The following is a 115343-nucleotide window of genomic DNA, read 5'->3' as shown; positions in this document are numbered from 1 at the left end:
GGCTTAAGGCCGAGCAAGCGGCCCGGACTAGGGCCGAGCAAGAAGCATCAGCCAAGGCTGAGGAGGCGGTTCTGATGAGGGCGGACTTAGAATCCCGGCTGCAGGTGGAACAAGAGGCGCGGGTCAAGACTGAGCAACAAGCGGCGGCCAAGGCTGAGGAAGACGCCAGGGTAATGGCCGAACTAGGAACAAATCTCCAGGCGGAACAAGCTGCCCGGGTAAAGGCCGAACAGTTGGTTCGCTCACCGAATTTCAAAAACATAGCCGCTGAAACCATCGAATATTCCAAAAAATCAATGGAAGACGGATCCGCTTTCGTTGAGAGGCTGATGAAAGCCAAGACATTCCCAAGCGTGATCCAAATTCGCTCCGAATACGCCAAGACGGCACAAGCTCAATTCATCGCGTATCTGACGAAGATTAGCGTATATGGCGGCCTCGCCAGGAGAATTTCTTAGACAGCTCGATTCTCGGCCGGAATAGCGTGAAGACCGGCGCAGGTTCGGCGGCGGCAGGGCCCTAGATTGTGAAGGGTCACCCGCGGCCAAACCTAACCGAATCGCATACGCGCAACACTTCTCCCAATGCCGGTCCGGCCGGACATTCGGCGTCACCATCAGCCTGCAGGACTTCGGCTTGAAGAAACAGCGCGCCGTCCTCAAAATCCGCTAGCCATATGCTTTTTTTTGTGTTGAAGCGGCCTGTCCTTATTGGCGACGCTGAGGAAGCGCGGCGTCAGCAGATGCGGTAGCGCGCCTGGCGGTGATGACTCCGATTGGTCTTCCGTTCGAGGACCGAAGGTCGGATTGGGATCCTCGACGACGGCAGGGAGCTCTAACTTGCGATGATCTGACTTATTTTCGCGCCTAGCGACTCGAGCGTGAACGGCTTTGGCAAAATCTCAGTGTTGGGAGGCAAGAACTCCGAGCGGACCGCTGCTTGTGCTGCGTATCCGGTCATAAACAACACTTTCAGCTTGGGTCGAATCTGCCGGGCGATTTCAGCGAGCTGCCTTCCGTTCATGTTTGGAAGTCCGACGTCGGTCACGAGGAGATCTATCTTTTGCGCCGATTCTAGATGTGGCAGCGCCGCCGCCGCATCTCCCGCCGAAATAGCGTGATAGCCAAGCTCTTCAAGGATATTCTCAACGAGAAGCCGGATTGTCGCATCATCCTCCACTACGAGCACCGTCTCTCCGTCGCCATTTTCCGCAGGCGTGTCAATCGGGGGGCTGAGTTCGAGGTCATGTTTTGCTCTTTTCATATAGAGGCTAACGGTCGTTCCAACACCGGGTTCGCTGTTAAGAAAGACGTGCCCGTCAGATTGTTTGATAAAACCATAAATCATCGACAAGCCCAGCCCCGTCCCTTGGCCGATTGGCTTGGTGGTAAAAAACGGATCGAAAGCCTTCGCGATCACTTCCTTGCTCATTCCGGCGCCGGTATCGGTCACCTCGACAAGTACAAATTCGCCGGGTTCCAGGTCTCCCTGAATTGGCGCGGAGGTGGACCCAACCTGCCTATTGGCTGTTCTTAGCATAAGGCGTCCACCGTCGGGCATGGCGTCGCGCGCATTGATCACCAAATTCAAGATTGCGCTCTCAAGCTGATGGGCGTCGGTTAGGGCGAGCCACAAACCATCCATAAGGTCGATCTCTAGGACAATGTTTTCGCCAAGCGTCCCTTTGAGAAGATCTTCCAAGCCCCGGACCAGAGAATTGACGTCCTGAGCTTTGGTGTCCAGCGACTGACGTCGGGCGAAGGCGAGCAGCCGGTGCGTGAGCGCCGCCGCGCGCTGTGAGCACGCGGTCGCCGCCGCGATGTAACGGTCGACCCCTTCGGATTCGCGACCTTCAAGCTTTCGCCCGATCATTTCGAGGGAGCCCATGATTCCAGTCAGCAGGTTGTTGAAGTCGTGAGCGATGCCGCCAGTAAGCTGACCAAGCGCTTCCATCTTTTGGGACTGACGAAGCGCCTCTTCTATTTTTCTACGCTCAGTGATTTCAACGGCTTCAGGAACAATGGCGACAACCCCGCCTTGTTCATCGCGAACCGGCCGCATTTGGAAATCAAACGATCGCCAGCCGCCGACTGGAAGGTTTACGTGAATCTCTTCGCGCACGTTTTCGCCGCCCGCGGCAATCGGGATGGCGCGACGCACCTTCTCAGACACGCCAGGGGTGCCGGTAAACCAGGGCGTCTTCCAAAATGCCTTGCCGGCGACGTCCTTCAGCGTCGCGGCGATTCCCTGGAGCGAGGTTGCGTTTGCGTCGATGAGTTTGCCGTCCAGATCAAGTAGACCTTGATAGATGAAACTTGTTTCAAAGATTGTGCGAAGACGCGATTCTTTAGCCTGAAGCTCGGACGTACGCTGAGCAACCTGCAATTCCAATGTCTCGTTAAGGCTCCGCAGGGCGTCTTCGACTTGTCTTCTTTGAGTGACGTCCTGAACAAAGACCGCTAGGCCGCCGTCTTGCGACGGATTAGCCCGGACATCGAACCATTTGCGCCAGGGGGTATAATAGATTTCAAACGACACGCTGATGCGCTCTGACATGGCGCGACGAAAATCCGCCTCTGGCGCAGCGCCTCTGCTGGCTGGATATTCCTCCCAGAAATTTGTGCCGATCAAATCTTTATAGGGTTGCCCCAAGATACGCTCCGCGGCGGCGTTTACATAGGTAAATCGCCAGTCGCGGTCGACGGTCAGAAAACCGTCGCTGATGCTCGCCAGAATGGCCTCTACGCGCTCCCGCTCAAACTGAGCTTGCCGGCGGAGTTCGGTCTCGACTCGGACGGCCTCGCGCCGCAGCGACGCCAGATTGAGATTAGCCCGAACTCTGGCGATTAATTCCCGGGCGCTGAAGGGTTTGATCAGGTAATCGTCCGCGCCCGCATCCAAACCTTCAACGCTTGCCTCCTCGCCGGCCCGGGCCGATAATAAAATGACCGGTGTGTCGCGCAAAGCGCTATCCTCACGCAAGGCGCGAAGCAATCCGAAGCCATCCAGCCCCGGCATCATAATATCGCTCAGCACAAGATCGGGGCGACTGCGACGGATCGCATCGAGCGCGGCCTGACCATCGCCCACAACCTCCACCACACAGTGTTCTTTCAAGAGACGGCTTATATAGTCTCGCATGTCGGCGTTGTCGTCCGCGAGCAAAACGCGAGGTGGCCGGGTTGTAGGACTCTCAACGGCCGCCAAGCGCGCTGTAGGTAGATCGGAAACCGGTTTAGCAACCTCTTCGCTTTTTGGAAGCCAGCGCAACGCTTCGTCAACGAACGACTCAGCTGTAAGCTGCATCGTCGCCTCAGGTCCGGGCCCGCTCATATGGATCAATGACGAGTCCTCGGAGCGGACAGGAATTGTAACGGTGAAGGCGCTGCCGCGCCCCACTACACTTTCCGCGTGAAGGGAGCCGCCATGCAGCCGCGCCAATTCCTGCACCATCGCCAGGCCGATGCCGGTGCCCTCTTGAGTGCGGCCGCGTTGTCCTTCGATGCGGTGAAATCGCTCGAATAGGCGCGGGAGCTCCTGTGAAGGAATGCCGACGCCGCTATCGCGAACGGTGAGCGAAACATTCTGATCTTCATCTAAGCGTAAGGAGATCTCCACTTCCCCTTCGAACGTGTATTTGAAGGCGTTCGAAATGAGATTGAGAACAATCCTTTCCCACATGTCACGGTCAACATTCACGGGATTCGGCAAAGGCGGACAATCGACCGTGAAGCGAAGCCCAGCCTTTTCCATGGCCGAGCGGAACGTGCTGGCGAGTTCAGTCGTGAATGAAGCGAGGTCGATCGGTTCGAAAGCGGCTTGGACCCGGCCCGCCTCTATCCTTGAGAAATCCAGCAGTGTATTCACAAGTTTCAGCAACCGGACGCCGTTACGATTGATGAGTTCGAGTTCGGCCCGCTTGACCATGATTTCGGCCGACGCCGGATCCCGAGCGAGCATATCTTTGACCGGACCTAAAATGAGCGTAAGCGGAGTCCGGAATTCGTGGCTCGCGTTGGAAAAGAAAATGGTTTTGGCTCGGTCGATCTCGGCAAGGGCTTCAGCTCGGGCATGCTCACTTTCGTACTCGTCAGCGCGCGCGATGGCCGCGGCGAGTTGGCCCACCAAAAGCTCGATAAATCCGCGGTATTGTAAATCAAGGGTGCGGTGCGGGTTCAGTCCCGCTACGAGAAAGCCAAGCGGCGTCGCGCCGCCTCCGCACCCGATGGGCGCGATAAGCGCATGTTCGGGAGGAAGCCGCCAATGATCGCACCGGAGGCCGGCGAGGCTCCCGGCCGGAAGACGCGCCTCCCCTTCTCCGTAAATGGTCGCGCCCAGTCGCCACGCGGGCTTTCCATTGCGAACTTCGATCTCTGACGCTGCCGAGGGACTTTCCCTGTCTACGCCATGCGCCGCCCTCAACGTAGCTCGCCCTCCTTGACCTTCGGTCAGGTAGATTAAAGCGAACGGTAAATCGTGCGGGTTGGCGCTAAAACACCGCTCAAATTCCGCCATCGCGTCGATGCGGGTCGAAGCTGCGGCCAGACGACATGCCAGATCCCGCAATGTCGCGAGCTGCCGCTCCCCAATGAGGCGCTGGGTGACTTCGGCGACGACACAGAGTATCCCCGCGGTCACGCCCGAGTCGTCGGCTAGGGGCGAATAGGAAAAGGTATGGTAAGTTTCCTCAACGAAGCCGCTGCGTTTCAGATATAAAAGAAGCTGCTCATCCCATGTCGCTTCCCCGGTGGCGAACACTCGTTCGATCCGGGGCCCGATTTCGGGCCATATCTCCGCCCAGACCTGATCGGCTGGAAGTCCCAACACCCATTCGCGCTTGTCGCCCGTCGTCGGCAAATAGGAGTCATTGCAGAAGAAGGTAAGGTTCGGCCCCCAGGCCATCCACATCGCAAATCGCGAGGTGAGCATGATGCGGACCGCCATTCTAAGGCTTTGCGGCCAAAGCTCCAACGGGCCTAGCGGCGTTGCGGACCAATCGAACGCCCGAATTCGCACCCCCATCTCGCCGCCACCATCGGTAAAGGCAAGCCAAGAGCCCCGTTCAGAAGGCTGCGCTTTGGCTGCCATGAGAGCCGCGTCGAGATCGCTTGCCTGAACCATGACCCGGTAACGCTTGCGGCCATGTTTAGTTCTGTATCTCCTCGGTGCTCTCTCCGGCTCCGAGAACTCGATCTGGGAGTGACGTCAGCCGGGCAATTTGCATTGTCTCTGCCGCGATGAGGAAACTCGGACCCCAGCCAGCGGCCGGAACGCGGCTATCCAAGAACGGCATTGATCGAAGGGTCTTCATCATGGTCTTCTCCACCCGTCCCAGAGCGGATTTGGCAGGCAAGCTTTGTCGCCGCACGAAGCGATCATCAATCGACTCCAGAGCTTCCAGGGCGGCAGCCGTCAGCTCGGTCTGAGCCTTGGCGAGCCTTCCGATCAGGACGACGCATTTGCGATCGGCGATCGGAGCAATCGCGTCGATGACGGCGGCCGCCGGCCCCCGCCGCAGCGCATTCTTGAGAAAAGCCCTCGCTTCCGGCCATCCCAAACGACCAAGGGCGCAATCGGCCGGCGTCCGCACATTTGGCTCGGAATCGGCGAGCAGTTCGATCAGGCCGACAATGACCTCCGCCTGAGCGAAAGCGGTCCGCGTGCGATCGCGCGCAGCTGGGGATCGTCGTGCCGCAAAAGCGGCGGGAGGGTCGCCGCCAATAGGCGGCCCGCGATTTTCAGCGTCGGCCCCGGACTCTGTGCTCCTCCAACAATTCAGAAACGATCACTCGCGCTTGGTGCCCGCCGATCGAAGCGAGCGAGTCAAGCGCTACCGCCTGTTCTGGAACTTCGCGTTCGAGTCCAAAGACGCGAAGAGCTGGCAGAGACGCCCAAAAACGGGAACCGCCTCCTGCAGTTGGCGGCGGCCGGCTTCCCGATCAGGCATAAAACAAGCGGGAGGTCGGCCTCCGGGAGGGCGCCAGAAGCTTGGCGTCGCTGACAGTCGCGAGGTCCGCGGCGCGCGGCGCCGATCCTGATTCGAGGCAGAAGCTGGCGTCGGTCTGCCTCCGGCAAGAGATCCAATTGCGTTGAGCCGACTTTCAGACCTTAAGGCTGCTGAGACAATACTTCTTTTTCGCGGAAGTTTACCAGCGCGCCGACCGGTCCGGGTGGAACCGGTTTCGTCAGGGCGGCTTGTTTCCTATGCGTCTGAGGGACTGACCAAAGGCCGTGGCTCAGTCAAGGCGGCTACTCAGGTTCAGCGCGTCCAGGTGAATACTTGCAGCCTCGGCGGCGCGCCGAAACCCAGGCTCAATCGCTCGCGAGATGAACGCGAATCCGTCCTGGTTCGACGATCCATAAAGCGCCGCTTGGGGATTGCGCTTGAGCCAGCGTCAAAAAATCCTGCAAACGGTTCAGCAGCGCTTGCGCCGTCATCCGAGGCCCCGTCTCCAGAACGACCAGACCAGCGCTGCGTTCGGGCGGAAATCTGAGCACTTTACCGAAATCATGATCCAAAGTGATGAGAACGCGGGCCTCCTCCGCGCAGACCTCGAACAATGTTTCGTCCGAGGCGCTCTGTAGATTCTGGTCGCGGACGGTCCTCACGTCGTGATCCGCGGCTTTCAGAAGTTCTGCGCCCCGCCGACGAATATTCTCTTCGAGCTTGATTTTCATTCACGCGACATGACCGAGCGGGATCGGCACGATCCGCTCGCGCGCCATCTCGGCGCCATAGGCGATGGCGGCGAGGACGTCCTGATGGGTCAGCTGCGGATATTCAGCCAGAACCTCCGCCTCGGTCATTCCGTCGGCGAGGAAATCTAGAACAAGAGTGACCCAAATGCGGGTCCCCTTGATGCAAGGTTTTCCGCCGCAGATTTCCGGGTCGATGGAAATGCGGGTCAGCAAGGCGTTCATGTCAGTTCATCCAACCCAGCAAAGCTTTAACGTCTTGCTGACGATAGCATCATAAGGCGCCGCCAGCCATTTTTTGCGCGTCGAATGCTTAGAACTGGTTCCTCTTCGTAGATTTGCGCGATATTTGCTCGAACTGCATTTCCGCAGACGGGATTGTTCAAGCGAAGGTCATCCGATGCTCCAGGCGCGATAGCGTTTTCGCCCGGTGATTTCCCTTAATGAAGAGCCGAGGCCGTTGACGAGGAGCTGCGCCGCCTGCGGGCTGATTTCCAGCTTATGCGCGATCAGCGGGACGCTGACGAGGGGCGAGTCCACCAAAAACTCGGTGAGGGCCGGCAGGTTCGAACTCCCCCTTCTCCCCTTGCACTTTCGCGCCAGCAGCTCGCGGGCGAGCGTCAGCCTATCGTGCAGCGCCAAAGCTTCGCCCGCCGCCGCCGCGACGATGGCGAGGCCGTGCTGGAGCTCCTCAAGGGGCGTCTGGAGGCGCCGCGGCGCGGGCTTTAAGCGGCGGAGACCCAGATGGAAGACCAGAAGATGCGCGGCGGTGCGGCCGCGACGGCGCAGATAAAGGCCGGCCAGAATCGGCGCGAGAAAACCTTGACGCTGCAACGGCTGCTGGTCACGCCAGGCGCGGGCCAGCAGAAGCGCGGCGAGCAACGGCGGCCAGGCCTCGGCTTCGGTCAGGTCCGCGCTCCAGGCATCAAGCCGGCCGGTCTCGTCCCAGTCTTCCTCATAGACAAGCGAATCCTTTTCTCTGGCCGGCTCGCCGAGGCGGCGCAGCAGCCTCTTCGCCGCCTCGGCCGCAGCCGAGTCGCTTGCTTTTACGGGCGCGAATTCGGATTCGGTCTCGCATTCGTCATCGAGATCGCGGCCATCCAGCTCTGCGGCCCCTTCCTTGCCCGATCCCCCTGCCCTCCCGGCGGGAGCGTGTGCGGCTGGGCCCGGCGCCGGGCGGCCGGCGAGGCGGAAAATTCCCTCAGGTTTCAGCAAAGCTTTGGAATCGCCCTGCGCCGCCCTGCGCCGCAGCCGCAGATAGGAATGGGCGCGGACGAGGTGATGGGTCGGGCTGCGGACGTCCATGCCGCAATCGTGCAGGACGAGGTCTTCTATCTGCACCAGTTCGCCCTCGGCCCACACCGCGGCGCAGGCCTCCTGCGCGTCAAGCCGGGCGAGGACGCCGGCGCGGACCGGGCTTTTGCGTAGCCGTTCGTCGAGCCTCGCGAGCGCGTCGTCGGCCGCCGACAGCGGGCCGATCAGCGCGGCCAGCGCCTTGGCGTCGAGATCGAACGCGGCCGGAGGCGGCGCGCTGGTTGTCCAGGCGGTGGCGGTTTTGAAGGACATTGCGGGACCAGCGGATGATACAAAAGTACATAGAATCAAAGAGAAAAATAGCATAAACCAAGTGAGTAAGATATTAAATTGTTTCACCCGAACGCCCCCAGTTTGCGCCAATCACCATCGATAATGACTGCTTATCGATGGTGATGGGCGCGGGGGAGCGAAAAGGCTGAAAAACCGGAATTCGGGCTGGAGATGAAGCCGCAAACAGCCCGAAATGCGTCGACGTCGGCTGAAAGCAGACCCGCTTGAGCATATTCCGATCGGATTGAATCAATCCCATCGACAAGACTATGCTCAAGTCTTGGACTCTGGAGCGATTGCTGATCGATCGCATGACTTCATGCGATCGGAAAGCGCTCTATAGGTCCTTTTAGGGAGTGGGGCGTCGTCACTCTCATTTCCTGAATTTATAGAGCGTGTTTTTCTTGCGATCTTGGGGGGATCATTCTATAGTCAATCTGGTCAATCTAGTCATAAGGTTTGCGGATGCCCGTTCCCAACGAACAAACGATGCCCGGCGTCGAAGCGCCTGACATCTGGCCGCTCGCCAGCGCCAAGGCGCGGCTGTCGGAAGTGGTCGAGCGCGCGCAGGCGAGCCCCCAGGTCATCACCCGCAATGGCAAGCCGACCGCGGTCATCGTTTCGGCCGAGGAATGGGCGCGTAAGGGCGTTCGCAAGGGCACTCTTGCCGAGTTCCTGCTCGCCTCACCGCTGCGCGGCGCGGACCTCGATATCGAGCGGCTCCGCGATCCGGGGCGCGACGTGGCCCTATGAACGTCTTACTCGACACGAATGTCCTGTCCGAGGTCCAGCGGCCGACGCCTGATCCGCAGGTTCTGGCGTGGCTCGATGGCGCCGACGAAGACCGCCTCTTCATTAGCGTCGCTTCGATCGCGGAGTTACGCCGCGGCGTCGCGCTTCTGGACGATGGTCGCCGGCGCGCCGCATTGGCGGCGTGGCTCGCCGAAGATCTCCCCGCCCGTTTCGCCGAAAGAATCCTGCCGATTGATCAGGCCATCGCTGAACGCTGGGGCGATCTGATGGCGAGAAGCCGGGTCAGCGGCGTCGCCCTCTCCGTGATAGATGGTTTCTTCGCAGCGACCGCGCTCGCCAAGACGCTCACGCTGGCGACGCGTAACGTCAAGGATTTCGCGCCATTCGGGGTATCTCTGTTCAATCCCTTCGAGACTTGATGACGTTGTAGCCCCCTACCCCGCTCCCGCCCCTCCTGATCCTGCGTTGCGGCGCGTAGAGCTTGACGCGCTCGCCGCGATCCTGCCGATGGACCGGCTCGCCGCACTTCTGAGCGACGTCAAGTCCCCTGCCCTGGCTGGCGCCTGAGGCGCTCGCCTTGAAATTCGTGGCGCATCATTTGTGGGACCCGGCCGGCGCGACGCCGACCTGAGCCACGGGATGCCGGCCGATGTCGCAGCGAGCCTGCGGGAGCAGAACCTGCTGCGGACTGATAGCCAGCACGCCCCGGCGAAAGTGCGCCGGCGGCTCTCGAGCTGGGCGACGCGGCGCCATTGGAAAGGCGCCGACGGTCCGTTCAAGTCAGCGCCGCTCCGCGCGAGCTCATACACATCAGACCGGCTGATTGTTCTGAAACTTTATTTTTGCGCATGGGTTGGCCGCACGCCATCTGCCTGACAGAAGCGGTACGGCTCGGTTTCTTTGCGGCGGTTTTTCACGCCGTATAGAAACAGGGCAGGGCGGCCAGGCGCTTCTTAAAATACGAACCAGCCCATGCATTTCTTCCGCGCTGACTCAGCGGGACCGCTTTGCGAACGCGCCGCGTAAATTCCCGCCATCGCCGGGGCAGAGATTTTCGGTCGAGGCAAGATTTTACCGGGAAAGCGGCTTCGACAACTTCGGCCCTCTGACTGTGGCCGCCCAAGCGAGATGTTTGCGAAGAATTTTCGCGACGGTCTCAGGAAAAAGATAAATAGACGGGTAAGTTGTACGCGTACAACGCGGCGCCCAAATTGACGCTAAAAATGAATAGTCCGCGCTTATTGGTTTCGGCCATATCGCTTGAGTTGTCCGCGTACAACTGATGCATGAGGCGGTCGGCGTGACAATCTTAAAAAAAACGACGCGAATTAAGCAAGCGTATTAACTACTTGTTAACTAAATAATCCTTGCAGCTTGCCGCGAATCGGGCATTACTTAAAATCAGCGCTTATTAAGGGCGTCTACCCAAAATACCGCAGATGCAGAGATCCGGATGCAGACGCCCAGCAAGGCTCAAGACGACAATGTGCGTGATCTGCGATCACTGATCAACGCCGACGCGGCGGAGCTTTCTATAAGGCTGCGGGCGCAGCAGCTCCGTGACTTTCCTCCATCTGCGCAGAAGGCGATTCGCAGGTTTTCGCCAGCGGAAGCCGCTCGATTTATTGGCATCGCCGAGGGCTACCTCCGTCAACTTGTCGCAGAGGGGAAGGGGCCTCCCGCGCAGCGTAATAACCGCCGGACCTATTCGATCGAAGATATCGAGTCTTTGCGCGGCGACCTCGATCGTGCGGGCAGGGGCGCACGCCGATATCTGCCTAATCGCCGGGAAGGCGAAGCGTTGCAGGTCATCTCCGTAATGAACTTCAAGGGCGGCAGCGGGAAGACCACGACTGCGGCGCATCTTGCGGAATATCTCGCGTTCCGCGGTTATCGCGTTCTCGCCATTGATCTCGATCCGCAAGCTAGCCTCTCGACGCTGTTCGGCCACCAGCCCGAACTCGACGTCGGCGAGAATGAAACAATTTATGGCGCGATCCGCTACGACGCGAATCGGCGCGAAATGCCGGAGATTGTGCGCGGCACGTATATTCCAAATCTACATATAGTTCCAGGACAGCTCGAACTCATGGAATTCGAGCACGAAACGCCAAAGGCGTTGATGGCCGGCCATGGGCAGGATTCGTTGTTCTTTGCGCGAATCGGCGATGCGCTCGCACAGGTGAGCGACGCCTACGACGTTGTGATCATAGATTGCCCTCCACAGCTCGGGTTCCTGACGCTCTCGGCGCTGTGCGCCGCGACGGCGATCCTCATTACCGTGCACCCGCAGATGCTCGACGTGATGTCCATGTCGCAGTTTCTCAACATGACGGGAAGCCTGCTCGATGTTGTCGCCGGCGCAGGCGGCTCCACCCAATACGATTGGATGCGATACTTGGTGACGCGCTACGAACCGAGCGATGGGCCGCAGACCACAATGGTCGGCTTGATGCGCTCGATCTTTGGCCCGCGCGTGCTGACTCACCCCATGGTTAAAAGCACGGCCATAGCGGACGCGGGTCTCACAAAGCAGACGCTTTATGAGGTCGAGCGGCAGCAATTTACACGCGGCACCTATGATCGAGCGATCGAAGCTCTGGATCTCGTGAATGGTGAAATTGAAAGCCTGATCAAACAAGTCTGGGGCAGGAGCTGATAATGGCTCGCAAGATCAACTTCGATCCTCCGCCGACTGAAGCGCCGACTTCGCAAGCGGAGCCCAAAGAGATTGCGCCGCAGCGCTCGCGCCCTTTGCTTGGAATTGAGCGCACAATCAAGCAATCGAGCGCGCTAGGCGCGATCTCGCAATCCCTCGGGGGCATTTCAGAAAAGGTGAAACGCGCCGAGGAGATCGAGCAAAAGCTTATTGAAGGACAGGTCATCGTCGATCTTGATCCTGCACTCATAGACAATTCCTTTGTGCCGGATCGCATGGAGGCTTCCGAAGATCAGAACGCCGCCTTTCGAGACCTTATTCGCTTGCACGGGCAGAGCGTGCCGATCCTGGTTCGTCCGAAGCCGGATGATGAGGCCCGTTACGAGGTCGCCTTCGGTCATCGCCGACTTCGCGCGGCGCGTGAATTAGGCATCAAAGTACGAGCGGTGGTCCGCTCGCTTACAGACGAGCAGCTCGTCATCGCTCAAGGCCAGGAGAATAGCGGCCGAACCGATTTAACATTTATCGAGCGCGCGCGCTTTGCCGCGCGACTTGAGGATCGGAAGTTCTCTCGCGAAATCATCATGGCGGCGCTCAACATCGACAAAGCCGCGCTATCCCGGATGATCGCGATCGCAACTCGGACGCCAGCCGTCGTCATCGACGCCATCGGGCCAGCGCCGGCTTTTGGGCGAGTCAGATGGCAGGAGCTAACAGAATTGCTGGACCAAGAGGGCAACCGAGCCCATGCCCTTCATATTGTCAAAGCGCCTTCTTTCGCCACGTTGAATACCGACAAACGGTTTGAAGTCGTCGTCAATGGTTTGCGGGCGAAGACTTCGAGGGCGCGCCCTGAGACATGGGTCGCCGACGACGGAACACATGCGGTTAGGATCTCACGCTCCGGCAAAAAGCTTACCCTAACATTCGATGATCGCGTGGCGCCGGACTTTGGCGACTTCATCAAAGGCCGACTGGCGGCGCTCTATAATGAATATAAAGCCGGAGACTTGCCGGCGTGAACCGAATTCGCCCGCTTGGAATGAGCTGAACGGGCCAAAACTATCCCGAAATCAAACAGGAGAAATCTAGGCAAAAGAAAAGGCCCCGAAACGTTTCCGTCCCGGAAGCCCATTCTTTGTGTTGGCGCTCAAAGAATCCCACTTCCGCGAATCGCAGTCAAGAGTATTGGCGCTGTTTCGGCGAGCAATTTTTCTTTGCCTAAAACTGGGCGAAGACAATGAACCTTCCTCTATCGATGATCCGCAATCGGCGGCGATTGGAGACGCTCAACTCGAGCGCTCATCTCGCGATGGCGCTTCTTCGCCGCCAGTCGAGAAGAGGATTCTTATTTCTGCCGGGGCGACGCGAGGGCGAAGAATAAGCCGAGGCGCCGAGACCGGACAAGCTTTGCGCGTCCTCAGCAGATGAGATGAGGGCGACTGTCTTCGCAGCGCAGAAACGCTGCGCAGTAGGTGAACCGCGTACCTATCAACCGAGGAGTACTAAGGCGAAAGAAAAGGCCCCCGAAACGTCTCCGTCCCGGAAGCCCCTGTAGAACCTTCAGCACGTTCACAGAATCACTTCCGCTAAGTCCTGTCAAGATCGGATGCCGATTCGGCGAACGCTTTTTCTTTGCCTGAAGAGAGGCAGAGAACCATGCAAACCGCTCAATCAACGACGCCCTATGGGCGGCGGCCGTATTCGCTCGCCCTCATGGCGAACCAGATCGCCGCAAAATCCTGCTCGTCTCAGACGATTGTCGATAAATGGCGCGTCCTCGACGACATCCGAAAGGCGAACGCCGCTCTCGGCGTTTCCGATCGCACTCTTTCGGTGCTCAACGCGCTTCTCTCGTTTCACCAGGACACAATTCTTAACGGCGGGGAGGCAATCATTGTCTTTCCGTCAAACAAGAATCTCGCACAGCGGGCTAACGGCATGGCGGACAATACGTTGAGACGCCATCTGGCCGCGCTGGTGGAGCTTGGGCTCATCCTCCGGAGGGACAGTCCCAACGGCAAGCGCTATGCCCGAAAAGGGGAGGGGGGTGAAATTGAGGAGGCCTTCGGGTTTGATCTCAGCCCGCTCGTCGCCCGCGCCGCGGAATTCAAAGCCCTGGCGACGGAGACTAGGGCGAGGGAGAAGCTCCTTCGTTCTCTCCGGGATCGCATCACCATCTCCCGCCGCGACATCGACAAGATGATCGCTACAGGCCTCTACGAGGGGGTCGCCGCCGATTGGACCGCATTCTCCAAGAGTTTCGATCAGCTTAACGTGCGGATCCCGCGGAAGGCGCCTGCGGAAGTTCTTGCGCCGTTGGCGGGCGCGCTCGAACAGGTGGCGGATCAGATCCGCGCCATCCTGGAAGGACATCTCCAAACTACAGAAATAAGCGCCAATGGCGCCCATGATGAGGGCCACATACAGAATTCAAAACCGAACCCACCTTCTGAATTTGAAGCGAGTCTTTCAGAAAAGAAAGGGGCGGCCGTCGAGCCTAATGAGGATCCAAGGGCATCTTTGGGACTGGAACTAACTCCACAACCGCCAAAACGGAGCTTCCCACTTCCTATGGTCCTCGAAGCTTGCCCGGATATTGCCGAACATGCGCCCAATGGAATTCGTTCCTGGCGGGACTTAATGACGGCGGCCACGCTGGTGCGGCCATGGCTCGGAATCAGTCCGAGCGCCTGGGAGGAGGCCAACGCCGTCCTTGGCCCCGAAGACGCTGCCGTCATCCTCGCCGCGATCCTGCAACGATCGAGTTCAATTAACAGTCCAGGCGGCTATCTGCGCAATCTGACCGAGAAGGCGAGGGCAGGGGCCTTTTCTCTTGGGCCAGTGCTCATGGCTTTGATCAATGCGAAAATACGCGCGCCCGCCCAAAAACGCGCGTGAGTTGAGGTCGCGTCAATGTCACATGTCTAGAGCGCTTTCCGATCGCACGAAGTCATGTGATCGATCAGAAATCGTTCCAGAGTCAAAGGCGTGAGCATATTCTTGTCGATTGGATTGATTCAATCCAATCGGAATATGCTTGAGCTGGGTTAGACCGTGACAGACGGGAATCATCCGTTTCAGTCGATCCACTCGAACCGACGGGTTACGGATCGGGCTGAGCCGCCTTGAAGGGCGGCACGGCAAAGCCACATTGGCTTCGCCGCGGCACATTGTTTCCATTGCCGTAGAGCCGCTATTTGGCGGCGGAGTGCGAACTCTGCGCGGCGAGGTTGGCGGCCTCGAAATCCTTGACCGATCCATTTGTCTTTTTCGCAAAGGCGTCGGCGTCCTCCCTTAGCAAAAAGGCGTCAATCTGACCATTGGGCGAGACCACGAACCAGGCTTTGTCGGCGAGAAGCTTCACGCCAAGTTGATGGTCCTGCGCATAGATCGCGCGCGCCGGTTTGCCCGCCTTATCGAAGGCCGCCAACGCCTTCAGCGCAGATTCGGGCGTTGAATAATGGCGCACCAGCGGTTCGTCCTTGAGCCAGATTTCCGCCACGCGCTTGGTGGCGGTGATGGGTTTGCCGGTGGCGGCGTCCTTGGCCACAAGGGGGAGAGACCCATAGTCGGCCAGCCGCGCGTCATAGTCGAGACCGGAGGCCTTGAACGCCGCTCGAATGTATTTGTCCGTTATGAACGCGTCGAGGTCGAGACCCGAATCAGTTCGTTTCAGCAATTTCAATGTTTCGACGGCGGTCGCGACGTCCTTTCGATATTCCGGTTTCCAGGTCAGGTCGCGCGTCTGCAACCCCAGCGGTCCATGGAAAAGATAATCAACCGGCGCCTCGACTCCAGTCACCTTGGCGATCAGCTCGCTGTATTTTTCCGGCTCTGCCGACAAAAGAGTGTTGGCTTCGATCGCCGCGCGCAGATAGGCGACGACCACTTCCGGATATTTATCGGCATATTCGGCGTCGACCAGAAGCCCGTGAAATGTCGGAACGCCAGCCTGCGCGCCGTCGAATATTTTGCGGGCGAACCCACGGAAGGGGAACAGTTCGGCGAAAGGAACAAAGTCCGCGTGCGCGTCGATCTGGTTGCTTTGCAGCGCCGAGCCCGCGACTTCGGGGGCCTGGGCGATGATCTTCACGTCTTTTTCGGGATCCCAGCCAAGGGTAGCGACCGCGCGCAGCAGCATTCCATGCGCCGTTGAAGCGAACGGCACGGAGATGGTCTTGCCTTTCAGTTCCTCGAGCGACTGAACGGGCGAGGCAGCCGGGACGACGACGCCATTGCCGCTGCCCTTCACGCTGCCGGACAGAACAGCGATAAATAGGCTGTTCTTGCCGGCCTTTTTGAATGCGACGCCGTTGAGCGCGGCAGGGAACTCGGCCATTGCGCCGAAATCAAGTTTGCCCGCCACCATCTCATTGGTGATCGGCGCGCCGCTGGTGAAATTCTTCCATTCGACGTCATAACTCGCGTCTTTGTATTTGCCGTCATGAGGAAGATATTTTTCGAGCAGATTGAGCTCACGGATCAGGAGTCCTCCCGCCGCGCAGTTGATCGTCGTGTCCTGCGTGCCGACCGCCACGCGTATCGTTTCCGTGCGCGCAGGGCCCGCGAGGGCGAAGCCGGCGAAAATGCAGGCTATAGATCGAAGGCGCCATTGGCTGATCATATTGCTATCCTCATCTTTGCAAAACCCGATAGGTCGAGAGACGGAAATCCGCGCGCTGGCGTCGCGCCGCACGGCTCTATTTCGTCTCGCGCCAGGGAGTGAGACGGCCGCCGGCCCAGCGCACAAGGACGCTGCTCGCCATGCCAAGCGCGCCTATCACCAACATGCCGACGATGATGTCCGGATAATTCTGCAGGGTGTAGGATTCCCAAGTGTAGTAACCGACGCCGAACTGACCAGCGATCATCTCGGCGGTCACAAGGCAGAACCATGCGGTTCCCATGCCGATCGCGAGTCCAGTGACGATGCTTGGCGCCGCCCCGGGGATGATGACCTCGAACAGGATAGCGCGCCATCCTGCGCCAAGGCTTCGCGCGGAAGAGATCAGGCGGTGATCGACTTCCGCGACCCCGTGAATGGTGTTGAGCAGAATTGGAAAAAGCGCCCCCGTGTAGGTGATGAAGACCATCGAGCCTTCGGCGGAGGGAAACATCAGGATGGCCAGAGGAATCCAGGCGACGGCGGGGATCGGGCGCAAGATTTCGAGTGGAGGCCACAACACATCCTCGGCGAGCTTGGAGCGCGCGATCGCAAGGCCAAGGAGGATTCCTGTCACGGCGGCGACGCCGAAGCCGGCGAAGACGCGCACGATGCTCGCCGCAAGATGCGGCGCAAGCTTGCCCGAGCGGACCAAGGCGATAAAGCTCTCGAACACTTCGGTAGGCGCAGGAACATTGACGAAAGTCACGAAACCGAGGCGAAGATGGGAGGCCGACGCGAGTTGCCACAATCCGATGAACAGCGTCACCGAGACGATGCGTACGCATGCGTGCCGGACTGTCGTCGCTACTAGACCTGGCGTCGCGGCCGCGCCGCTTCCGGCGGCGGTTGCATCGGCATCGAAGGCGTCGGATTTGGCGCGCGACAAACTCACCTTGCGGCCTCTCTTTCAGGATTTCGCCATGCGCCGGTCCGGCGGCGCCTGCGCCAACCCCGGCTTCGGCGTCATCTGCTCGCGGTCACGGCCGCGCCTGTCGCGGCGCGCAGGCGCTTCGAGCTCGCAACCGGCGAAACGGCGCAAGCTGGTCTCGTCAAGAATGACGATTCTGGTGCGTTGAACCTCGATCAGACCCTGTCCCGTCAATCGCTCCAGCATGGCGGTCACCCATTGGCGTGTCGCGCCGACCATTTTTGCGAGTTCGTCGTGAGTGAGCCGCCGCGCGATCACCAGACCTCCCTCAGTGCGTCGACCATCGCGCTCCCCCATCAAGATGAGCATCTGGGCCAGACGTTCGGAGGCCGAGCGTGTTCCCAACATGTGGATCATCGTGGAATAGCAGACGCCCTTGTGCTCAAGCGCCTCGACGAGACCGATGGCGAGGTTGGGAATCTCCGTCATCAGGCGACGCACTTCCCGTCCGCGTATGTGAAGCGTCTTCGTCCCGCGCATCGCCCGGCCGGACCATAAATGGGCGCCGCCGCCGAAGATCGCCGGCCCGCCGACGAAATTTCCGGGCGCCCAATAGGCGAGCGTAATTTCGCGCCCGGAGGGCCCGGCGTAATAGGTCCTGACCTCGCCGGAGAGGATGACGAACATGCCGTAATGCGGATCGCCCTGGCGGAAAACATGCTGGCCGGCGCGGAATTGAAGGGTCGTCGACGCGGCCTTCACCTTCTCATATTCGCCGGGAGTGAGACGCGCGAGGAGATCGGGAGCGGCCATGTCGCGCTCGGCTTCCCGCAGACGCAACGAGGGACGCTGCGGCGCCGGGGCTGACGGCTGGCTCATGAGAAGTTCCGGCGCTGATGATCGAAGACGCGTTGGCTCTCCTGCCGGATGAGAGTCAGGCATTGCCGTTTCGCCGCTGCGAATGCGGGAAGAGCGAAGACGTCGTCCGGACGCGGGCGCGGCAGATCGATCGCCAGGTTGAGCAGAACTCGTCCTGGCGGCGCGCTCATGATCACGACGCGATCGGCGAGATAAAGCGCTTCGTCAATGTCATGTGTGACAAAGAGGACGGTTGCGCGGATCTCCTCCCAAAGCCGCAGCAGATTTTCCTGCATCAGTCCCCGCGTCTGCGCGTCGAGGGCGCCGAACGGCTCATCCATCAGAAGCACGGAGGGGTGATTGACGAGCGCGCGGGCAATCCCGACCCGCTGCTGCATGCCGCCCGAAAGCGTCGCCGGATATCGGTCCGCAAAAGCAAGCAGGCCGACGAATTCGAGGTATGTCCTCGCCATGCTGCGCGCTTTCGCGCGGGAGGCGCCCTGCATGCGCGGCCCGAAGGCGACGTTTTCGAGCACAGTCTTCCATGGAAACAGCGAATATTGCTGGAACACCATTCCACGATCGACGCCGGGGCCTTTGACAGGCCTTCCGTCGACGCTGACTGTTACGCTTTCCACGGGCACAAAGCCGGCGACAGCGTTGAGCACCGTCGACTTGCCGCAGCCGGATGGACCCAGCAGACAGACAAATTCGCCTGGCTCGACGGTCAGGCCGAAATTTTCGATCACAGGATTCGTCCCGAAGCGGATCGAAAGATCGTGAATCTCCAGCCTGCCCACAGCGGGCGCTGACCCTCCTTGTTCCGCCACCGCCGGCATAGGCTGATCCCTTGAATGTCCGAAGGTTACGCGGACGAAATCGTTATAGCTCATAATCTTTATAGACTTAAATCAGAAAGATTGGCAATTAGTTGCTCGACCTTCGCCGGCGGCCATCCCAGGCTGTGTCCAATGGAGCCAACCGGAAATCGTAATGGCCGAGCTTGACGACGCCGCAGACCTGTTCGAAGCCGACGTTCTCGTGATCGGAGGCGGCACGGCGGGGCCGCTCGCCGCCTACAAGGCGAAATCCGCCAATCCCGGGCTGAAGGTGGTCTTGCTCGAAAAGGCGAACGTCAAGCGGTCCGGGGCCATCGCCATCGGCATGGACGGCTTGAACAACGCCGTCGTGCCGGGATTTGCGACGCCAGAGCAATATGTCCGCGAAATCACCATCGCCAATGACGGCATCGTCTATCAGAAAGCGGTGCTGGCCTACGCCATGCGCTCCTTCGACATGATACGCGAACTCGACGATTGGGGCGTGAAATTCCAGAAGGATGAGAACGGCGATTACGACGTCAAAAAGGTTCACCATCTCGGCAGCTACGTCCTGCCGATGCCGGAAGGAGGCGGCGTCAAGAAGATCCTCTATCGCCAGCTCCGCAAGGCGCAGGTTTTGATCTCAAACCGCTATATGGCGACGCGCCTGTTGAAGGCCTCGGACGGGCGCATCGCCGGCGCTGTAGCCGTCAACAGCCGCACCGCCGGCGTTCTGGTCATTCGCGCCAAAGCGGTGATCCTCGCGACTGGCGCCGCCGGGCGCCTCGGATTGCCGGCCTCCGGCTATCTTTGGGGAACGTATGAGAATCCGACGAATTCAGGCGACGGCTACGCCATGGCGTTTCACGCCGGCGCCGAGCTGACCAATCTCGAATGCTATCAGATCAATCCGCTGATCAAGGACTACAATGGCCCGGCCTGCGCTTACGTCGGCGGTCCTTTCGGCGCCTACACGGCCAACAGCCGAGGCGCCCGATTCATCGAGTGCGACTATTGGTCCGGTCAGATGATGCTGGAATTCCGCAAGGAGCTTGAAGGCGGAAACGGGCCGGTCTTTCTGAAGTTTGATCACCTTGCGGATGAGACGATCTCCGAGGTCGAAGGCATCCTGCATAGTGTCGAACGGCCCTCCCGCGGCCTCTTTCATGAAGGCCGCGGCGATAATTACCGCCGCGACATGGTCGAGATGCATATCTCTGAAATCGGGTTCTGTTCGGGGCATAGCGCGTCGGGCGTCTGGGTCGATGAACATGCGCGCACGACCGTGCCGGGGCTCTACGCCGCTGGCGACATGGCGAGCGTGCCGCATAATTATATGCTCGGCGCTTTCGTCAACGGCGCGATCGCCGGCGAGGACGCCGCCGTCGCCGCGGCTTCCACCGAACTGCAGAGCTACGATCCTCAAGATGTCGAAACGGAACGCGCGCGCATGCGCCGTCTCCTCGACAACAAGGATGGCCTGCCCGCCAATCAGGTCGAGTATAAAATCAGGCGCTTTGTGAACGATTATCTTCAGCCGCCGAAAATTACGCGTAAATACGAAATCGCGCAGAAGCGCTTCGCGGAAATTCGCGAGGATCTGCAGCGCATCGTCGCGCGGGACCCTCACGAACTGATGCGCGCGCTGGAGGTGCATTCCATTCTCGATTGCGCCGACATGGCCGCCGCCGCTTCCCTTTTCCGCACCGAGAGCCGGTGGGGCCTTTACCACTATCGGGTCGACTACCCTGAACAGGACGATGAAAACTGGTTTTGTCATACTCAATTGTTCAAGGACGAGCGAGGCGCCATCGCGTTGAAGAAACGCCCGGTCGATCCTTACGTCGTGCCGCTGGAGAGCGGCGAAAAGGGCGCCTACCAACGCCTGCGCATTCCTGCTCCCGTTTGAGGCCGCCAATGTCCTTTGCAGAAAACCCATCTGAATTTCCGGTCAAGATCGACCAGGGCAAATGCATCGCCGACAAGGGCTGCACGGTTTGCGTCGACGTGTGTCCTCTTGACGTTTTGCGGATCAATCCCGAGACTGGAAAGGCGCATATGCGCTATGACGAATGCTGGTATTGTTTGCCCTGCCAGCTCGATTGCCCAACAAAAGCGGTGACGGTGACAATTCCCTATCTCTTGCGGTAGGTGGGGCGTTGCGCGGCGGGGCTAGACATTGAGCGAAAAATTTTTCGACGACGTTCATGCTGATCTAACGAAGATGGCGGAGCGCCTGGCGAGCGCCGACGCGGCTGAGCGCCGCGTTGCAGTTCTGGATCTTGCCGAGTCCGCGGACCAGGGCGCCGAACCCCTGCTCGTCGGCGCCCTCGAGGATCGCGACGCCGGCGTCAGACGTGAAGCTGCGAAGGCTCTAGCGCAATTCGATGGACGACCCGCCGCGGAAGCGCTCGCCCGCACCCTCCTCGACGATGACGCATCGGTCGCCGACGCGGCGGCCTGCAGCCTGACGGAGATGAAGTCGCCAGAGGCGGCGAAGCCCCTGCTTGCTCTCGTCGCTCATGATCGCGCCGGTGTCCGTGGAGCGGCGTGGCGGGGCTTGCGGAATTTGCGAGTCGAGGCTTCCCTGAAACCCGCTTTGAAGGCGCTTGCGGACCCGGACGCGCGCGTTCGCCGTGAGGCTGTCGGCGTGCTCGCCTATCTCAAGAATGTCGCAACTTTGACCGCGCTGACCGGCGCGGCGGATGACGAAAATTTTGAGGTCCGCCGCGCGGCGATCTCCGCCCTGGCGTTCGCCTCGTCAGGCCAAGCCCTTGACCCAATCGCGAAAGGGCTTTCCGACGTCCACTGGCAGGTGCGCGAGGCCGCCGCAATTCTCGCCGGCAAAATCAAAGCGGCCGGAGCGGCCCCATGGCTTGTCGGCGCTCTCTTCGATGAGGCCTGGCAAGTCAGCGGCAAGGCCGCCCTTGCATTGGGCGAGATCAAGGCCAGGGAAGCCATTCATGCGCTCGGCGGACTGCTTTCCCATCCGGCGAGCAATCTACGCAAGGACGCCGTCACGGCGCTTGGCGAAATCGGCCATGCCGACGCATTGCCATATTTGGAGCAGGCGACCATGGACGCCGATCCGGACGTGCGAAAGATCGCGTCCTGGTCGATCCATCGCATTCTTTCCGCGCGCGCCAAATGATCCGGCGGCCATCGAGCAATACCATTGTAAAACGCGGCTGATCTGTCTCGAGTTGATAGCTCAATCCGAATGCCGCCCGTTAGCGCGGCGGAGTTGCAACGCCCGGTCCGTCACGCCGAGCCGACGCGCGGCCCGCTGAAGATTGCCATCTTCCTCATTAGTGACGAAACGGATGGCTGCGTCCTCCGCGGCGCGGCTGATCTCCTTGAGAGCGGCTCCGAGAAGAACGGCGCGGTGAATCGGCTGCTCGAAACAGGAATCGAGCCATCCGCTCTTGTCCAGTTCGACGACCGGACGCTGCGCCGCGGGAACGCATCCGACTGTGACCGAGCCGTCGGCAGAGGCGCGGTGAACGAATTGAGACACAACCTGCTGGAGATCACGCACATTTCCGGGGTAATCCCGTTGCATCAAAAAATCGCGCACGCTCTCGTCAAGAGTCGGCGGAAGGCGGTTCGGACTCGCCAGCCGCAAGAAATGCTCGGCCAGTGGAATGATGTCTTCCGGCCTCTCGCGAAGCGGCGGCAGTCTGCAGACGTAACCTGCAATGCGATAATAGAGGTCGGCGCGAAACGCTCCGCGATGGACAAGATCCAGCAGATCGCGGTTGGTGGCGCAAACAAGGCGGAACGCGGTTTTGGCCCATGTGTTGCCGCCGACGCGCTTGAAAGTGCGCTCCTGGATGACGCGTAGCAATTGCGCCTGTAGCGGCAAAGGCAGTTCTCCGACCTCGTCGAGAAAAAGCGTGCCGCCATTCGCCAGGGAGAAGGCTCCCTGGCGATCGGTCAAGGCGCCGGTGAACGCGCCCCGTTCGTGGCCGAAGAATTCGCTGCCGGACAATTCGGGGACGATGCTCGCGCAATCGAGGACGACAAGATCGCGCTTGTTCGCGCGCGGGTCGAGGAGATGGACAAGTCGGGCGGCGACTTCCTTGCCTGTGCCGCTTTCTCCCAGAAGCAATATATTTCCTTCGCTGAAGCGCGCCACTTCGACCAGATCCCGCAGGGTGGCGCGCAACGTCGGGCTCTTGGCGATGACAAGTTCGGAGACCATGGGTTGATCCATGAGTTCGTCGAGAGCGAACCACCTGTCGATGCGAGCCTTGATTTGTCTTGCCGCCCGTTCGGCGTCGCTCCAGGTCAAGATGTCGGACGCTCCAGATTGCAGGAGCTTCCAGTGGCCGCTCGTCGAGGTCTTCAGATCCCCTATTCCGATCACGCGGATTTTGCCGGCCTGGCTCGCGATTTGAACGAAAGACTGAAGATCCGGCGTGGTCTTGGCGAACAGCAGAATACCGGTGAGGGAGGAAGTCTTTGCGTCGAAGGGCGCGACCTTGACGCCTTGTTGCGCCAAAGCCTCAATCAAAGCGTTACGATTCGCGTCCGATGAGCCGTCCCATGAATGAATCCAGCAATGGATCTCCATGATCCTACCTCCCCGTGGAATCGTCGCTCACAACGTGAGATGATCCGGTGGCCGTTCGCCGCCAAGTCTGATTGGCGCCGTCGCAATGATGGCGGCGATAAATTAGGTCGAACCCCGGCATGACGGCATCATCTGTTCATTCGATGCAATCAAGATCTCTTCGCAGGTCGGTTCGGCGAGGCTCGCTCGCCAAAACGTCCTGGCGGCTTGATCCTGGCGGCTTGACCCAGGCAGCCAGGTCTTTCGAAGCTGTTGACGCCAGGTGTGGTCAATCCCTGGTAAGCGAAAATAAAACAAGGCGTCGCCGCTGATGCGCCGCCGCAAATGCTTCGTCGAACCATCCACGTTAGACCATCCTGTCTTACAATTCCAATCACATCCACATCCAATCGCGCACAATGACTGATTGCTAGGCCCCAACACGCGCCGCGAGCGACTCTCTCTATGTAGAGAGCATTCCGATCGGATAGGCGCTCTATACAACGGTCTGGCGCGGTGTTGTCGACGGCGCCTCGCCTATTGAGCAGTGAGGAAATGGTTTATGCGCGCCGCCGCATCGCGTCCGGGCGATACAACGTCCTTGAGGGAATCCTTCCCGCCAGCCGCCTGTTCGGCAATCGCTGGAGGGATCGCCAGGCGGCGCCCCCGGCCGGTAGCGACCGGACGGCCCCCGGCAGTGCGGCGGCGACCACAGAATTCGCCCGGACCTGCCGCAGGATGCGTTGTCCGGCCACGGACAAAGCCGCGTTTTGAACGTTCTGTCCGTTCGAGACCCGGCGCACGAAATCGAGCGCATCCGCCGCATAAGGGGAGGGCGGCAGAATGCGGCCGGCCGCCGTGAACGCGGCGTCCTGGAGGCGCTTGCCTTGCGCGAGAGCGACCGCTCCGTCGAAAGCGGCGCGCGCCGCCGGGCCTCCCGGCAATTGATCGCGCGCGGCCGCCAGCGCGGCCTCCCCGATGTTTCGGCCCTTCGCGAGGTTCATCGCTACATCGAAGGCGGCCTGGGCTATTCTCCCGCCGGGAACCGCGCCGCGCGCCGCCGCGAGCACGGCCTCGGTGATGGGACGTCCGGCGGCCAGCGCATTCGCCGCCCCGAGCGCAGCGGCGACGCCAGTGCCGACGCCAGGGATAAAGGGCGCGACCATTTCAGCCACCTTCAGCTGATCGCGCACCGCGTCGATCTGTCCTTTCACAGCGCCTTTCAAGGCGTCCCCGATGCTCTGTCCGCGCGCGAGGCGCGATCCGGCGTCAATGGCGATTGCGGTCGGCCCCAGGGCGAGTCGCAAACCGCCTACGCCAGCGCGCGCCACGTCGCCAAGGATCGGGATCTTGCCGATGGCGTCCGCGGCCTTGCTCACGGTGTTCGCGATGGAGCCGGCGGCTCGCGCGATATCCCGGATCGGGCCGATCTTCCCGACCGCGCGCACGGCACCCTTAACGGCCCGGCCGGCGGAGCGAATGAGCCCGCCAAGGAAATATTCCATTTCCGGATCGTAGTCGAAGGGATCAACCCATAGTTCGGCCACCTCCAGCTCGGGCGACCACAGTAGGTCGCGCCGCATTCTCCCTTGCCGCACGCCGCCCTCGCGACGATTTTCGCTAGTGCACGCGCCAAACAGCGCGGATGTGGATAGCATTGGAGGCGCATAGATGTCGGCGGCTGCCGCCAACGCGGCTTTCGCCGCGAGGCCCGATGGCAAATGCAAGGCGCTTTCCGCTGCGTGCCGGCTCGCTTCGCCAGCAAGACGAACAAAACGCCTCGCCGCTTCATATTCTCTGTCAGCGGCGCGTAGACCATCAAGCTCCAGCCCCAGCGCCGCGGCGGTTTTCTCCCGGCTCAACCCTTGCCGCGCGATGCTCTTCAAAAGCCCTCCGAGCGCCCTGCCCAGCGGCGCGGAAAGAGCGCCGCCGCTTCGTGCGGCCGCATGGGTCAAAATCGCCCCAAGGAGGTGATCGAACTCCGCATTGTTTCGAACGCTTGCGAGCCGCGCGGCGAGTTCATCCACCTCGACATCGCTCAAGGAAGCGCTGGCGTCATCGAACGAAATCCTGTTCAGCGCGCGGGCTCGCGCGGCGCTTCGCATGGCGCGCGACGGCCGGACCAAATCTATTCTACCCATCACGATCCCTCCAATTGGCCAAAGCGGCATCGCAATGTTTGCGCCAAATCCTACACATGAGGACCAAGGAGGAATCCCTGCAAGACCCACACAAACCGACGAAGCGAACTTCGTCTACAGGCCTATCAGACCGCAAAACAACGAAGCGCGATTCACCCGCCCGCCCTGTTCTCATTCCCTGCCGCGAGTACTGCGGCTCAAGAGTGATCATCCCACCGGATTGCGGCGCGTGATCCCTGCCTTCGGTCTTCCGATCTTCGCGCTTCAAATCATGCGCGAAATGATTTTCGCCGAAATTCGCGGGAAACCCGGCCGCGACGAAGAGCGCTTCGCCGGCAAAAACTCTAAACTCGAGTAGAAACAACATATTGTTGTTGGCACAAAGATTGAGGATACCTGGTGCGGGCAAGGCGCATGATTGCCCAGGGTCGATGTAGCGTCGTCAAACATATTCTTTGAAGCGAACAACATCCCGGAAACGAAACAACATCCCGCAAGACGTCATCGAGAAGGAGACAAAGCCATGACCAATCTTGATCGCGAGTCATTCGAATACAACCCGCAAATGGAAACATATGAAACCGGCGAAGCCGAATGGGGCGGCGAGGCTGAATGGGGCGGCGAGACAGAGTGGGGCGGTGAATCGGAGTGGAGCGGCGAATCCGAGGTATTCAGCGAAGCGGAGGTGATGGAGCTGAGCGGCGAAATGCTCGAAATCAACAGCGAAGCGGAGCTCGACCGGTTTCTTGGCGACCTCATCCGCAATGCGGGCCGCGCCATCGGCACGGTCGTCCGATCTCCGGTTGGACAAGCGGTGGGAGGCCTGTTGAAGGGAGCCGCGAAAAAGGCGCTGCCGCTCGCAGGCGGTGCGCTCGGCGCCTTTGTTGGAGGGCCGCTAGGGGCCCAGATCGGCAGCGGGCTCGCGTCGGCGGCGGGCGGCGCGCTCGGTCTGGAAGCCGAAATGAACGCCGAGGATCGCGAATTCGAAGGCGCCAAGAAATTTGTGCAACTCGCCGGCGACGCGGTCAAGGCCGCGGTCAAAACCGCTCCGGGATCGAACCCGGCGACCGTTGCGCAAGCAGCGGTGAAGGCGGCCATTTCGAAACACGTCCCTGGACTGCTCTTCGGCCCCGCGGGGCATCCTGCGACAGGCGGACGCTCGGGCCGGTGGGTCCGCCATGGCCGCAACGTCATCATCGTCAATTGCGGATGAGCGGGCTGCGGCTCGATCGGAGGCTATAATGTTTGACTTCAATCCGACGCCAAACGGGCGGCCCGCCGCTGTCAAATTCGAGCCGTCGCCATTCGCCTCCTCGCCATTCGCCCGCGCGGCGGATCGCGAGCGTACGCCGCGCCATCGGCGCAACGGCGACTTTGGCGTCGCGGAGGAAACTGCGCTGGCTCAGGCGCTCCTCTCGGCTGCAGACGCTACCGAACTGAAGCGCCTTCTTCGAGCGCTCATCGAAAAAGCTTGGGGAACTGGCGCCTCCGCCCGTCCTCACGCCAAAAGGTCCCTCGTGCGGCTCCTTGAGGCGGCAGGCGAACAGATCCTGCCCGCCCTTTCGAACACTTCGGATCCATTTGGAGCAGGGCGCGCGGAAGGCGCACGGCGAGGCAAACTTGGCTCGCTCGTCAAGCAGGCTCTGAACACAAGAACGCGCGGGTTAGCGCCCCAAAAACGCGACCTCGAGACGGCTAGGATTTTCGTGCGGGCAGCGGCTAAGGCCGCCAGGGCCGCTGCGTCGCCGCCCGCAGATGTTGATCCGACCGCACACGCGCGCAACGTCCTGACGGCATGGGCTGCTCAAATGATTCAGGAGGGAGGCCCGATGATCAGGAGTCCAGTCACGGCCTCCGCTCCAACAAGGGTGGCGACGGAGAAAGCGATCTTCGCCGCGGCTCCGGCGCCACGCCGATTGCAGGCGAAGACGTCAGGTGGTGGACCACACACATGCACAACATGTGCGCAATCGGCGCGCGCTTGTCAGTGTGGAACGGTCAATCGGAACGGGTATTGGGTTCGGCGTGGAAGGAGCATCATCATTCACTTCTAGCAGAATGGGAGCAACGCCTCCTCGCCTACATTTGAACCATCGCTCACATGAATCAGGAGTTTGTCATGCACGACATCGACCGTATCCGGCTAGAGACCTCGTCCGAATCTGGCCTGTTTGAATCGGGCCCGTTCGAAGCCGAACAATTTGAATTTGGCGAGGCCGAGGGCCCCACTTTCGGTGAATTCGGCGAGGCGGAAGTCTTCGGTGAAATGGGCGAAACCTTCGGCGAAACTGAACAGCTGGAGCTCGCGAGCGAGTTGCTCGAGATCACAAGCGAAGCGGAACTCGACCGCTTCCTCGGCGATCTCATCGCAAAAGCCGGGCAGGCGGTCGGCGGATTCATCCGGTCGCCCGAAGGCCAGGCGATCGGAGGTATTCTAAAAGGGGCGGCTAAACAGGCGCTGCCGGGAATAGGTTCCGCCGTTGGCGGCTATTTCGGCGGCGCGCAGGGGGCGAGGCTTGGACGCGACGCCGCGCAGGCGGCCGGGCGCGCCTTCGGCCTCGAACTCGAAGGGTTGAGCGGCGAGGATCGCGATTTCGAAATCGCGCGGCGCTACGTCAACTTCGCCGGAGAAGCGGTCAAGAATCTCGCCTTCAGCCGCCCCGGCTCCGATCCGTCCAGCGCCGCGAGGGCGGCCGCGGTCGAGGCGGCGAAAACCTACGCGCCGGGCCTGTTATCGCGTGCAGGAGACGGCGTTGAGACAGGTTATTCCCGCGCCACCTCCGGGCGAAGCGGCCGGTGGATGCGCCGCGGCAACAAGATCGTTCTTTACGGGATTTGATCGTCATGGCCTCAAGCTCATACGCCCATTGGATGCTCGACCAGGAGGCGCGCGCATTGCTCGCCCGGCTCGATCGTGTGAAGCCCTTTGTGTTGTCGGCTCCCATGGTGCTGTCTGCGAGTCTCCTGCCGGCCGCCCAGATTGCAATTGAACGATTTTTGGGCGCCGGGCGGCGCGAGCTGAAACAACGGGTGCAAGCTTACATTGCGTGGCTACAGAACGACGGCCGGGAAGCTTCTGCGGAGGAGTTGCAACGCCGGTTTGTTTTCCTCAGGCTGAGGTTCAACGCCGTGCTGTCGCAGCTTGAACTGTTTCATCAGGTGATCAGCCAGCGCAGCGAGAACGAGCAGGGGGTCTGGCTATCCGGACTTGACGTCGTCGCCGCCGACGCCCTGGCGCTGCCGGAATTTTACAACGCGCCGCCGGTGATCTGCTATCTGGATCGGGGCGTCGGCGCCGCGATCCGGCGCGCCCGCACGCGGCTGCCGGGCGGCGGTGAAAATCCGGTCGCAGTGATCAGGGTTCCGCGCGAACGCATGGTCGGAAGCGGTATTGCATCCTCATTGATTCACGAAGTGGGTCATCAGGGCGCCGCCCTTCTCGACCTCGTGCCCTCGCTCCGGCAGGCCCTGCAAATCAAACAGCAACAGGCCAGCGAACCCATGGCGTGGCGTCTCTGGGAGCGCTGGATCTCGGAAATCGCCTCCGATTTCTGGTCGATTGCAAGAGTGGGCGTCACGTCGACAATCGGCCTCATAGGCGTCGTCAGCCTGCCGCGCCCGTTCATCTTTCGGGTCAATGTCGACGATCCTCATCCAACGCCCTGGATTCGGGTCAAACTGAGCTGCGCCATCGGCGACGCGCTCTACCCTCATCCGCAATGGCGGAGGATGGCGAGCCTTTGGGACTCTTATTACCCGATCGGCGCCCTTGATGATGAACGACGCGCCCTTCTCGCGCGCCTCGAGGCCAGTCTGCCTGAATTTGTACAGGTGCTGACAACGCATCGCCCAAAGGCGTTGCGCGGACGTTCCCTGCCGGAAGCGATGAATGTCGCCGAACGCGCGCCTCGACAGCTTTCATCGCTTTTCGCGACGTGGAGCAAGGCCCCCCAGCAGATGTATCGCGCCCGCCCTTCCCTCGTGTTCGCCGTTCTGGGACAGGCCAAGAACGACGGCGGCATAAGCCCGGAAGATGAGAGCGATCTCCTGGCGAAGATGCTCACGTTCTGGGCGATGCGAAGCACGCTCGATACATCGGAATATTGCGCCGCGACGCCGCGATCGCGAACACGGGCCTTGGCGGCGTAGACGACTATTACAATAGAGGAGACATGACTATGGCAAGATCTACTGTTTCAATCGACCCCGGTCATTGGGAAGGCCGGCTTTCGGCGGTGCCGCGCAGAGTGCGCAAGGGCGAGACGATCACTTTAACCACGACTCTCGGGCATTCCCATTATGGCGAGGTCCCGTATGAAACCAACAAGGAGTTCTACAGCTTTTTCAACTATACGTACGCCGTCGACTCGGACAATAGACTCACATTCGGGAACAGGACAAATCCGGCGCATAAAAAACTCCCCGATCTGCCGGATGGAGACTACAGAATAGACGTGACCATCACCTTGAAGGCCGGCGCTCATCCGCCAGCGCCGCAATTCGCGTCTGGTGAAACACCTACAGCCGAAGAATGGGCCGTACTGACAACGGCGCTTTCCGAGCCCGCCGGCGTGGATTTCGTAGGATCGACCACCTTCGATGTGGTCACACGACACTATGAGACTGAATCAAAAGTTACTCTGCAGCGTACATTCGCCGGTCCGACGGATGACCGCGCGTTGTGGACGGCGATTCGAAACCGCACCGCATCGATCGGATTCGATCGTTATCAGCAATTCATAGATTGCATTTTCTCCTGCAACTCTGGCGCCGACATTAACGCGTTCGCGGGATTGGGAGAACGATGCCTTGACCCCCTCGATCGCTCCGACCGGAGACAGCTCAGCATCTATGGGCCTTCCGCCTATAGCGTCCTGAAGCTGGCGACGCAATTGTTCCTGACCCTTGAAAGCGGGGTCGTGATCAGGGAAGGAGAGCCGGAAAAGGCGAAAATCCTGGACATCGAGAAAGAGCGCATCCGTCTCAATGACTTTTCGCTGGACGTTCCTCAACTCAAGAGCGAGCTGCAGGCCTATCTTGGTCCCGCGGATCATCTTCCCTACCTCGATCGCATCGTCCAAAACCTGATCACCCTCGACGGTCATCGCGTCGACGAAGTGCTTCCCTACTGCTTTGGCGTGTTGCAGCACCGCCTGTCGTCACCAAGCCTGATCGAGCTGATATGGTCCTACTGGCTTGAGGAGGGGATGCTGGTTCAAACGATGAACGCGGTCGCGCGGCGTTTCCAGAATCGGCGAGGCTCGGTGAACGACCCGTTGAAGGAACTCGAATTCGATCCCCTTCGTCCTCTCAACAACCTCATCTGGGGCTATATCCAGGACGAACATAACCGTTTGACCGTGTCGCGCCGCGCGCACGAATACCTGCATCACTACGGTCTGCCGCTGATGGGCAAGGCTGTCTCCGACCTCGATCCGGCCGACAGCCGCTCGAAATTCATAGAGGGGTTTCATAATCTTCTGGGCGCCGCGGCGCGTTTCTTCAGGGAAGATTCCGATACGACCATCTATGCCGACGCGTTTCCGTTGCTCAACGCCCTCAAGGAGGTTCATCTGCTTCTGGCCGAGGGCGCGCATAACCAGTTTGGAGACCTGACCTGGACCGCCCGAGCAGAAATGCTGACGATGCAATGGATGCTGGCGCGGCCGGAGATGAAGGAGTTTTTGCGCGGCCGCTATATGGTTCCCTACCAGGAAGGATGGATGGGCGCCGTCGACAGCATGAAGAAACTCCAGGGCTGGACCGACACTACGATCACCCACTTCTATGAACTTGCGGTGACCGGCGAGCGGATCCTGCTTTCCATCCGCTACGGCGATTGGTCCGACATCGAGAACATCGAGGACCAAGCGAAGAACTGGGCGCGCTCCTGCAAACCCGAGATCCAGCGCTACATCCATGGCTACCGGACAGTCTCCGGCGTGGATCTGGCGGCGGAAGTCACCGACTCGAGCGACGCGGCCTCCCGCTACCTTCAGCCCTCGGTATTGTTGCAGCGCCGGCTCATGGAGCAGAAGTCGGCTCTCCCGGTCAGAGGGCAGGCTGAGGCCGACCTGATCGCCGTGCGGGTCTCCGGACAGCGGATGTCGGCCCAGAGACTGGCTGACCCAAGACTCGCTGAGCCAAGACTTGTGGATCAGAGGGGTCAGGGCCAAAGCCGGCCGGGATCGGCCGGCCGGCTGAAACTGCCCGCATACCGCAAGGAAATCTAAGCGACAGGCGCCGCCATGCTCGACTTCACGTCTTCGCTCTATTTGGGCCTTCGCCATTCAACCGGGTCGCTGCGTCCTTGGGCGCAGCTGACGACAGGACGGCCGGCGGCGCTCGAAACCACGCCGGAGGCGATCAGGGCCGGCGACGCTCTGGCGCGCCTGTTGCAAGTTGAGAGCGCTGTTCTGGCGCCCTCGACGCTTCACCTGTACTGCGATTTGTTCGAAGTGTTGGCGAGCGAACCCATCGCCATTTATACTGACGCCGGAGCCTATCCGACGGTGCGCTGGGGGATCGAACGCGCGGCCGCAAAAGGCGTACCTGTGGCGATGTTCGAGATGCGCGACGCCGCTGCGCTGGAGCGCCTGCTTCGTCGTGATCATAACCTCCGCCGCCGTCCCGTTGTGGTCACGGATGGTCTCTGCGTGGAGACCGGTCGGACCGCTCCATTGCCAGATTATGTGAAGCTGGCGCGCGAGCGCAACGGATACGTCGTCGTCGATGATACGCAAGCGTTCGGGCTCCTCGGCGAGAAGCCCACGAACAGCGATCCGTTTGGGACCGGAGGAGGAGGAACGCCGGCCTTTCTGAATGTCAGAGGGCCCGAACTCATCATTGGGAATTCACTTGCGAAAAGCTTTGGCGCGCCGCTCGCGGTTCTCGGCGGAGACGGACGCGTGATCTCGAAATTCGTGAAGGGAAGCGCGACGAGAGTCCATTCGAGCCCGCCGTCTCAGGCCGCGATCAGCGCGGCGGAGCGGGCCCTCGACATCACCTCCAACGGAGGCGAGAACCTGCGCCGACGTCTCGCCGCGCTGGTGCGCTCTTTCCGGGCCGCGCTGCGCCAGATCGGCCTCTCGACGCGGGGCGGAATGTTTCCCGTGCAAACCATGGAAGTCACGGCGGACGTCGAGCCGCGACGGCTTTATGGGCGATTGCTCGATCTTGGCGTCCGGGCCGTGTTGCGGCAGGCCAGAAACATGTTCGGGGCCGCCATCGCCTTCGTAATCACTACGCTGCACTCGTTGTCCGATATCGACCGCTGCGCGGAGGCTTTAGAGCGCGCGCTCGCGCCCGCTCGGACGCCGCAGCGCCGCGCTCTCATTTCGTGACGATGGAACAGAACGGGAGACCCGCCATGAACAGCGAACTCAACTTCGAGTCGATGCCTTTCAGCTTTTACAATACGCTTGCCCGGGAGGATGGCGGCTCCGAATTGGAGGAGGAAGCAGGCCGTCGCTCCCGCGGCGCCTATCGCGCCAGACCCAAAGCGCAGCAGAGGAGCTGGCGCAAGCCTTCGCAATCCGGCTTTCCGGCCTACGCCGGTTTCCAGAAAAGCGTTCCGGCCAGAGCGGCGCAGCGCGGACGGTTTCCACGCGGGCATGGGCGGTGGATCTCTTCCTGGGGCCTCGTTGAGCCCGATGCGATCGCGGCGGCCGCACCGGCCGGCTCGGAGTACATTCGCTGGACGCAGAGCGCCCTCAATGATGTGCTCGGCCTGCAAATGCCGGTCGACGGCGTGCCTGGATCGGCGATGCGCAGCGCCGTTCGCAGCTTTCAGCGAAACGAAGGTCTTCCCGTCGACGGAGTGGTCGGCCCCGACACCGAACGCGCGCTGCTCGCCGCAAGAGGCCGTCAGCCGGCCGGGGACGGCGCCCCGGAGCCGGACGCGGCCGCGGCGGGATCGAAGCCGGCGCCGGGGCCTTCGCCGGCCGAGCCGGCCGAAGAAATGGAACTGGAATGGGAGACCTTCAACAAACCCAGCGGGAGAGCCGTGATGAACAAGCTTTTGAAATTTTCCCCCGAGCCGTTCGAGTCCGAATTTGGAGAGGCGTTCGAATCGTTCGAGACGGAGCAATCCGGTTTTGAGCAGGAAAGCAGTTTTAACTACGCGCGGACGCCGGGCCCCGGCGCCTTCGCAAAGCCCGGGGTCAAGCCTCGCCAAATTCCGCGCGGCGCGCCAATGCCCGCCACGCGGACGCGGCGTCGGATCGATCTCGGCGAAGTTGTGATCTGCGGCGGCAAACCCTTCGCCGTCCTCGACCATTTCAAATTCGACAAATCAATTTTGCGCAAGGATTCGACACGCGATCACCTGGCGCAGGTCGACGCGATCGCGCGAGAAATCATGCGGCGCGCGGCGCGACGCAAACCGGTTCCCAGTGTGTGCATTGTCGGCCACACCGATGTTTCAGGCAAACTCGACTACAATTATGGACTCGGCCTGCGCCGCGCGAAAGCGGTGAAGCAGGCGCTTTGCATGGCGCTTGGCAACCAGGCCGGCTCCCTGACGTTCGTCGTGAACAGCATGGGCGAGACGGACCCTGCCCAATCGGCAGCTACGCCCGCGGCGCGCGCCGCCAATCGTCGCGTCGAGGTCCATTTGCTGTCCGAACCCGTTCAGGGCGAGAAATGCGAGGCGCTTAAGAAGCTGCCGCCGGAAGGGCCGGGCTGCGGCGTGCCGAGGCCGAGCCCCGCTCGCGAGCGCGAAATCAGCCAGGAATTGCAGGAATGGGAGCAGACGGCGCCGCGCCGCGCCGCAAGCGTCCAGCCGAAATTGTGTTTGTATCTTGAGTCGAGCAACTCCAGTCACCGCAATCATTTCCAGCACCAGGCGGCGGGCACGGCGAGGAGAATTGCAGCCATCGGGAGCCCCAACGCCGCCAATTGCGCGCCCAAGGTGGGCGCGACCTCCTTCAAGACCGGCGCCGATATCATCGCCGCGATCAGGGCTGCATGGGAATGCTCCGGCAAGAAGCCTCTCCAGACCGTACATATTTTTGGGCACAGCTTCCCGTCCGGCGTGATCGGGGCGGACGCCGAAACGGGACTTTACCAAAATTCGTATTTCCTCGGCGCGGGAACGCGGGCCAACGGGGCGAGGTCGATCGCCGACATCCCGACCGATATCCTGTCCGAAAACGTCATCTTCGTTCTGCACGGCTGCAATCAGGCCTATGGCTGCGACGAAAGAGGCGATCACGACAATTTCGCGCAATCCTTGCTCGAGCATCTCGCCGGCGCGTTGAAGAACCCGAAAGTGTTTGGTCATTACAACTCGGGATGCGCCGGACGCAACAACAGCTGGTGCGCCTACTCGAAGTCGGCGCCGAAAGGAAAAGCTCATGTCGGCCCCGACTACATCGAGCCCGGCGGCTGCACGCCGCCGAGCAAGAAAGAGCTGGAGTTCGACTTCGCGGCCTCCCCGGCGAGCCTCGGAGATTCGTTTCGCCGCTCCGCATACGACCCGGAGCGCGCGGCGAGTCCGCCGGTTCGCCCGGCGTTCCGTCTCGCGTGCGGAGCAGGCTGCGCGCCGCGTCGGCAGGCAGAATGCCACGCGATCCTGGACCGCGCCCTTCAGGACGCCATTGCGCTCGCCAGACATGCGGCTCGCAAATTGAGCGCGAAGCCGATGGACATGAAGACGATGCGAATGTTCCAGTTTTTCTTCGGGCGCGAACCATCGCAGGCGTCATCCGCTGCAGACAAAAGGACATCGGCCGCCGTCGTCGCGCAAAGGTTTCTCGCAAGCGCGCAGGAACTACGCGGCGGACGCTGGTCGAGGTTCCGGTGCGCTTCGCCTGACGCCAGCCCCAATACGCATGCGATCACGGGCGGCGCCCGGGAGGTCGTCTTGCATCCCCGGTTCTGGGAGGGTTCGCCGCAACCCGGCGGATCGCGGCGCGCCTTCCGGGCCGGCGCAATTCTGCGCGCAATGCTGCATCAGCTGTTCCAGGAGTTCGTTCTCCACGATCCGGCGGAGCAGCGCAGGGGCAGCGCCCGCTGCTACGAAGCCTTCGCGTTGAAGCTCGCAGGCGAGGGCGGCGCCCGGCCCGACAGGCCGTGTGCGGCCTCTGCGTAATCCTCAAAGGATGGGCCGATGGGCGCGCGTTTGCAAAGTTTCGGCGACGGCCAGGGCGCCGGGCGTTTGCGCCGCGCGCTTGGCTACGCGCGCGCCAACCGGCCCCGTTTCGTCGCGGATCTTCAATCGTTGATCCGATTCGCGTCCGTCAGCGCGCAGCCCAGCCATTCCGGCGACATGGCGAACTGCGCCGCGTGGCTGGCGCGGCATCTGCGCGAGATCGGCCTTGAACGGGTCACGATCGATCGAACCGGAGGGCAGGCGATCGTACGCGCCGAATGGAGGCGGGCGGAGCCCGGCGCGCCTACGGTCCTTATCTATGGCCATTATGACGTCCAGCCGGCCGAACCGCTCGACGACTGGCGAACGCCGCCGTTCGACCCAATCATCCGCGGCGACGATCTCCATGGCCGGGGCGCCAGCGACGACAAGGGACAGATGTTCGCGCATGTCAAAGCGATCGAGTCCTGGCTGAAGACGGCGGGAGCGTTGCCGGTCAATTTGATATGCCTGTTCGAGGGCGAGGAGGAAATCGGCAGCCCCCATCTGTCCGCGTATCTTACCTCGAACCGGGGCGGTCTCGCGGCTGATTGCGCGATCGTTTCCGATATGCAGATTCCGGCGCCGGACCGCCCTGCAATCACCTATTCGCTCCGGGGCGGGCTTAGCGTCGAGCTACAAACGAGAGGCCAGAAGCGCGAGCTTCATTCCGGCGTCTTCGGCGGAGCCGTCCATAATCCCGTCCAAGCGCTTTGTGAGATCATCGCGCGGCTGCATGACGGTCATGGCAGAATCGCCATTCCCGGCTTCTACCGCGATGTGCGCGAATGGGACGCCGGGGAGCGGGCGGGCATGCGTGAGGCGGGGCCGTCCGACGCCGCAATGCTGCGCGAGGCTGGCGCGACTCATGGTTGGGGCGAACCCGGCTATACGCTTTACGAGCGGACAACAATCCGGCCCGCCTTGACGGTCTGCGGCGTTTCCGGCGGATATAACGGGCCCGGCGTCAAGGCGGCGATCCCGGCGCGCGCCCTCGCCAAGTTGAACTTTCGTCTCGCCCCGGACCAGGATCCGGCTGTAGCCGAACGGCTGTTTCGGGATTATATCGCGCGGGTGACGCCGCCTGGCGTTCAAACGCGGGTCCGCACGGTGATGCGCGTGAAACCGGCGTCACTCGACCGCGCCCATCCCGGGGTTCGCGCCGCCGCGAGGGCTTATCGGCGGGCTTTCGGCGCTCCAGCCGTCTTCCTGCGCAGCGGCGGCACGATCCCGGTCGTCGGCCTTCTTCAAGAAATACTCGGCGCGCCTGTCGTGCTGATGGGATTTGGGCTGCCGGGCGATCGCATTCACGGGCCCAATGAGAAATTCAGTCTTTCCAATTTTCACAAGGGCGTCGAAACAAGCATCGGGTTTCTTGCCGAAATGGGAGCGCCGCGCGCCGCGCCAAGGCTGTACCATTCGTTTTCTCCAGTCGCTGAGCGGAGGCCTCGATCATGATTATCGACAGCCATTGTCACGCCGGAAAAGGAGACGGGTTGACCGGCCCCTGGGACACCAACGCGCCGCTCGACAAATATCTTGTCCGCGCCAAGCAGGCCGGCGTCACCCATACAGTTCTTTTCGCCGCGTTTCATTCCGATTACGGCGTCGCCAACGAAGAGGTGGCCCGCATCGTCTCAAGCGAGCCGGACCGGTTTTTTGGCTTCGCCTTCGTCAATAGCGTGCGGGATCGCGGGCGCGTCCGAGATCTGGTCCAGCGCGCTGTCGAAGAATTCGGCTTTGTCGGCATCAAGCTCCACCGGCACGACGCGCCCATCAGCCGTGAGGTCTGCGAGGCCGCGCGCGCCTTTTCGCTGCCGGTGCTTTACGACGTGATGGGCGAGGCGGCGGTGTGTGAATTGCTGGCCGAAGAATATCCCGACGTGAACTTCATCATCCCGCATCTTGGCAGTTTTGCGGACGACTGGCGGGCGCAGGTGGCTTTGATCGACCATCTGGTCCGTCATCCCAACATCTACACTGACACGGCGGGCGTCCGCAGGTTCGACATCCTGGAACAGGCCGTCCGCCGCGCGGGCGCCCGGAAAATCCTGTTTGGCTCCGATGGACCGTGGTTGCACCCGGGCGTGGAGCTGGCCAAGGCCCGGGCTTTGCCTTTGACGCAATCCGACAAGGCTTTGGTCTTCGGGGATAATTTCCTGCGTCTGATCTCGAAGGTTCACAGCTCCGCTCCCGTCAAAGACGGGCGAAGCAGGGCCCATTCGGTCCTCGCGACAAGAGCCAATCCATCCTGGGGCGACCCGTGGTCTCCGGACGCCGCCAGACTGTCCGCTGAGGCGTCGCGCTTGCGCTCGTCAACTGCGTGACGCGTTCGCTTCGGACGCCGTTCTGATTATATATGAATCGCGCTTCATGATTCTCATCGTTTATCTATTGAATAGCCGCATGTTTCGTTAGCCGATCAGGACCAATGATGGCCTTTCTCGCCAGTGATAATACGTCGAACGTCAGCCCGGAAATCATGGAGGCCCTTAATCGAGCGAACATTGGACATGCAAGGCCCTATGGCGCGGATGAATATACCTTCCGCCTGACGGAACAATTTCGCCTCCTGTTCCAGCATGATGAATTGCTCGCTTTTCCGGTTTTCAACGGATCGGCGGCGAACAGCGCCGCGTTGGCCAGCCTCGTGAAGCCATATGAATTGGTCGTCGGGCATCACTACAGCCATATTGGCCGGGATGAATGCGGCATGCCCGAATTTTTCACCGGCGGAAAGATTCTCGGCGTTTCGGGCGATCTTGGAAAAATAGATCTCTGCGACCTCGACAGGGTGTTGCGGTTGGCGAGTCACGCCGGCGTCCACCACAGTCGACCAAGAGCCGTCAGCGTGACCCAGTCGACAGAGGTTGGGACGATCTACAGCATCGAAGAGATCGAGAAGATATCGGCCGTCGCAAAAGAACATGATCTGCATCTTCATATGGATGGCGCGCGCTTCGCCAATGCTGTTTCCAGTCTTGGCTGCAGGCCCGCCGACATGACCTGGAAATGCGGCGTCGACGTTCTGTCCTTCGGCGGCACGAAAAATGGCGATGTTGGCGGAAGCGGTCATCTTCTTTGATCGACGCCTGGCGACTGATTTTGCTTATATTCGCAAGCGCGCCGGCCAGCTTGCGTCCAAACAGCGGTACATTTCGGCGCAACTTCTGGCCCTCATAGAAGATGGGCTTTGGCTGCGGAACGCGGCGATCGCGAATTCAGCCGCGAAGAGGCTGGCGGACGCATTGCGACATATTCCTCAGGTAAAAATGCATTTTCCCGCCGACGCGAACGTCTTGTTTGTCGAAATGCCCAAAGCATTGGCGGACAGCCTGTTGGCGAATGGCCACGAATTCTACCATTGGCCGTTGCTGGGACAAGACGTCTACCGTCTGGTCGCCAGTTTCAACACCACCGAAAGTGAAGTCGACTCTTTCGTCGACGATTGCAAGGCGATTGGCCTTTGACCATTTGACTGGCGCACGGCTTTTCTTGGCGCGCCCGCGCCGCAAACCATAGGTTCGCGAAAGCTGCTATTTTTTTGACGTATGAACGCGGCCGGTCATCGAGGCTAAAGCGCCAGCTGCAATTGAGGAATCGCCCGGGTTTGCTCGCCGTCAAGCGACGACAGGGACACGCCAAGAAGTCTTATGCCTTTTGCGATGGGAAAAACCTGTCCGAGGAGTTGGACGCTTCGCCGTTCAAGCTCCGCCCGGGCGGCGGCAGGCGCCGCGAAGGTCCGGCTGCGCGTGACTTGCTGGAAATCCGCATATTTGACTTTCAGCGTTATGGTCCGGCCACGGCGACCGGCGCTCTCGCCATGCCTCCAGACCTTGTCCAAAATCGGCTGCAGCGCCTCGCGCGCGGCCTCGAAGGTGAAGAGATCCTCGAAGAAGGTGTTTTCGGCCCCGACGGATTTGCGAATCCGATCGGCCCGAACCGGCCTGTCGTCGAGCCCCCGCGCAATCCAGTAATAATACGATCCCGATTTTCCGAAATGACGCCGCAAGTCAGCGAGTGAGCGGCCTTTGAGGTCCAGTCCCGTCGCGATCCCGAGCCTGTTCATTTTCACGGCCGTCGCGGGACCGACGCCATGGAATTTCCGGACGGGCAGGGTCTCGACGAATTGAGGCCCGACCCGAGGCGTGATCACGAACAAACCATCGGGCTTGCGGTGGTCCGAGGCGAGCTTCGCCAGAAACTTGTTGTACGATACGCCGGCGGAAGCGGTGAGGTTCGTCTCGGCGTGGATTTGCGCCCGGATCTCTTCGGCGATTGCGGTCGCGGAAACCAGGCCATCGAGAGCGTCCGTGACGTCGAGATAGGCTTCATCGAGCGAGAGCGGTTCGATAAGGGGCGTGTAGCGCGCAAAGATGTCGTGCAGCTGCCGGGACGCGTCCCGGTAGATCTCGAAGCGCGGCTTCACGAAGATCAGGTCGGGGCATTTCCGCCTCGCCGTGACCGACGGCATCGCCGAGCGGACGCCGAACGCCCGCGCCTCGTAGCTCGCCGCGGCGACGACCCCGCGTTCGCGCGATCCGCCAACCGCGACCGGCCTGCCGCGAAGCTCCGGATTGTCGCGCTGCTCCACCGAGGCGAAAAAAGCGTCCATATCGATGTGAATGATCTTGCGCTGGCGTTGAGGCTCTGCGGGCGCGTTTCGTCTTTGATCTTCACGATCAAATGGTCCGCCATGTCGAACAGCGTGCGTCGTGAGCATGGCGATCCGTTCGCGAGGCCTCTGTGTTTCCGCCTCGGACGATGGCCAAGGCGCCTTCCACGCGCGCTCAAGCGCCTTGAACGCTTTCAAAGCTGCAAGATGTCTTCGACGATGCTCTCCGCGAGGTTACGGTCCGCCGCAGCGTAGAAAGCCTTCAACTTGATCCCCGTGACAGTTCTCGCGCGAATATCGGCCAGCCTTCGGATCTCGGCGTCGAGCCTTTCGAGCGCGACGGCCTCGGCCTCTTTCCCCGCTTCAAACGCGGCGAGCGTGGCGGCGCCCGGCTCGCTCAGATAGGCGATTCGCGCCGCGTTGCGCCGCGCGATAGCGTCGTGGAAACATTTCTCGGCGGAATCGACTTCAGCCGCCAGAACGTAGAGATCGGCCTCCTGCGCCAGGACTTCAACCCTGTCGGGGCCCAAGCTGTCATTCATCGCGGAAGACGCGGTTGACCCTTTTGCGATGCGATCGATCCGCGACGAGGCGGGAAAGCTCCTTTCCCGAAGATACAGGCCGGATCGGGTCATACTCTCTCTCCGTCTGGCGAAACGGGCGGATACCGCGCGCCGGAAAACAAGCTTAATGTACATGTTTTGTTCCAGAAGCCAAGCTCTTTTTCCTCACGTTATAGATCCCGGGACGGCGCCAGAGCGGCCTTGCCGCCGCGCGGTTGTCCTTAGCCAGGACAGGTTTGCGCGTGGGGAATGGCCATGCCCAGCGGCACCAATCATGCTTGCGCTGCGACAAGGCTCGCGGAACGGGAAGGCGACGCGCGTCAATGTGGTGATTGCGACAATGCGTCGCCAAGGATGCGGAGAGCGGGAGTCACACATTTGGCGAACTGGATTTGGGCGGCGAATACAAGCTCACGCCTCGCGGCGGCGCGCCCGGAATGACGGCCGCCGGCGATTGGTTTCCGGACGGACTATCCGGCGATGGCTGAACCTGTTCGCGCCGTCCTGACAGACCTTGAGGGCGCGGCTTTGCCTGCGTCTTTCGTGACGCAAACCTTGGGGCTGCTCGCTCGCGAGCGGCTGGCGGATTATATCGGGCAACATGCAGCCGACCCGGACATCGAAGACGCCTTGGATGAAGCTGGACGTCTACTTGGCGGGTTCTGTCTGAAACCCGAGGAAGCGTCGGCGCTGCTGTTGCGCTGGATGAAGCAGGATCGCAAGGCGACGCCGCTCAAGTTGATCCAAGGTCTGATCTGGCGGGAGGCTTATGAGGCCGGCTCGCTCACGAGCGAACTTTACGCCGACGTCGCGGATTGCCTCAAAGCCTGGGCTTCCGCCGGCCTCCGGCTTTTTGTTTATTCGTCGAACTCGGAACTGGCGCAAAAACTGTTGTTAAGCCGCACCTCATCGGGTGATCTGACTCCATTGTTCGAGGCCTTTTTCGACACAACCATCGGCCAGAAGATTGAACCCGCGTCTTACCGGGCCATCAGCGACCGCCTGGCTCTGCCATGCGAATCGATCCTGGTTCTGTCGAGCAACGAGGATGAACTGGACGCCGCCCGAACCGCGGGCCTAGCGACCGTCAAAATCGCCCGCGAGGAGCACGCGGACAGCCGTCACCCGGTTTGCCTCGATTTCGCATCGCTGAAATTAGGTTGACGGCTTCCGTCGCGCCGCTTGAGCATATTCCGATCGGATTGAATCAATCTAATCGATAAGGATATGCCCAAGCCTTTGATTCTGAAGCGATTTCTGATTGATCGCATGACTTCATGCGATCGGAAAGCGCTCTAGCCGAGAGAAAACGCTACGGCGCATCAAGTCTCGCTTGCGGCCCTGGTGAGAGAATGGCTGGATTTACGCTTGAAACCCGAACCGGCGGCCAAATCGAAATCGTCGGGAAGGATGGGGTTTCGCTGATGAAATTGATCCGCCGCGCCGGCGTCGAGGAATTGACTGCTCAATGCGGCGGCGGCTGCGCCTGCGCGTCCTGCCATGTTTACGTGACATGGCCAAAGGGCGTTGCGGCGGCCAAAACGGAACTTGGCGAAGCCCGCATGCTCTCCACGGCGAATCATCGCCGCATCTCCTCGCGCCTGGCCTGCCAGATCAAATTCGAGGCGAACCTCGACGGAATGCGCGTTTGCATAGCGCCGGAGGATATGGATCGCTTCTAGAATTCCGAGACACTCGACCCAAGCCTTTGATTCCGCCGGCGCCAAGCGACAGAGCGCGGCCGCGGCGAGGTCAATGTCGGGACGCTTTTGAGTTTTCCAATGAAACATCGCAAGATCGGAGGATCCGGCCTTAGCTGCGCCCCGCTTGTGCTCGGCTGCCATGTCTTCGGATGGACCGTCGATGAAGCCGGATCTTCAGCGATCCTCGACGCATTCATCGATCGCGGCTTCGCCATGATCGACACAGCCGACACATATTCGACCTGGGCGCCGGGACATCAGGGTGGCGAATCCGAAAGGATCATCGGGAACTGGCTGAATGCGACTGGCAAGCGCGATCAAGTTCTGATTGCGACCAAAGTCGGCGGCGATATGAAAAATGCGGGCAGGGGGCTTTCGAAAGCCCACGTCATCCGCTCCGCCGAACATTCCCTGCGCCGGTTGAAAACCGATCGGATCGATCTTTACCAGGCGCATTTCGACGACACGACCGTGTCGTTTGAAGAGACCCTCGAAGCGTTCTCCAGCCTTATCCAAAGCGGCAAAGTTCGCGCGATCGGAGCGTCCAATTACTCGGCGCCGCGTCTCGCGGAAGCGCTGCGCGTCGCCCGCCTCCACGGGCTTCCGCTCTATACATGCCTGCAACCGCACTACAACCTGATCACCCGAAGCTTTTTCGAAGGCGGCCTGCGTCAGCTTTGCGTCGCGGAAGATCTCGGCGTCATTCCGTTTCGCGGGCTCGAAGCGGGATTTCTCACCGGCAAATATCGATCGATAGCCGACACTGTGGGGGCGGCGCGAGGCGCCTCCGTCGCGCAAATTCTCGATCCGCGCAGCCTTGACATTCTGTCCGAACTCGACGCCGCGGCCCTCCGCTTCGACGCCACCCCGGCGCAAGTGGCGATCGCCTGGTTGCTGGGCCAGCCGGGCGTCGCCGCGCCTGTCGTCAGCGTCACCACGCTCGACCAGCTCAATGAAATTTCCGGCGCGCTGGCGTTGACGCTCGACGCCAGAACGCTGATGCGGCTCGATCTCGTGAGCGCCTGAAGGCTTCGCAAAACGGACTTCAAGACTGGCCCGGATCGGCCTCGATCAAAACGGACGCTGTAGATTTCGATAGGTTGCTTATGTCTGAAACGCCATTGGACAGCTTGATTTTGGCCTTTCCGCAACCATAATGACGCCTGCTGGCGGCAACAACGGGAGAGCTGATCATGCCGATGAAAGAAGAGGCCATTCAAGCGGGCAAATGCTATAGGACCAAGGGCGGGGAAATAAACTCGGAAAAGTACACAGTGTTGAGCATCACCCGCGGAATCGTCACCTATCAAAGCTGGACCACCGACCCGAACAGGCTGTCGCTGCGCACGAACACCGGTCTGAAAGCATTGGCAGAAGTGATCTTCAAAGAGATCCCTTGTCCAAACCGGGATCCCAACCAGAAGGTTGACTTCTTCGATCCGTCGTAACCCGCGGCGCATCGATCGAGGCGCGCCTGAGATTTTCCAAATTGGCGTCAGACGTTTGGCGCGGCGTCAGGAACAATTCGCCAACGGTTTCCTTTTTCTCAGGCGGCCACTCCGCGAACGCCTGATCGGCTGGGAGGCTCGATTTGCATCACTCAACCGCACGAATGTTTTTTTTACGCTTCCTTCTTCAAGTCCAGATGTCGCGCGAATGCTGGCCCAATTATTGAATCAAACTTATTTCGGCGAGCGCATAATGTCGGTTGTCGGACTTCGGACATTCCAGAGATGCACAATAAGCGATTGGAGGCCTTCCGTAGCGATCCAGGCGGCGACTGGAGCATCGCCGATTTCGAAATTACAGCCTCTCAATACGCTATGAAATTCCGAAAGGTGACCGGGTCTTATGTTGTGTTCACACATCCGTCGATTCCAAACTGCGTCGCGCTTCCCTTAAAGAAAAAGGTCAGGTCTTTGCACGTCAAAGCCTTCATTGAGATGATCGATCGGATGGACGCTCTCGACCAATGAGCGCCGCGGACATTTACCCCTGCGTCATCTCGTCAATATCGCCTGAGGACGGCGGTGGTTATGTCGCCTGTTTTCCCGATATTCCAGGGTGTCTTGGCATTGGCGAGACGTTGGACGAAGCCCTTGCGGACGCGCGGCAGGCTCTTCTGGCCTGTCTCGACGCTTTAAAGGCGGTCGACCGCGAACCACCCGTCCCATCTTCTTCGCCCGGCTGAAACGAAGTCTCGAGGAATGACGATACCATTACCGCAGCAGGTCACCGCCATCCACGCTGTTCCGGCGCGCCTTCTGAACTGCGGTTTCCGACTCCTCATCCTGCGCGAACTCCGAATCGGGAACGATCCGTCGAACTTCGCCTGGATAGAGCAGAACCTGTTTCGAAAGCCGCAGCGGCTCAACCGCCACGGGCTCTCGTTCGCCACAGCTTTTCTGCCTGAGATTGTTTCCTGGTTGAGCGAGACGTCGGGAAGGCCAACTCTTCACTCCAGCACCGGCGCGCCTTGTCGAAACGCGCGCTGGCCTGTCTTGGCCTGGCGAGGGGAGGACCGCGTCTGGACGCGGGATGTCAAAACGATCGAATGGTTTGTCGACGCCGTTTTTTATGACGACGCGTCGTGGAGCGCATTTCGGCAACGCTGGCGCGATCGCTTGTGCTTGGAGAAGGCGCAGGCCTGAATCGCCTTGGGTGAAGGATCAGGGAACCGCGCAAGGAGAGTAATCTGTCGAAGAGGCGCCTGTCCCCCATTTTTGGGCGGAGTTTCTTATCATCGCTTTCGAATCCGCCGACGCTTTCACGAACGCCCAACATATGCGCTCAGGGACCGCGAAAGCTTCACTTCAAGGGTGGGCGCGCTTCCGTTTCGAAACCGTTTACGCGCCATGCTCCACAAGATCTGGAAGTCTCTTCGCCAGACTTCTCAACACGCTCTGAGACCCTTTTGTCATGATGTCGAAGAGAGCGTCTGATGAAGGATCCGCGCCAAATCCCTCGTGAACGAAACGAAAGCTCGTTCCTCCGCTGGGCGCCGGGGAGAGCGTCCAGGTCACCGTCGTATCCATATAGCGGCCAAAAGCCTTGAGCTCCTCATGTCCCCCGTACCAGCGGAACTTGATCTTGCTTGGCGCTTCGACAGCAAGCACCTGGCATTTGAATTCTCCATCCCACCGCTCGATCGGCCGTCCCCAAATGGTGAACTTGTGTCCCATGACGGGCTCGATATCATTCGGGAAAAACCAAACGGCGAGCCATTCCGAATCGGTCATCGCCCGCCATACGGTTTCAATGGGATGCTCGAACTCCGCCTCCGTCTCAACCGAGCGCCCTTCTGTAGTTACGGTCACAACCTGCTCCCCGCCAATGTGATGCGACAAGACGCCGTCGGGCGCCGCTTCAAGACGAACAATTTCCTGCGATCTGAAAGCGAGGCCCGTCCGCGCATCTTGGCTATGCAATTTTGACTCCGCGCCGTTCGAGAATTCTCAACAGGCCGTCCGCCAACAGGGGGGCGGAGAAAACATGACTTCGCCATTCACGCCGGAAACCGCTTCTGCGGAGTTTCCGGCCCGATACGACAATCTTGCTCAGCTTGGGCGCCGATTTTGCTCAGTGCTCTACGCCGGTCTGATGAGCCGCCCATGTTTCAACGGCGACGACCACGTCGGCTGAAGTTCTCCGGTCCCGGCCAGAACGGCTACACTCGATCAAAAAACAACTGGAAGGAAGCAGCGATGGCGGGCGATTACAAAGTGACGGTTGAGGAATTGCCAAATGGTAAATGGGCCTGTTTTCTGCATTTGCCTGGAAAGGATCAGCCTTTCGACCTCGGCAAGCAATTCAAGAGCGAGGATCGGGCCGAACTTTGGCTCAATGTCTCCGAGGCCACGACAGCGATAGACATGGTGCTCGCCAAGCATCGAGCAGAGCTTGCAAAATAAACGCGTCGTCGCGACGAGGAACCGGGCGCGCGTCGGCCTCTTATGTTGTTTTTGAACGGCCGACCGTATTCGCCGCTTCTGTCCGCTCTCGCACCGCCTGTTTGCTCTAGTCCTTGTAGCCGACAATTCCCGACGAGGGGAAGAGCGTGGCGAATCCGTAAGAAAGCGTTCAATGTTCGGTCGGGTGTGTAAAGAGGACACCATTGTCGAAGGCGGGATGCGGCTCGTGATCGCCAATTCCCATGTCATCATTCTGGCGTGGCCGGACAACGGCGTAATCAAAGCGTTTCAGGGCGTCTGTCCGCACACCAACACGCCTTTGGCTGAGGCCGACTTTGACGGGGCGGTGTTGACCTGCCCCAGTCATTCCTGGACCTGGGATGCAATGACAGGAGAGCCGATTCATCCGAAAGAATGCTGGCTGGCGGAATATCCGGTTAAAGTCGACGGCGGGATTATTTATATCGATACCGAAGGGGTTTCGCCGCTGTTTGCTCCACGATAAGGGGCGGCTCATCGGGCCGACGGCGCCCGCCAATCCACTGGCGGCCGCGACGGATCGGCGGCCTTTTTCCCGGTCCTGGTCAGCGAGAGGAGGACACGGCGGAGACGCCGGCCAGATGACCGCACAGATCTGCGGTCACAAGGTTCGCGGAATTCGCAATCGGCCAAGGTTCGAGGGGCCGGCTATGCGCGCCCGTCGCGTTCGGCGATTCTGGCTGAGGCTCGCGGGACGACGCATTTCAACGGCGGATTTAACGCCTTTCATCCGTTTTAGGAGGACCGCAGACCCATCTGACAAGCCAGGGGGGCCGTCGGCGCGTCGTTTACGGCGCGACGACATCCTGACCGAGCATCTCGATGACCGACCCGAGGAACCCTTATGGCGCGCGTGGCGTTTTTCACTTGGCCGATTTTCGCCTCGGTTGAAAGCACCGTCAGACTGGCCCGCGATCTGAGCGCAAGAGGACATAAAGTCTCCTATCTTGGCCCGCCGGAATGCGCGCAATATGTCGCTTCGCATGGATTTCCTATTACGCCGCTGTATCAAAAATGGCTGCCAACGTCCGACGAAGAATCTGTCGCAGAGCGTAACGTTCTTGAACGCCTTCAGGCCGCCCGTGCGATGGTTCGCAGAGCGCGCGATCTCCTCGACGCCATTGGCGCCGGCCGGGAATGCGAGTTTCAGGAAATCATGGCGCGCCTCAAGCCCGATCTTCTTCTGATCAACATGAGCGACTTCGAGGCCATTATACCCTCGCTGCTGGCCTATGAATCAGATGTGACGACCGTCTACCTTTACGACAATTACTCGAGGTCCGAAAATGCCGTCGTCCCGCCGGTCACGACATCGATCATTCCGGAAAGCGGCTGGCGGGTGAGGTTGCAGGCGCAGCTCGCCTGGAAAATACTGAAGGCCCGACGCCGCGTCGCCGGTTATTTTCTCGGGTGGGCCGGCCTCTCATATGAGACGGATCTTCTTAGGACGAGCCGACTGATCGCCTCCCGCTGCGGCTATCCTGAAGATTGCATCGAATCGACGGACGCGCTGTCCCTCAAGGCGCGTTTTCCGGAGATCGTGCTTTGTCCCCGCGAACTGGATTTTCCTCACCCGGATCAGCCCGGCCGTCGTTATCTCGATTCGGGAATCGACCTTCATCGACCGGAAGCCGATTTCCCGTGGGATCGGTTGCAACAAGGGCGGCGGATTATCTATTGCGCGCTCGGCACTTTGATCTGGCGTGAACCAGCAGCCTACAAGCGATTCTTTCAGGTCGTGATCGACGTCGCCGCAACCAGGGCGTCTTCGCAATGGGTGATCGCCCTTTGCGATAGTGTCGATCCCGAGGATTTCAAGAACGTTCCGCCGAACGTGATCCTCGTCAAGCGCGCGCCTCAGCTGGCGATGCTGAAGAAATGCGCTGTCGCCATCGTGCATGGCGGCGCGAACACGATCAAGGAATGCGCCTATTTCGGCGTGCCGATGATCGTTTTTCCGCTGGGTTTCGATCACCCGGGCAACGCCGCGCGGGTCGTCTACCACGGGCTCGGGCTGCGAGCCGATTTTGCCGCTGTTTCGGAGCGAGAGCTGAATGCGCTGATCGACAGGATCGACCGCGACCCGCTCATCCAGACCCAGGCGCTGGCGATGGGAGAGACGCTGCGCAATGGCGGCGGCGCAGGGCCGGCGGTCGACTTTCTTGAAATGCTGCTGGCCTGCCCGCCAGCTTCGCAATCAGACGACGATCCCGACGCCTTCGCTCCGCGAATTGGAAACGGTCTGAAACAAGAAAGCGTGTCGTAGCCGACGCCTTTCAGCCGTTTTACCTGTGGGCGCGCTGCGGCGGCCGGAGTTGTGCGGAAAGCCGATACATGGACGGCGCGCCCTCCTCCTGCGCGGGCGAGCAATGAGGCTTCATCGGCGAGGCTTCATCGACAAGGCTTTTGGGGAGAACCAAAGTGAGAATGAAATCGATGCAAACGATTGGAGCAGCGCTCGCCGCCGTCGGGACGGCGGCGCTAACATGTTCCTTTTTGAACCCGGCCATGGCTCATGAGGACAGGCTGGTTCCAGCTTCCGTCAACAAGATCCAGCTGTCCGTCGGATTTCATGACGAGCCGGCGTTTTTCGGCAACACCAACGGCGTCGACGTCTATCTCTACACCTATGACAAGCCATGCACTGACGTCGGCGGCTCCGATCCGGGAGATTTCGTCGGCGCTCCTGTCGACGTCAACGGCGCTAATGGAGACGCCGTCGACCTGAAAGTCGATCTCCTCCTCCTCAGCAAGGAGAAACCCTATATTCCAGGACAATCGGGAAATCCGACGATCCTGGCCCAGAAGACGGTCACATTGGTCTCGCCTCTCGAAGAAGATGCGTTCTCCATTGGTCTCTACAACAGTTGGTTCAAGCCATCGCAGGCCGCCGGCGGATCGAGCAGCGGCGGGCTTCCGCATGGAACCAACGCGGGCAAAGCCTATGGTTTTCACGTTTACGGCGCCGTTCACGCCGGGGCCAACACTTACCAATGCCAGGGGACAACCGCGCCGCTGCCGATCGCCGCGCGCGACGCGACGATCAATCAATATTTCGTCTGCGGCAACGGGACGAGAACGCCGGGAGATGGATCGACCTGCGTCGAGATTCCGCAATCCGCGCCCTGAGCCACTCAATAGCCAACGGGGCAGGTTGATTCGTCGGCGGGAGGGGAGCTAATTAGCCTCCCTGTCCGTTCTGGCGGGCGCTTTCCCCGCCTTGACCGGCGGTCCGTCCTCATCCGCTGGGCGGCCTGTCGTCGGAGCCCTGATGACCGATGCCTCGCCGCGCCCGCGCGCGTCACTTCGCAACGCATTAAAACTATTGCCGCCGGCCTCGCGGCGCATGCTGACGGGATCGGTTGTCGCCGGTCTTGCCGCAGGCGGAGCCAGCGCCGGCCTTTTGACCTTTATCAACGCCGCCTTGGTGAAAGGACAGGCCGCGAATCCCGCCGCCGCCGTCGCCGGGTTCATAGGGCTCTGCCTGCTGAGCCTCACGGCTGGCGTCGCTTCGGAAATCCTTGCGTTGCGCCTCACACAAAGAAGTCTTCATGACTTGCGGCTCTGGCTTAGCCGGCGGATCCTGCGGGCGCCTCTTCAGAAATTGGCGTCCCACGGCCTCCATCGCCTTACGGCGGCGCTGACCGACGACGTCGCCAGCGTGGCTCATGCGCATCAGGCCCTTCCGGTTGTGTTCATCGAAGGCTCCGTCGCCCTTGGCGCCCTCATCTATGTGGGGACCCTGTCGGGCGCGCTTCTGCTTCTCCTTCTGTTCCTGCTCGGCCTCGGCCTTGGCGTGTTTTTCCTGGCGCAGCGCCGGTCGTTGCGCTGGATGCGGCTGGCGCGGGAGGCGGACGACGCCCTGTTCGGCAATTTTCGCGCTTTGACCGAAGGCTGCAAGGAACTGAAGATGGACGCCCGCCGGCGGGCGGCGTTCCTTGAGGACGAGCTTGGCGTCTCCGCTGATTTGTTGCGCACGCGCAACACGGCCGGCTTCACCATCTTCATTCTTGGAGCCCACGCCAGCCAGATCCTTATTTACGCCGCCATCGGACTTGTTCTTTTTGCTCCCCAGTTTCTCGCGAATGCAGGCGCGGACGCCGCGACCGGCTGGACGCTTGCGATCCTGTTCATCATGGGCCCTATCATGGCCATCGCAAATTCCCTGCCCGTTCTCGGACAAGGCTTCGTCGCCCTGCGCAATCTCGAAGCGCTCGGCGTGTCCCTGCCGCAAGAACCGGCGACTGACGCGGGACCACCGCTCGCCTTGAAGAGACCGGGCGTTCTCGAATTCGCCGGGGTAAAGCATCGCTACCGCGCCGCGGACGGCGAACAGGGCTTTGTGCTTGGTCCGCTCGATGTGCGGTTCGAGCCGGGCGAGCTCGTTTTTATCATTGGCGGGAACGGCGACGGCAAGACGACGATGGCGCTGCTCCTTCTCGGCCTATTGTATCCGGAAAGCGGCGAGATCAGATTGAACGGCGAAACCATCGGCGAGGACGAGCGCGACGCCTACCGGCAGAATTTTGCCGCTGTTTTCGCCGACGCTTTCGTCTTCGACTCTCTGCTCGGCTACGACGATCCGCAATCGGTCGCGCAGGCGCGGAAGCTGATCGTCGAATTAGACCTGAACCATAAACTCTCTCTCGAAGACGGCCGCTTCACGACAACTGATCTCTCCCGCGGCCAACGCAAACGTCTGGCCCTGCTCGCCGCGTATATCGAGGATCGGCCGTTCTACGTTTTCGATGAATGGGCGGCGGAACAAGATCCGGTGTTTCGGGAAATCTTCTACAAAGACATGTTGCCGCGCCTCAAGGCGCGCGGCAAGACGATCATCGTGATTACGCACGATGATCGTCACTATCATCTGGCCGATCGACTGCTGCGGCTCGAGGCCGGGAAAATCGAGCCGCTCCCTTCATCCTGGGCGGCGCCGGCGTCCGACGATCGGCAAAGCCCGGCCGGAACGATGCGCAAAACCGCAAGTCAAACGCGCCCTGCGGCGCGATAATCCCGCGCGGCGTCTCGCGCGCTTCAGTTTGCGGGCCGGGGCCTGAGATACAACGTTCGCTGCGCCTTCGCCGACAGGAACGGCGTCGGCAGTCCCAGCGTCCATGCTGCCTGCTGGTCAGAGTAATTGGGCGAGGCCGGCTGGCCGGACTGGCCGCCCGGCATGTGCAGGAACCCCTCCGCTTCGCGCCCCGGCGCGACGACCATACGTTCGCTCGCGCCGTATTTCCCGTCGGCCAGGCGGACGCATCGCCCGCATCCGGGCAGCGCCGCACGGGGCATGTCGAGCAATGGTCCGAGCAGATTGATCGCTTCCGAAAGGGGGTGGCGAATGTCGGCTTTGTTGACGTCGCCCCAGGTCAGCGGGGCGATGTTTTGGCGGCCATGACGCGCCGCCAGAGTCTCCGAGCTTCGAAGCAATGTCGAGCGCAAGAACTCGGGCCAGTCGCGAAAGGCGCCGCCGCCCGGAAGCAATTCCGTTCGGCCGCTTTCTATCATGCGCTGCACCGGAACATCCGCGCCGCTCCAAAAATAGGCGAAGGAAGGATCGAGTTCGCGGCATTTGTGGAACAACGGAGTGAGAACGGCTTCGACGAGCGCTTCGCGAAACTCCACCAGCACTGCAAGCCCGAGAGAATTCGTCTCGGCGCGTCCATCCCAATCTTCCAGCGCGCGGCGTAACCCGGCGAAGGAGGCAAGAGTTTGAACCGGCGCGCCCTCCAACGCACGCAGCGCCGCCGATTGATAATACCTGTAGACGTCCGTCTGCGTGTCCAGCTGCGCGGCCAGCATGTCGCTCTCGCCGATGACCTCGAGCCCGGTCAGGCGCTGCGTGATGCGCCAGGCGCGATAACCGCCAGAAAAATCGTGGCCGATCACGCCGGGATATTCCGCCCCCAGCATGCGTTGGTTCGCGCTGACGAGGATCCCGCTGGGCGGATTGACGATGCTCGGCGCTTGATCGGGCGCGACATAGCCGTCCCATCCCCTGCCGCCGTCGGCCCAGGACTCGGCGAACAGCCCATCCATGCCGACCCGTTTCGGAAGCCGTCCCATGTAGGTCCAGCCGATATCGCCTGCGCTGTCCGACAAAAGGACGTTAAGCGGCGGCCCGCCAACGCGATGGAGCAGCGTGATCGCCGCGCCGACCGTCTCGACGTCGGCCATGTCGGCGAGGCCCAGATCGGTTGCGGCGGGATCGAGCGCTGTCCAGTGCGCCGCCACCTGCTGTCCGAGGAGCGGCTCCGGCAGCAACGGCCCCCAGATCGTCGTGCGCTCCTCGATCGCCTCGTCCGGTCCGCCGCGGACATGGATGATTTCGGACCTCGTTCCAAAAGGAAGGAAGCCGGTGGGGGTCTTATATCTCCCTTTGTCCGCCGGATCCTCCTCGATCGTGACGAGATCGACGAAATCTCCCTCAACGCTGGTCAGCCCCCAGGCGACTTTGCCGTTGCTTCCCGCGATCAGCATGGGGACGCCCGGCAAGGTCAGACCGGCAAGATGCGCGCCTTGGTAATTCAGTTCCGCGCGATACCAGACGTTCGGCGCCATCAGTTGCAGATGCATGTCATTGGCGAGGATGGCGCGACCGTCGCGCGTCCTCGCTTTGCCGACGACGAAGGCGTTCGATCCGCGCGGATTGCCCGCACCCGACACGGCGCGAGGGCCGCCTTCGCCGACCCGCTTGCGGCTATCGCGGCCGGCCTCGTGAAGGACGGAGATCAGATCATCGACCGGAATGGCGTCCGGCGCGCAGCGCGCCGGGTTCCGGGGTGTGAGAAGCTCGTTGTAGCAATCGCTTTCGGGCGTCAGGAAATTGACCACCGTGGCCGGCATGGCGGCGCGCATGACGCTGGCGGTTCGTTCCTGATCGCCCGACCATGATAATGTCGAATGCATGGAAAGGATGACCAGAATGCTGTCTTCTGGGCGCCAGGGGGCGGGTTTGTACCCCAACAGGGTGAATTCGACCGGAAAAATCGTCGCCGTCGCCATCGCCTGATTGACGCCGGCGGCGTAGGCGTCGAGTAATTGACGCTGCGGCGCCGGGAGCCTCTCGACGATGACGCCGGCAAGTTCGCCAAAGCCCATGCGCCGGTTCCACCGATCCTCCTCCAGCGTCGCGGGGCCGAATATTTCAGCAAGTCTCCCGGCCGTCTCGCGGCGAAGCAGATCCATCTGAAAGAGACGATCCCTCGCTGTGACGAATCCGAGGGCGTGGAACGCGTCGACGCGATTGGCGGCGTCGATGCGTGGAATTCCGAGCGGATCGAAGTCGACCTTGACCTCGGCGACAAGACCGTCGAGTGAAACGGCGCCGCCTTCGAGCGGAAGCGGCGCGTACAGGGCGTAGCTCACAACACCCGCCAAGAGTGCGACCCCTAGACCGAGCGCCCTCGCCGCCCAAACGATGGCGATGCTGCGGACACGGCGGCGCGGAGCCAGATCCGGCGCAGACTCGCTGCGCTTCATGGCGCGGCTCATGTCGAGAGTCGGCCTAAAATCTCCCTCACCGAGGCGTGAAGCGCGGGGCTCGAAATAATGGAATTGTGATTGGCGTCGATGATAACGCTCTCAGAGTCGGCGCCAAAACGGACCGGCCAGTCCTGCGGCGGGGAATCGCCGCCCCGAAGGGTGGCCGTCGCCCACCAGACGTTGAGGCTGGCGCGAAGGGCCGGCTCGCTGAATGTATCCTCGATCGCCGCGCCGTGGCGCCAAAGGGAGGTTTCGAGACGTAGACTTTCGATTGGAGCGCCGGCGAACCAAAGACCCCGCTCGTGTCCCCAAAGCGCGGCGCGGGCGGGCCAATGCGGAATTGGCGCTTGCGCGAGATGCTGCTCCAGCAACCGGAGTTGATCTTCCGGCAAGGCCGCCAGTCTCGCCTGCTCCTCCGGGTCCTCCAGAAACTCCGAAAGACGCGCCTTCCAGTCGTCTTCGTCGTGATTGCGCGGCGGAATGGGGTCGACGAGTCCAAGAAACGCAACCTTCTCGCCAGAGGCTTCCAGCCTCGCGGCGACGCCGAGCGCGATCAATCCGCCGAGCGACCAGCCAAGCAGGCGATAGGCGCCGCCGCGATGATTTTCCCGCAGCACTGCGGCATAGTCCGTGACGATCGCCGAATAATCCAGAGCTTCGGCCGCGGGATTTTCAATTGCTCGAAATTGCAGCCCGTGGACGGGATCGCGCGGATCCAGCGCCGCGATCAGCGGATGATAATTATGCACATGTCCCGCCCCGGTCGGAAGGACATAGAGCGGGGGTCTATCAGGCTCGCCCCGCCGCAACGTGACGAAGGGGCCGGCCGGCGCGCGCCGATTCGACCTCATCCATCCGGCAAGCGCCTCGACGGTCGGGAACTGGAACAGGGAGACGAGCGGTATTTCCGTCTGCGTCTGCGCGCTGATGAGCTGGGCGAGCCGCACCGCCATCAGGGAATGGCCGCCAAATTCAAAGAAGCCATCGCGCCTGCCGAGCTTGGGGAGGCCGAGAGATTCGGCGAACAGGCGCGCCAATGTAGCCTCCAATTCGTCGGCGGGCTCCGTATCTGGAGCATCGCGCGACGCGACCGGCGGCGACAGGTTCGGCAGGGCGGTCCGACGCAACTTTCCGTTGTCGTCCCGCGGCAGGCGTTCGACGAAACGCCAGACGGACGGCGTCATATAGGCGGGCAAAAAGTTCAGGAGATGAAGGCGCAGCGCCGCTGGCGTAAAGGGCCTGTCCCGCGTGACGATGAAGGCGACGAGGCGCAGGTCCCCGTGCGGGTCGCTCTCTGTCGAGACGGCCGCTTCGGCGACGCCGGGACAGGCTTCAAGACGGGCCTCGATTTCCTCAAGTTCGATGCGAAGCCCGCGAACCTTGACCTGTTGATCGGTGCGTCCGTGGAACTCAAGGGCGCCGTCCACGCGCCAGCGTGCGAGATCGCCGGTGCGGTAGATCCTTTCCCCGGGCGCAAAGGGATCGGGTGCAAAGCGCTCCGCGGTCAGCGCAGGTTGGCGGAAATAACCGCGGGCCAGCCCGTGTCCCCCCACGCAGAGTTCTCCGACTACTCCCTCGGGAACCAAATTCAGGAACGGATCGAGCACGTAAAGTCGCGTATTGGCGATCGGACGGCCGATCGGGACTCCCGCGCCGGCGTCCGCATGTTCGAGGGCGCAGCAGGCTAAGGAGCTTGCGTCGATCGTCGTCTCCGTCGGCCCGTAGTTGTTGTAGAGACGGCACAATTGCCGGCTGGCGAAAAATTCGCGGCGCAACTCCTCTTTCATCGCTTCGCCGCCGCAGGACACGACGCGCAGACTCCCGCAATCCGCCCAACCCGGCGCCGCCATGACGGCGCGCAGCAAGGACGGCGTAAAATCAATCATGGTCACCGCATGCGCAAGGATGAGTTCGTTCAGTCGAGCAGGATCTCCGGCGGCTTCTCCGGCGATGACGAGACGCGCGCCCGCCGTGAGGCATCCGACGATTTCGCCAACGCTGACATCAAAGCCCGGCGCCGCCTGCTGAAGGATGACGTCGTCCTCGCCAAGGCCGTATTCGGCTGCGCCCCATGCGATCCGGTTGACGAGCGATCGGTGGGAGATCGCGACCCCCTTCGGCCGCCCCGTTGAACCGGAAGTGAAGAGAACATAGGCGAGGCTGTCGGCGTCGATCGGCGCGGTGGGATTTGAATCTGGCCCCTCCGCCTGAAGGGCCGACGCAAGATCGACGACCGGCCCGGAGAAGGTCGCGACGCCGCCCGCCGACGGCGCGTCGGACAGGACGATTTTCGGCGCGCAATCGACGAGAACCGACCGTAGCCTTTCGTCAGGAAGAGCAGGGTCGAGCGGAACGAAAGCGGCGCACGATTTCAGCGTCGCGAGAAGAGCGATCACGAGTTCGATCGAGCGCCGGGCGTGGATCCCGACCAATACATCCGGCCCCGCGCCGAAGCGGATCAGGCGACGGGCGAGGTGGTTGGCCAAGGCGTTGATCTCGCCGTAAGTCGCCTGCCGCGATCCATCGACAATGGCGCATCGCGTCGCGCAGCGGTCCGCCTGGGTCTCGAACCAACAGACGACATTGGCCAAAGCCTGCCCGTTCTGCGCCGGCGATCCTGTCGCGGCGCCGGTCCCCCATTCGAGCAGCCGCCGCTGTTCAGCCGTCGACGGAGCGGCGAGGTCGCCGATCCGCGCCTCGGGCCGCGCGGCGATCGAAGCCAGGAGCTCGACGTAATGCCCGGCGAGGCGTTCGATGGCCGAACCGAGAAACAGGTCGGTATTGTATTCGAAAGTCAGCCAGAGCCCCTCCGGCGCCTCGACGGCGTCGACGGCCAGATCGAACATCGCCGTCTCCGCGTCGCTCTCCAGCGGCTCGATCAGGAGGTCCTCGATCGCGATCGGCGCCGCCGGCGTGTTCTGCAGGCCGAACATCACCTGGAACAACGGATTATGCCCGAGCTCCCGCGCCGGGTTCAGTTCCGCCACGAGGCGCTCGAAAGGCAGGTCCTGATGATCCTGCGCTTCGAGGGTCGCGGCCCTGACGCTCGCCAGAAGATCCGTGAAGCGCGGGTTCCCGGCAAGGGTCGCGCGTATCACCAGAGTATTGGTGAAACAGCCGATCAGCCCCTCGAACTCGACCCGCGGCCGGTTGGCGACGGGCGTTCCAACACAGATATCATCCTCGCCGCTGTAGCGCGACAGAATGACGTCGAACGCGGCCAGAAGCGTCATGAAGAGCGTCGCTCCCTGGCGTCGCGACAGGGCGCGCAGACGTTGCGTCAGATCCAGGGGCAATATCAGACGATGCGCGGCGCCGGCATAGGTCTGCACGGGCGGGCGGGGACGGTCTGTTGGCAACCGCAGCACGGCTGGAGCTTCCTTGAGCCGCGTCCGCCAATAGGCCGTCTGGCCGTCCAATTCCCCGCTGTCCAAAAGCGCGCCCTGCCACATCGTATAGTCAGCATATTGCAGGGGCAGGTCGCGCAGCGTCGACGCGCGGCCGGCGGCGGCGCACGCATAGAACTCGGCGAGGTCGCTGGCGAGGACGCCGGTGGACCAGCCATCGGCGATGGCGTGGTGCAGGGTCAGGAGCAGGACATACCCGCCGGCGCCCTCTGCGTCGCGAGGCTCCGACTCGAACGCCGTGGCCCGAATCAGCGGACCGGCGGACAGATCGAACGGCTCCTGCGCCGCCGCCCGGATCAGGCGGCGCAACTCGGTTGGCCGCTTTCCGGCGTCCGTTTCGAGGAGCCTGACGATCGGAAGGCTGATCGTCATGGCCGGCGCGATCGCCTGGACCGGGCGTCCGTCGACGATCGGGAAGGAGGTGCGCAGCGCTTCATGACGGTGCGCCAGATCCTGGAGAGCACGCTCGAGGGCGGCGAGATTGAGGCGGCCGGAAAGGCGCAGGACGATCGGGACGTTGTAGAATGGGCTTCCCGGTTCAAGTTGGTCGAGGAACCACAGCCTCTGCTGCGCGAAGGACAGCGGAATCGGCGCGTCGCGCCTTGCGAGGGGGAGCGGTCCAGCGTCCCGTCCCCCGGAGCGCGACCGGCGGATCAGGCGGCCTAGCTGCGCGGCGGTCGGCGCCTCGAAAACCGCGCGCAGCGTGATCTCCGCGCCGAGGTCGCGGCGGATGCGCGAGATCGCCTGCAGGGCGGCGAGCGAATGCCCCCCGATTTCAAAGAAATTCTCGTCGTTCCCGACGCGTTCGCGACCGAGCGCCTCGGCGAAGACGGCGCACAGAATTTCGTCCACCGCGTCGCGCGTCGCCGGGCGTCCGGGCGTTGCGTCGATCGCCGTGAGAGGCGCGGGGAGCGCCGCCCGGTCGATCTTGCCGCTTGCTCCTCGAGGCAGGCGTTCGAGCGCGACGAAAACGCCGGGGATCATAAAGTCCGGCAGCCGCTCCCGAAGCCAATGCCGCAGCGTCGCGGCGTCCGGCGCCGGCTGCCCGGCGCCGCTGACATACGCGGCCAACGACCTGGTTTCTCCGCTGGCCCGGACGACCGCCGCGGCGTCGCCGACTCCGGGATGTTCCCGCAGTCGAGCCGCGATCTCCCCGAGTTCGATCCGGTATCCGCGCAGTTTGATCTGATCGTCGACGCGCCCGAGAAATTCGAGCTCCCCGTCGGCCCGGAACCTCACCAAGTCGCCCGTGCGGTAGAGGCGGAGGCCGGCGGAAAGGCGCGGATCGGCAAAGGGATCCGGAATGAAACGCTCCGCGGTCAGCCCCGGCCGTCCCAGGTAGCCGCGCGACACGCCCGGGCCGCCGATATAAAGCTCGCCCGCGATTCCTGCGGGAATTGGTTCGAGCCGGCTGTCGAGAACATAGACTTTGGCGTTGGCGATCGGGCGGCCGATCGGGATGTCGGGCAAGGGCCGCGCGCCGCCGGGCGCGTGATAAGCTGTGGCGGTGATCGTCGCTTCGGTCGGGCCATAGGTATTGACGAAGGCGACAGCGTCCCCGGTCGCCGCGCGCCAGTGGCGCAAGACGTTCGCGGGCGCCTTTTCGCCGCCGACAAAGACGAGCCGCAACCGGGCTGGCGCCGGCAGGTCCGCATCGGTCAGCGCCGTGGCGAGTTCGACCCAGAACGCCGTGGTCAAGGGCAGCACCGTCACCTCCGCCGCGGCGACGAAACGCAGGAAATCAAGCAAAGCGTCCCGGCTGCGCGCCGGCGGGAGAACGACGCTCGCCCCGCTGATCCATGCGGGAAAAATCTCCTCGGCCGCCTGGTCGAAACTGATCGAGGAAAATTGCAGCACCCGGTCGCCCGGACCGAGGCCAAAACCACTCGCCTGCGCCTGCGCCAGATTGACGAGGCTTCCATGTTCGACCATCACGCCTTTTGGACGGCCGGTGGAGCCCGAGGTGTAGATGATATAGGCAAGGTGATCCGGGCCGGAGAGGCGCGGCGGATCGGATCTTGGCTCTCCGGCGAAGGCCGTTGCGTCCGCGTCGACGCGGACCACCTTCAGTCCGTCGATCGATGGCGCCGGCAGGTTCGAATCTGGCCGGCTCCGCACCGTGATCAGCAGCTTGATCCGGGCGTCCTCGATCATGAAGCGAAGGCGATCCTGCGGATAGTCCGGGTCCAGCGGAAGGTAGGCGCCGCCGGCTTTCAGGATCGCCATCAGTCCGATGAACATGTCCGGCGAAGGCTCGACCATCAGTCCGACGGCGACCTCCGGCCCGACGCCAAGCGAGATCAGATAATGCGCAAGCTGATTCGCCCGTTCGTTCAGCGCCCGATAGCTGAGCGTCTCGGAAAACGTCGTAATGGCCGCGGCGTTCGGGTTTCGCCTTGCCTGCGCTGCAAAAATTTCGTGAACACAGGCGCCGGACAGGGGCTTTGCCTCTGAGAAAGTGGAGGAAGCCCCGCTCCAGCTTTCAAGAACCAGTTCGCGCTCGGCGGGGCGGAGAAGGGACAGATCGCACAACCTGCTTTCCGGGTTCGCGGCGAGAGCCTCAAGCAGGGTTTCAAAATGATCGAGAAGGCGCTCGACGGAACCTGGCGTAAAGCGCGCCTCGTCATAGCTTGCGGAAAGTTCGAGCTGCGGGCCGGGAACCGTCGTCAGCGTCAGCGCGTAGTGGGTCTGCTCCAGCGCTTCGAAACCGCCGATTTCGACCCCGCCGATCTTCCCCGCGAGGTTGCGGTCCGCCGGAAAGTTTTCAAAGACCAGAATGGCGTCGAACAAAGCCTCGTCGCGCGGCGCGTCGCTCCAGCTTTGCACAAGCGCGAGCGGCGCATATTCATAATGGCGCATCTCAAGATTTTGGGCCAGAAGAAGGCGCAGCCAATCTCCGGTCGGGGTTTGAGGCGGGACCTCGACCCGCAGCGGTAAAGTATTGATGAACGGCCCGACCATGGTCTCGACGCCGCGCAGCTCCGCCGGCCGGCCCGACACCGTGACCCCGAACAATATCTCACGCTCGCCGGTATAGCGGTTCAGCAGCAGGGCGAAGGCCCCCTGGGCCAGGGTGTTCAGCGTCACCCGATGGCGCCGCGCGCACTCCTCGAGCGCCGCCGTGCTGGCGTGAGACAACAGCCTCGCGCTGGTGCGGTGGATCGGCGCGGGAGGCTCTGGCGCGGGGTTCCATGGCCGGGACAGGGCGGCGCTGATCGGCGTCGGACGGGTAAAGCCCGCCAGCGCCGTGCGCCAATAGGCTTTTGCCGCGGCAAGGTCCCGTCCCGCCAGAAACGCGACGTAATCGCGGAAGGGACGGGCCCCGGCGGGCTGCGGCGCGGCGCCCCGCGAGAGGGCCGCATAGTCGGTCAGGACGTCCTTCAGAAGCAGCGCGACGCTCCAGCCGTCAAGCAGCAGGTGATGGTGGGTCCAAAGGAAATCGTAGGTTTGCTCGTCGCGCCGGACCAGCAGGAATCGCATGAGCGGCGCCCTGCCTGGATCAAATCCGGTCCGGCGATCCTCCGCCACCTGCGCGCGCCAGAGCTCCTCCTGCGCCGCGGCCGGCGCGCCGCGCTGGTCCAATTCGATGAACGGCGCATCGGCCTTCGCGTGGACAACCTGCAGCGGCGATTCAAATCCGTCCCATAGAAATGATGTGCGCAGGACCGGATGGCGGGCGGCGGCGCGCCGCCACGCCGCCCTGAACGCGGCGACGTCGAGCTCACCTCGAAACGTGCAGATCATCTGCTCGACATAGACGCCCGAACCCGGCTCATATAGCGCGTGAAACAAGAGCCCCTGCTGCAGTGGAGTCAGCGGATAGGCGTCCTCGATCGCGCGAGCCTTTTCGGGGAGTTCGTCGAGTTGCTGCTGGGTCAGCAGCGCCAACGGAAAGTCGGATGGGGTGCGCCCGCCCGCCGCCGGCGAAAGGCAATGCTCGATCAGGCGCGCAATCGCCGCGCTCCAGGCGGCCAGCAGCGCCTGCGCCCGTTCCGGCCGCCAGCGCGCCATGCTATAGCTCAGTCCGAACTCCAGCCGTCCGGACAACACGTTGGCGAAAAACGCCAGATCATGAGGACGAAGCGTTCGGCCGTCGCGCTCCGGTCCAACGGGCTCCTCCGCCGCCGCGAACAGCGCGTCCGGGCCAACGCTCTGGTCGTACTGCCCGAGATAATTGAAGCTGACCTGCGCCCGCGCGCCGTCCCGCAGCCGCGCCGCGATCTCGCCGTCCGGCGAGCAATAGCGCAGCAGCCCGTATCCGATTCCCTTGCGTGGGATTGCGCGCAGCTGCTCCTTCACAGCCTTCAAGGCCTCGCCCGGCGAGGCGCCGGGACGGATGCTCAAGAGGACCGGGTAAAGGCTTGTGAACCAGCCGACCGTGCGCGACAGATCGATGCCCTCGGAAAGCTCCTCGCGCCCGTGGCCTTCAAGATCGATCAATACGCGGGATTCGCCGCTTAACGAGCCCAGAGCCTCAACCAGGGCCGTCAGCAATATCTCCTCGATCGACGTGCGGTAGGCCCGAGGAACAAGGCGCAGCAGGGCTTCGGTCTGCGCCGCGCTCAATGTCCCCAGCACGTTCCCGGTCAGGCTCTCGGCGTTAGAGCCAAGAGCGTCGTCCGCCGGCAGAGCCCGAACCCTGGCGCGCGCCGCGGCGCTCCAATAGGCGCGCTCGTCGGCGAATTCAGCGCCGCCGGGGGAGTTTTCGTCTGCGAGCGATTGCGCCAGGACGGCAAGATGTTCGGCCCAGTTCCTGAACGACGCCGTCTTCGCCGGCAATATTGCGGGGCGTCCGGGCGCCGCGGCGATCTGGCGGCAGGCGCTTTCGATGTCCTCAAGGAAGATCCGCCACGACACCCCGTCGATCACAAGGTGATGAGCGACAAGAAAAAGCCGCTGCGAGGATCCAAGATCGAACAGCGCCGCCCGCAGCAGCGGGCCAACGCCAAGGTGAAGGGTTCTCTGCAGCGCGGCCGCCGCTTCCGTCACCTCGGCGGCCTGCGCCGGGGCGGGAACCGCGCGCAGATCGATCCGGCGCAGGACCGGTTCGTCCCCTCCGGCGGCGTGATACTGCCGCCAACCCTCGCCGCCTTCTTGTTTGGCCGCGCCGGAGATCGGCCGATTGGCGCCGTCGCCCTGGCTCGTGCGGACGAAGCGCAGCCGCAACGCGTCATGGTGCGCCAATGTTTGATGTAGAGCCTGCTCCAGAACGTCGGCGTCGAGCGCCATTTGCGGCGTCAGTAGAATCGCCTGGTTCCAATGATGCGGATTTTCCGCCTCGAGCGCGAAGAACCAGCGCTGGATCGGCGTCAGCCCCGCCTCGCCCCCGACGGATCCCTGTTCCGGTCGCGCAATCTCTCCGGCGCGATCTTGTTGCTCGGCGAGCGCAACCGCCAGCGCGGCGATCGTCTGTCGCTCGAACAAAAGGCGCGGCGTTACGTCGAGGCCGCTGGTTCTCGCCCGGCTTGCGACCTGGATGCTGAGGATCGAATCGCCGCCGAGGGCGAAGAAATTGTCCTGGGTTCCGACCTGTTCGAGGCCAAGGACCTCGCTCCAGATCCGCGCGAGGATCTCTTCCGTGGGGGTTTGGGGTGGCGCGTATCCTGATGTCGCGCCCGAGACGCCGGGGGCGGGCAAGGCGTCGCGGTCGATTTTGCCGCTGGAGGTCAGGGGGAATTCGTCGACCCGGACGAACGCCGCGGGGATCATGTAGCCGGGCAGGCGGCGCTCGAGCGCCGCGCGCAGGCGGGCCTGATCGGCCGGGTCGTTGTCTTGAGGTTCTGGCGCGGCGGCGTTTACGGCGACATAGGCGACGAGGGATTTGCCGCCGCGGGGCTCCGCCTCGCTTGGGTCGTCCTGGACAAGGAGGTCTTCCCGAATGAGGAGATCTTCGCGGACCAGGGGATCTTCCCGGACAATGACGAGGGCCTGGCGGACGCCTTCGATCTCGCGCAGCGCGGCCTCGATCTCGCCCGGCTCGATGCGGTGGCCGCGGATCTTCACCTGATGGTCGATCCGCCCGAGATAGTCGAGGCCGCCGCCGGCGTCCCAGCGGGCGAGGTCGCCGGTCTTGTAGAGCCGTTCGCCCGGCGCGCCGAACGGATCGGGGATGAACCGCTCGGCGGTGAGGCCGGGGCGGCGCAGATAGCCGCGCGCCAGCCCGGCGCCCCCGACGTAAAGCTCCCCGGCGACGCCTTCGGGAACCGGCTGCATGCCGCCGTCGAGAAGATAGACGCGAAGGTCGGCGAGCGGCCGTCCGATCCCGCTTGCGGTGTGATCGCCGTTTCCGCTGTTTCCACCGGGGTCGAGATCGCGCAGCGTCACATGCACGGTCGTCTCGGTGATGCCGTACATGTTGACAAGACGCGGATGCGCCGCCCCATGTCGCGCGAACCATGGCCGCAGCATGGCGGAATCGAGCGCCTCGCCGCCGAAAATGACAAGCCGCAGCGAGAGGCCGCGGTTCGCCGCGAAGGCCTGCGTCCGCAGCAGCTGGCGGAACGCCGAAGGGGTCTGGTTCAGCACCGTCGTCCCGGTCCGCGCCAGCAGTTCGTAGAACGCCTCCGGCTCGCGGCTGGTCCAGTAGGGAACGACGACGAGGCGGCCGCCATGCAGCAGGGCGCCCCAGAGCTCCCAGACCGAAAAATCGAAGGCGCAGGAATGGAACAGGGTGAAAACGTCGTCCGGACCAAAGCCGAAGGCGTCCCGCGTCGTCGCAAACAGCCGGGTCACGTTGCGATGGGAGACCATGACGCCCTTCGGCCGTCCGGTCGAACCGGAGGTGTAGATGACATAGGCGAGATGGTCCGGCCCGGCCCGCGGCGGCGGATCGCATTCGTCCGCGGGATCTTGATCCGGGTCTTGAGCGGGTTCTTGATCGATGCGGACGAGTCGCGCGCCGCCTTCCGTCAGATCGTCCTGCGCAAGTCCGTCCTGCGCAAGTCCGTCCTGCGCATGACCGTCCTGCGCATGACCGTCCTGCGCCAGACTGGCGAGCACCAGCGCCGCCCCGGATTCCTCGATCATGAAGGCGCGTCGCTCGCGCGGGGCGGCCGGATCGAGCGGCAGATAGGCGCCGCCGGCCTTGAGGATCCCGAGGATGGCGACGATGAGTTCGAGCGAGCGCTCGATGAGGACGCCGACGATGACCTCCGGCCCGACGCCAAGGCGGCGCAGCCGGGCGGCGAGGCGGTTCGCCCGCCGGTTGAGCTGCGCATAGGTGAGGCCCTCGCCGTCGCATTCGACCGCGAGGGCGTCGGGGGTTCGCGCCGCCTGCGCCGTGAAGAGATCGGCGAGCGAGAGATCCGGCGCGCCGACCGGAACATCAGCCCCCGAGGAGGGAGAGGAAGCCCCGCTCCAGTCGTCGAGGATTTGCGCCCGCTCCGGCGCGGAAAGCAACGGAAGCGATCCGATCCGGGCCGACGGCGCAACAACAAGCCCCTCAAGCAAACACGAATAATGACCCGAAAGACGGGTAATCGTCGAAGACGAAAACAAATCCGCGCGGTGCTCGATATATGCCGCCAGTCCGTCGCGCTCCCTGACGACGGTCAAGGTCAGATCGAATTTTGCGGCGAACGTCTCCAGCGGCAGCGGAGCGACGTCGAGACTCCCGAGTTGGAGAGCGCCTTGCGGCGAATCCTGCAGAACGAACATCGTCTGAATGATCGGCGTGCGGCCGGGATCGCGCGCGGGCGCCAATGCCTCCACCAGCCATTCGAAAGGCGCGTCCTGGTTCGCCTGGGCTTCGAGGACGACGTCGCGAACCCGGCGCAGGAGTTCGAGGAAAGGCGGATCGCCCGAGACGCTCGTGCGCAGCGCCACCGTGTTCGCGAAGAAGCCGATGAGTTTTTCCGTGGCGAGCTCGTTGCGGTTGGCGATCGGGCTGCCGACGCAGAGATCGGTCTGCCCGCAATGGCGCCACAGGAGCACATAGAACGCGGCGAGAAGCGTCATGAACAAAGTGGCGCCTTCGCCTCGGCCCAGCGCGTCGAGCCGCCGGCGCAGGACTTCGCTCAGACGCCAGCCGAAAATGCCGCTGCGCTCGCCCGGAACGGGGGGGCGAGCCCGGTCGGTGGGAAACTCGAGGACGCCCGAATAGCCGGCGAGCCGCTGTCGCCAATAGGCGAGCTGGGCGTCGAGACGCCCGTTGGCGAGCCGCGCGCGCTGCCAGTGGGCGTAATCGGCATATTGAAGGGGAAGGTTTTCGAGCGGGCAGGGTGTGCCGGCCGCGAAAGCCTGGTACAGCGCGGACAGTTCCCGGATCAGGATGTCGATCGACCAGGCGTCGGCGATGATGTGGTGCATGACGATCACCAGCAGATGATCGAAAGAACCGATGCTGAGCGGAGCACCGGGCGTCGCTTCGGCGGCGACCCGGATCAGGCGGACGCGAATCAACGGCCCGGTTGAAAGGTCGAACGACCGGATCGCTTCCTGGCGGGCAAGCTCGTTCGCCGCCGCGCGCGCCGCTTCCGGGGCTTCAGCGAGATCTTCGACAACGAGCGTCAGGGGCTGTTGCTGGGCGATCGCCTGGACGGGCTGGCCGTCCGGGGCGGGAAAGGTCGTGCGCAGCGCTTCATGGCGGCGGATGACTTCGTTGAGGGCCTGCTCTAGCGCCGCAACGTCGAGCGCGCCCTTCAGCCAAAGCCCGGCCGGAATGTTATAGGCGGCTCCCATTGGCGCGAACTGGTCAAGAAACCACAACCGCTGCTGCGCGAAGGACAGCGGCGCGGGTCCCGGCGGGCGCGGCGCGATCGCTTCGGCCACGGGCGAGGCCACGCGGTCGCCGCGCAGCCGCCGCTCGAGCAGCAATCGTTTGGTGGCGGAGAGCTCCTGCGCCGGGTGGCCGGGTTTCATCCGGTTCATGAGCGCTCGGCTCCGCCGCCGACCTCGTCGAGCTGACCTTGAGCTTCGGTTTCGGACAGGGCGTCGATCTGCTCGATCAACGCCGTCTCCACCGCCGCGGCGAGGGCCGCCGGCGTTGGCGACTCGAAGAGACGGCGCAGGGGAAGATCGATGTCAAAAGCATCCCTGACCCGGGACATGGCCCTGGTGGCGAGAAGCGAATGGCCGCCGAGCGCGAAAAAGTCGTCTCCGACGCCGACCCGTTCAAGACCCAGCACTTCCTTCCAGATCCGAACGAGAATCTCTTCCGTGGGAGTACGAGGCTCTTCGTATTTTCTCGCCGCCGACGGACCATACGGAGCGGGCAAGGCGTCGCGGTCGATTTTGCCGCTGGCGGTCAGGGGAAATTCGTCGACCTGGACAAACCACGAGGGAATCATGAAGTCCGGCAGGCGCTGCTCAAGCGCTGCGCGAAGCCTAGGTAAAAGGGTTCTCTCCCGGCGCCTGCGCAGTGGGTCGGTTGCGTAGAGCGCAAACGGAGGAGACGTGTCGAGAGCGCTCGTCTCGACCCCGCCGGCGACCTGGGGGAGCCCCGCGTCGCGCAAGGTGCAGACAATCCCAAATTGCCCGTCGGAGCCGCCAGGCGGCCAGACCACCGCGATGTCGTAGGGCGTCGTGTCGGCGATTTTGGCGATCGCCTCAGGATCGACGGCGCTTGCGGCAATCCCGGCGCAGAGTTTGCCGATCTGGTCCGCTCTTGGCGGACACTCCTGCCGAGCCAGTATTTTCGCCGCATGGGCGGCGCCCGCCACCCGGCTGTTGGGGACGTCGCGGACCAGAAGCGTCTCCGGCGCGTCGCGCAACAATCGCTCGCGTAGCAGCGCTGGCGACAAGGCTTCCTTGGTCCAGTCGAGCCACGTGGTCCCGACCGGCGCTTTCTCCGCGGCGTCGAGATGCAGAATGACGTCGTAGCGGAACTGGGTCATTTCGTTCAGGAAATGGCCCCGTTTCAGCAGGATCTCCACCCGGCCAAGTCGTTCGATCCGGCTTTTGAGCGCGGGGAAAAACGCGGGATCGAGGACAAGTTCGTCTTCGCGCAAGAGGCGCGACGCCACGTTCTGCCGCAAATCTTCGCGTCTCGTCGCGGGGCCGGCTCGGTCCAGCTCTATCGCCAGATTGAAGGCGTCCAGCAATCCAAGATGGCGCAGGTCTCCGACAAAGATGCGGCCGCACGGCTCGACCATGGCGGCGGCGCCTTCGAGAACCCGCACCAGATAGTCGACGTCCGGAAAATATTGCGCCACCGAGTTCAGGACGACCGTGTCGAAGCGCCCTTGGTCGCGCGGTTCGAATTGGTCGGCGGCGCGTTGGCGCAGCTCCACATGGCCGAGGCCGCTTGGATCTCTCGCGAGGGCTCCGACGACCTCGGCGAGCGCCGCAGCCGAAAAATCCGTTCCGACATAACGCTCGCAGTGCGAGGCAAGCCGAAGCAACAATAGTCCGGTCCCGCAGCCGATCTCGAGCACCTTTTTTGGCTCAAGGGCGCGAATGCGGTCCACCGTTCGCTCCACCCATTCCCGCATCTCCGCGGCGGCGATCGGAAGCCCTGTATACGAACTGATCCAGCCGGCGGTGTTAAAACACGGATCGACGGGCGCCACGGGAATGCTGAAGGCCTCGTCGAACACCGATCGCCATTGTTCGATCTGCTCCTTCACAAAGCCCTCGTCGTCGTCGTTGTCTTGAGGTTCTGGCGCGGCGGCGTTTACGGCGACATAGGCGACGAGGGATTTGCCGCCGCGGGGCTCCGCCTCGCTTGGGTCGTCCTGGACAAGGAGGTCTTCCCGAATGAGGAGATCTTCGCGGACCAGGGGATCTTCCCGGACAATGACGAGGGCCTGGCGGACGCCTTCGATCTCGCGCAGCGCGGCCTCGATCTCGCCCGGCTCGATGCGGTGGCCGCGGATCTTCACCTGATGGTCGATCCGCCCGAGATAGTCGAGGCCGCCGCCGGCGTCCCAGCGGGCGAGGTCGCCGGTCTTGTAGAGCCGTTCGCCCGGCGCGCCGAACGGATCGGGGATGAACCGCTCGGCGGTGAGGCCGGGGCGGCGCAGATAGCCGCGCGCCAGCCCGGCGCCCCCGACGTAAAGCTCCCCGGCGACGCCTTCGGGAACCGGCTGCATGCCGCCGTCGAGAAGATAGACGCGAAGGTCGGCGAGCGGCCGTCCGATCCCGCTTGCGGTGTGATCGCCGTTTCCGCTGTTTCCACCGGGGTCGAGATCGCGCAGCGTCACATGCACGGTCGTCTCGGTGATGCCGTACATGTTGACAAGACGCGGATGCGCCGCCCCATGTCGCGCGAACCATGGCCGCAGCATGGCGGAATCGAGCGCCTCGCCGCCGAAAATGACAAGCCGCAGCGAGAGGCCGCGGTTCGCCGCGAAGGCCTGCGTCCGCAGCAGCTGGCGGAACGCCGAAGGGGTCTGGTTCAGCACCGTCGTCCCGGTCCGCGCCAGCAGTTCGTAGAACGCCTCCGGCTCGCGGCTGGTCCAGTAGGGAACGACGACGAGGCGGCCGCCATGCAGCAGGGCGCCCCAGAGCTCCCAGACCGAAAAATCGAAGGCGCAGGAATGGAACAGGGTGAAAACGTCGTCCGGACCAAAGCCGAAGGCGTCCCGCGTCGTCGCAAACAGCCGGGTCACGTTGCGATGGGAGACCATGACGCCCTTCGGCCGTCCGGTCGAACCGGAGGTGTAGATGACATAGGCGAGATGGTCCGGCCCGGCCCGCGGCGGCGGATCGCATTCGTCCGCGGGATCTTGATCCGGGTCTTGAGCGGGTTCTTGATCGATGCGGACGAGTCGCGCGCCGCCTTCCGTCAGATCGTCCTGCGCAAGTCCGTCCTGCGCAAGTCCGTCCTGCGCATGACCGTCCTGCGCATGACCGTCCTGCGCCAGACTGGCGAGCACCAGCGCCGCCCCGGATTCCTCGATCATGAAGGCGCGTCGCTCGCGCGGGGCGGCCGGATCGAGCGGCAGATAGGCGCCGCCGGCCTTGAGGATCCCGAGGATGGCGACGATGAGTTCGAGCGAGCGCTCGATGAGGACGCCGACGATGACCTCCGGCCCGACGCCAAGGCGGCGCAGCCGGGCGGCGAGGCGGTTCGCCCGCCGGTTGAGCTGCGCATAGGTGAGGCCCTCGCCGTCGCATTCGACCGCGAGGGCGTCGGGGGTTCGCGCCGCCTGCGCCGTGAAGAGATCGGCGAGCGAGAGATCCGGCGCGCCGACCGGAACATCAGCCCCCGAGGAGGGAGAGGAAGCCCCGCTCCAGTCGTCGAGGATTTGCGCCCGCTCCGGCGCGGAAAGCAACGGAAGCGATCCGATCCGGGCCGACGGCGCAACAACAAGCCCCTCAAGCAAACACGAATAATGACCCGAAAGACGGGAAATGGCGGCGGCGTCGAACCGTCGTGAATCATAGCTGAACTTCACGCTGAGTTCGGGACCCGGAATCACGACGATCGTCAGCGGATAATGGGTCTGCTCGATGAAGCGGACGTCATCGGCGACGAGCGGACCAAGCTGCCCCCGCAGCGCCGCGTCGACGGGATAATTTTCGAAAGCGAGGAGACTTTCGAACAATGCCTCGCCGCGCGGTCCCTCGCTCCAGTCCTGAATGTCGGCCAAAGGAGCGTAGTCGAACTGGCGCATGTCCATGTTCTGAGCGAACAGGCCGCGCAACCAGGCGGCGACGATCGCCTCGGGAGGCGCCGCGACGCGCAACGGTAGCGTGTTGATAAACAGCCCCGCCACGCGTTCGACCCCGGCCAGTTCCGGCGGGCGTCCCGCGACAGTCACCCCAAAAAGCACGTCGCTTTCGCCGTTGAGGCGGCTGAGCAGAAGCGCCCAAGCTGCTTGCGCCAGCGTATTCGTGGTAATTTCGAGGCTTCGCGCGAAGGCTTCGATCGCCAAGGTTTGCGCGGGCGAAAAGGTGATGAAGGTTTCAGTATAATCGGCGCCGGCGGCAGGTTCGCCAGCCGGCGGCGGCGCGCTGAATGGCAACGGGGTCGGCCCGTGAAATCCGGCGAGCGCGCGGCGCCAATATGATTCCGCGGCGGCGCTGTCCTGGCTCGCAAGCCATTTGAGATAATGCTCGAACGGCGGGCGATCCGGGAGCCGCGCCGCTTCGCCTCGGCTGAGGGCCAGGTAGGCGGCGAACGATTCTTCAAGGATGATGGCGCCGCTCCAGCCATCAAGCAAGATGTGATGGTGGCTCCACAAAAAGAGCCAGGCGTCATCCGCCGCGCGTATCAGAAAAAGGCGCATCGACAGGGCATCCGAGAGATCGAATCCCTTGCGCCTGTCGTCTTCCAGCAAGGCGGTCCAGCGCCGGGTTTGCTCCTGCGCCGGGAGCGCGCGCCAGTCGAGGTCCTCCAATTCGAGCCGGGTCTGCGAATGAACCGCCTGCACGGGCGCGTCGAGGCCCTCCCAATGGAAACTCGTGCGCAGGATTGGATGGCGGGCGATGACGGCGCGCCACGCCGCCGCGAACGCCACGCGGTCCAGCGGACCCGTCAGCCTGCAGCTCACCTGTTCGACATAGACGCCGGAGTTCGGCGCATAAAGCGCGTGAAACAGGATTCCCTGCTGCAACGGCGTCAACGGATAGACCGTTTCAATTCCGGAGGCGGTGCCGAACAGCCGGTCGAGCTCGGCCTGACCCAAACGGGCGAGAGGAAAATCCGAGGCCGTACAGCCGCCAGACTCGGGGGAGAGACAATGGGCGGTGAGATCACGCAGGGCCGTCACGAAATCCTGCGCCAGCGCCTGCATGGCCTTTGGGCGAAGCCGCGCGGCGCTATAATTCCAGGAGAGACGCAACCGGCCGTCGAAAATGTCGGCGTTGACGGCGAGCTCATACGGGCGCAGCCAATGCGGATCGCTTCCGCTTCTGATCTCGCCGCCAACCAGCGAGAACATCGTCTCTGCGCCAAAGGAGGGATCGAGGCGTCCCATGTAATTGAAAAGCGTCTGCGCCTGCGGCAGTTCGCGCGGGACCGGCGCGGTTTCGCGGGAAAGGCCGGGATGGCGCAGCAATCCGTAATGCAGGCCATGGTGCGGCGCCCGCCGCATCTCCTCCTTGACGGTTTTGAGATTGACGTCCGGAGGCTTGGACGGATCGATGCGGAACAGGCGAGGCGAAACGCTGGTGAACCAGCCGACCGTGCGGGACAGGTCGAGTTCAGGAAACAGCGGCTCGCGCCCGAGGCGATCGACGTCGATGAGCGTCGCCTCGCCGCCGCTCCGCCGGTTCAAAGCCAGCGCGAGCGCGGTCAGAAGAATATCTTCGATCCCGGCGCGATAGGCGGACGGGGCGTCAAGCAGGAGCCGTGTCTCTTCGGTCTCCAGAATTGTTTCAAGGGTCGCGCTGGTCGCCTCGGTCCGCGCGCCGTCAGGCGCGTCGATCGGCAGCCCGGCCGCGGAAGCGCGCAACAACGCGATCCAGTCCTCCGCCTCGGCCTGGACCTGTTCGGTTCGCGCATAGTCTAGCAGCCGCCGCGACCATTGCGCAAACGAGGCGCCGCCTTGCCCAAGCGACGGCTTCGCCCCCGCTTTCGCCTGGCGATAGGCCAGTTCGAGGTCCTCAAGCAATATGCGCCAGGACAAGCCGTCGGCGACGAGATGGTGCACGGCGACGACGAGATAGCCTGGCGCTCCGTCGGCCAGAACCCAGACAATGTTGAGCATGCGGCCCGAACGAAGATCAATCGACATTCGCTCATCGGCGATCCTTCGGACGTCCGCGATAGCCTGCGCCGGCGGCGTCGCGGGCAGAACGACGCGCTCGACGGCGGCGCCCGGAGTGTCCGGCGCGATTTTCTGGCTCCAGTCGCCGTTTTCGAAAAGGAACGTCGTGCGCAACGCCTCGTGATGGCGAAGCACGGCGTCGAGAGAGGCGTCCATCGCCGCGACGTCGAGGGGCTCGCGCAGGGCAAGAACTAGCGCGTGGGTCCAGAGCTCGGGACGGACATAATCGAGATCGAAAAACCATCGCTGGATCGGGGTGAGCGGTATGTCGCCGGCGAGCGGCCGCTCGCGATCTGCGACCGGTTCTACGCCCTTCGCGACCTCGGCGAGGGCGGCGATGGTCTGGCGCTCAAAGAGTTGCCGCGCGGTCACGGCAAGCCCGCGCTGGCGAGCCCGCCCGACCATCTGGATGCTGAGAATCGAATCGCCGCCGAGGGCGAAAAAGTTATCCTCCACGCCCACCTCGTCGAGGTGCAGCAGCTCCCGCCAGATTTCGGCGAGGACGGCCTCCGTCTCGTTGCGCGCGGCGATCATCCCGCGCCGCGCCGGATCGCTTACGTTCGGCGGCGGCAGACGGGCCCTGTCGAGCTTGCCATTGGGATTTCTGGGCAGCTCTTCAAGGCGCGCGAAGACGGACGGCGTCATGTAGTCAGGCAAGGTCCGCCGGAGCGCGGCGCGCAGCGCGTCCGACTCCGCTGCGGCGGCGTCGGCGACCACATAGGCGACGAGGCGCCTGTCGCCCGGATTGTCCTCGCGCAGAGCGACAGCGCAATCGCGGATCCCCGGCGCGGAAAGCAGATGGGCTTCGATCTCGTCGAGTTCGATACGGTGGCCGCGAAGTTTGACCTGACGGTCGGCGCGGCCCAGGAATTCAAGTTCGCCGTCAAGGCGCCAGCGCGCCAGATCGCCAGTACGGTAGAGACGCGCGCCCGCCGGGCCATGGGGGTCGGGCAGAAAGCGCTCGGCGGTCAGGTCGGGCCGGCGAAAATAACCGCGCGCGAGGCCGGCGCCGCCGATATGGATCTCGCCAATGATTCCGCGCGGGGTCAGGCGCCCCTGGCTGTCGAGGAGACGGATGCGCGTCCCGGCGATCGGTGAGCCGAGAAATACCATGGCGGCCTGCGTCTCCTGTTCGATGTCGAGCACGGCGCTCCAGACCGTGGCTTCGGTCGGACCATATTCGTTGTGGAGCCGCGCGTCCGGAAGGCGGGCGGCGTGTTGGCCAGGCAGGCCTGGCGGACAGCTTTCCCCGGCGACGATGGCCGTTCGCAAGGAGCAAAGAAGAGCGCGGTCCTGTTCGAGCAACACGCTGTAGAGCGAAGGCAGGCAGAGCATATGGGTAAGAGCATGGCGCCTGATCAATTGCGCCAACGCCGCCGGATCCTGAAGCTCGTCGGCGAGCGGCAGGCAAAGACAGCCGCCCTGGCTCAGCGTCCAGAACAAACCGGCGACCGAACTGTCGAAGCTGAACGACGACAGCAGCAGAAAGCCGCCGACCGGCGCCGGATAATGCTTGTGACGGCAGATCGTCGAATGCAAAGCCGAGCGGTGGCTGACGCCGACGCCCTTGGGACGCCCCGTCGAGCCGGAGGTGTAGATCAGATAAGCGAGCTGGTCCGGGTCGACGGCGATGTCGAGATTGTCCTTGCGGCCATCGGCCTCCAGCGCCGCGTCGAGGCGATGGGTCGGACGCGCCAGTCCGGCGGCTATTTCGGCACAGGCCTCATCGGTCAAGAGAAGCGCGGGCGCGGCGTCCGCCACGAGCCATTGGAGGCGTTCGCGCGGATGCGATGGATCAAGCGGAACATAGACTCCGCCAGCTTTCAGAACCGCGAAAATTGCGACGACGATCAGCGCCGGATCCGCAGCCAGAATCGCCACCCTGTCTTCGGCCGCGAGCCCAAGGCCGACAAGGCGCGCGGCGAGGACGTTCGCGCTCTGGTTGAGCTCGGCGTAGGCGCGACTGGTCTCGCCTGACCGCAGCGCCGTCGCGCGCGGCGTTAGCTCCGCCTGACGCTCCAGCAGCTGATGCAGGCCGCGAATATCGAGATCGATCGAGGGCGTCGCCGGATTTCCGAAGGCGGTCACGCGCTCGCCTTCTCGTTCTCTGAGCATTCCGAGGCTGCTGACCGGCGTCCCGGGTGCCTTGAGGGCGTTCTCGAGCAGCGTAAGCCATTGCCCGGCGAGGCACGTTGCGCCGGCGGCGGATACGCTGGCGCGGTCGAAATGAAATTCCGCCGCATACCCATCAGGCGTCTCAAGGCATTGCAGATGAACCTCGAAGGCCTCGCATGGCGCCGGAACCCCCTCGAGGGTCAATGTGATCGGACCGGCCCGCAAAGGCGGCGGAACGGGTGTGTAGCCGAACGAGAACGGCCAGGTTCGTTCGACGGCGTCGTCGCGTCCCGGCGCGGCGGCGTAGTCCTGCCAGTCTCGATGGTCCTCGATCGCGCGATGCGCGCCGGCCAACACGGTCGCGAAAGAATCTCCGGCGCCGAAGGTGCAGCGCAGCGGCAGCGGCCTCACATAGAGGCCGATGGCGCCGGCGATCGGCGCGCTGCGCCCGTCGCAATGAAACCCGAGTTCGAGATCCGGCGCTCCTGCGTGGCGAGACAGCATCGCCGCGAAGGCGGCAAGCAGAACCGACTCGGACGAAACTCCGCTCGCCGCCGCGACAGCGCCGACGGCGTTCGCGATGTCGCGTCCAAGGGGGAGGACAATGCTGGAGGTGCGGAAGGGCCCGGACGGCGGGCCCGCGGCTTCAAACGCCAGCCGAATCGGCGCGGCCGGCTGGCTTTGATGCCCAAGCCAGTAGCGCGCGCCCTGCGGAGCATCGGTGGCGGCGAGAATATCTTCCTGCCAGGCGGCGTAATCGGCGTATTGCATCGGCGCGTCCGCCGCTGACCGCGACCCGCTGTAGCCCGAGGCAATGTCTTCAACGAGGTTGGCGAAGCTCGCGGCGTCGGCGCAAAGCGGCGAAAGCGTGATCGAAAGGTAGTGCAGATCCGGGGCGAACCGCGTCAGATCGGCGTGGAGCGCGACGCCGCCCGTATCCATGGATCGGCGTTCCGCCTCGATTGCGGCGAGCACGGACGGGCGCTCCTGCGGCGGCGCGCCGCTGAGGTCGCGCCACGTCAGGATGGTCGAGGCGTCGAAGGGCGGTTCGATCACCTGAACCGGTGCGGTCATGCCCGGCGGAAGTTCAAATCTCGTCCGCAGCGCTTCGTGCCGGATAATCGCTTGACTGAGGCTCGCTGCGATAAGCGAAGGATCGAGCGGCCCCTCGAGGCGCGCCCGGCCGATGAGAGGCGCGGCGGGGCGCCGGTTTTCTTGGCCAAGGCGCCAGAGGCGCTTTTGCTGTTGAGAGAGCGCGAATCCGACGATGTCGATTTGAGTCGTCATGACGATGGTTCCGGAATCACGGCGAAATCCCGCGGTTTGAAGGATTGAGCCATCGCGACGAGGATGCGGCGAAAACCGCGGAATGACGTTCGGCCGTGGACGGCGAGGATATTGTCCACCAAAAGAACGTCGTTGCGCCGCCAGCCGAATTGCGTGAGCGCGCCTTGATAAACCGCACGAAGATGCTCGAGAACATCGGCTTCGATCGGCGCGCCGTCGCCATAATAGGTTTGCGTCGGAAGGTCGCCGGCCGAGAACTCGGCTGTCAAAGCGTCCCGCAGCGGCGCCGGCAAGGTGGTGACATGAAAGAAGGTCGCGTGATTGAACCAGACCTGCTCCGCGGTCGCCGGATGGCGGATCATGGCCGGTCCGGTCTGGCGCGTGCGCAGGCGGTCGCCCGATCTCCATTCCCACTCGATCCCGAGCCCGGCGCAATAGCGCTCGACCTCGGCACGATCGTCTGTTTGAAAAACCGTCGGCCATGGCAGGCCAAAACCCGCGCCGTAATTGCGGACATAAAGGACCCCTCGGCGCAAGAACCGCTCCTTGACGGACGGATCGATCCGCCGCGTGATCTCGCGCGCGTCGCCGAGCGGAGTCTCACCCCCTTGCTCGGCGGGAGTCTCGCCATAAAAGATCAGATAGCGCGGACACAGCGGAGAGTAGGAATGTTCGTTGTGTGGAAAGATCGACTGCTCGGCCGGATAGTCCGTCGCCGTATAGACATTGCGGCCTACCTCGGTCCGAGGCGACGCGCGAAAGCGATATTCGAGGGCTCCGCCCGCGATATTCTCGACACAGGTTTCGAAATCCTCCGCGCCCTGCACCGAAAAGCCGCGCAACAACACAGCCCCGCGCTCCGTCGCGAGCGCCTCGAGTTCTGTCCGGCGTCCGGCCGACCACGCCGACAAGAGCAATCCTTCGGCGCGCGACTGGATCACCAGCGGACAAGGGCCATGACCGGCGGGTGCGTCCACCACCACCGGATTGCCGGAAAGGCTTGGCGCCGGGCGGCGAAGCGCTGCGCCCGGCTGCGGCGAATTTCGCGGCGGCTTCATCGCGCTTCTCGTTCATTTTTCAAGAGGAATTTCCGCGGGGCGAAGCCAGGCGCCGACTCATTGCGGACCATGTTAAAAACCGGAGCCTGAAACGGGGTCCGCGCGGGCCGGGGCGTCTCGAATGGCGTCCCTGCGCTGTTAAAGCAATTAATCGTACAGCGCCGCGCGGCGAAGCGCTCACTCGCGAAACGGGCGGCGCGAGGCGCGCGGCATGACCCGGTCGCCGCGGCGGCGGATCGAGACGATCGGATGGGGCGGGAACCGCTGCGCGAAACTCGTCGCGTCCGCCGCCAGACGGCGATGGGGCCGGAATTGATTTCAAGCGCAGCGCACCCTCCCCCCGGTCCATGGATCGCTGAAAGCGACGCGGACGAACCTCCAATCTCTGATGACGGATGACCGCGGGCAAACCTGACATCTGGCGTGAATTATCGTGAAATTATTTTGAGCGCGGCGCGGGCGCGCAATTCCTTTGTCGGCGCCTCGAAATCGAGGCGGATCTCGCCGGGGCTTGCCTTAAGAGGCTTCACGCAAAAACGCCCCTCCAAATGGCTGGAGGCCGCCAGGAGAGGCGCAGAGCGACGAAGGCGAAGCTTTCCGGAAAAGTTCAGTTTCCGTTGAGCAAGGCCTTTAAAGCGGATTGAGGACGAGGCGATGGGCTGTGCATGTCGGCGGCCCGAGTGCCAGCCGGAGCGACGCCAGAGAACCAGAACTCCGGAGCCTTGACGTAAAAACTCGGATCGCCGTGGTGGGCACCGGTGGGATTCCAGAACGGGCCATAGGGAATTCGCGGGGATTCTGAAACCCATTTGCTATGGAATTCAATAGCCTGTTGTCCCTTTCTTTTTAGCTTGCCGGAGAGGACGAAGGCATATGTTCCCGGAAATGGCGTCACGAAATCGACACGGTCCCGGTAGCTCCACCAATCTTCGCTAAAGACTTTATTGGTGAGTTGCAGCTCCTTCTTGAAACTCCTGCAGCGATTTTTGTTGCGATTGTCGTACTTGTCATCATCGCAGATCGGGATCGGCGCTTCAAAGCCGCCGGGTGTTGTGAAGAAGTAGCCCGGGGGAGGATCTGAATCTTCCGTCACCCCGTTGTAATTGCTGTTCAGGTAATAAATCGTCGCTTTGACTTCGACGACGTCGCCTACGCTGACGTCTAGAGAATTGAAGTCATTATCACCGGGGCCGAATACCCAAAGCGGGAAGAAATCAATGTTGTTTTTCTTTCCCTCGCCAGGATAGCCCTGCGACGGATCCTCGTGCGAGAAGCCGACACAAATGAAGTATGCCCCTGGCGCAGGCGGCGTCGTGACGGTTGGCTGCCACAGATTTCGACACTCATGTGCGTTGGCGCCGCCGCTTAGCAGAGCCGACGCGACAAGCATTCCTGAGACAACAATTATTTTTGACAGTAGCCGAAGCATACTGATCCTCCTTTAATCATCATCGGTTGAGGACATGTAGATTGCGACGGCGGTGTCGCCACGCGTGAGTTAACACGTTTATCGGCGCAAAAACCTGACTCACTCACGCTAAAAGAGCATCAGACTTTTTGAGTTGCGAGTCAGCATACGTTCATTGTGGAACGTCCTCCGACTTGAAAATGGGAGCGGTTTGTCTGAGCTCCGGTCCCGAACAATGGCTGGCCGTATGGCGCATCGATCAATCAGCTGAGCGATTCCTCAAGGGGACAAGTCCGAGCCAGCGGCTTGCGCCGGGCGCAAAGCGGCGGATCGCCAGCTCCCCGGCCAGGATCGCGACGAGAGACAGTCCGAGCGTCGGCAGAAGCAGACCGAGCAGGACGATAAGGCCGAGCAGGAACGGCGCCAGCTTCGGCGCCCGCGTCAGGGCTGGCGGCGCCCCGAGCGAACCTGTCGGGCGGCGGCGCCACCACATCAATGTGGACGTGACGACGAGCATGAGATAGCCCGCCGCCGTCAAAAGTCCGAGCAGTTGATTGAACCAGCCGAAGAGCTGGCCCTGGTGCGCCGCGATGCCGACGTCGATGGTCTTGTCGAGCAAGCCATGCTCTGAAAAACCATCCTTTTTCACCATGCGCAAGGTCTTTGGGTCAAATTCGAACGATTCGCGTGCGGTGAAATTCAGAGAGGTCGACTGCACTGCCCAGTTGGGGCTTTCCGACGATGGCGGCGTGATCAGCACCGGCGGCGCGAGATGAAGCGCGGCCGCGATCGGATAAAGGCGATCAAAACCTTTTACGGAGGCCGCTGGCGCCCCCTCCTGCGCCGATTGGCTTCCGTACCCTAAATGCCCCGCATGCGGCCCGCCGGACCCGGCCTCCGCCGGCGCGGGAGGAGCGCGGTTATAGGCGTCGAGGCGCTTCGCCTCTTCGGACTCGGGACCGGCCGTCCAATCCTGTTCCGCCTGCGCCGCCTTGCCGATGCTCCGAATATGTTCGAAGGTCTTCCCCCAGATCGGTGTCCAGGGCAGCGCCGAAATCAAAAAAAACAAGGCGAACAGCGACAGATAAAGACCCGTGACGGCGTGGAGGTCGCGTAGAAATCTACGGCCGCCGAGGCGAGGGTATAAAACACCGGCGAGTCCGCTTCCGCGGGGCCACCAGAGATAGAGCCCTGTCAGCACCATGACGATCGCCCAGGCCCCGGCGAGTTCAACCGCGATCGCGCCCGATTGGCCGAGCAAAAGGGAGCCATGGATATCCCGCACGACTTGCGTGAAGCGGTTTTTCCAATCCGTCGTGTCGAGAATATCAAGCGTGTCCGGCCGGACCATCACTCGCAGCCCATGTCCCTCGGCGGTCATGAGATCGACGCGCGCCGCATCCGTGCGATCCTCGCGAAACTCCAGCGCTGCGAGACGCGCTGCGGGATTGGACGCCTGCGCCGCCGCGACCTGCTCATCGAGCGGCCGCGGCGCCTCGGAGAGCGCGAGATGGTCGAAGCCGCGATCGAACCAGGCGTCGATATGCGGCTGGAACAGATAGATCGCGCCGGTGACGCACAAGATGGCCACGAACGGCAGGCAGAAGAGGCCCGCATAAAAATGCCAACGCCAGATCATCCGGTAGGCGGCGCCAGGATTATCCGCCGGACGGGGGCCGTCCAGCGGCCGCGTGAGCATATTCATGGGCGTTTCCTTCGCTAAATCGGCAGTCTGACTCTATAACGGGCGGACCCGGGCGCTTCCAGAGACACGCCATTGCTGCTCAAAGTCTTGCGACGATTTCCCATCAGACAGATCCTTTCTGCTCGAAATCGCTCTAGTCGAGTTCCGGACGGCTCAGCAAGACCCAGCCGGCGGCGCATAACGCGATGTCCAGAGCGGCTAACTGGAGGAGGCCGACGGCAGCGTGACGAGCAAGTTTTGTGGCGGGGATGTCCTGGTATGCGAAGGCGGGAATGTCGTCATAGCCGTCAAAATGCTCGTCGCTGGCGAAGTGTGGATCGAGGAAACTCTTCACTGCATTCCGATGCCCTTCGACGGAATCGAGGTAACGCAGCCTCCGCGCCTGGTCATTGCCGCTCAAGGCGTTTGCCTCATGCTGAAAGAGGAGAGCGGGCGATGCGAACCTCAGCCATTCAATCGCCGCCAGTTGCCTCTCGTTCTGTTCTCGGAATCGCTGTTTTTCCGGTTCGAGCAGTCGGCTGGTTTCGGCGTTGACGGCGAGCAGAGTCGTGACAAACCCGTTTTGATTCTCGGCCTTGTCTCCGGGCGCGAGGTCCGGATGGTCCTGGAGATATTTCTGCAGCAACGCGCCGCCGCGCTGTTCCGACTCGGCTGTCGCGCGGCGGAGCGAATCGAGAAACTCGACACGGGAGGGCGCCGGATAGAGCTGTTTCAGGGCAAGGTTCAGTCCCGCCGGGACGATGATCACGAGCGCGAGCCACGCGCTGACGAGGATAAGGGCATTGGTCTCCGAACGCAGGCGGCAGGCGTTGACCAAGAATGCAAGCGCGAACCAGAACCCGCCATACGCGACGACGAGCGCGAGCCATAGGCCAAGATGAAGCGCCGCGCCGGACGCGCCGGGGTCGAACCCGGCAAGGAACAGCCCGACGACCACCGCCGCCGCCGCGCCGCCAAGGATTATCGCGGCGCGCAGCAGAGAGCCGACTCCGAGCCACAGGCGCAGCGGAACGGGACAGGACAACAAGAGGGGAAGCGTACCCTGTTCGCGTTCGCGCGACAGAAGGTTGAAGGACGCCAGCAAAGCGAGCAAGGGAAGCAGATAAATGATCACGTAGGCGCAGTCGAAGCGCCCCAGCAGCAGCCGCAACGGGTTTTCCCATTCATAGCTCGGCAGGAACGCAGGCCAAGGGCCGACGGCAACCCGCACGCAATAGGGAAGGAGATCGCTCTGGCCGACCGCGAGCGCGGCGAGCGGCGCTGGCGCGAGGCAGTCATGCAGCCGAAGGTACGCGCCTTCGAACCCGATGCCCGAGCGCGGGTCGATCCAGAAATCGACCTCTTCGGCGGGGTTCGCGTTGAGTTCAGCGGCTTTCGTCTTCGCCTCGGCGATCCGCGCCGCGCCGATCGATCCGGCCCTTTCGATGGCGCGCTCCTGAAATTTTCGCCATGCGAGGCCGTTGCTCAGACCAAAGCCCAGCGCGAGTACGCCAAACAGCAGTGCAGCCCACAACACGGCGTCCCGGCGGATGCGGCGCCATTCCAGCGCGCCGAGGTCCAGTATGGTCATATCGATCAGCCCATCAGACAGCTTTGATTGAGGCGGCGGCGCGAAACGCCGCGGCCAGCGCGCACAGCAGCCACAATCCGAGCAAGCCAAGGCCCGCTCCGTATTCTGCAAGCGCGGCGGACCACGCGTTCGGGCGGTAGTCGAAGGGCGGGATTTCCTGCCAGAGTTCCCGCCCGGCCGAGGCACCCCATTGGCCGTCGGCGTCGCGCACGCCGTGCTTCAGGATGTAATCGTTGATCATGGTGTGAATGACGCGCCGGTTCGCCTCGGCCTGAAGAACAAAATCGCGATGCTGTTCCAGATCATTGCCGGCGAGCGCCATGGAGCTGAGCTGCACGGCGGTCAGTGGCGAGAGCAAGGCGCCAAACTGGTAGAAAAGATTCTGCCAACGCAAAACGTCGAAGAACTCGGCGTAATGACGCTCGAAGACGCCATAAGCGGATTCTTCCTCCGCCTGCAGGGCGGCGCCTTCAAAGGCGAATGGAAGGTCCTCTACCTTGGCGACGCCGTATTTTTCGACGAGATCCTTGCGGGCGTCCTCCCGGCTGCGGGCCTCGACGGCGGCAAGCGAGGATTCAAGCGCCTGTTTCAATTCGATCGCCGGGTCGGTGGGGTAAGCGGCCCTCGCCCAATCGGAAAGGACGCGGGGCGCGACCAGCGTCGTCAGCGCCCAGAACACGAGCAGGATTGCGAGCGCCGCCGCCGAGGAGCGCCGCCAGGCCGAAACCGCCAGGGCGACGAAGATGAAAATTGCGAAATAGGCGCTGTAGATCAGCGCGAGGATCAAGAATCGCGCAAGCTCGTCCCACAGCAGCGCCGACGGTGTCACGGCCGCGATCACAGCCAGCGAAAAGACAAAAGCGGGCAGAAGGATCGGCGACAGCGCGCCGGCTGCGCCTGCCGCCTTGCCGAGCAGCAGATCGGACGAGCGCACGCCGAGGCTGGTGAGTTGCGCCAGGGTTCCGAGCTCCCGTTCGCGGGAAAAGGAGCCATAGGCGAGGAAGACAATGAGCAGCGGAATCAGGGTCTGGGCGACGATCGCGGGCGTCAGATCGCCGAACCGCTGAAGCGCGGTGGCGTCCTCGGCGGGCCGGTACAGCATCTCGTTCTGCTTGTGCGCCTCGAGCCAGACGAGGCTGCCGACATAGGGCTGCAGGCCGGTGTCGATCATGGCCAGAGGCCGCGGCGATTTGAACGCGAAAACGCCGTAGTGCGCCGCCCCATGCGGGTGCTTGTCGCCTTGGTCGAGCCAGCGTTGGCGCTCGTTATGGCCGGCGGCTTCGGCCTGGCGCCGCAGGTCGAGAAAATTCGCCGCCCCGAAGGCGCCGCCGACGAGCAGCGCGAGCGAAAGGATCAGCGCAGCGACGACGAAACGCCGGTCGCGGCGCAGTTCGAGAAATTCTTTAGCGGCGATCACCTGGATCATGCGGCGACCTCGGGAGAGCTCATATGGTCGAGATAAAGCCGCTCGAGATCCGCCGCCTGAAGATTGGCGGTCTCGACGACGGCGACGAGACGTCCCCGCCGCATGATCCCGGCGCGGGTCCCCGTCTCCTTGACGCGAAAGAGGTCGTGCGTCGCCATCAGCACCGCCATTCCGGAGCGCGCGAGATCGGCGAGCGTCACGGAGAGTTCATGCGCGGCCTGAGGATCCAGTCCCGAGGTCGGTTCGTCGAGGAGCAGCGCCTTCGCCTGTTTGGCGAGCGCGATGGACAGCCCGACCTTCTGGCGCATCCCCTTCGAATAGCTCCCCAGCCGATGGTCGATCGCGTCCGCCTGCAGGCCGCACCGCGCAAGAAGCGCGCGCAGTTCAGACGTCGTATAGCGGTGGCCGGCGAGGCGGCTGAAATAATCAAGATTCTCCGCGCCGGTGAGGTTTGGATACAGCATCACCTGCTCGGGAAGATAGGCGATGACGCGGCGGGCGCGCAGGGGATCATCTGCAACATCGACCTGGTCGACGAGGGCGCGGCCCGAGGTTTGCGCGATGAAATGCAGGAACAGGTGGAGGGTCGTCGTCTTGCCCGCGCCATTCGCCCCAAGTAGACAGAAGATTTCGCCCGCGCGGACCTCGAGATTGAGAGAGTCGAGCGCAAGGACATTTTGATATCGCTTTGTGAGGTTGATCGCCTGCAACATGATGGACCTGTCCGTCGGGCTTTTGGGGATAACGCCATGTTGTCTCGATGCGCCGGGCGCCCCGCCTTCACACATAGAAGCGCTCCAGACTTTGGGAGCGCTCCAGATTTCTGCCTGGATTTCATTTCCGTCATTTCCCGCCCGCCGGCGCCGCCCTGCGTTTGGCGACGCGCAGATGATCGGTCAGACTGGCCGCCCGGCCGGCGCGGGCCTCGCTCCGCAGCGCCCGGTCGCGCTCTTCGACGATGCCGGCAAGCGCTTTCAAGTCGAGGCTCGGCTCAGCAAGGACGCGGGTTAGAAGGAGCTGAAACAGTTCCGAGAACCGCGCGATGCTCTCCGCCGCGAACAAGCCGGAGCGGTATTCGAAAACGACGCGCAATCCTTTCCCATCTTCGTAGACGTGCAGAACGAGGTCGAGCTCGGCGCGGGCGGGCTCCAGAGGGATAGCTTCGAAGGTCAGGCCGGGCAGGGACAATTCGGCCAACGGAACGTTGTGGAACACCAGCTTGACCTGAAACACCGGCGCGTGAAACGGACTGCGTTCGGGTTTCAGCGCCTCGACCAGTTTTGCAAAGGGGAGCTCTTGATGATCATACGCTCCGAGCACCACATGGCGCACGCGGGCGAGAATCTGAGTGAAGCTCGGGTCGCGGGCAAGCCTGATCCGCAATGCGACGAGGTTGATGAAAAATCCGACGATGGGCTCGAACTCCCGGCGCCGCCGGTTGGCGACGTCGGCGCCGACGACAAGATCATCGGCGCCGGTGAGCGCGTGCAGGAACGTCGCGAGGACAGACAACATCGTCATGAACGGGGTGACGGCATGCTTCCTGTTGAATGTGTCGAAGGCGTCCCGCAACGCGCCGAGGTCGAGATCATGCGTCGCGGCGGCGTCGCCTGCGCCATCGCCTCGCGGTTGATCAAATGGCAGGTCCAGAGTGGGCGGCGCCCCCGTGAGCTGCGTCATCCAGTAGTCGAGCTGACGCGCCGGAATGTCGCTTTCCATTTGCTTGCGTTGCCAGACTGCGTAGTCGGGATATTGATGCGCGACCGGCTCCAATGACGGCGCGCCGCCAGTGGCGAAAGCCGGATAAAGCGCGGCGAATTCCTTCAGAAAGACGCCGAACGACCAGCCGTCGAAGACGATGTGATGAAAGCAAAGCAGAACGGCGCAAACCGGCGCCGCGCCGTCACGCGCCGGCGAAATTCGATAAAGCCGCGCTCTCATGAGCGGGCCGTGTTCGAGATCGAAGGGTTCGGCGATCCTGGCGTTCAGGCGGCGGTGGAGCTCGGCGAAGGCGGCGTCCGATGTCGCTTCCTCCAGTTCCTCTTTGGCGAGCGTGAGCCTTTCTTCAGCGCGCACCCGCTGAGTCACCCGTCCGTATTCTTCCTGGAACACCGTCCGAAGCGAGTCATGCCGTTGAACAATGGCGTTAAGACTGGCTTCGAGCGCTGCGGCGTCGATCGGTCCGGCGACCCTGACCGCCACGGCGAAATGGTAAAAGGGATTGCCGGGATCGAGCTGCTGCATGAACCAAAGCCGTTCTTGCGCGTGGGACAGGGGCGACGGCGCATCGCGCGGCGCCTTGAGCACCGGCGCTGCGGGCTCGAAAGCTTGCGCGCGGGCGATGTCGATGCGAGCCGCCAACGCTGCGATCGTCGGCGCCTCGAAGATGGCGCGCAGCGGCGCTTCGATCGCGAAGGCTTGATTGATGCGCGCGACCGCCTGGGTCGCCAGCAGGGAATGCCCGCCGAGTTCGAAAAAATTGTCTTGGCGCGCAAGATGTTCGCGCGCCAGCAGACCGGCCCAGATTGCTGCCACGATTTCCTCCGTCGGGGAGGCGGGAGCGTCGGAGGAAGCGATGTCGCGCGGCTTCGGATCGGGCAGGGAATTACGATCGAGCTTGCCGTTCTGGTTGAGCGGCAAGGCGTCAAGTTCGATCCAGATCGCCGGAACCATGTAGTCGGGAAGCCGCTCTCGCAAGAATACGCGCAGTTCCTCTGGTTGTATTTCTCCCCGCTCCCGGGGAACGAAATAGCCGACGAGACGCGCCCCGGCACCGCCCTCCCGCCAAGCCGCCACGGCGGCTTCCTTCAGGTCCGGATGGCGCTCCAACTGCGCCTCGATTTCGCCGATTTCGATCCGGTGGCCGAGGATCTTCACCTGGTGGTCGCTGCGGCCCAGAAATTCGATCGTTCCATCGTCGCGGTAGCGCGCGATGTCGCCGGTCAGATAGAGACGGTCCCCCGGGGGGCCGAAGGGGTCGGGCGCAAAGGACGCCGCGGTCAGATCGGGGCGGCCCGCATAGCCGCGACCGACGCCCATCCCGGCCACAGCGAGTTGCCCGGGAACGCCGACCGGAGAATGGTGCAGGCATCGGTCGAGAATATACAGCCGCAGATTGGCCGCGGGCCGTCCAATCGGAATTGTTGTGACCGAGGCGTCCGGAGCAGCCTCGATGCGATGATACGCGACATCGTCGGCGCATTCGGCCGGGCCGTAGGCGTTCAGCATGGGCGTCGCCGGATAATGCTCGAACCAGCGGCGGCAGAGTTCCGGCGTCAGCGCTTCGCCGGTGGGAAGCAGCCAGCGCAGCTGCTGCGGCCGCGCCGACGACTCGAGGCCATCGAGCATGGCGGCGATCATCGAGGGCACGCTCTCGAGAATGGTGATCCCCCGATCGCGAAGGGCGCAGCGCAACGCCGCGGGATCCTGCGCCACAGCGTCGGGCAGAATGTCGACGCAGGCGCCGCACAGGAGGGCGGTGAGGAACTGCCAGACTGAAATGTCGAATGCCTGCGGCGCCGTCTGCGCGATGACGTCGTCCGGACCAAGTCCGAGCGCCGGAATTTTCGTCATCAGGTTGTTGAACATTCCAAGCCGTTCGACCATCGCTCCCTTGGGCGATCCGGTCGAACCCGATGTGTAGATGATGTAGGCGAGATTGCGCGCCTCGACGCAAGGAACGGAACGACTCTCCGTCGCGCGCGCCGCGGCCGCCGCCTCGATTTCGGCAAGGGTTACGGCCTTTGCCGCGCCGGCGCGACGAGGTTCGAACTCCGGGAGCCATGCCTGCCCGCATACGACGAGATCCGCGCCGCTTTCCTCGATGATCGTCAGGCGCCGCAAACGCGGATGCCGCGGATCCAGCGGCAGGTACACCGCTCCCGCCTTCAGCACCGCGAGCAAAATGACAAGATAGTCTATGCCGCGTTGGTCAAGGACGGCGACGATGACCTCGGGTCCTGCGCCGAGCGCGATCAACCCCCTGGAGGCTTCGTCGGCTCGCCGGTCGAGCTCCGAATAGGACAGCGAAGCCGCGCCGCAGCGAACCGCCGGCGCCGCCGGACTCTTGTTCGCCTGGGCCTCGAAGCCGGCGACGAAGTCGGCGGGAGCGGGATAGGCGCATGTGACGTCGTTCCATTCCTCCAGCGCGCGGCGGCGTTCGATGGGGCCGCCGAGCCCGAGTTCTCCAAGGCGCGCATCCGGCCGCGCCAGCATGGATTCGATGAGGGTCAGGAAATGTCCAAGCATGCGGTCGATGGACGCGCTCTCGAACTTCGCCGCGTCGTAGGTGATGCGGACCGTGAGGCGTTCATTCGGGATGATCGTCGCCGTGATCGGGTAATTGGTGTGGACCCGATTGTCGGCGAAGCGCATGTCGAGCACGGAATGATCTTCGAGGAGGCTTCGGTCGATCGGGGCGTTTTCATAGACAAAAAGATGCTGGAACAGATCCGCGCCTTGCGGAACGTCGCTCCAGGCCTTGATCTCTACGAGCGGCGCATGCTCGAATTGGCGCGCCTCGAGATTGCGCGCCTGAATCTCTCGCCACCAGTCGCAGACTTTTTGTTCGTCACGCAGAGCAAGCCGCAGCGGCAGTGTGTTGATGAAGAGGCCGAGGGTCTCTTCAATCCCGGGAAGCGCGGCGGGGCGGCCTGAAACCGTGATCCCAAAGACGACCTCGCGGCGGTTGGCGTAGCGCCCGATGAGCAAAGCGAACGCCGCCTGAATCAAGGTGTTGGGCGTGAGGCCATGCTGCCTGGCGATCCCTTGCAGCGCCAGGGTCTGTTCCCGGCTGAGCGATCCCTGCGCATCCCTCACCGCGCCGCTGCCGGAGCCCGGCGCGCGGCGCTCGATGGTCAGGGGAGTCGGTTCGCGAAAGCCGGCGAGGCAGGTGCGAAAGAACGCTTCCGTGGAGGCGAGATCCTGGCGCTTCAGCCATCCGATATAGGTTTTGAACTGGGGAGCCGGGCGTTGCGGCAATGGCCGCTTTTCGGTCAGCGCCGCATAGGCGTCGCGAAACTCCATGAGGAGTGGAGAGGTGCACCATTCATCTGTCAGGATATGATGGTGGCTGCGCACGCAACGCCATCGTTCCTCGCCAAACCGGAACAGGCGAATTCGCATCAGCGGCGGCTTTTCGAGATCGAAGCCGTCCCGCTGCTCGGCGGCCAGAATCTCGTTTAGCCGGCCCTCCCGCTCGTCGTCCGAGAGATCGCGCCAATCAAACAGCGAGAAAGGCAACACCGCTTCGTTCCGGACCAATTGATGCGGCTTTTCGATTTGCCGCCACGCCAGCCCCGAACGGAGAATTTCGTGCCGGTCGACGGTGCTTTGCCAGGCTTTCTGAAAGGCGTCGACGTCAACGGAGCCGCGGATTTCGTATTGATCCTGCATGACGTACACCCCGCTGCCGGGATTGAGTAGCGAGTGGAACAGCATCCCTTCCTGAAGCGAGGTCAGGGGATAAAGATCAACAAGGCCGGGAAATTCCGCTTTCAGACCATCGACTTGCTCGGAAGAAAGTTCCGCAAGTGAAAAGCTGTCGGCTGCGAGGGCGGTTTGTCCGGGCGGACTGTCCACGGACTTCTGCAACAGGGGGGCGAGGGCGCTAATCGACGGATTGAGAAAGATCTGCCGCGGCGTGAGTTCGAAGCCTTTCTGGCGCGCCCGGCTTGCGACCTGGATGCTGAGGATCGAATCGCCGCCGAGGGCGAAGAAATTGTCCTGGGTTCCGACCTGTTCGAGGCCAAGGACCTCGCTCCAGATGCGCGCGAGAATCTCTTCGGCGGGGGTTTGGGGAGGCGCGTATCCTGATGTCGCGCCCGAGACGCCGGGGGCGGGCAAGGCGTTGCGGTCGATTTTGCCGCTTGGCGTCAGCGCAAACCCGTCGACCCGCACAAACAAGGACGGAACCATGTAATCCGGCAGACGCCCCGATAAATAAGTCCGCAACCGGGCCGGATCGAGCGCCGCCGCGTCTTCGCCCGCGACATAGGCGATCAGCGTCTTGCTTCCCGCCGCATCGTCGCGCGCGGAATCTGCCCTCACAACGGCGACGGCCTGCCGCACGCCCGCCGCATCGGCCAGAACCGCCTCGATCTCGCCAAGCTCGATGCGATGGCCGCGGATCTTCACCTGATGGTCGATCCGCCCGAGAAAATCGATCTCGCCGTCAGCCCGCCGTCTGCAAAGATCCCCGGTCCGGTAAAGCCGCCCGCCGGGCGGCCCGAACGGGTCGGGCGCGAACCGCTCCGCCGTCAGATCGGGACGGCCAAGATAGCCGCGCGCCAGTCCGACGCCGCCGATGTAGAGCTCGCCCGCAACCCCGACCGGCGCAAGCTCCAGCGCCGCATCGAGGATATAAATCTGCGTGTTCCAGATCGGCCGCCCGATCGGAACGCCCGCCTCTGCGCCGGCTTCGGCCTTTGCGCCCGCTTCTTTTGCCCGCGCGCAGGCATGGGCGGTCACGTCGATCGAGGCCTCGGTCGGGCCGTAGAGATTATGCAGCTCCGCCGATTGGAGGGCGTGAAACTGGTCGCGCAGGCGGACGGACAGCGCCTCTCCGCTGCAGATCACATGACGCAGGCCCGGCAGAGCCGGAACATCCGGCGCCTCCGGGAACGCCTGCAGGAACGCCTGCAGCATCGCCGGCACGAAATGCGCGACGCTCACCCTTTCGCGCCTGATGACCTCGGCAAGATGCGCCGGATCGCCGTGCTCCCCCGGCCGCGCCAGAACCAGGCGGGCGCCGCTCACAAGCGGCCAGATCAGCTCCCACACCGAGACGTCGAACCCGAACGGCGTCTTTTGCAGCACCGCGTCAGCCTCGCCCAGCCGGTAGCGCTCCTGCATCCAGGCCAGCCGGTTGACGACGCCGCCATGGGCGACGGCGACGCCTTTCGGCCGCCCGGTCGACCCCGACGTATAGATGACGTAGGCGAGATTCTGCGGCAGCGCCGCAAACGGCGGGGCGTCGGTCCGCATCTCTTCCAGGGCGGCGAAATCGTCGTCGAGACAAAGCCGCGCCGCGCTCTCTGGCAAAAGCTCCGAAAGCGCCGCGGTCGTCACGATCAGCGAAGGCTTTGCGTCCCCCGCCATGAGCGCCAGCCGTTCGCGCGGATAGGTCGGATCGAGCGGCAGATAGGCGCCGCCCGCCTTCCAGACGCCGAGGATCGCGACCACCAGGGCGAGCGAGCGCTCGAGGCAGAGCCCGACCACCCGCTCCGGGCCGATCCCCACATCGCGCAGGCGATGGGCGAGCTGGTTCGACAGCGCGTCGAGCGCGCCATAGGACAGCCGCCGCTCGCCGAAACAAACGGCGACGGCGTCAGGGCGTCGTCGCGCCTGCGCCGAAAAAAGCTCGTGCAGGCAGCCGCCCGGATAGGCTGCCGCCGTCGCGTTAAAGCCGTAAATCGCCTCGGCCCGCTCCTTCTCCGAAAGCAAGGGCAAAGACCCGATCCGGGCCGACGGCGAAACGACAAGCGCCTCAAGCAAACGCGAAAAATGATCGGACAGACGGGCAATCGTCGCCGGCGAAAATAAGTCGGCGCGGTATTGAAAGGAAAAAATCAGCCCGTCCTGCGTCTCGGCCGCCATGAGCTTCAGATCAAAATTCTCGACCCGCTCGGCGAGAGGAAGCGGCGCTGCCGCGCAGCCGCACCAGGAAAACGCATCGCCTTCCTCTCCCAAAGCCAGCGCCGCCAGTCCCGGCGACAGGTCCGAGCGCGCCTGCTGAAACGCGAAGGAAGTCTGGAAAACCGGCCAGTGATCGCCGTGACGTTCCGGTTTAAGCCGCTCCACCAGCTCAGGAAATGGAAAGGCTTGATGAATGAGCGCCTCGCGGAGGTCCGCGCCGAGCTGGCGCAGGAAGTCCGCGAAAGGTTGCGCCGCCTGCGGGCGCCCGAGGATCGGCGCGGGATTGACGAAATTGCCGATGAGGCCGGAAAAACCGCTTTCGAGCCGGCCGCTGGTGGGGACGCCGACGACGATTTCCTCCTGTCCGCTATAGCGTTGCAGCAGGACTTGATAGGCGGCGAGCAGGACGGCGAAAAGGCTGACGCCTTGACTTCGGGCCAGCGTCCGAAGCTTGGTCGTGAGGTCGGGGCCGAGCCGAAGCGATTTCGAGCCGCCTCGGTATTGGTGGACCGTGTGGAGGGGAAAATCGGCGGGCAGGGCCAGAACCGGAAGCGGGCCGCCGAGACGGCTGCGCCAATAATTCCAATCGCGGACCGCAAGCGGACTTTTGAGATAGGCTTGCTGCGAGCGTGTGAAATCGGCGTAGCCGAGACCTTGCGGCGCCTGGACGGCGGCGAAGTCGTGATAGGTTTCATCGAGCTCCTTGATGAGAAGCACGAGCGACCACAGGTCGACGGCGATGTGATGCGCGCAGAACAGAAGCCTCATGCGATCTTGCGCAAGGCGATAGGCGGAGAGCCGCACCAGCGGACCTTTTTCGAGATCGAAGGGCCGCCGCGTCCGCCGCGACATATCCGCCTGCACCGCGGCGTCCGTCCAGCCCGACGCGTCGAGGAAGGCGAACCATTGCGGGAGATTCGCCAGCGGTTCGGCGGACTGGCGCACCGCGCCGTCCTCGAAACGATAGACCGCGCGCAATTGCTCGTGACGCTCCATGACCCGCGCAATCGCCGCGACAAGGCGATCGCAGTCGAGATCTCCGGCGACGTCGAGCGCCAGATGCAAATTGTAGGAAATGCTCTCCGTGTCGAGATTGTGCGCGGTCCAATGCGCGCGTTGAGTCTGCGACAAGTCTTGCGCCTCGCCCGGCGGGAACAGGTCTTGCGCCTCTCGCGGCGACGACTGGACTTGCGCCTCGCGCGGCGGCGAAGGCGTCGCTGACCGGGTCGCGGGAGCGGCGAATTCCAGCGCTGCGATCTCGAGAGCCACCGCGCCGATGGGCTTTTCCGACATCAGCATTGCGAGGGGCAGATTGATCGGCAAGGCCGCTTCCACCGCATGCTTCAATTCGATCACTCGCATCGAATCGAGGCCAAGTTCGCCAAGACTCGCCGAAGCGGGAATATGCGCCGCCGCGCATCGCAAGAGTCGCGCGGCTTCCGTCCGAAGAATGCGTTCGATAATCTCCGGCGGGGATTTTTGCGGCGGGCGGCCGGATGAGTCTTGACCCGGTTCAAGCCCTTCGGCCGCCGGCTCTATCCCGCGACGCGCAAGGATCTGCAGCGCGCCGGCGAGATAGGCCTCGCGGCAAGCGCGGCGACGGACCTTGCCGCTGGTGGTTTTCGGGACGGCGCCTGGATTTGTCAGGACGATTTCGCCAATTTCGAGATCGTATTCGCTAGCGATGGCTTCTCGAATCGCCTGAAAAATGGATGCCGGCCCGCGCGAGCGGAAAGAATCGCGCTGCGCCTCCGCGACGAGGATCAGTTTTTCTTCTCCGCCGATGTCGGCCGAGAAAGCGGCGTTGCAGCCCGAACGGAGCCCCTCGACATGATCGAGGACGCGTTCAAAATCGGCGGCGTAGTAATTGGCCCCCCGGACGATGATCAGGTCCTTGATCCGTCCGGCTATGAATAAGGACGCGCCGCTCTTGAAACCAAGATCGCCGGTCCGCAAAAACGTCCCGTCTCCCGCGGCGGCGCGCGCTCTGAATACCTCCTCCGACAACGCGGTCTGACCGAAATATCCCTGCGCGACGCTGGGACCTGCCAGCCAGATTTCGCCGACACGCCCTTCCGCGCAATCGATGAGCGTGTCCGGATCAACGATCTTCACCTCGTGTCCCGGCGCGCCATGACCGCAGCCGACCAGAGCGGTCCTTTCCTCGACGGACCCCGGCGCGACGACGGCCGCGCCTTGCGCCAGAGCCGCCTTGTCGAAACCCTCCACATGCGGCGCGCAGCCTCGCGCGGGCCCGCTCACGAACAGGGTTGCTTCGGCCAACCCGTAGCAGGGATAGAAAGACGCGCTGCTGAATCCGCATTCGGCGAAAGCCGCGGCGAAGCGATCAAGGGTCGACGCCCGCACAGGTTCGGACCCGTTGAACGCAACCGCCCAACTCGTCAGATCGAGGCCGCGCCGGTCCTTGGGAGAAATCTTGCGCAGGCATAGTTCGTAGGCGAAATTCGGCCCGCCGCTGGTGTGTGCGCGATAAGCGGAGATCGCCTCGAGCCAGCGCAGCGGCTTTTCCAGGAAGGCGAGTGGCGGCATCAGGACTGCGGTTCCGGCCGCGTAAAGCGGCTGGAGGACATTCCCGATGAGGCCCATGTCGTGATAGAGCGGAAGCCAGCCGACGACGACGGGAGCGCTGTCATGCGCAAAAGCGCCCTTGATGGCAGCCTCGTTGGCGATCAGATTTCCGTGGCTGACCATCACCCCCTTGGGCTTCCCGGTTGAGCCGGATGTATATTGCAGGAAGGCGATGCTGTCGGGCCTGATGTCCGAGGGCGTCCAAAGCGCCGCCGCGTCGAGGTCCATCCGATCGGTCGAAATCCAGACGAGATCCTCGCGCGCCCAGGCTTGCGCGCCGAGCCGCGAATATTCTTCGCGCAATGCTTCGGTTGTCAGAACGAGGGCCGGAGCGCAATCCTGAACGATGGGGCGCGCGCCCTCAAGCCGCCGGCGCGAGGGCGGATACGCGGGGACCGCCACGATCCCTGCATAAAGACAACCAAAGAAGGCCGAGATGAAATCAAGGCCGGGCGGATAGAGCAAAAGCGCGCGATCGCCCGGCCGGGCCGCTTCAAGCAACCGGACCGCGATGGCTCGCGCATGAAGGTCGAGTTGTCCAAACGTTAAACTCGCGGATTCCGTCTCGCCGTCGCTGAGGAAAACAAAGCCGGCGCGTTCGTCGTCGCCGGCGCGCGACCGCAGCAGACTGACGACGTCCGACGGGTCGCCCGCCCGCGGCCCGGGGGACGACGCCTCCTCCGCAAGCAACCTCATGAGTGGCCGCTCGGATCCTGCGGCGTCTTGCACCGCGACGTCTTGTCAGCGAGCGGGCGAGGGCGGCATGCGGCCGCGCCCGATTCGGCGCCGCGCGATACGGCCGAGACATGTTCTTTTTGGCTGGAGCTGCGACGATTGCTCGGCATGTTTTTTCTTTGACCAGTGGCCGCGACATCTTTGCGGCCAGCGCAATCACACGAACCGCCTTATTGAGACGCGCGAGGCCGCCAGATCACGCCATGAAAAATTTCAAGATGACTCCCTTGTCGGCCTCCATCAAAAAAAAGATGACGCATCATCGCCGGGTCAAACGTTTTCCCTTCAACCTGCAATCTGTAGCTGCGCCCGATGGATTTCTCGTGGCGATGCCTGGTTGAAGGGATGCCTCGATTCGCGTCGCGATCTCGAAATCCAGATAGGCCTCGGACGGAAATCATGGAAGCATCGAGACGGGCGGACTCGTCTTTGGAAATTTCGCCTTCGGCTGCCGAAACGGGGGCGGCGCGAAGCGATCAAGCGCCAGGCTCGGAACAGGACAAGAAACCAGCCGCGCGCTCATCCGCCTCCTATCTGGAGCGGCAAAATCGGATCGAGTCCAACGCGCGGAGTTATCCGCGCCGGCTTCCGATTGCGCTGAAGTCCGGCCGCGGCGTCCGCGTCGTCGACGTCGACGGACGCGAATATATCGATTGTCTCTCCGGGGCCGGCTCGCTGGCGCTCGGCCACAGTCACCCCGAAATTTCTGAAGCGCTTCACAAGGCGTTATTGGACGAGGCTCCCCTTCAGACTCTCGACCTGCCTACGCCGCTGAAGGAGCGTTTCATCGATGAGCTGATCGCGACTCTTCCCGATGAATTCGCGGCGGACGCCAGGATTCAATTTTGTGGTCCGTCTGGAGCGGACGCCATCGAAGCGGCGCTTAAACTGGTCAAGACGGCGACCGGACGGCGCGGCGTCTTGTGTTTCCACGGCTCCTATCACGGAATGACGTCCGGGGCGCTTGGCCTGACCGGCGCCATCGCCGCCAAAGCCGCCGTAGGGCTCTCAGCGGAAAGCCAATTCCTTCCGTTCCCTTCCGATTACCGCTGCCCTTTCGGGCTTGGCGGGACGGCGGGAGCGACAGTAGGCGCGGCTTATATCGAGACCTTGCTGGACGATCCTAACAGCGGCGTCTGCGCCCCCGCCGCGGTCATTCTCGAGATTGTCCAAGGAGAGGGCGGCATCAATCCGGCGCCCGATGACTGGCTGCGCGCCGTCCGCGCCATGACCAGCCGCCGCGGCATTCCTTTGATCATCGACGAAGTCCAGACCGGGCTTGGCCGCACCGGCCGCCTGTTCGCCTTCGAACGGGCCGGCGTCAGACCCGACGTGGTCGTGTTGTCGAAGGCGATCGGCGGAGGACTGCCCCTCTCCGTCGTTGTTTATCATCGGGATCTCGATGTCTGGAAACCCGGCGCGCACGCCGGCACTTTTCGCGGCAACCAACTGGCGTTTGCGGCGGGCGCCGCCGCGATTCGGCATGTTCGAGCCCACCGCCTCGATCTGCATGCGGAGGCGATGGGTCAGCGTCTGATGGCGGCCCTCGATCGCGTCGCCGCGACCAAATCCTCGATCGGGAATGTGCGCGGCCGCGGTCTGATGATCGGCGTCGAATTCGTTGAGTCTCAGAACTCCGCGCCCGGTTCGAGGCCGCCGCCGGCGCATCCGGCGATGGCGCGTCATGTCCAGGCGGAATGCCTCCGGCGCGGGCTGATTGTTGAGCTCGGCGGCCGTTTCGGCGCTGTTGTCCGTTTTCTTCCGCCGCTGATCGTCAGCGCGAACGAGATCGACGAGATCGCCGCCCGATTCGAGGACGCGGTCGCGGCCGCGCAATCGCGGGCGGCCACAGCTTCGCGCCTGTCATAAGACAAACGATCGAAGCCGAACCAAAGGAGAAATCAGTATGGCCCAGGAAGAAGACGAAACCGCATTTTATGTCGTCGTCGTCAATCATGAAGAGCAATATTCGATCTGGCCTGACTACAAGGAAATTCCGGCCGGATGGCGCGCAGCTGGCAAGACGGGACCGAAGGCGGAATGCCTCGCCTATATCAATGAGGTGTGGACCGATATGCGCCCGCTGAGTCTGAGAAAAAAGATGGAAATGTCAGCGCGGGAGCCATCGGGGTCTGTGTGATCGCTCGCCTTCGCTGAGGCCTTTACGGACGGCGGGCTCGCCGCAATGCGTTGGCTGAAGAGAGGACTTCTCCGGTTCAAAAAAACTTTTCAAGGCGGCGCCGATGACATGGCGGATTGCGTCGGGTTGAAACGTTTTAAATCAAGAAGAATGCTTCAGGCGAAGCATCCTCTGTTGTGCGAACGCTCCTGTTCGTGCAAAGGGCCGGCGCCCGACGTTCTCGGGCCGCTCCCACAAAAATTCCAGTTATTCCACAAATGGGAGGGGATGTATTAAAATGAACTACAAGCTTATCGCCGCCGGCGCGCTGCTCGGATCGACCGCCATTCTCGGCAGCGCCTTCGCGCATGAATCGCGCGTGCTGCCGGCGGACAAGAACAGCGTCAGGCTTACCGTCGGCTTTCACGTTGAGCCCGCCTTCGAGGATAGTTTCAACGCGATCGACGTCATTCTCTATACTTATGATAAGGCGTGTCCGCTCGACAAAACAGATTTCTATGGCAATGTCATTGATACGGGAGGCACTAAAGGAAATGCCGATCCCGACACCGTCAATCTGAAAGTCGACGCGCTCTATTTGAACAGCCAGACGCCGCCGACGGGGCCGAACGGGAATATCGCTCCTCCCGGAATCATAAAGAGCCTCACCATCACCAATTATTCCCCGCTGACGGAAGCCTACGGTGACGCAGGAACCTACAATAGCTGGTTGCGGCCGACCCATCCCGGCAACACGGCCAAGGGCGGCGCCTATGGCTTCCATGTCTATGGGACTGTGCACGCCGGGCCCAGCAGCTATAAGTGCGAAGGCGATTCGGCGGAAACCCCGATCGCGGCGAGGACTGCAAAAATCGACGCTTATTATGTATGCGGCAATGGCTCGTTCACCCCGCCGCATTCCTTCGGTTGCATATCGGCGATCCAGCCCTTCCCCGGTTTGAACACAGACAGCTATACGCCGAACACGAGCTATTATACTCACTGAACCTTTAGGCGTCTAACGTCCCGCTTCGTTGAGGCGCGACGCTACGATGCTTGATGGATCCGGACGGAGATTGCGCGGCGCCGTTCATGACGGCGCCGCTTTAATTCCTCCTCTTGCAATCACGTATAAGATCGCTTTCGATAGAACCGCGTCAGATCGCCACTATCCGAGGCTGTCGCGCAAAAACCTGCCGACGCGATCCGATGAACGCTGTTGGAACAGACTGTCGGGGCTATAACGCCTGTTAGTCCAACCTGCGGTATGCTCCGCCGGCATTGGGCGAGGTCGGAGCGTTGCTGGCGCCGCGCTTCAGGGATTATTGCGATAATTGCGCCGGGGCAGCAGCCAAGCCTTGAACGGTTCGAAATCGGATCCTGTCCAACCCCACGCCTGAATCTTGATCGAGAGAGCGTCGGCTTCGATGGTGGAATAACTTGGAGGCGCCCCCCGCGAGCGCAAGGATAGCGTGCCAGCTCCGATCGCGTAGGTTCGACCTCCTTGCGGTTGGAGACTGACGGCGAAGGGATCGTGGACATGTCCCGTCAGGATCAGGTCGATCCCGGCCTGCGCCAGGAGGACGGATGCGGCCGCGGCGCGATAAACCCCGCCCGTCATCACCGTGGGCCGGGCCTCGATCAGCGGATGATGACAGACCAGCACCTTCAACGCCGTCGCGGCGGCCTTCAGTTCGAGCGCGCTTTGACGGAGCGCATCGAGATTGACGGCGCCCTTCGACCAATCGGACCGAAACTGCGCGCCGCGAGACGTATTGACGCCGCGCACCGCGAGGCCGGGGAGATTGATCGCCGTCACGCTGACCGGTCCGATGAATCTGTGGTAGCGCGCGAAAGGCGCAAAAATCCTGAGAGGAAGATTCCAGTACGGGACATCGTGGTTGCCAGGGGTGACGAAACGCGGCGAAGGCAGCCGGGCAAGCCAGGTCTGCGCCTGCCTGAACTCGCGAGGGCGCCCCGCCGCGGTCACATCCCCCGAAACGATCACGGCGTCGGGCGAAAACGAGTGAGCCATAACCACGGCCGACTCCGACGCTTCCCGATCCTCCGCGCCGAAATGCACGTCGCTGAGATGGACGAGGCGAATGGTCAAGAAACTCCGCCGCTTTCGGATTTGTGTCCCGCGTTGAGGTTGGAGCCCGTGCGGATTTCATCGCTGATGATTGCGGGAACAAGAGCCCGAAATGAGTTCGGTACGAATGTGAATGTCGCATCGCTCGGCAACATCCACATTTCGCCGTCGAGAATACAGGGAATCGGCCTCTTCGACCACACCCGGACGAACCGGCACCGCAGAATGTTCTTCACCGATTGATCCCGCCGCCATTCGCCGGCCAGAAAATTAACTCCAAGCTTGAATGCTTCGGCGGCGCTTTTCGGGTCGAGCGCCGCGGCTTCAAAGGCCGATTCGTCGTCGCACACTTTCGACGCCAAGGGACAAAGGACCACGAGCGCTTCGGCCGCTCCCGCGGAATCATGATCCAGAGCAAAGCGGACCTTTCGGGAAAACGCGCTTTCAATAGCGTGACGCGCACGCGTCCATGCGTGTTGCAACTGTAGAGTCCGCATCGCCTCCCGCGCGGGAGCCCACAACGCCGGCGCGCCCACGATCGCGGCGACATAGAACGAACGCCCCTCGACTTCCGCGCCGCACATGGGTCGTATCCGCCCCGCTCGCAAAGAGTCGCGCAACGCCTCAGTCCATGACAATTCGCCGTAGAGGGCTCTGGGGAGAAGGTTCATCGTGCCGCCAGGAAGAGGCGCCAGCAGTCATTGTCGCCACATAATTCCGCCGCGAGACGCGCCGTGCCGTCTCCGGCGAGGACCGCCACCAGATCGGGGCCGGAGTCGACGGCGCCGCGAACGGCCCTCTCCACCTCGTTTGACTCGACGCTGGAGACGCGAATGGAAATTCCAAGGTCCGACGCAAGGGATTTCATCGTATCGGCCGCGCCCTTGTTCACGCCGCCGCTCTCGTTGTTGATAATTGCCTCGATGCGACGAATCCGGACTGTTTGATCGCTGAGCTTGGGCGTTTCCATGGACGATAAATGATCTCGCGCGCCTCCGGTTCCGCTTCTGCGAGGCTGCGCCCCACGCGGAGATCCGCCTGTCGCGCGACGCGCCGTCTCGGGACGGGCGCCGTCCCGCCTCTCGCGGGAAGGCGCAGCATGGCTATAAAAGACTCAGCATGGCTCTGTCCGGGCGCCTATTTGCCATAAACCGAGCGGCCCGTCGGCTCCTTCAAGCCTGGCATGGCGCCGCGATTTTCCGATTCGTGTCTCGCGCCCGCGTTTCGCAGACCCTCCGCCATTTCGAGATGATGTTTCAACGCCGGCAGCGTTCTTGCCGCCCACTGCTTCAGCGCAGCATTTTCGCCGCCTTTTGCGTAGCGCTCAAACAGACTCACAGCGTCCTTGTGGCCGGACGCCTGATCATTGGCGTAGGTTCTGATGAAATTGACGCCTTCCGCGTCCTTCATCGAATCAAGCGTCTTTTGATGTGAAGCGTCCAGCGCCAACGGGACGTCGACCTTGACCGAGGGGTCCTGCGCGAGCATCTTCAACTCATTCGAGGTCTTGGTATGGTCCTGGATCATTTGATCGGCGAAAGTCGCCACCGGACCTGTCGCCTGCTGTTTGGCGAGTTGACTTGATTGGATCTCGAAGAGATCGCTGATCGCCGCCTCTTTCACGAAATCGGCTGTGGAGGGGCTGACGCCAAGAACCGAATTCAGTCCGGTTTTTTCGCTAACGGACTCTGCCTGAACCGTTGCGCCTGCGAGCCCGAGGAGCATCGCGCCAAAAACGATTGTCTTGTTCACATTCACTCCGGGATTAGACAACATCATGCCGCCTAACCCGTTCGGCAGAGGCTCGTTCCACGCCAGCCGCCTCTAACCCCAAGGCCTGACCCGCATCTTCAGCTCGGACACCGCCGCGCCTCTTGCGGGTTTGCGCCCTGAACAGGCGGCGGTCTTGACGATCTTGTTCATGCCGAGCCTCGCCTCGACGGAACGCGCCGGGCCGACAAGGGGTTCATTCTTTTCAAAAACGCGTCAAAAACGGGTTCATCCTTCGCTAGAGGCGCCCGCTTTTCCTAAGACTGGGATCGCGCGGCGCTTCAGGGCGCGCCGATCGTTCAGCGCGAAGCCGGAGACGACATGGCCGCGACGAAGCTGACCAAATACCAGCGCATGCGGGACTTCTCGAAGACCTCCGAGCCGTCGGGAAAAGGCGGCCGGGCCAAGTCGTCCCGGGCGCTTCGCTTTGTCATCCAGAAACACGCGGCGAGGCGTCTGCATTTCGATCTTCGGCTGGAGCACGAGGGCGCGTTCAGGTCCTGGGCCGTGCCGAAGGGGCCCTCGCTCGATCCGAAGGACCGGCGCCTGGCCGTGGAGGTCGAGGACCATCCCCTCGACTATGGCGATTTCGAAGGCGTGATCCCGAAGGGCCAATACGGCGGCGGCGCGGTGATGCTTTGGGATCGCGGCTTCTGGGCGCCGGAGGAGGGCTTCGAGAACATCAACCAGGCGCTCGCTCAAGGAGAGCTGAAGTTCGTCATGGAAGGCGAGCGAATGCACGGTTCGTGGGTGCTGGCGCGGACAACGCGCGACAGCGGCGGCAAGGCGAACTGGCTGCTGATCAAGCACCGCGACGATGGCGCGGCGGCGGGCGACCTCGCGGGAGCCGGCGAGAATGACCGTTCAGTGGCGTCCGGCCGCACGATGACCGAGATCGCCAACGGCGAGGGCAGGGCGGCGACTCCCTTCATGACCGCGAAGGGCGCGCCGGCCGGCGCCGTCTGGCGAAGCGACCGCGAGCCCCCCGCGACCGGGGGCCTCGCCGCGCCCAAAGTCAGATCGAGGGGAAAAGCGCGGCGCGCCGCTCGCCTGCCGGACTTCATCGAGCCGCAGCTCGCGACGGCGCTTCAAAAGCCTCCGTCGGAACCTGGGTGGGCGCATGAGATCAAGTTCGACGGCTACCGCATGCAATTGCGGGTTCAGGGCGGCAAGGCGACGCTTCTTACGCGCAGAGGCCTTGACTGGTCCACGAGGTTTCCCGAGATCGTCTCTGCCGGCGCAAGGCTCGCGGACGGAATCATCGATGGCGAGGTGGCGGCGCTCGATCATGGCGGCGCGCCGGACTTCGCGGCGCTTCAGGCCGCCATTTCCGAGGAAAAGACCGGAAATCTCGTCTTTTTCGCTTTCGACCAGATGTTTCACGATGGCGAGGATATGCGCTCCCTTGGGCTGTCCGAACGCAAGAGCCGTCTAAAGGCGGCGCTCGCGAACGCGCCGGTCAACATCCGCTTTGTCGATCATTTCGTCACCGCAGGCGACGCGGTGCTGCGTTCGGCCTGCCGTATGCGCCTCGAGGGCATCGTCTCCAAGCGGCTCGACGCGCCCTATCAATCGGGACGGAGCGAAAGCTGGGGCAAATGCAAGTGCCGGCAGGGCCACGAGGTGGTGATCGGCGGTTGGACGACGACGGGCGAGGCCTTCAGGTCTTTGATCGCCGGGGTCAATTGCGACAACGAGCTTATTCATGTTGGCCGGATTGGGAGCGGATTCAGCCATACGACCATCGCGGGCCTCATGCCTCGCCTGAAGGCGCTTGAGACCGACGCCACCCCATTTGCCGGCAAGGGGGCGCCGAAAAAGGCGGCGGGCGTTCACTGGGTGCGGCCGGAGCTTGTCGCGGAGATCGAATATGCCGGCTTCACCGGCGACGGACTGATCCGCCAGGCGTCGTTCAAAGGACTTCGCGAGGATAAACCGGCAAGCGAGGTCGTGGCCGAACCTCCGGCGCCCGCAACGACAGACTTCAACGAGCCGATCAACGCGCCGGTGCGGACAAAATCGGCCATTCCCCGCGGATCCGCGACAGTCATGGGGGTTGTCATCTCTCACGCCGACAAGCCGCTGTGGCCGGACTCCGGGGACGGAGGCCCGGTCACGAAGCTCGATCTGGCCCGATATTACGAGGCCGTCGGCGACTGGATGCTGCGGCATCTCAAGGGCCGGCCGTGTTCGATGATCCGTATGCCGGACGGGATCAACGGGCGTCAGAGCTTTTTCCAGCGCCACTCCGCCAAGGGGCAATCGTCCTTGATCACCGAGGTCGAGGTCTTCGGAGACCGGAAGCCTTATCTGCAATTCGACCGGGTCGAGGCGTTGGTCGCCGCCGCCCAGACGGCCGCGGTGGAGCTGCATCCCTGGAACTGCGAGCCGTTCGCGCCGGAGCAGCCTGGCCGGCTGGTGTTCGACCTCGACCCTGCGCCGGACGTTTCCTTCGACGATGTGATGGCGGCGGCGCGCGAAATCCGCGACCGTCTGCATGATCTTGGCCTCGTCGGTTTTTGCAAGACCACGGGCGGCAAAGGGCTGCACGTGGTGACGCCGCTGCAGGCCAAGGGGATCGACTGGGCCGTCGCCAAGGCCTTCGCCCGCGACATTTGCAAGGCGATGGCGGCGGACGCGCCCAACCGATACCTGATCAGCATGGCCAAGAAGGAGCGCACGGGGCGGATCTTTCTGGATTACCTGCGCAATGATCGCATGGCGACGTCCGTCGCTCCTTTTTCGCCGCGCGGTCGCCCCGGCGCGCCCGTATCCATGCCGCTAACCTGGAGCCAGGTGAAAAAAGGGTTGAACCCGGCAAAATATACAATCCGCACGGCGCCGCGCCTCTGCGCCAGGCTGGCCGCCTGGGAGGATTATTGCGACGGCGAGCGGCCTTTGGACGGCGCGATCAAACGCCTGCGCTGAGGAGCGGGGCTTTTTGGCGCAAGGGATTTTTTCGCCCTTGGCTGAGATGGCTTAATTTTCTATCTAGAGCATATTCCGATCGGAGTGAATCAATCCAATCGGCAAGACTATGCTCAAGTTTTTGACTCTGGAGCGATTTCTGATCGATCGCATGACTTCATGCGATCGGAAAGCGCTCTAGGGGGCGAGACAGCCAAAAAACCGGCTGCGGCGGCAGGGAGCCCAGGCTATGGACGAAATCAACCCGCGGCGGCCGGCCGTATCGGCTCCAATGTCCGTGGAGGAGTTCGACGCCGCCATCCGCAGCGTCGGGACCGAGCGGTATCATGACAAGCATGTTTTTCATAAGCTTCTGCATGGCGGCAAGCTGAACAAGGGTCAGGTTCAGGCCTGGGCGCTCAACCGATACTGCTATCAGGAGGCGGTTCCGCGCAAAGACGCCGCCTTCATGAGCCGCGTCCATGATCGCGCGTTGCGTCGCGAATGGATCAGCCGCATCCACGATCACGATGGCCTCGGGGACGAGCCGGGCGGAATCGAACGCTGGCTCATTTTGACCGACGGTCTCGGGCTCGATCGCGATTATGTCACGTCGATGCGGGGGGCCTTGCCGGCGACGCGTCATATCGTCGAATCTTATGTGCGCTTCGTGCGCGAGCAGCCTCTCGTCGTGGCGGTGGCCTCCTCGCTGACCGAACTCTTCGCGCCCTCGATCCATCGCGAGCGCATTGCCGGCATGCTGGAAAATTATGAGTTCATCGGCGACGGCGTCATGGCCTATTTCAGGAGGCGGCTCAGTCAGGCGCCGCGCGATTCGGACTTCGCTCTCTGTTACGTCAAGGCGAACGCGATCACCCGCGCGGAGCAGGAGGCCTGCGTCGACGCCGTGCGTTTCAAGTGCAACGTGCTTTGGGCGCAGCTCGACGTCTTGAACCACGCCTACGTCACGCCTGCGCTCGTTCCTCCCGGCGCCTTCGTTCCAGAAAAGGACTAGCAGCGGGAGACCGGTTTCAGCGCGGCGGCCTTATGCGCGGCCTTCTTTTATCGCTCGTCAGGCGACCCCGAGCGGACGACGACCAGCGTTTGAAATCGTCCCCGCGGAAGGCGATCGAGCCGCGCAAGGATTCGATGACAGGCGCCAACTCTTTGCGCCGAAGCGGTTCAGACAGCGTCCCGAACCTCGCGTCCTTCGAATTGCGCCGGCGCGTCGCCGACCGCTGTGGAGCGCCGATGAACCAGCCGGCTGACATATTTCAGCTTCTCGATCACCATCGGCGAGAGCACGAACGGGTAAAGGTCCGGCTGTCCCATTGAGCGATTGATATTGTTGACCGCGAAGGTGAGCGGAAGCCATTCGTTGATCAGATGATCGATATCCTGAACATCGTGCGGATCAAAATCGACGCCCGCAAGCATGACCGCGTCGCCCAGTTTGGGTTTGAGGCTGAGGCCAAAGGCGCGCGCCGTCTCCAGCGTATCTATCATATGCAGGAAATGCGCGAAGGTTTCGGCGAAGTCCTCCCAGGGATGCGAGGTCGCGTAGGCGCTGATAAAGCTCTCGCGCCAGCCCGCCGGAGCGCCGCGCTCGTAATATTTCTTCAGAGCGGTCTCGTAATCTTCGCTTTCGTCGCCGAACGCCTCGCGGCATGAGTCAATCTCTCCGCCGTCGCGGACGAGCTTGTCCCAGTAATAATGACCCACCTCGTGCCTGAAATGACCAAGCAGCGTCCGGTAAGGTTCTTTCATCGAGACCCGGAGCGTTTCTCTCGCCGCGTCGTCGGCCTCGGCAAGGGAGAGCGTGATCACCCCGTTGTCGTGGCCGGTCATGACTTTACGCCCGATCGACGGATCGCGCGGATCGCTGAGAAAATCAAACACGAGCGGTTCCGGATCGCCGCTGGCTGATGTGGGTAACGGAACACCTATGTTGATCAGCGTATAGATGAGGCGGCGCTTCGCTGTTTCGATCTTCTGCCATCGAAGATGCTGCGCCGGATCGGAAATGTCCGGTATTGTGCGATTATGCCGGCACGCGCGGCAAAACTGCTCGTCTTCCTTCGTCCGAACCAGCCAATTGCAGCCCTCACGCTCCCAGTTGGCGCAAAAGCGATAGCTCTCGCCGCGGTCGGCGAGCGCGATCCAGTTGGAACCGTCCGCTTCGACAGCGCTCAAGGTGGAGCGTTCGGGCAAATAGCCGAGCTGATGGCCGCAACGCTCGCAAATCGTATTCTCGAAGAGCAGCGGCTGCTGGCAATATTGACAGGAAAAAAGCTTCAAGAAACGTCTCCCATGCAATCAATCCGGACGCCATCTAAAGCGCCGCCCATCGCAAAAGTTCCCGCTTCGCTCCTGATTTACCTGTTGGGGCGATTGCGCGGCGAACTATCGCGCTTGCGAATCGCAAGCGCGAGCGCATTCAAGGAGAGAGAGCTACTCGGCTCAAGCGCTTATTCGAAAGCGCGCGCCCGGGTCGAACTCCGGTTCAGTCTGGCGCGTTAGCGTTGGGACTTTCCTACGCCGCCACCGATGCAATGAAGGATCAAGCATGCGCCTTTGGATCCGCTTTCTCATACGGCACGCGCTCATCGGATTTGCGATAGGCTTGCTGTTGACACTCCTCATTCTCCTTCAAAACCTCGCCAACATCAAAACCTTGATCATGAATTCCAGCCAGCCGTGGCTGATCTCCGTGCTGCTTGGATATATGATCGGTTCGACATGCAGCGGAGCGCAAATCGGGTTTGCGATCATGTCCCTCAATGAAATGGACGATGAATGATATTGAGAGATCAGGTCCAGGCGTCGTGTGAAGCGCTCCGCGGCGGGAGCCAGAGGCTGGCGATCCTGGCGCGCGCAAGGCGCATTTAACGTTGTCGTTGACAAATCTGGGACGTCGCGCGGCGCGCGATGAAGATGATGCGGTTATATGCGCTGGATTGGGTCAATTTCTTCCTGGCGGACGTCCGCGGCGGGCTCGGCGCGTTCGTCATCGTATTTCTCACGTCAAAGGCTCATTGGTCCGCCTCGGAAATCGGGATCGTCCTGTCGATCAGCGGCGTGGTTGGAATCATGGCGCTTCCGTTTGTCGGCGCGTTCATCGACCACACCAGGGCCAAACGCACGCTTGTTGCGGCGGGCGCGTTCTTGCTGTCCTTTTGCGGCCTGGCGATCGTGTGGCGGCCGGACGTTCCTGTGGTCCTCGCCGCGGATGTCGTGATGGCTATCCTCGGCGGCGTCTTCGCGCCCACCGTCGCGGCGATCACCGTGGGCCTCTGCAGCCGCGAGGGACTCGCGGCGAGGCTCGGCCGTAATGCTGCGTTCGATCGCGCGGGAAATATATTCATCGCCGCCCTCATAGGCCTTCTCGGGATTTCGGCGATGCAAGAAGCTCCGTTTTACATCACTCCGCTTTTCGCGATTTTGACCGCTATTGCGGTGTTCAGCATTCCGGCCGGCGCGGTCGATCACCTCAAAGCGAGAGGCTCGGAGGCCGATCAGCCAATTGCGGCCTCGATCTCCTGGTTTTCCCTTCTGCGATATCGGCCTTTTCTTCTGTTTACGGTCGCGTCGGCCATGTTTCACTTCGCCAATGCGCCCGTGCTTCCGCTGATGCTGCAAAAGCTGACGCTCGCAAATTCGGGCCTTGGAACAGAGATAACCTCCCTCGCCCTTATCATCACGCAGGCGACGACGATCATGATGGCCTTGATCGTGACCCGGGCCAACGAGCTGGGACGAAAGCCGCTCCTCATTGCGGCTTTCGCCGCCGTTCCCTTGCGCGGTATTTTGTGCGCGACGTTCGATCAACCGGCGTTTCTGTTAGCGACACAGGTGCTGGACGGGGTCGGCGGCGGGCTTCTTGATATCCTAGTTCCGCTCGTTCTTGCAGATATCATGAGGGGCGCCGGACATTATAGTCTCGCCCGGGGCGTGCTGGGCGCCATTCAGGGTCTTGGCGGCTCGTTGAGCCAGTCTTTCGCCGGCGCGATCGCATCGTTCGCGGGATATAACGCCGCATTCCTGACCACGGCGCTGATTTCGCTTTTTGCGCTGTTTTTTGTCATGTTCGCACTGCCTGAGACAAGACAAATTGCGCCATTTTTCTTGCGGGAGCCTTCGCCCGCCAAATCCAGGAAAGGGACAACATTTCAAGGCTAACCGCAGCGCGCCCATAAGTTCGCAGGGATGAAGGCGGACGACCACAGCCTGAGCCTGACCTTCGTCATGCGAAGGCTTTGCGCGCTCGCTGGAACGTTTTGATCGCGCGCCCGTTACAAAAAGGGTTGTCATGATCAATGCGGAGCGGGCAATGGCGCAATCGCCTGTAACTTATAGTCCGTCGGTTGAAACATTCGGGAAAGACGAATTGGAGATCGACAGACAGCTTGTGGATCTCCTTCGAGGAATCTCGGAAGTCACCTACAGGAACTCCGGCCATGCGCTGCGCAGCGTCCATGCGAAGGCGCACGGTCTTCTCAAAGGCGAACTTGAGGTCCTCGACGGATTGCCGGCTAATCTTTCGCAAGGGCTCTTCGCCACAGCGGGGCGCTATCCCGTGATCATGCGGTTTTCAACGATACCCGGGGACATCCTTGACGACGCCGTTTCAACCTTGCGCGGTCTTGCGATCAAGGTTTTGGGAGTGCGGGGCGACCGGCTTCCAGGCTCCGAGGACGACGTGACGCAAGATTTTCTTTTCGTGAACGCTCCGGCGTTCGGCGCTGCGAGCACGGCAAAGTTTTTGGGCGCCCTGAAGCTGGTCGCGAAGACGACCGACAGGGGGGAGCCTCTGAAGAAAGCGCTGTCCGCCGTTCTGCGCCGGGTAGAGTCGGTCGTTGAGTCTTTCGGCGGCAAAAGCGCGACCCTCATCGCGCTGGGAGGGCACCCGGAAACGCATATTTTGGGGGAGACCTTCTATTCGCAGGCGCCGATCCGGTATGGAGACTTCATCGCCAAAATAGCTGTGGCGCCGGTGTCGCCCGAGTTGCGCGCCCTGAGCAACGCTCCAGTTGGCACGAGCGGAAAGCCGAACTTTCTCCGCGACGCTGTCCGGGACTTCTTCAAAACCCAAAGCGGCGTCTGGGAGCTGCGGGTTCAGTTGTGCGTCGACCTTGAAAAGATGCCCGTCGAGGACTCCTCGAAACCATGGCCGGAAGATCTCAGCCCCTACGTCGCCGTAGCGCGAATTACCGCAGGGGCGCAGGACTCATGGTCGGCCTCGAACATCAAGTCCGTGGACGACGGCGCCGCATTCAGTCCATGGCGCGGGCTCGCGGCGCATCAGCCGCTGGGGGCGATCATGCGGGCGAGGAAGGAGGCCTACAGGATGTCGGCCGATTTTCGGACTCAACGCAATGGGTGTCCGATTCGTGAGCCGGGCGTCGCCGAACAAACGAACGGTCCCTCATCGCGATGATCGCGAGCTTGCTCTGAACCTTATGGGAGTTTGATCGTTCGGAGAAGGACGTGAGCCATGAGGCCCAACATCGCACGGAACAACGCGAAAGGAGGAAATATGCCGGCGAAATCAAAAGCTCAGCAGAAGGCCGCCGGCGCGGCCCTGTCTGCAAAACGCGGCGAAACAAAAACGAGCGACCTGAAGGGCGCGTCGAAGTCGATGGCCCAGTCCATGACTGAGAAAGAGCTTCACGCTATGGCCTCGACGAAACGCAAGGGCAAGCCAGATCACGTCTAGAATCTCAGCGAGGCAACGTAACTGGAGATATTGTGATGCATATACAGGCAATGATTGACACTCATCCGTCGGCCCGCGCCAGCGACATCGGTTCGTTGGTGAGATGCGTTGAAGCCTGCTTTGATTGCGCACAGGCCTGCGCGGCTTGCGCCGACGCTTGTCTCGGTGAGGACATGGTTGCGGACCTTCGGTCGTGCATCCGCCTGAATCTCGATTGCGCCGATATTTGCGCCGTAACCGGGGCTATTGCAACACGGCAGACCTTCACGAATGGAGCCGCCCTGAGCGCTGTCCTGAAGGCTTGCGCGGAACTTTGCCGTCTTTGCGAAGCAGAGTGCCGGCGCCATGCGCAACATCATGAGCATTGCCGCGTCTGCGCTGATTCGTGCGCGGATTGTGAAAAGGCCTGTTCGATCGCGCTCCAGGCGGAGGTCGTTCATTAGAGCATATTCCGATTGGAGTGAATCAATCCAATCGAGAAGAACATGCTCAAGCTTTTAACTCTGGAGCGATTTCTGATCGATCGCATGACTTCATGCGATCGGAAAGCGCTCTTGGTCGTTTGAGATCCGCCGGAGCGGGCCGCTCCGGCTTTTTCAGGGAACGTCCGCTCCGAAGATCGACCAGCCCATCCGCTTGGCGAGCATCTCGAGCGCGATCCGGCCGAGGTGCGAGTTTCCGTTCGCGTCGAGACCTGGCGACCATACCGCGATCGACGCCTTTCCCGGCGCGATGGCGAGGATACCGCCGCCGACGCCGCTCTTGCCGGGCAGGCCGACGCGATAAGCGAATTCGCCTGACCCGTCATAATGTCCGCAGGTCAACATCAGCGCGTTGATGCGTCGCGCGCGTTCCGGCGAGACGACGTTGAATCCGGTCGTTGGATTTCGTCCGGAATGGGCGAGATACCGCCCCGCCATCGCGAGCTGACGGCACGACATGGCGATCGCGCAATGATGAAAATAGACCCCCAAAGTGAAATCGACCGGATTTTCGAGCACGCCGAAGGACTTCATGTAATTCGCCAGCGCGGCGTTGCGGAAGCCTGTCCGCCTTTCCGATTTCGCCACTGCGTCGTCGATATATATTGTCTCGTCCTCGGCGATGAATTGCAGGAAGCGGAGGATTTCGCCGAGCGCCTCACGCGGCTGATGCCCTGACAAGATCACGTCGGTCACGGCGATGGCGCCGGCGTTGATGAAAGGATTGCGCGGCACGCCGCGTTCGCGTTCAAGCTGTACGATCGAGTTGAACGGATTGCCCGACGGCTCGCGCCCGACGCGGTTCCACAGCCGGTCGCCGGCAAGGCCAAGCGCCAGCGTCAGGGTGAAGACTTTCGAGACGCTCTGGATCGAAAACGGAGCGTCCGCGTCGCCCGCGGCGGCGATTCCCTCCGGGCCTATCACCGCGATGCCGAAGGCGCCGGGGTCGGCCCGGGCAAGCTCGGGGATATAGTCCGCCACTTCGCCGCGATCGGGCCGCGACGCCATTTCATCTGCGATCTCCCGCACGGCTGCGTTGAGTGCAGTCACGGCCTCTCCCACCTGTCATGAAGCCCGCAGCTGCGCGGGAGAGAGGATCATGAGGATTTATCGCGGAACTGTCTAGACCGCGACCGAATGACGCGCGGCGCTGGAACCGAGATAAGCGTCGAAGACCGACGCCAGGATGCGCGCGAAATGGGCAGAACCCGGAGCGAGCGTCAATCGGCCTTTTGTGCGGTCGAGCAGGCCATCATCCTCGAGTTCAGCGAGCGCATCGTCCTTGCCGATCCACCAATCGTCGTGATATCCGAACGCGCGGCCAGCCTGCGACAGATCGACGGCGCCGTCGCACATGATCCGTTCGATGACGTGGGCGCGCAGCAGGTCCTGGCCAGTCATTTTATGGCCGCGCGCGATCGGCAGCCGGCCCGCCGCGACATCCCGCGACCAGGCGCCCGTTTCCGAAATATTCTGGACGTAGCCCTGCGGAGTGCGCCCGATCGAGGTCGCGCCAAGTCCGATCAAGGTTTGCGCGGGGTCGCTCGTGTAGCCTTGAAAATTGCGGCGCAAATGTCCCGAGGCGGCGGCGATCGCGAGGGAATCGTCCGGCAGGGCGAAATGGTCGATGCCGATCCGCACGTAACCGCCTGACAGGAGCGCGTCCGCCGCGGCCTCCGCCTGCGCCGCGCGCTCTTCGCTTTGCGGCAGAGCGTCCGCCATGATCATCTTCTGGTTTTTCGCCATCCAGGGCACATGCGCATATCCAAAAAGCGCGATGCGGTCCGGCTGCATTTCGATGCATTGTTCGACGGTCCGCGTCAGCATTGTCGCAGTCTGATGCGGCAGCCCGTAGATGAGGTCGAAATTGATCCGCCTCACGCCGGCCGCGCGCAAGCCGTCAGTGGAGCGCGCGACGAATTCAGGAGGCTGAATCCGGTTGATCGCCGCTTGCACCTTGGGGTCGAATTCCTGAACGCCGAAGCTCGCGCGGTTGAAGCCGAGCGCGCCGATCTGCTGGATCATGTCGTCCGTCAGAGTGCGCGGATCGCCTTCAATCGCAAGCTCCGCGTTCGGCGCGAGACGAAACCGCTCGCCGAGGCGCGCCATGATCCTTGCAAGATCGGCCGGGTCCAGCGCGGTCGGCGTTCCGCCGCCAAAGTGGAGATGGGCGACCGGCATCCTTGCAGGCAGGGCGTCCGCGAGAAGATCGATTTCGGCGAGCAGATGTTCGATGTAGTCGGCGACCGGCGCGTAACGCGTGGTGAGCTTCATATTGCAGCCGCAGTACCAGCACATCTGTTTGCAGAACGGCACGTGCAGATAAAGGGAGATGGCTTCATCTGGATCGAGCTCTGAGAGCCAGATGCGGTAAAGGGATTCAGGAAAATCGGGCGAGAAATGAGGCGCGGTCGGATAGCTCGTGTAGCGCGGCACGGCGCGGGTCGCATATTTGTCGAAGGCGGTCGTCATCAAAAATCTCACGGTCAGGGCGGGGCTCTCGCGCGAAGATCAATTCATCTTCCATTCCTGCTCCAGGGGTCAAGCGCCGTGCGCCGGTCCCAGCCCACGGCGAAACGGCGGCAGGCGTCGCCGCGAGCGCCCTCCGATCGACCATGTAGAGTTACGCTTTAGAGCGTCATATAAATAGACAACGGCGCATCGCCAAAATCTAGGCCGGTCCTTTTTCGAAAGCCTTCGCCGCGGCGGATCGGAAATGTCGGTCCTGCGGTTGACCAATTTTATGAGCGGATGTATTTAACCATTACGTTATTTAACGATATGGTTTATTTCGATGACGGACGATCGGCTCAACAGCACCCTCTCCGCCTTGGCCGATCCCACGCGTCGCGCCATTCTTGCGCGGCTGGCGCTCGGCGAGACCAGCGTGGCGGAACTCGCAAAGCCCTTCGACATGAGCGGGCCGGCGGTCTCCCGGCATCTCAGGGTGCTCGAGGCGGCCGGGCTCATCACCCGCTCGCGCGACGCGCAGCGGCGCCCTTGCCGCCTCAACGCCGCGCCGCTCGCCGAAGTCGCTGACTGGCTGGAGCGCTATCGGCTTTTCTGGGAAGCGAGCTTCGATCGTCTCGAGGATTATCTTCGCGAGGTGCAGAGCAGGGGAGGCGAGCGTGATAAGCCAAGATGAACTGGCCGACCGCGTGCTCGAAATCACGCGGATCTTCGACGCGCCCCGCGCGCTCGTGTTCGACATGTGGACGGACCCTGCGCATCTGCGCCATTGGATGGGCCCGCGCGATCATCCCGCGGCCGAACTCGGTGGAGAGTTCCGGCCCGGGGGCCGCTGGCGTACCTGTCTGCGCCCGGCGAACGGCGGCGCCGATCTCTGGCAAGGCGGCGTCTACCGCGAAATCGTAAGACCGGAGCGTCTCGTTTTCACGTTCGCCTGGGATCAGGACGATGGCTGGCCCGGCCTCGAAACGGAAGTCACGGTGCTGTTCGAGGATTATGAGGGCGACAAGACGAAGATGACTTTCCGTCAGGCCGTCTTTAACACCACCGCCAATCGCGACGGTCACAGGTTCGGCTGGAGCAGCAGTTTCGACCGTCTCGACGACTATCTGCGCACGCTGTGAGCCCGGCGGTTCACGGGGATGATTAGGGTTCAACGGAGGATTTCAACATGTCTGCCGCTATGATCGCGCTTTTGGTCCTCCTCGCGGGGGTTGGCGCCCTTGCGCTGCTGATATCGCGTCGCCCGGACGCCTTCAGCGTCTCGCGCTCGGTGACCATCGGCGCGCCGCCGCAGGTCGTGTTCGACAACATCAACGAACTGCGCAAATGGGACGCATGGTCGCCATGGGCGAAACTCGACCCCCAAGCGACTAACAGTTTCACCGGGCCGGCTGCGGGCGTCGGCGCCTCCATGGCCTGGGCGGGAAATAATCAGGTGGGCGTCGGCCGGATGACGATCACGCAGAGCCGCCCCGGCGAATTTGTCGAGATGCGGCTGGAATTCGAAAAACCGATGAAGGCCGTCAACACCGTCGAATTCAGGTTGCGGCCGGGCGCCGGCGGCGAGACGAAAGTCAGCTGGACCATGATGGGCGCGAACAGCTTCATCGGCAAGGCGTTCGGCCTCGTTGTGGATTGCGATAAAATGGTCGGCGGCCAGTTCGAACAGGGACTGGCGAGCCTGAAGTCCGTCTCCGAGGCGCCTTGCCGGGCGGAGCGGCCGGCTTAAGCGCTTTATCCGAAAAGCGAGATTTTGTCAGCGCTGTGTCCTGAAGGGAAGCCATCATGCATATCCATACCTACCTGAATTTCAATGGCCGTGCTGACGAGGCGATCGAATTCTACAAGCGCGCGCTTGGCGCGACAGTCGTGAGGTTGATGCGCTACAAGGACAATCCCCAGTCCGGGATGGGTCAACCCGTCGCCGACCCAGACAAGGTCATGCACGCTGAATTGCGCATCGGCGAGACGACGCTCCTGGCGTCGGACGGCGGCTGCCGGGAGGTTTCCGGTTTCGAGGGCGTTTCGCTCTCGCTTTTTGTCTCGGACGACATCGAGGCCGGACGTGTTTTCGCCGCCCTCGCGGAAGGCGGACAGGTGCAGATGCCGCTGACGCCGACTTTTTTCTCGTCGGGGTTCGGCATGCTCACGGATCGCCTCGGCATCTCGTGGATGGTCATGACCCAGTGCGGCTCAGGCGCTCGTTGACGCCGGCGTCCTTCACGGAATGACGGGGGGACGATAAGGCAGTGTGAGGGAAAAGGCCCACAGCATCGCCAGCACGAGCGGCAGGTGGAACATCAGCTGCACGATTGTGAATCCGACGACGTCGCGCGCCTTGAGCCCCAGAACGCCGATCAGCATCAGCATGAAAAAGGGGTTGACTAGATTGGGCAGCGCCTCGGCGGCGTTGTAGATCTGAACCGCCCAGCCGAGATGGACCTTGAGGTCGTTCGCCGTCTGCAAGACATAAGGAGCCTCGAGGATCCATTTGCCGCCGCCCGAAGGAATGAAAAATCCGAGCAGCGCCGAATAGACGCCCATGACGATCGGGAACGTCTCCCGCGTACAGATGCTGGTGAAGAGGTCGGCGAGCCTTGTCGCGAGCGTGTGTCCGCCCAGAGCCGCGGCGCCCGTCATGATCCCGGCGATGCCGCCGTAGATCGGAAATTGAACAATAATCCCGGTTGTCGCCGGAACCGCCTGTGTCGCGGCGTCAAGGAAACTTCGCGGGCGCCAATGCAGGAGCAGCCCGATCATGAGGAGGACGAAATTGTAGGTATTGAGATTGGAAATGGCGAACACCGGATTGGCGCGGGAAAACTCCTGCGCGATCCAGCCGAAGCCAAGGAGCGCGATCGCAATTGAAAGCAGGGGACTGTATTCGAGCCATTCGCCCGGCCGCCGCCGGGGCTCCGGCGCCTTCGTTTTCGTTTCGAGGTTCACTCCAAGCATGGCCGCCGTCACCGCCTGCCCGGGGGCGGGGGCGGACCAGAACGCGATGAGCGTCGAAACAAGGATCAGCGTCAGCGCCATTGCGCCGGACTGCCACAGGAAGATCGTTTCCGTGAAAGGAAGGACGCCGCCGATGTCGAGCAGGCCTTTGGGCAGGCTGCCGGCGTTCGCCTGCAATTGCGCCGCCGAGGAGCTGAGGCCGAGGGCCCATGTGCCGCCAAGGCCCAGATAGGCCGCCGCCGCCGCGGCGCGGTAGTCCATGGCGATCTCGGTCCGCCGCGCCATCGCCCGCACGAGCAGGCCGCTGAACATGAGGCTGATCGCCCAATTGACGAGGGACAGCAGCATGGTCGACGCGGCGATGAAGGCGACGGCGGAGCGCCCGCCGCGCGGGAGCCGCGTAATCCTGTCGATCAGCGCCGCCGCCGGAGGCGAACTCGCGATCACATAGCCGCCGACGACGACCATGACCTGCTGCATGGTGAAGGCGATGAGGCTCCAAAATCCGTCGCCGAAGGATTTCGCGATCACGCCTGGCGGCGCCCCGTTGAGGAGCGCGGCGATGGCGACAAGCACGACCGCGAGGGCCGCGAAAACAAAGGCGTCCGGAAACCAGCGCTCCGCCCATGCCGCGAAACGCAGCGCCAGTCTGGCGAGGGCGCCGTCATCCTGCTTTTGCGTCAGTTTCATTAAGGCGGCCGCCTGATCCGAGCCAATACGTGTTTCTCTGACCCCGGCCATCCCATCCATCGCGCCATGGCTCAACGCGATCTTGACGCCCCCGGAGGGCGCGGCCGCGATCGTTAAAAGGCGGCGCTGAAGCTATAGCCATACGACCCGAACCACAAGGATGCGAGCTTCGCCGCCGCCCTTTCCGCCACGGCCGGGGGCGCTCTCTTCCGCCCGGCAACTATAGAGAGCTATATATTCCGAGTACAAGTTTCGGATGAATGTGGAAAAACATTTGATATTCTACGGAACTACCGCCGTCACAAAGTATTTGTATATGACAGGCCAGGAAGCTGGCCTGGATGCCCGATCATATTCGGGAACCCCAAACGATTTTTAGAAACTCCCTTTCGATATTTCCCTTTTCATCACGTATCAATTTGTTTTTTTTGGATTTGGCGGGGGCGGGGCAGGAGTAATTCCATGGAAGTTGTGGTTTATCATAATGACGAAT

77 protein-coding genes (1 of these 77 running past the window's edge) are annotated in these 115343 nt (G+C 62.6%); 45 read left to right on the top strand and 32 right to left on the bottom strand.

The window, feature by feature from the left end:
* On the top strand, positions 1–458 hold the final stretch of the coding sequence (locus BM177_RS13095) for a phasin family protein (RefSeq protein ID WP_091683167.1). It extends 697 nt beyond the left edge of the window; the window shows 458 of its 1155 coding nt (coding positions 698–1155); its start codon lies beyond the left edge, outside the window; its stop codon occupies positions 456–458.
* 376 nt (positions 459–834) lie between these two features.
* Here the strand turns inward: BM177_RS13095 and BM177_RS13090 are convergent, their stop codons facing one another.
* The 4 genes from BM177_RS13090 to BM177_RS13065 all read right to left on the bottom strand — a co-directional run bounded on the left by BM177_RS13090 (position 835) and on the right by BM177_RS13065 (position 8262).
* Complete coding sequence (locus BM177_RS13090; protein ID WP_091683164.1) at positions 835–5121, bottom strand: ATP-binding protein; 4287 nt, start codon at positions 5119–5121, stop codon at positions 835–837.
* Positions 5122–6312: 1191 nt separating this feature from the next.
* Positions 6313–6678: a DUF5615 family PIN-like protein gene (locus tag BM177_RS13075; protein ID WP_091683157.1), complete on the bottom strand. Its 366-nt coding sequence runs from the start codon at positions 6676–6678 to the stop codon at positions 6313–6315.
* On the bottom strand, positions 6679–6921 hold the full coding sequence (locus tag BM177_RS13070; protein ID WP_091683154.1) for a DUF433 domain-containing protein: 243 nt from the start codon (positions 6919–6921) through the stop codon (positions 6679–6681).
* Positions 6922–7089: 168 nt separating this feature from the next.
* Entirely contained in the window at positions 7090–8262 is a 1173-nt protein-coding gene (locus BM177_RS13065; RefSeq protein ID WP_139223621.1) for an RHE_PE00001 family protein, read from the bottom strand.
* A gap of 486 nt (positions 8263–8748) precedes the next feature.
* Here BM177_RS13065 and BM177_RS13055 point away from each other — a divergent pair, with 486 nt between their 5' ends.
* The 5 genes from BM177_RS13055 (at position 8749) to repC (ending at position 14596) form a co-directional block, all read left to right on the top strand.
* The gene (locus BM177_RS13055) at positions 8749–9036 is read left to right on the top strand and encodes a type II toxin-antitoxin system Phd/YefM family antitoxin (RefSeq protein ID WP_244532300.1); all 288 of its coding nucleotides are present in this window, start codon (positions 8749–8751) and stop codon (positions 9034–9036) included.
* A complete protein-coding gene (locus BM177_RS13050; protein ID WP_091683146.1) occupies positions 9033–9455 on the top strand; it encodes a type II toxin-antitoxin system VapC family toxin in 423 nt (140 codons plus the stop codon). Before BM177_RS13055 ends, BM177_RS13050 begins: the two co-directional genes overlap by 4 nt.
* Positions 9456–10489: 1034 nt before the next feature.
* A complete protein-coding gene (repA, locus tag BM177_RS13040; RefSeq protein WP_091683141.1) occupies positions 10490–11695 on the top strand; it encodes a plasmid partitioning protein RepA in 1206 nt (401 codons plus the stop codon).
* Between the two features lie 2 nt (positions 11696–11697).
* The gene (gene repB, locus BM177_RS13035; RefSeq protein WP_091683139.1) at positions 11698–12717 is read left to right on the top strand and encodes a plasmid partitioning protein RepB; all 1020 of its coding nucleotides are present in this window, start codon (positions 11698–11700) and stop codon (positions 12715–12717) included.
* 637 nt (positions 12718–13354) lie between these two features.
* Positions 13355–14596 carry a plasmid replication protein RepC gene (gene repC, locus BM177_RS13030; RefSeq protein ID WP_091683136.1) on the top strand — a complete coding sequence of 414 codons (1242 nt, stop codon included), beginning with the start codon at positions 13355–13357 and terminating at the stop codon, positions 14594–14596.
* Between the two features lie 295 nt (positions 14597–14891).
* Here the strand turns inward: repC and BM177_RS13025 are convergent, their stop codons facing one another.
* From BM177_RS13025 to BM177_RS13010, 4 genes are all read right to left on the bottom strand, one after another.
* Positions 14892–16322 (bottom strand): ABC transporter substrate-binding protein, encoded by a 1431-nt coding sequence (locus BM177_RS13025; protein ID WP_091683134.1) that lies wholly within the window; start codon positions 16320–16322, stop codon positions 14892–14894.
* 76 nt (positions 16323–16398) lie between these two features.
* Positions 16399–17139 (bottom strand): ABC transporter permease, encoded by a 741-nt coding sequence (locus BM177_RS13020; RefSeq protein ID WP_244532310.1) that lies wholly within the window; start codon positions 17137–17139, stop codon positions 16399–16401.
* A gap of 132 nt (positions 17140–17271) precedes the next feature.
* The gene (locus tag BM177_RS13015; RefSeq protein WP_091683129.1) at positions 17272–18111 is read right to left on the bottom strand and encodes a Crp/Fnr family transcriptional regulator; all 840 of its coding nucleotides are present in this window, start codon (positions 18109–18111) and stop codon (positions 17272–17274) included.
* On the bottom strand, positions 18108–18929 hold the full coding sequence (locus BM177_RS13010) for an ABC transporter ATP-binding protein (RefSeq protein ID WP_091684351.1): 822 nt from the start codon (positions 18927–18929) through the stop codon (positions 18108–18110). Before BM177_RS13010 ends, BM177_RS13015 begins: the two co-directional genes overlap by 4 nt.
* A gap of 154 nt (positions 18930–19083) precedes the next feature.
* On the opposite strand from BM177_RS13010, the gene BM177_RS13005 reads away from it, so the two are divergent.
* The 3 genes from BM177_RS13005 to BM177_RS12995 are packed head-to-tail and all read left to right on the top strand — an operon-like array spanning position 19084 to position 22062.
* Positions 19084–20820, top strand: coding sequence for a fumarate reductase/succinate dehydrogenase flavoprotein subunit (locus BM177_RS13005; protein ID WP_091683127.1), 1737 nt, complete (start codon positions 19084–19086; stop codon positions 20818–20820).
* 8 nt (positions 20821–20828) lie between these two features.
* Positions 20829–21062 (top strand): 4Fe-4S dicluster domain-containing protein, encoded by a 234-nt coding sequence (locus BM177_RS13000; RefSeq protein WP_091683124.1) that lies wholly within the window; start codon positions 20829–20831, stop codon positions 21060–21062.
* A 28-nt stretch (positions 21063–21090) separates the two neighbouring features.
* Positions 21091–22062: a HEAT repeat domain-containing protein gene (locus tag BM177_RS12995; protein ID WP_244532299.1), complete on the top strand. Its 972-nt coding sequence runs from the start codon at positions 21091–21093 to the stop codon at positions 22060–22062.
* Between the two features lie 60 nt (positions 22063–22122).
* Here BM177_RS12995 and BM177_RS12990 read toward each other — a convergent pair whose 3' ends face one another.
* Positions 22123–23487 (bottom strand): sigma-54-dependent transcriptional regulator, encoded by a 1365-nt coding sequence (locus BM177_RS12990; protein ID WP_091683121.1) that lies wholly within the window; start codon positions 23485–23487, stop codon positions 22123–22125.
* A gap of 539 nt (positions 23488–24026) precedes the next feature.
* Positions 24027–25571, bottom strand: coding sequence for a hypothetical protein (locus BM177_RS12980; protein ID WP_091683116.1), 1545 nt, complete (start codon positions 25569–25571; stop codon positions 24027–24029).
* On the opposite strand from BM177_RS12980, the gene BM177_RS19545 reads away from it, so the two are divergent.
* From BM177_RS19545 to BM177_RS20635, 11 genes are all read left to right on the top strand, one after another.
* Positions 25570–25965, top strand: coding sequence for a hypothetical protein (locus tag BM177_RS19545; RefSeq protein ID WP_139223620.1), 396 nt, complete (start codon positions 25570–25572; stop codon positions 25963–25965). The genes BM177_RS12980 and BM177_RS19545 overlap by 2 nt on opposite strands.
* 165 nt (positions 25966–26130) lie before the next feature.
* Positions 26131–26820 (top strand): hypothetical protein, encoded by a 690-nt coding sequence (locus BM177_RS12975; protein WP_139223619.1) that lies wholly within the window; start codon positions 26131–26133, stop codon positions 26818–26820.
* A 906-nt stretch (positions 26821–27726) separates the two neighbouring features.
* Positions 27727–28446 (top strand): hypothetical protein, encoded by a 720-nt coding sequence (locus tag BM177_RS12965; RefSeq protein ID WP_091683241.1) that lies wholly within the window; start codon positions 27727–27729, stop codon positions 28444–28446.
* Positions 28447–28451: 5 nt separating this feature from the next.
* On the top strand, positions 28452–29756 hold the full coding sequence (locus BM177_RS12960) for a hypothetical protein (RefSeq protein WP_091683108.1): 1305 nt from the start codon (positions 28452–28454) through the stop codon (positions 29754–29756).
* A 29-nt stretch (positions 29757–29785) separates the two neighbouring features.
* Positions 29786–31840, top strand: coding sequence for an 8-amino-7-oxononanoate synthase (locus tag BM177_RS12955; RefSeq protein WP_139223618.1), 2055 nt, complete (start codon positions 29786–29788; stop codon positions 31838–31840).
* Between the two features lie 15 nt (positions 31841–31855).
* Positions 31856–32950 (top strand): aminotransferase class I/II-fold pyridoxal phosphate-dependent enzyme, encoded by a 1095-nt coding sequence (locus tag BM177_RS12950; protein WP_091683102.1) that lies wholly within the window; start codon positions 31856–31858, stop codon positions 32948–32950.
* A 26-nt stretch (positions 32951–32976) separates the two neighbouring features.
* Complete coding sequence (locus tag BM177_RS12945) at positions 32977–35700, top strand: peptidoglycan-binding protein (RefSeq protein ID WP_175492601.1); 2724 nt, start codon at positions 32977–32979, stop codon at positions 35698–35700.
* A gap of 18 nt (positions 35701–35718) precedes the next feature.
* Positions 35719–37197 (top strand): dipeptidase, encoded by a 1479-nt coding sequence (locus BM177_RS12940; RefSeq protein ID WP_091683097.1) that lies wholly within the window; start codon positions 35719–35721, stop codon positions 37195–37197.
* A complete protein-coding gene (locus BM177_RS12935; RefSeq protein ID WP_091683096.1) occupies positions 37194–38066 on the top strand; it encodes an amidohydrolase family protein in 873 nt (290 codons plus the stop codon). The genes BM177_RS12940 and BM177_RS12935 overlap by 4 nt, the downstream gene beginning before the upstream one ends.
* Before the next feature lie 107 nt (positions 38067–38173).
* Positions 38174–38824, top strand: a complete 651-nt coding sequence (locus tag BM177_RS20640; protein WP_244532298.1) for a threonine aldolase family protein — start codon at positions 38174–38176, stop codon at positions 38822–38824.
* A complete protein-coding gene (locus BM177_RS20635; protein ID WP_244532314.1) occupies positions 38790–39209 on the top strand; it encodes a hypothetical protein in 420 nt (139 codons plus the stop codon). Before BM177_RS20640 ends, BM177_RS20635 begins: the two co-directional genes overlap by 35 nt.
* 104 nt (positions 39210–39313) lie before the next feature.
* Here BM177_RS20635 and dinB read toward each other — a convergent pair whose 3' ends face one another.
* Positions 39314–40462, bottom strand: coding sequence for a DNA polymerase IV (gene dinB / locus BM177_RS12925; protein WP_091683239.1), 1149 nt, complete (start codon positions 40460–40462; stop codon positions 39314–39316).
* A gap of 86 nt (positions 40463–40548) precedes the next feature.
* On the bottom strand, positions 40549–40896 hold the full coding sequence (locus BM177_RS12920) for a hypothetical protein (RefSeq protein WP_139223616.1): 348 nt from the start codon (positions 40894–40896) through the stop codon (positions 40549–40551).
* A gap of 501 nt (positions 40897–41397) precedes the next feature.
* Here BM177_RS12920 and mtnC point away from each other — a divergent pair.
* The 5 genes from mtnC (at position 41398) to BM177_RS12890 (ending at position 44811) form a co-directional block, all read left to right on the top strand.
* A complete protein-coding gene (mtnC, locus tag BM177_RS12915) occupies positions 41398–42081 on the top strand; it encodes an acireductone synthase (RefSeq protein ID WP_091683091.1) in 684 nt (227 codons plus the stop codon).
* A 188-nt stretch (positions 42082–42269) separates the two neighbouring features.
* On the top strand, positions 42270–42599 hold the full coding sequence (locus BM177_RS12910; RefSeq protein WP_091683088.1) for a 2Fe-2S iron-sulfur cluster-binding protein: 330 nt from the start codon (positions 42270–42272) through the stop codon (positions 42597–42599).
* Positions 42600–42698: 99 nt separating this feature from the next.
* Entirely contained in the window at positions 42699–43646 is a 948-nt protein-coding gene (locus BM177_RS12905; protein WP_091683086.1) for an aldo/keto reductase, read from the top strand.
* 167 nt (positions 43647–43813) lie between these two features.
* Complete coding sequence (locus BM177_RS12900) at positions 43814–44068, top strand: hypothetical protein (RefSeq protein ID WP_091683083.1); 255 nt, start codon at positions 43814–43816, stop codon at positions 44066–44068.
* Between the two features lie 524 nt (positions 44069–44592).
* Positions 44593–44811, top strand: coding sequence for a type II toxin-antitoxin system HicB family antitoxin (locus tag BM177_RS12890; RefSeq protein WP_091683080.1), 219 nt, complete (start codon positions 44593–44595; stop codon positions 44809–44811).
* Between the two features lie 28 nt (positions 44812–44839).
* On the opposite strand, the gene BM177_RS20065 is transcribed toward BM177_RS12890, so the two are convergent.
* Both BM177_RS20065 and BM177_RS12880 read right to left on the bottom strand, forming a co-directional pair.
* Entirely contained in the window at positions 44840–45001 is a 162-nt protein-coding gene (locus BM177_RS20065) for a hypothetical protein (RefSeq protein WP_175492600.1), read from the bottom strand.
* Positions 45002–45466: 465 nt separating this feature from the next.
* Complete coding sequence (locus BM177_RS12880) at positions 45467–46048, bottom strand: SRPBCC family protein (RefSeq protein WP_244532297.1); 582 nt, start codon at positions 46046–46048, stop codon at positions 45467–45469.
* A 276-nt stretch (positions 46049–46324) separates the two neighbouring features.
* Between BM177_RS12880 and BM177_RS12875 the strand changes: the two genes are divergently transcribed.
* From BM177_RS12875 to BM177_RS12850, 5 genes are all read left to right on the top strand, one after another.
* The gene (locus BM177_RS12875) at positions 46325–46531 is read left to right on the top strand and encodes a hypothetical protein (RefSeq protein ID WP_091683075.1); all 207 of its coding nucleotides are present in this window, start codon (positions 46325–46327) and stop codon (positions 46529–46531) included.
* Positions 46532–46703: 172 nt separating this feature from the next.
* Complete coding sequence (locus BM177_RS12870) at positions 46704–47036, top strand: monooxygenase system ferredoxin subunit (RefSeq protein WP_091683074.1); 333 nt, start codon at positions 46704–46706, stop codon at positions 47034–47036.
* A 378-nt stretch (positions 47037–47414) separates the two neighbouring features.
* Complete coding sequence (locus BM177_RS12865) at positions 47415–48836, top strand: nucleotide disphospho-sugar-binding domain-containing protein (RefSeq protein WP_091683072.1); 1422 nt, start codon at positions 47415–47417, stop codon at positions 48834–48836.
* 155 nt (positions 48837–48991) lie between these two features.
* A complete protein-coding gene (locus BM177_RS12855; protein WP_139223615.1) occupies positions 48992–49699 on the top strand; it encodes a hypothetical protein in 708 nt (235 codons plus the stop codon).
* 142 nt (positions 49700–49841) lie between these two features.
* Complete coding sequence (locus tag BM177_RS12850) at positions 49842–51584, top strand: cyclic peptide export ABC transporter (protein WP_139223614.1); 1743 nt, start codon at positions 49842–49844, stop codon at positions 51582–51584.
* A gap of 23 nt (positions 51585–51607) precedes the next feature.
* Here the strand turns inward: BM177_RS12850 and BM177_RS12845 are convergent, their stop codons facing one another.
* From BM177_RS12845 to BM177_RS12795, 10 genes are all read right to left on the bottom strand, one after another.
* Positions 51608–54055: a penicillin acylase family protein gene (locus BM177_RS12845; protein WP_175492599.1), complete on the bottom strand. Its 2448-nt coding sequence runs from the start codon at positions 54053–54055 to the stop codon at positions 51608–51610.
* Between the two features lie 8 nt (positions 54056–54063).
* On the bottom strand, positions 54064–66333 hold the full coding sequence (locus tag BM177_RS12840) for a non-ribosomal peptide synthetase (RefSeq protein ID WP_091683058.1): 12270 nt from the start codon (positions 66331–66333) through the stop codon (positions 54064–54066).
* Positions 66330–75521, bottom strand: a complete 9192-nt coding sequence (locus BM177_RS12835; protein ID WP_091683055.1) for a non-ribosomal peptide synthetase — start codon at positions 75519–75521, stop codon at positions 66330–66332. The genes BM177_RS12840 and BM177_RS12835 overlap by 4 nt, the downstream gene beginning before the upstream one ends.
* Positions 75518–76579 (bottom strand): TauD/TfdA family dioxygenase, encoded by a 1062-nt coding sequence (locus BM177_RS12830; protein ID WP_091683053.1) that lies wholly within the window; start codon positions 76577–76579, stop codon positions 75518–75520. The genes BM177_RS12835 and BM177_RS12830 overlap by 4 nt, the downstream gene beginning before the upstream one ends.
* A gap of 607 nt (positions 76580–77186) precedes the next feature.
* Positions 77187–78008 (bottom strand): hypothetical protein, encoded by an 822-nt coding sequence (locus BM177_RS12820; RefSeq protein ID WP_139223613.1) that lies wholly within the window; start codon positions 78006–78008, stop codon positions 77187–77189.
* Between the two features lie 238 nt (positions 78009–78246).
* Entirely contained in the window at positions 78247–79692 is a 1446-nt protein-coding gene (locus tag BM177_RS12815; RefSeq protein WP_091683045.1) for a PepSY-associated TM helix domain-containing protein, read from the bottom strand.
* Between the two features lie 133 nt (positions 79693–79825).
* Positions 79826–81262, bottom strand: coding sequence for a DUF3526 domain-containing protein (locus BM177_RS12810; RefSeq protein WP_091683043.1), 1437 nt, complete (start codon positions 81260–81262; stop codon positions 79826–79828).
* 13 nt (positions 81263–81275) lie between these two features.
* The gene (locus tag BM177_RS12805; RefSeq protein ID WP_091683040.1) at positions 81276–82688 is read right to left on the bottom strand and encodes an ABC transporter permease subunit; all 1413 of its coding nucleotides are present in this window, start codon (positions 82686–82688) and stop codon (positions 81276–81278) included.
* Positions 82685–83401 carry an ABC transporter ATP-binding protein gene (locus BM177_RS12800; RefSeq protein ID WP_091683038.1) on the bottom strand — a complete coding sequence of 239 codons (717 nt, stop codon included), beginning with the start codon at positions 83399–83401 and terminating at the stop codon, positions 82685–82687. Before BM177_RS12800 ends, BM177_RS12805 begins: the two co-directional genes overlap by 4 nt.
* A gap of 130 nt (positions 83402–83531) precedes the next feature.
* Positions 83532–93608 carry a non-ribosomal peptide synthetase gene (locus BM177_RS12795; RefSeq protein WP_091683036.1) on the bottom strand — a complete coding sequence of 3359 codons (10077 nt, stop codon included), beginning with the start codon at positions 93606–93608 and terminating at the stop codon, positions 83532–83534.
* Positions 93609–93718: 110 nt separating this feature from the next.
* On the opposite strand from BM177_RS12795, the gene BM177_RS12790 reads away from it, so the two are divergent.
* The 4 genes from BM177_RS12790 (at position 93719) to BM177_RS12770 (ending at position 96772) form a co-directional block, all read left to right on the top strand.
* Positions 93719–93988: a hypothetical protein gene (locus BM177_RS12790; protein WP_091683034.1), complete on the top strand. Its 270-nt coding sequence runs from the start codon at positions 93719–93721 to the stop codon at positions 93986–93988.
* A 58-nt stretch (positions 93989–94046) separates the two neighbouring features.
* On the top strand, positions 94047–95516 hold the full coding sequence (locus BM177_RS12785; protein ID WP_091683032.1) for a diaminobutyrate--2-oxoglutarate transaminase: 1470 nt from the start codon (positions 94047–94049) through the stop codon (positions 95514–95516).
* Between the two features lie 37 nt (positions 95517–95553).
* On the top strand, positions 95554–95787 hold the full coding sequence (locus BM177_RS12780; protein WP_091683029.1) for an MbtH family protein: 234 nt from the start codon (positions 95554–95556) through the stop codon (positions 95785–95787).
* A gap of 277 nt (positions 95788–96064) precedes the next feature.
* Complete coding sequence (locus tag BM177_RS12770) at positions 96065–96772, top strand: hypothetical protein (protein WP_091683024.1); 708 nt, start codon at positions 96065–96067, stop codon at positions 96770–96772.
* Positions 96773–97081: 309 nt separating this feature from the next.
* On the opposite strand, the gene BM177_RS12765 is transcribed toward BM177_RS12770, so the two are convergent.
* The 4 genes from BM177_RS12765 to BM177_RS12755 all read right to left on the bottom strand — a co-directional run bounded on the left by BM177_RS12765 (position 97082) and on the right by BM177_RS12755 (position 99610).
* The gene (locus BM177_RS12765) at positions 97082–97879 is read right to left on the bottom strand and encodes a metallophosphoesterase family protein (protein WP_175492598.1); all 798 of its coding nucleotides are present in this window, start codon (positions 97877–97879) and stop codon (positions 97082–97084) included.
* Positions 97876–98529: a diacylglycerol/lipid kinase family protein gene (locus BM177_RS12760; RefSeq protein WP_210185907.1), complete on the bottom strand. Its 654-nt coding sequence runs from the start codon at positions 98527–98529 to the stop codon at positions 97876–97878. The genes BM177_RS12765 and BM177_RS12760 overlap by 4 nt, the downstream gene beginning before the upstream one ends.
* The gene (locus BM177_RS20360; protein WP_210185906.1) at positions 98526–98828 is read right to left on the bottom strand and encodes a diacylglycerol kinase family protein; all 303 of its coding nucleotides are present in this window, start codon (positions 98826–98828) and stop codon (positions 98526–98528) included. Before BM177_RS20360 ends, BM177_RS12760 begins: the two co-directional genes overlap by 4 nt.
* 167 nt (positions 98829–98995) lie before the next feature.
* Entirely contained in the window at positions 98996–99610 is a 615-nt protein-coding gene (locus tag BM177_RS12755; protein WP_425284396.1) for a DUF4142 domain-containing protein, read from the bottom strand.
* 339 nt (positions 99611–99949) lie between these two features.
* Between BM177_RS12755 and ligD the strand changes: the two genes are divergently transcribed.
* Together ligD and pqqC are read left to right on the top strand one after the other, a co-directional pair.
* A complete protein-coding gene (gene ligD / locus BM177_RS12745; RefSeq protein ID WP_091683015.1) occupies positions 99950–102556 on the top strand; it encodes a DNA ligase D in 2607 nt (868 codons plus the stop codon).
* Positions 102557–102785: 229 nt separating this feature from the next.
* Positions 102786–103550, top strand: a complete 765-nt coding sequence (pqqC, locus tag BM177_RS12740; protein WP_091683013.1) for a pyrroloquinoline-quinone synthase PqqC — start codon at positions 102786–102788, stop codon at positions 103548–103550.
* Positions 103551–103717: 167 nt separating this feature from the next.
* On the opposite strand, the gene BM177_RS12735 is transcribed toward pqqC, so the two are convergent.
* Positions 103718–104833 (bottom strand): zinc-binding metallopeptidase family protein, encoded by a 1116-nt coding sequence (locus BM177_RS12735; protein WP_091683010.1) that lies wholly within the window; start codon positions 104831–104833, stop codon positions 103718–103720.
* Positions 104834–105101: 268 nt separating this feature from the next.
* Between BM177_RS12735 and BM177_RS12725 the strand changes: the two genes are divergently transcribed.
* The 5 genes from BM177_RS12725 to BM177_RS21275 all read left to right on the top strand — a co-directional run bounded on the left by BM177_RS12725 (position 105102) and on the right by BM177_RS21275 (position 108694).
* The gene (locus BM177_RS12725; protein WP_091683004.1) at positions 105102–105335 is read left to right on the top strand and encodes a hypothetical protein; all 234 of its coding nucleotides are present in this window, start codon (positions 105102–105104) and stop codon (positions 105333–105335) included.
* A 134-nt stretch (positions 105336–105469) separates the two neighbouring features.
* Positions 105470–106714: an MFS transporter gene (locus BM177_RS12720; protein WP_175492597.1), complete on the top strand. Its 1245-nt coding sequence runs from the start codon at positions 105470–105472 to the stop codon at positions 106712–106714.
* A gap of 151 nt (positions 106715–106865) precedes the next feature.
* The gene (locus tag BM177_RS12715) at positions 106866–107972 is read left to right on the top strand and encodes a catalase family protein (protein ID WP_091683230.1); all 1107 of its coding nucleotides are present in this window, start codon (positions 106866–106868) and stop codon (positions 107970–107972) included.
* 99 nt (positions 107973–108071) lie between these two features.
* Positions 108072–108251 (top strand): DUF3008 family protein, encoded by a 180-nt coding sequence (locus BM177_RS12710; RefSeq protein ID WP_091683228.1) that lies wholly within the window; start codon positions 108072–108074, stop codon positions 108249–108251.
* Positions 108252–108286: 35 nt separating this feature from the next.
* Positions 108287–108694 carry a four-helix bundle copper-binding protein gene (locus BM177_RS21275; protein WP_244532296.1) on the top strand — a complete coding sequence of 136 codons (408 nt, stop codon included), beginning with the start codon at positions 108287–108289 and terminating at the stop codon, positions 108692–108694.
* Positions 108695–108847: 153 nt separating this feature from the next.
* On the opposite strand, the gene BM177_RS12700 is transcribed toward BM177_RS21275, so the two are convergent.
* Both BM177_RS12700 and hemN read right to left on the bottom strand, forming a co-directional pair.
* Positions 108848–109783 (bottom strand): glutaminase, encoded by a 936-nt coding sequence (locus BM177_RS12700; protein WP_091683226.1) that lies wholly within the window; start codon positions 109781–109783, stop codon positions 108848–108850.
* A 72-nt stretch (positions 109784–109855) separates the two neighbouring features.
* On the bottom strand, positions 109856–111205 hold the full coding sequence (gene hemN, locus BM177_RS12695) for an oxygen-independent coproporphyrinogen III oxidase (protein ID WP_091682996.1): 1350 nt from the start codon (positions 111203–111205) through the stop codon (positions 109856–109858).
* Positions 111206–111527: 322 nt separating this feature from the next.
* Here hemN and BM177_RS12690 point away from each other — a divergent pair, with 322 nt between their 5' ends.
* Genes BM177_RS12690 through BM177_RS12675 form a run of 4 tightly spaced genes read left to right on the top strand, consistent with a single transcriptional unit; the run spans position 111528 to position 113413 of the window.
* A complete protein-coding gene (locus BM177_RS12690) occupies positions 111528–111878 on the top strand; it encodes an ArsR/SmtB family transcription factor (RefSeq protein ID WP_091682993.1) in 351 nt (116 codons plus the stop codon).
* The gene (locus BM177_RS12685) at positions 111862–112326 is read left to right on the top strand and encodes an SRPBCC family protein (protein ID WP_244532295.1); all 465 of its coding nucleotides are present in this window, start codon (positions 111862–111864) and stop codon (positions 112324–112326) included. The genes BM177_RS12690 and BM177_RS12685 overlap by 17 nt, the downstream gene beginning before the upstream one ends.
* A gap of 47 nt (positions 112327–112373) precedes the next feature.
* Entirely contained in the window at positions 112374–112934 is a 561-nt protein-coding gene (locus BM177_RS12680) for an SRPBCC family protein (RefSeq protein ID WP_244532294.1), read from the top strand.
* A 56-nt stretch (positions 112935–112990) separates the two neighbouring features.
* A complete protein-coding gene (locus tag BM177_RS12675) occupies positions 112991–113413 on the top strand; it encodes a VOC family protein (RefSeq protein WP_091682988.1) in 423 nt (140 codons plus the stop codon).
* Positions 113414–113425: 12 nt separating this feature from the next.
* On the opposite strand, the gene BM177_RS12670 is transcribed toward BM177_RS12675, so the two are convergent.
* Positions 113426–114850 carry a short-chain fatty acid transporter gene (locus BM177_RS12670; RefSeq protein WP_091682985.1) on the bottom strand — a complete coding sequence of 475 codons (1425 nt, stop codon included), beginning with the start codon at positions 114848–114850 and terminating at the stop codon, positions 113426–113428.
* Between the last annotated feature and the right edge of the window lie 493 nt (positions 114851–115343).

This window comes from Methylocapsa palsarum, assembly GCF_900114285.1.
Lineage (GTDB): Bacteria > Pseudomonadota > Alphaproteobacteria > Rhizobiales > Beijerinckiaceae > Methylocapsa > Methylocapsa palsarum.
This window is presented reverse-complemented; position numbering and strand designations above follow the sequence as displayed.

Bases quoted from the DNA above. Each gene is read 5' to 3' on its own strand.
- BM177_RS13090 (WP_091683164.1), bottom strand. From the start codon at position 5,121: ATGGTTCAGGCAAGCGATCTCGACGCGGCTCTCATGGCAGCCAAAGCG.
- BM177_RS13075 (WP_091683157.1), bottom strand. From the start codon at position 6,678: ATGAAAATCAAGCTCGAAGAGAATATTCGTCGGCGGGGCGCAGAACTT.
- BM177_RS13070 (WP_091683154.1), bottom strand. From the start codon at position 6,921: ATGAACGCCTTGCTGACCCGCATTTCCATCGACCCGGAAATCTGCGGC.
- BM177_RS13065 (WP_139223621.1), bottom strand. From the start codon at position 8,262: ATGTCCTTCAAAACCGCCACCGCCTGGACAACCAGCGCGCCGCCTCCG.
- BM177_RS13055 (WP_244532300.1), top strand. From the start codon at position 8,749: ATGCCCGTTCCCAACGAACAAACGATGCCCGGCGTCGAAGCGCCTGAC.
- BM177_RS13050 (WP_091683146.1), top strand. From the start codon at position 9,033: ATGAACGTCTTACTCGACACGAATGTCCTGTCCGAGGTCCAGCGGCCG.
- repA (WP_091683141.1), top strand. From the start codon at position 10,490: ATGCAGACGCCCAGCAAGGCTCAAGACGACAATGTGCGTGATCTGCGA.
- repB (WP_091683139.1), top strand. From the start codon at position 11,698: ATGGCTCGCAAGATCAACTTCGATCCTCCGCCGACTGAAGCGCCGACT.
- repC (WP_091683136.1), top strand. From the start codon at position 13,355: ATGCAAACCGCTCAATCAACGACGCCCTATGGGCGGCGGCCGTATTCG.
- BM177_RS13025 (WP_091683134.1), bottom strand. From the start codon at position 16,322: ATGATCAGCCAATGGCGCCTTCGATCTATAGCCTGCATTTTCGCCGGC.
- BM177_RS13015 (WP_091683129.1), bottom strand. From the start codon at position 18,111: ATGAGCCAGCCGTCAGCCCCGGCGCCGCAGCGTCCCTCGTTGCGTCTG.
- BM177_RS13010 (WP_091684351.1), bottom strand. From the start codon at position 18,929: ATGCCGGCGGTGGCGGAACAAGGAGGGTCAGCGCCCGCTGTGGGCAGG.
- BM177_RS13005 (WP_091683127.1), top strand. From the start codon at position 19,084: ATGGCCGAGCTTGACGACGCCGCAGACCTGTTCGAAGCCGACGTTCTC.
- BM177_RS13000 (WP_091683124.1), top strand. From the start codon at position 20,829: ATGTCCTTTGCAGAAAACCCATCTGAATTTCCGGTCAAGATCGACCAG.
- BM177_RS12990 (WP_091683121.1), bottom strand. From the start codon at position 23,487: ATGGAGATCCATTGCTGGATTCATTCATGGGACGGCTCATCGGACGCG.
- BM177_RS19545 (WP_139223620.1), top strand. From the start codon at position 25,570: ATGGCGCGCGACGGCCGGACCAAATCTATTCTACCCATCACGATCCCT.
- BM177_RS12980 (WP_091683116.1), bottom strand. From the start codon at position 25,571: ATGCGAAGCGCCGCGCGAGCCCGCGCGCTGAACAGGATTTCGTTCGAT.
- BM177_RS12975 (WP_139223619.1), top strand. From the start codon at position 26,131: ATGACCAATCTTGATCGCGAGTCATTCGAATACAACCCGCAAATGGAA.
- BM177_RS12965 (WP_091683241.1), top strand. From the start codon at position 27,727: ATGCACGACATCGACCGTATCCGGCTAGAGACCTCGTCCGAATCTGGC.
- BM177_RS12960 (WP_091683108.1), top strand. From the start codon at position 28,452: ATGGCCTCAAGCTCATACGCCCATTGGATGCTCGACCAGGAGGCGCGC.
- BM177_RS12955 (WP_139223618.1), top strand. From the start codon at position 29,786: ATGGCAAGATCTACTGTTTCAATCGACCCCGGTCATTGGGAAGGCCGG.
- BM177_RS12950 (WP_091683102.1), top strand. From the start codon at position 31,856: ATGCTCGACTTCACGTCTTCGCTCTATTTGGGCCTTCGCCATTCAACC.
- BM177_RS12945 (WP_175492601.1), top strand. From the start codon at position 32,977: ATGAACAGCGAACTCAACTTCGAGTCGATGCCTTTCAGCTTTTACAAT.
- BM177_RS12940 (WP_091683097.1), top strand. From the start codon at position 35,719: ATGGGCGCGCGTTTGCAAAGTTTCGGCGACGGCCAGGGCGCCGGGCGT.
- BM177_RS12935 (WP_091683096.1), top strand. From the start codon at position 37,194: ATGATTATCGACAGCCATTGTCACGCCGGAAAAGGAGACGGGTTGACC.
- BM177_RS20640 (WP_244532298.1), top strand. From the start codon at position 38,174: ATGGCCTTTCTCGCCAGTGATAATACGTCGAACGTCAGCCCGGAAATC.
- BM177_RS20635 (WP_244532314.1), top strand. From the start codon at position 38,790: ATGGCGATGTTGGCGGAAGCGGTCATCTTCTTTGATCGACGCCTGGCG.
- dinB (WP_091683239.1), bottom strand. From the start codon at position 40,462: ATGCTCACGACGCACGCTGTTCGACATGGCGGACCATTTGATCGTGAA.
- BM177_RS12920 (WP_139223616.1), bottom strand. From the start codon at position 40,896: ATGAATGACAGCTTGGGCCCCGACAGGGTTGAAGTCCTGGCGCAGGAG.
- mtnC (WP_091683091.1), top strand. From the start codon at position 41,398: ATGGCTGAACCTGTTCGCGCCGTCCTGACAGACCTTGAGGGCGCGGCT.
- BM177_RS12910 (WP_091683088.1), top strand. From the start codon at position 42,270: ATGGCTGGATTTACGCTTGAAACCCGAACCGGCGGCCAAATCGAAATC.
- BM177_RS12905 (WP_091683086.1), top strand. From the start codon at position 42,699: ATGAAACATCGCAAGATCGGAGGATCCGGCCTTAGCTGCGCCCCGCTT.
- BM177_RS12900 (WP_091683083.1), top strand. From the start codon at position 43,814: ATGCCGATGAAAGAAGAGGCCATTCAAGCGGGCAAATGCTATAGGACC.
- BM177_RS12890 (WP_091683080.1), top strand. From the start codon at position 44,593: ATGAGCGCCGCGGACATTTACCCCTGCGTCATCTCGTCAATATCGCCT.
- BM177_RS12875 (WP_091683075.1), top strand. From the start codon at position 46,325: ATGGCGGGCGATTACAAAGTGACGGTTGAGGAATTGCCAAATGGTAAA.
- BM177_RS12870 (WP_091683074.1), top strand. From the start codon at position 46,704: ATGTTCGGTCGGGTGTGTAAAGAGGACACCATTGTCGAAGGCGGGATG.
- BM177_RS12865 (WP_091683072.1), top strand. From the start codon at position 47,415: ATGGCGCGCGTGGCGTTTTTCACTTGGCCGATTTTCGCCTCGGTTGAA.
- BM177_RS12850 (WP_139223614.1), top strand. From the start codon at position 49,842: ATGACCGATGCCTCGCCGCGCCCGCGCGCGTCACTTCGCAACGCATTA.
- BM177_RS12845 (WP_175492599.1), bottom strand. From the start codon at position 54,055: ATGAAGCGCAGCGAGTCTGCGCCGGATCTGGCTCCGCGCCGCCGTGTC.
- BM177_RS12840 (WP_091683058.1), bottom strand. From the start codon at position 66,333: ATGAACCGGATGAAACCCGGCCACCCGGCGCAGGAGCTCTCCGCCACC.
- BM177_RS12835 (WP_091683055.1), bottom strand. From the start codon at position 75,521: ATGACGACTCAAATCGACATCGTCGGATTCGCGCTCTCTCAACAGCAA.
- BM177_RS12830 (WP_091683053.1), bottom strand. From the start codon at position 76,579: ATGAAGCCGCCGCGAAATTCGCCGCAGCCGGGCGCAGCGCTTCGCCGC.
- BM177_RS12820 (WP_139223613.1), bottom strand. From the start codon at position 78,008: ATGCTTCGGCTACTGTCAAAAATAATTGTTGTCTCAGGAATGCTTGTC.
- BM177_RS12815 (WP_091683045.1), bottom strand. From the start codon at position 79,692: ATGAATATGCTCACGCGGCCGCTGGACGGCCCCCGTCCGGCGGATAAT.
- BM177_RS12810 (WP_091683043.1), bottom strand. From the start codon at position 81,262: ATGACCATACTGGACCTCGGCGCGCTGGAATGGCGCCGCATCCGCCGG.
- BM177_RS12805 (WP_091683040.1), bottom strand. From the start codon at position 82,688: ATGATCCAGGTGATCGCCGCTAAAGAATTTCTCGAACTGCGCCGCGAC.
- BM177_RS12800 (WP_091683038.1), bottom strand. From the start codon at position 83,401: ATGTTGCAGGCGATCAACCTCACAAAGCGATATCAAAATGTCCTTGCG.
- BM177_RS12795 (WP_091683036.1), bottom strand. From the start codon at position 93,608: ATGAGGTTGCTTGCGGAGGAGGCGTCGTCCCCCGGGCCGCGGGCGGGC.
- BM177_RS12790 (WP_091683034.1), top strand. From the start codon at position 93,719: ATGTTCTTTTTGGCTGGAGCTGCGACGATTGCTCGGCATGTTTTTTCT.
- BM177_RS12785 (WP_091683032.1), top strand. From the start codon at position 94,047: ATGGAAGCATCGAGACGGGCGGACTCGTCTTTGGAAATTTCGCCTTCG.
- BM177_RS12780 (WP_091683029.1), top strand. From the start codon at position 95,554: ATGGCCCAGGAAGAAGACGAAACCGCATTTTATGTCGTCGTCGTCAAT.
- BM177_RS12770 (WP_091683024.1), top strand. From the start codon at position 96,065: ATGAACTACAAGCTTATCGCCGCCGGCGCGCTGCTCGGATCGACCGCC.
- BM177_RS12760 (WP_210185907.1), bottom strand. From the start codon at position 98,529: ATGAACCTTCTCCCCAGAGCCCTCTACGGCGAATTGTCATGGACTGAG.
- BM177_RS20360 (WP_210185906.1), bottom strand. From the start codon at position 98,828: ATGGAAACGCCCAAGCTCAGCGATCAAACAGTCCGGATTCGTCGCATC.
- ligD (WP_091683015.1), top strand. From the start codon at position 99,950: ATGGCCGCGACGAAGCTGACCAAATACCAGCGCATGCGGGACTTCTCG.
- pqqC (WP_091683013.1), top strand. From the start codon at position 102,786: ATGGACGAAATCAACCCGCGGCGGCCGGCCGTATCGGCTCCAATGTCC.
- BM177_RS12725 (WP_091683004.1), top strand. From the start codon at position 105,102: ATGCGCCTTTGGATCCGCTTTCTCATACGGCACGCGCTCATCGGATTT.
- BM177_RS12720 (WP_175492597.1), top strand. From the start codon at position 105,470: ATGATGCGGTTATATGCGCTGGATTGGGTCAATTTCTTCCTGGCGGAC.
- BM177_RS12715 (WP_091683230.1), top strand. From the start codon at position 106,866: ATGGCGCAATCGCCTGTAACTTATAGTCCGTCGGTTGAAACATTCGGG.
- BM177_RS12710 (WP_091683228.1), top strand. From the start codon at position 108,072: ATGCCGGCGAAATCAAAAGCTCAGCAGAAGGCCGCCGGCGCGGCCCTG.
- BM177_RS21275 (WP_244532296.1), top strand. From the start codon at position 108,287: ATGCATATACAGGCAATGATTGACACTCATCCGTCGGCCCGCGCCAGC.
- hemN (WP_091682996.1), bottom strand. From the start codon at position 111,205: ATGACGACCGCCTTCGACAAATATGCGACCCGCGCCGTGCCGCGCTAC.
- BM177_RS12690 (WP_091682993.1), top strand. From the start codon at position 111,528: ATGACGGACGATCGGCTCAACAGCACCCTCTCCGCCTTGGCCGATCCC.
- BM177_RS12680 (WP_244532294.1), top strand. From the start codon at position 112,374: ATGTCTGCCGCTATGATCGCGCTTTTGGTCCTCCTCGCGGGGGTTGGC.
- BM177_RS12675 (WP_091682988.1), top strand. From the start codon at position 112,991: ATGCATATCCATACCTACCTGAATTTCAATGGCCGTGCTGACGAGGCG.
- BM177_RS12670 (WP_091682985.1), bottom strand. From the start codon at position 114,850: ATGAAACTGACGCAAAAGCAGGATGACGGCGCCCTCGCCAGACTGGCG.